General features: G+C 64.9%; 108 protein-coding genes and 1 tRNA gene (2 of these 109 running past the window's edge). 56 read left to right on the top strand and 53 right to left on the bottom strand.

The genetic code is table 11. From position 1 onward, the window contains the following. Window positions 1–562, bottom strand: partial view of a glycerophosphodiester phosphodiesterase gene (locus C442_RS04660; RefSeq protein WP_008308230.1) — the 5' portion only. 440 nt of this gene lie to the left of the window's left edge; only the first 562 of its 1002 coding nucleotides appear in the window; it begins with the start codon at window positions 560–562; its stop codon lies beyond the left edge, outside the window. Between the two features lie 117 nt (window positions 563–679). Then, window positions 680–1687 (bottom strand): deoxyhypusine synthase, encoded by a 1008-nt coding sequence (locus C442_RS04655; protein WP_008308229.1) that lies wholly within the window; start codon window positions 1685–1687, stop codon window positions 680–682. Window positions 1688–1856: 169 nt separating this feature from the next. Here C442_RS04655 and C442_RS04650 point away from each other — a divergent pair, with 169 nt between their 5' ends. After that, a complete protein-coding gene (locus tag C442_RS04650; RefSeq protein ID WP_008308228.1) occupies window positions 1857–2549 on the top strand; it encodes an AzlC family ABC transporter permease in 693 nt (230 codons plus the stop codon). Continuing rightward, window positions 2539–2868, top strand: coding sequence for an AzlD domain-containing protein (locus C442_RS04645; RefSeq protein WP_008308227.1), 330 nt, complete (start codon window positions 2539–2541; stop codon window positions 2866–2868). The genes C442_RS04650 and C442_RS04645 overlap by 11 nt, the downstream gene beginning before the upstream one ends. Here C442_RS04645 and C442_RS04640 read toward each other — a convergent pair whose 3' ends face one another. The 4 genes from C442_RS04640 to C442_RS04625 all read right to left on the bottom strand — a co-directional run bounded on the left by C442_RS04640 (window position 2869) and on the right by C442_RS04625 (window position 6104). After that, window positions 2869–3432: a SprT family zinc-dependent metalloprotease gene (locus C442_RS04640; protein WP_008308226.1), complete on the bottom strand. Its 564-nt coding sequence runs from the start codon at window positions 3430–3432 to the stop codon at window positions 2869–2871. A gap of 4 nt (window positions 3433–3436) precedes the next feature. Further along, on the bottom strand, window positions 3437–4204 hold the full coding sequence (locus C442_RS04635; protein WP_008308225.1) for a Nif3-like dinuclear metal center hexameric protein: 768 nt from the start codon (window positions 4202–4204) through the stop codon (window positions 3437–3439). Window positions 4205–4255: 51 nt separating this feature from the next. Then, a complete protein-coding gene (locus C442_RS04630; RefSeq protein WP_008308220.1) occupies window positions 4256–4999 on the bottom strand; it encodes a prolipoprotein diacylglyceryl transferase in 744 nt (247 codons plus the stop codon). Window positions 5000–5132: 133 nt separating this feature from the next. Continuing rightward, the gene (locus C442_RS04625; protein ID WP_008308218.1) at window positions 5133–6104 is read right to left on the bottom strand and encodes an alpha/beta fold hydrolase; all 972 of its coding nucleotides are present in this window, start codon (window positions 6102–6104) and stop codon (window positions 5133–5135) included. 105 nt (window positions 6105–6209) lie between these two features. On the opposite strand from C442_RS04625, the gene C442_RS04620 reads away from it, so the two are divergent. Further along, entirely contained in the window at window positions 6210–7235 is a 1026-nt protein-coding gene (locus C442_RS04620; RefSeq protein WP_008308216.1) for an amidohydrolase family protein, read from the top strand. Between the two features lie 36 nt (window positions 7236–7271). Here the strand turns inward: C442_RS04620 and speB are convergent, their stop codons facing one another. Both speB and C442_RS04610 read right to left on the bottom strand, forming a co-directional pair. Continuing rightward, window positions 7272–8075, bottom strand: coding sequence for an agmatinase (gene speB / locus C442_RS04615; RefSeq protein ID WP_008308214.1), 804 nt, complete (start codon window positions 8073–8075; stop codon window positions 7272–7274). A 2-nt stretch (window positions 8076–8077) separates the two neighbouring features. Beyond that, complete coding sequence (locus C442_RS04610) at window positions 8078–8458, bottom strand: translation initiation factor IF-5A (protein ID WP_008308213.1); 381 nt, start codon at window positions 8456–8458, stop codon at window positions 8078–8080. Window positions 8459–8656: 198 nt separating this feature from the next. On the opposite strand from C442_RS04610, the gene C442_RS04605 reads away from it, so the two are divergent. From C442_RS04605 to C442_RS04575, 7 genes are all read left to right on the top strand, one after another. After that, on the top strand, window positions 8657–9295 hold the full coding sequence (locus C442_RS04605; RefSeq protein ID WP_008308212.1) for an HAD family hydrolase: 639 nt from the start codon (window positions 8657–8659) through the stop codon (window positions 9293–9295). After that, window positions 9289–10212: a CobD/CbiB family cobalamin biosynthesis protein gene (locus C442_RS04600; protein WP_008308211.1), complete on the top strand. Its 924-nt coding sequence runs from the start codon at window positions 9289–9291 to the stop codon at window positions 10210–10212. Before C442_RS04605 ends, C442_RS04600 begins: the two co-directional genes overlap by 7 nt. Then, the gene (gene cobS / locus C442_RS04595; protein WP_008308210.1) at window positions 10203–11006 is read left to right on the top strand and encodes an adenosylcobinamide-GDP ribazoletransferase; all 804 of its coding nucleotides are present in this window, start codon (window positions 10203–10205) and stop codon (window positions 11004–11006) included. Before C442_RS04600 ends, cobS begins: the two co-directional genes overlap by 10 nt. Further along, window positions 11006–11545: an NTP transferase domain-containing protein gene (locus C442_RS04590; RefSeq protein ID WP_193363400.1), complete on the top strand. Its 540-nt coding sequence runs from the start codon at window positions 11006–11008 to the stop codon at window positions 11543–11545. Before cobS ends, C442_RS04590 begins: the two co-directional genes overlap by 1 nt. A 65-nt stretch (window positions 11546–11610) precedes the next feature. Further along, window positions 11611–12669: a threonine-phosphate decarboxylase gene (locus tag C442_RS04585; RefSeq protein ID WP_008308208.1), complete on the top strand. Its 1059-nt coding sequence runs from the start codon at window positions 11611–11613 to the stop codon at window positions 12667–12669. After that, window positions 12662–13378, top strand: a complete 717-nt coding sequence (locus C442_RS04580; RefSeq protein ID WP_008308207.1) for an adenosylcobinamide amidohydrolase — start codon at window positions 12662–12664, stop codon at window positions 13376–13378. The genes C442_RS04585 and C442_RS04580 overlap by 8 nt, the downstream gene beginning before the upstream one ends. A gap of 70 nt (window positions 13379–13448) precedes the next feature. Beyond that, window positions 13449–14099, top strand: coding sequence for a cob(I)yrinic acid a,c-diamide adenosyltransferase (locus C442_RS04575; RefSeq protein ID WP_008308206.1), 651 nt, complete (start codon window positions 13449–13451; stop codon window positions 14097–14099). Here the strand turns inward: C442_RS04575 and C442_RS22570 are convergent. Both C442_RS22570 and C442_RS04565 read right to left on the bottom strand, forming a co-directional pair. Continuing rightward, window positions 14096–14338, bottom strand: a complete 243-nt coding sequence (locus C442_RS22570) for a hypothetical protein (protein WP_239642255.1) — start codon at window positions 14336–14338, stop codon at window positions 14096–14098. The genes C442_RS04575 and C442_RS22570 overlap by 4 nt on opposite strands. A gap of 194 nt (window positions 14339–14532) precedes the next feature. Then, entirely contained in the window at window positions 14533–15174 is a 642-nt protein-coding gene (locus tag C442_RS04565) for a SatD family protein (protein WP_049942825.1), read from the bottom strand. 168 nt (window positions 15175–15342) lie between these two features. Here C442_RS04565 and C442_RS04560 point away from each other — a divergent pair, with 168 nt between their 5' ends. The 5 genes from C442_RS04560 (at window position 15343) to C442_RS04540 (ending at window position 20906) form a co-directional block, all read left to right on the top strand. Then, the gene (locus C442_RS04560) at window positions 15343–16821 is read left to right on the top strand and encodes a cobyric acid synthase (RefSeq protein ID WP_008308201.1); all 1479 of its coding nucleotides are present in this window, start codon (window positions 15343–15345) and stop codon (window positions 16819–16821) included. A gap of 60 nt (window positions 16822–16881) precedes the next feature. After that, window positions 16882–17649: a nucleotide-binding protein gene (locus C442_RS04555; protein ID WP_008308199.1), complete on the top strand. Its 768-nt coding sequence runs from the start codon at window positions 16882–16884 to the stop codon at window positions 17647–17649. Beyond that, on the top strand, window positions 17646–18203 hold the full coding sequence (locus C442_RS04550; RefSeq protein ID WP_008308197.1) for a hypothetical protein: 558 nt from the start codon (window positions 17646–17648) through the stop codon (window positions 18201–18203). The genes C442_RS04555 and C442_RS04550 overlap by 4 nt, the downstream gene beginning before the upstream one ends. 108 nt (window positions 18204–18311) lie before the next feature. After that, window positions 18312–20096: an ABC transporter substrate-binding protein gene (locus tag C442_RS04545; protein ID WP_152418433.1), complete on the top strand. Its 1785-nt coding sequence runs from the start codon at window positions 18312–18314 to the stop codon at window positions 20094–20096. 3 nt (window positions 20097–20099) lie between these two features. Further along, a complete protein-coding gene (locus tag C442_RS04540; protein WP_008308193.1) occupies window positions 20100–20906 on the top strand; it encodes a phosphatase PAP2 family protein in 807 nt (268 codons plus the stop codon). 13 nt (window positions 20907–20919) lie between these two features. Here C442_RS04540 and C442_RS04535 read toward each other — a convergent pair whose 3' ends face one another. From C442_RS04535 to C442_RS04525, 3 genes are all read right to left on the bottom strand, one after another. After that, window positions 20920–21153, bottom strand: a complete 234-nt coding sequence (locus C442_RS04535) for an HTH domain-containing protein (RefSeq protein WP_008308192.1) — start codon at window positions 21151–21153, stop codon at window positions 20920–20922. Window positions 21154–21464: 311 nt separating this feature from the next. Next, window positions 21465–22280, bottom strand: coding sequence for a helix-turn-helix transcriptional regulator (locus tag C442_RS04530; protein WP_008308191.1), 816 nt, complete (start codon window positions 22278–22280; stop codon window positions 21465–21467). A 68-nt stretch (window positions 22281–22348) separates the two neighbouring features. Beyond that, on the bottom strand, window positions 22349–23953 hold the full coding sequence (locus C442_RS04525) for an FAD-binding domain-containing protein (protein ID WP_008308190.1): 1605 nt from the start codon (window positions 23951–23953) through the stop codon (window positions 22349–22351). A 136-nt stretch (window positions 23954–24089) separates the two neighbouring features. On the opposite strand from C442_RS04525, the gene C442_RS04520 reads away from it, so the two are divergent. After that, window positions 24090–24602, top strand: a complete 513-nt coding sequence (locus tag C442_RS04520; RefSeq protein ID WP_008308189.1) for a hypothetical protein — start codon at window positions 24090–24092, stop codon at window positions 24600–24602. Between the two features lie 58 nt (window positions 24603–24660). Here C442_RS04520 and C442_RS04515 read toward each other — a convergent pair whose 3' ends face one another. Genes C442_RS04515 through C442_RS04485 form a run of 7 tightly spaced genes read right to left on the bottom strand, consistent with a single transcriptional unit; the run spans window position 24661 to window position 31569 of the window. Further along, window positions 24661–25194 (bottom strand): DUF7261 family protein, encoded by a 534-nt coding sequence (locus tag C442_RS04515; protein ID WP_008308188.1) that lies wholly within the window; start codon window positions 25192–25194, stop codon window positions 24661–24663. Next, window positions 25191–25595, bottom strand: a complete 405-nt coding sequence (locus tag C442_RS04510) for a DUF7262 family protein (RefSeq protein WP_008308187.1) — start codon at window positions 25593–25595, stop codon at window positions 25191–25193. The genes C442_RS04515 and C442_RS04510 overlap by 4 nt, the downstream gene beginning before the upstream one ends. Then, window positions 25588–26292 carry a DUF7263 family protein gene (locus C442_RS04505; protein ID WP_008308185.1) on the bottom strand — a complete coding sequence of 235 codons (705 nt, stop codon included), beginning with the start codon at window positions 26290–26292 and terminating at the stop codon, window positions 25588–25590. Before C442_RS04505 ends, C442_RS04510 begins: the two co-directional genes overlap by 8 nt. Next, window positions 26289–26735 (bottom strand): DUF7266 family protein, encoded by a 447-nt coding sequence (locus C442_RS04500; RefSeq protein WP_008308184.1) that lies wholly within the window; start codon window positions 26733–26735, stop codon window positions 26289–26291. The genes C442_RS04505 and C442_RS04500 overlap by 4 nt, the downstream gene beginning before the upstream one ends. Next, on the bottom strand, window positions 26728–27453 hold the full coding sequence (locus C442_RS04495; protein WP_008308182.1) for a DUF7289 family protein: 726 nt from the start codon (window positions 27451–27453) through the stop codon (window positions 26728–26730). The genes C442_RS04500 and C442_RS04495 overlap by 8 nt, the downstream gene beginning before the upstream one ends. Next, a complete protein-coding gene (locus C442_RS04490; RefSeq protein WP_008308180.1) occupies window positions 27450–29342 on the bottom strand; it encodes a type II secretion system F family protein in 1893 nt (630 codons plus the stop codon). Before C442_RS04490 ends, C442_RS04495 begins: the two co-directional genes overlap by 4 nt. Beyond that, on the bottom strand, window positions 29332–31569 hold the full coding sequence (locus C442_RS04485; protein ID WP_008308178.1) for a type II/IV secretion system ATPase subunit: 2238 nt from the start codon (window positions 31567–31569) through the stop codon (window positions 29332–29334). Before C442_RS04485 ends, C442_RS04490 begins: the two co-directional genes overlap by 11 nt. A 376-nt stretch (window positions 31570–31945) precedes the next feature. Here C442_RS04485 and C442_RS04480 point away from each other — a divergent pair, with 376 nt between their 5' ends. The 5 genes from C442_RS04480 to C442_RS04460 all read left to right on the top strand — a co-directional run bounded on the left by C442_RS04480 (window position 31946) and on the right by C442_RS04460 (window position 36510). After that, window positions 31946–32467: a hypothetical protein gene (locus C442_RS04480; protein WP_008308176.1), complete on the top strand. Its 522-nt coding sequence runs from the start codon at window positions 31946–31948 to the stop codon at window positions 32465–32467. 83 nt (window positions 32468–32550) lie between these two features. Next, window positions 32551–33228, top strand: coding sequence for a helix-turn-helix domain-containing protein (locus tag C442_RS04475; protein WP_008308173.1), 678 nt, complete (start codon window positions 32551–32553; stop codon window positions 33226–33228). A 96-nt stretch (window positions 33229–33324) separates the two neighbouring features. Next, on the top strand, window positions 33325–34098 hold the full coding sequence (locus tag C442_RS04470; protein WP_008308172.1) for an SDR family oxidoreductase: 774 nt from the start codon (window positions 33325–33327) through the stop codon (window positions 34096–34098). 249 nt (window positions 34099–34347) lie between these two features. Further along, complete coding sequence (locus C442_RS04465; RefSeq protein ID WP_008308171.1) at window positions 34348–35571, top strand: FAD-dependent oxidoreductase; 1224 nt, start codon at window positions 34348–34350, stop codon at window positions 35569–35571. An 87-nt stretch (window positions 35572–35658) separates the two neighbouring features. Then, on the top strand, window positions 35659–36510 hold the full coding sequence (locus C442_RS04460) for a translation initiation factor eIF-2B (RefSeq protein ID WP_008308170.1): 852 nt from the start codon (window positions 35659–35661) through the stop codon (window positions 36508–36510). Between the two features lie 6 nt (window positions 36511–36516). Here C442_RS04460 and malQ read toward each other — a convergent pair whose 3' ends face one another. After that, the gene (malQ, locus tag C442_RS04455) at window positions 36517–38013 is read right to left on the bottom strand and encodes a 4-alpha-glucanotransferase (protein ID WP_080504280.1); all 1497 of its coding nucleotides are present in this window, start codon (window positions 38011–38013) and stop codon (window positions 36517–36519) included. Between the two features lie 135 nt (window positions 38014–38148). Here malQ and C442_RS04450 point away from each other — a divergent pair, with 135 nt between their 5' ends. Then, window positions 38149–39204 carry a glycosyltransferase family 4 protein gene (locus tag C442_RS04450; protein ID WP_008308168.1) on the top strand — a complete coding sequence of 352 codons (1056 nt, stop codon included), beginning with the start codon at window positions 38149–38151 and terminating at the stop codon, window positions 39202–39204. Between the two features lie 14 nt (window positions 39205–39218). On the opposite strand, the gene C442_RS04445 is transcribed toward C442_RS04450, so the two are convergent. From C442_RS04445 to malA, 4 genes are all read right to left on the bottom strand, one after another. Then, window positions 39219–39548 (bottom strand): DUF7510 family protein, encoded by a 330-nt coding sequence (locus tag C442_RS04445; RefSeq protein WP_008308167.1) that lies wholly within the window; start codon window positions 39546–39548, stop codon window positions 39219–39221. Between the two features lie 129 nt (window positions 39549–39677). After that, window positions 39678–40622 (bottom strand): sugar phosphate nucleotidyltransferase, encoded by a 945-nt coding sequence (locus C442_RS04440; RefSeq protein WP_008308165.1) that lies wholly within the window; start codon window positions 40620–40622, stop codon window positions 39678–39680. 50 nt (window positions 40623–40672) lie between these two features. Continuing rightward, window positions 40673–45208, bottom strand: a complete 4536-nt coding sequence (locus tag C442_RS04435; protein WP_008308162.1) for a glycoside hydrolase family 15 protein — start codon at window positions 45206–45208, stop codon at window positions 40673–40675. Between the two features lie 126 nt (window positions 45209–45334). Further along, entirely contained in the window at window positions 45335–47329 is a 1995-nt protein-coding gene (gene malA, locus C442_RS04430; RefSeq protein WP_008308159.1) for an alpha-amylase MalA, read from the bottom strand. 97 nt (window positions 47330–47426) lie between these two features. Here malA and C442_RS04425 point away from each other — a divergent pair, with 97 nt between their 5' ends. After that, window positions 47427–47762, top strand: a complete 336-nt coding sequence (locus C442_RS04425; protein WP_008308157.1) for a hypothetical protein — start codon at window positions 47427–47429, stop codon at window positions 47760–47762. Between the two features lie 361 nt (window positions 47763–48123). On the opposite strand, the gene C442_RS04420 is transcribed toward C442_RS04425, so the two are convergent. Continuing rightward, on the bottom strand, window positions 48124–48888 hold the full coding sequence (locus tag C442_RS04420; RefSeq protein ID WP_008308155.1) for an IclR family transcriptional regulator: 765 nt from the start codon (window positions 48886–48888) through the stop codon (window positions 48124–48126). A 414-nt stretch (window positions 48889–49302) separates the two neighbouring features. Between C442_RS04420 and aceB the strand changes: the two genes are divergently transcribed. Then, window positions 49303–50610 (top strand): malate synthase AceB, encoded by a 1308-nt coding sequence (aceB, locus tag C442_RS04415; protein WP_008308153.1) that lies wholly within the window; start codon window positions 49303–49305, stop codon window positions 50608–50610. A 45-nt stretch (window positions 50611–50655) separates the two neighbouring features. Here aceB and C442_RS04410 read toward each other — a convergent pair whose 3' ends face one another. After that, on the bottom strand, window positions 50656–51036 hold the full coding sequence (locus C442_RS04410; RefSeq protein WP_008308151.1) for a VOC family protein: 381 nt from the start codon (window positions 51034–51036) through the stop codon (window positions 50656–50658). Window positions 51037–51138: 102 nt separating this feature from the next. Between C442_RS04410 and C442_RS04405 the strand changes: the two genes are divergently transcribed. Beyond that, a complete protein-coding gene (locus C442_RS04405) occupies window positions 51139–54186 on the top strand; it encodes an FAD-binding and (Fe-S)-binding domain-containing protein (protein ID WP_008308150.1) in 3048 nt (1015 codons plus the stop codon). A 438-nt stretch (window positions 54187–54624) separates the two neighbouring features. Here the strand turns inward: C442_RS04405 and C442_RS04400 are convergent, their stop codons facing one another. Continuing rightward, window positions 54625–55923 carry a DUF362 domain-containing protein gene (locus tag C442_RS04400; RefSeq protein WP_008308149.1) on the bottom strand — a complete coding sequence of 433 codons (1299 nt, stop codon included), beginning with the start codon at window positions 55921–55923 and terminating at the stop codon, window positions 54625–54627. 124 nt (window positions 55924–56047) lie between these two features. Beyond that, window positions 56048–57178 (bottom strand): serine hydrolase domain-containing protein, encoded by a 1131-nt coding sequence (locus C442_RS04395; RefSeq protein ID WP_008308148.1) that lies wholly within the window; start codon window positions 57176–57178, stop codon window positions 56048–56050. Window positions 57179–57328: 150 nt separating this feature from the next. On the opposite strand from C442_RS04395, the gene C442_RS04390 reads away from it, so the two are divergent. Then, window positions 57329–58099 carry an IclR family transcriptional regulator gene (locus C442_RS04390; RefSeq protein ID WP_008308147.1) on the top strand — a complete coding sequence of 257 codons (771 nt, stop codon included), beginning with the start codon at window positions 57329–57331 and terminating at the stop codon, window positions 58097–58099. A 60-nt stretch (window positions 58100–58159) separates the two neighbouring features. Here the strand turns inward: C442_RS04390 and C442_RS04385 are convergent, their stop codons facing one another. Beyond that, window positions 58160–59323, bottom strand: coding sequence for an acyl-CoA dehydrogenase family protein (locus C442_RS04385; protein WP_008308146.1), 1164 nt, complete (start codon window positions 59321–59323; stop codon window positions 58160–58162). A gap of 82 nt (window positions 59324–59405) precedes the next feature. On the opposite strand from C442_RS04385, the gene C442_RS04380 reads away from it, so the two are divergent. Together C442_RS04380 and C442_RS04375 are read left to right on the top strand one after the other, a co-directional pair. Beyond that, complete coding sequence (locus C442_RS04380; protein ID WP_008308144.1) at window positions 59406–60875, top strand: aldehyde dehydrogenase family protein; 1470 nt, start codon at window positions 59406–59408, stop codon at window positions 60873–60875. A 96-nt stretch (window positions 60876–60971) separates the two neighbouring features. Further along, window positions 60972–61787, top strand: coding sequence for an aminoglycoside N(3)-acetyltransferase (locus tag C442_RS04375; RefSeq protein ID WP_008308143.1), 816 nt, complete (start codon window positions 60972–60974; stop codon window positions 61785–61787). A gap of 34 nt (window positions 61788–61821) precedes the next feature. On the opposite strand, the gene C442_RS04370 is transcribed toward C442_RS04375, so the two are convergent. Beyond that, the gene (locus C442_RS04370; RefSeq protein ID WP_008308140.1) at window positions 61822–62883 is read right to left on the bottom strand and encodes a zinc-dependent alcohol dehydrogenase family protein; all 1062 of its coding nucleotides are present in this window, start codon (window positions 62881–62883) and stop codon (window positions 61822–61824) included. A 143-nt stretch (window positions 62884–63026) separates the two neighbouring features. Beyond that, window positions 63027–64682 carry a long-chain-fatty-acid--CoA ligase gene (locus C442_RS04365; protein WP_008308138.1) on the bottom strand — a complete coding sequence of 552 codons (1656 nt, stop codon included), beginning with the start codon at window positions 64680–64682 and terminating at the stop codon, window positions 63027–63029. Between the two features lie 164 nt (window positions 64683–64846). Between C442_RS04365 and C442_RS04360 the strand changes: the two genes are divergently transcribed. The 3 genes from C442_RS04360 to C442_RS04350 all read left to right on the top strand — a co-directional run bounded on the left by C442_RS04360 (window position 64847) and on the right by C442_RS04350 (window position 68889). After that, window positions 64847–65641, top strand: a complete 795-nt coding sequence (locus C442_RS04360; RefSeq protein WP_008308136.1) for an enoyl-CoA hydratase/isomerase family protein — start codon at window positions 64847–64849, stop codon at window positions 65639–65641. Window positions 65642–65684: 43 nt separating this feature from the next. Next, window positions 65685–66755, top strand: a complete 1071-nt coding sequence (locus C442_RS04355; protein ID WP_008308133.1) for a phosphotransferase family protein — start codon at window positions 65685–65687, stop codon at window positions 66753–66755. A gap of 169 nt (window positions 66756–66924) precedes the next feature. After that, window positions 66925–68889, top strand: coding sequence for a 3-hydroxyacyl-CoA dehydrogenase/enoyl-CoA hydratase family protein (locus C442_RS04350; RefSeq protein ID WP_008308132.1), 1965 nt, complete (start codon window positions 66925–66927; stop codon window positions 68887–68889). A 27-nt stretch (window positions 68890–68916) separates the two neighbouring features. Here C442_RS04350 and C442_RS04345 read toward each other — a convergent pair whose 3' ends face one another. Further along, complete coding sequence (locus C442_RS04345; protein WP_008308131.1) at window positions 68917–70134, bottom strand: acyl-CoA dehydrogenase family protein; 1218 nt, start codon at window positions 70132–70134, stop codon at window positions 68917–68919. A 168-nt stretch (window positions 70135–70302) separates the two neighbouring features. Here C442_RS04345 and C442_RS04340 point away from each other — a divergent pair, with 168 nt between their 5' ends. Then, a complete protein-coding gene (locus C442_RS04340; protein WP_008308130.1) occupies window positions 70303–71004 on the top strand; it encodes an HAD family hydrolase in 702 nt (233 codons plus the stop codon). Between the two features lie 40 nt (window positions 71005–71044). Here the strand turns inward: C442_RS04340 and C442_RS04335 are convergent, their stop codons facing one another. Next, window positions 71045–71854, bottom strand: a complete 810-nt coding sequence (locus C442_RS04335) for an SDR family NAD(P)-dependent oxidoreductase (RefSeq protein ID WP_008308129.1) — start codon at window positions 71852–71854, stop codon at window positions 71045–71047. 273 nt (window positions 71855–72127) lie between these two features. Here C442_RS04335 and C442_RS04330 point away from each other — a divergent pair, with 273 nt between their 5' ends. After that, window positions 72128–72571, top strand: a complete 444-nt coding sequence (locus C442_RS04330) for a MaoC family dehydratase (protein WP_008308128.1) — start codon at window positions 72128–72130, stop codon at window positions 72569–72571. A 30-nt stretch (window positions 72572–72601) separates the two neighbouring features. On the opposite strand, the gene C442_RS04325 is transcribed toward C442_RS04330, so the two are convergent. Further along, a complete protein-coding gene (locus C442_RS04325; RefSeq protein ID WP_008308127.1) occupies window positions 72602–73741 on the bottom strand; it encodes an acyl-CoA dehydrogenase family protein in 1140 nt (379 codons plus the stop codon). A gap of 885 nt (window positions 73742–74626) precedes the next feature. Between C442_RS04325 and C442_RS04320 the strand changes: the two genes are divergently transcribed. Further along, on the top strand, window positions 74627–74962 hold the full coding sequence (locus C442_RS04320; RefSeq protein WP_008308126.1) for a hypothetical protein: 336 nt from the start codon (window positions 74627–74629) through the stop codon (window positions 74960–74962). 357 nt (window positions 74963–75319) lie between these two features. Here the strand turns inward: C442_RS04320 and C442_RS04315 are convergent, their stop codons facing one another. The 4 genes from C442_RS04315 to C442_RS21790 all read right to left on the bottom strand — a co-directional run bounded on the left by C442_RS04315 (window position 75320) and on the right by C442_RS21790 (window position 77921). Continuing rightward, window positions 75320–75568 carry a hypothetical protein gene (locus tag C442_RS04315; RefSeq protein ID WP_008308125.1) on the bottom strand — a complete coding sequence of 83 codons (249 nt, stop codon included), beginning with the start codon at window positions 75566–75568 and terminating at the stop codon, window positions 75320–75322. A 118-nt stretch (window positions 75569–75686) separates the two neighbouring features. Further along, entirely contained in the window at window positions 75687–76445 is a 759-nt protein-coding gene (locus C442_RS04310; RefSeq protein WP_008308124.1) for a YihY/virulence factor BrkB family protein, read from the bottom strand. A 218-nt stretch (window positions 76446–76663) separates the two neighbouring features. Then, complete coding sequence (locus C442_RS04305; protein ID WP_008308123.1) at window positions 76664–77653, bottom strand: aldo/keto reductase; 990 nt, start codon at window positions 77651–77653, stop codon at window positions 76664–76666. Window positions 77654–77771: 118 nt separating this feature from the next. After that, on the bottom strand, window positions 77772–77921 hold the full coding sequence (locus C442_RS21790) for a hypothetical protein (RefSeq protein WP_008308122.1): 150 nt from the start codon (window positions 77919–77921) through the stop codon (window positions 77772–77774). Window positions 77922–78180: 259 nt separating this feature from the next. Here C442_RS21790 and C442_RS04300 point away from each other — a divergent pair, with 259 nt between their 5' ends. From C442_RS04300 to C442_RS21430, 3 genes are all read left to right on the top strand, one after another. Continuing rightward, on the top strand, window positions 78181–79362 hold the full coding sequence (locus C442_RS04300; RefSeq protein WP_008308121.1) for a pyridoxal-phosphate-dependent aminotransferase family protein: 1182 nt from the start codon (window positions 78181–78183) through the stop codon (window positions 79360–79362). A 241-nt stretch (window positions 79363–79603) separates the two neighbouring features. Further along, on the top strand, window positions 79604–80422 hold the full coding sequence (locus tag C442_RS04295) for a universal stress protein (protein ID WP_008308120.1): 819 nt from the start codon (window positions 79604–79606) through the stop codon (window positions 80420–80422). A gap of 209 nt (window positions 80423–80631) precedes the next feature. Next, on the top strand, window positions 80632–81093 hold the full coding sequence (locus C442_RS21430; RefSeq protein WP_152418432.1) for a hypothetical protein: 462 nt from the start codon (window positions 80632–80634) through the stop codon (window positions 81091–81093). Here the strand turns inward: C442_RS21430 and C442_RS22035 are convergent. Both C442_RS22035 and C442_RS04285 read right to left on the bottom strand, forming a co-directional pair. Then, window positions 81063–81314 carry a hypothetical protein gene (locus C442_RS22035; protein ID WP_152418431.1) on the bottom strand — a complete coding sequence of 84 codons (252 nt, stop codon included), beginning with the start codon at window positions 81312–81314 and terminating at the stop codon, window positions 81063–81065. The two genes, C442_RS21430 and C442_RS22035, sit on opposite strands and share 31 nt — an antisense overlap. Window positions 81315–81620: 306 nt before the next feature. Further along, window positions 81621–81694, bottom strand: a tRNA-Tyr gene (locus tag C442_RS04285). Between the two features lie 267 nt (window positions 81695–81961). Between C442_RS04285 and C442_RS04280 the strand changes: the two genes are divergently transcribed. The 3 genes from C442_RS04280 (at window position 81962) to ftsZ (ending at window position 84243) form a co-directional block, all read left to right on the top strand. Further along, the gene (locus C442_RS04280; protein ID WP_008308116.1) at window positions 81962–82588 is read left to right on the top strand and encodes a double zinc ribbon domain-containing protein; all 627 of its coding nucleotides are present in this window, start codon (window positions 81962–81964) and stop codon (window positions 82586–82588) included. 237 nt (window positions 82589–82825) lie between these two features. Then, window positions 82826–83002, top strand: a complete 177-nt coding sequence (locus C442_RS04275; RefSeq protein ID WP_004515010.1) for a ribbon-helix-helix domain-containing protein — start codon at window positions 82826–82828, stop codon at window positions 83000–83002. Window positions 83003–83004: 2 nt separating this feature from the next. Beyond that, window positions 83005–84243: a cell division protein FtsZ gene (ftsZ, locus tag C442_RS04270; protein ID WP_005537569.1), complete on the top strand. Its 1239-nt coding sequence runs from the start codon at window positions 83005–83007 to the stop codon at window positions 84241–84243. A gap of 80 nt (window positions 84244–84323) precedes the next feature. Here the strand turns inward: ftsZ and ncsA are convergent, their stop codons facing one another. The 3 genes from ncsA to C442_RS04255 form a co-directional block, all read right to left on the bottom strand. After that, window positions 84324–85319, bottom strand: a complete 996-nt coding sequence (gene ncsA / locus C442_RS04265) for a tRNA 2-thiolation protein NcsA (RefSeq protein ID WP_008308109.1) — start codon at window positions 85317–85319, stop codon at window positions 84324–84326. A gap of 87 nt (window positions 85320–85406) precedes the next feature. Continuing rightward, window positions 85407–86105: an alpha/beta fold hydrolase gene (locus C442_RS04260; RefSeq protein ID WP_008308108.1), complete on the bottom strand. Its 699-nt coding sequence runs from the start codon at window positions 86103–86105 to the stop codon at window positions 85407–85409. A gap of 90 nt (window positions 86106–86195) precedes the next feature. After that, entirely contained in the window at window positions 86196–87221 is a 1026-nt protein-coding gene (locus tag C442_RS04255) for a DUF2332 domain-containing protein (protein ID WP_008308106.1), read from the bottom strand. A gap of 170 nt (window positions 87222–87391) precedes the next feature. Here C442_RS04255 and C442_RS04250 point away from each other — a divergent pair, with 170 nt between their 5' ends. Further along, complete coding sequence (locus C442_RS04250; RefSeq protein WP_008308105.1) at window positions 87392–88870, top strand: phytoene desaturase family protein; 1479 nt, start codon at window positions 87392–87394, stop codon at window positions 88868–88870. Window positions 88871–88977: 107 nt separating this feature from the next. After that, window positions 88978–89628: a DUF7095 family protein gene (locus tag C442_RS04245; RefSeq protein WP_004591112.1), complete on the top strand. Its 651-nt coding sequence runs from the start codon at window positions 88978–88980 to the stop codon at window positions 89626–89628. 28 nt (window positions 89629–89656) lie between these two features. Here the strand turns inward: C442_RS04245 and C442_RS22030 are convergent, their stop codons facing one another. Next, complete coding sequence (locus C442_RS22030; protein WP_008308102.1) at window positions 89657–89815, bottom strand: hypothetical protein; 159 nt, start codon at window positions 89813–89815, stop codon at window positions 89657–89659. Between the two features lie 171 nt (window positions 89816–89986). Here C442_RS22030 and C442_RS04235 point away from each other — a divergent pair, with 171 nt between their 5' ends. Genes C442_RS04235 through C442_RS04225 form a run of 3 tightly spaced genes read left to right on the top strand, consistent with a single transcriptional unit; the run spans window position 89987 to window position 91871 of the window. After that, window positions 89987–90817, top strand: a complete 831-nt coding sequence (locus C442_RS04235; RefSeq protein WP_049942814.1) for a hypothetical protein — start codon at window positions 89987–89989, stop codon at window positions 90815–90817. Window positions 90818–90856: 39 nt separating this feature from the next. Continuing rightward, window positions 90857–91288: a CopD family protein gene (locus C442_RS04230; protein WP_008308098.1), complete on the top strand. Its 432-nt coding sequence runs from the start codon at window positions 90857–90859 to the stop codon at window positions 91286–91288. Then, entirely contained in the window at window positions 91281–91871 is a 591-nt protein-coding gene (locus tag C442_RS04225) for a hypothetical protein (protein WP_008308097.1), read from the top strand. Before C442_RS04230 ends, C442_RS04225 begins: the two co-directional genes overlap by 8 nt. Here C442_RS04225 and C442_RS04220 read toward each other — a convergent pair. The 3 genes from C442_RS04220 to C442_RS04210 form a co-directional block, all read right to left on the bottom strand. Next, window positions 91849–92595, bottom strand: a complete 747-nt coding sequence (locus tag C442_RS04220; protein WP_008308095.1) for a class I SAM-dependent methyltransferase — start codon at window positions 92593–92595, stop codon at window positions 91849–91851. The two genes, C442_RS04225 and C442_RS04220, sit on opposite strands and share 23 nt — an antisense overlap. Before the next feature lie 147 nt (window positions 92596–92742). Next, the gene (locus C442_RS04215) at window positions 92743–93576 is read right to left on the bottom strand and encodes a deoxyribonuclease IV (RefSeq protein ID WP_008308091.1); all 834 of its coding nucleotides are present in this window, start codon (window positions 93574–93576) and stop codon (window positions 92743–92745) included. A 119-nt stretch (window positions 93577–93695) separates the two neighbouring features. Next, complete coding sequence (locus C442_RS04210) at window positions 93696–94010, bottom strand: hypothetical protein (RefSeq protein WP_008308090.1); 315 nt, start codon at window positions 94008–94010, stop codon at window positions 93696–93698. A 210-nt stretch (window positions 94011–94220) separates the two neighbouring features. On the opposite strand from C442_RS04210, the gene C442_RS04205 reads away from it, so the two are divergent. Further along, window positions 94221–94970, top strand: a complete 750-nt coding sequence (locus tag C442_RS04205) for a helix-turn-helix domain-containing protein (protein WP_008308088.1) — start codon at window positions 94221–94223, stop codon at window positions 94968–94970. Window positions 94971–95045: 75 nt separating this feature from the next. On the opposite strand, the gene C442_RS04200 is transcribed toward C442_RS04205, so the two are convergent. The 3 genes from C442_RS04200 to C442_RS04190 all read right to left on the bottom strand — a co-directional run bounded on the left by C442_RS04200 (window position 95046) and on the right by C442_RS04190 (window position 97671). Next, the gene (locus C442_RS04200) at window positions 95046–95840 is read right to left on the bottom strand and encodes a lipoate--protein ligase family protein (protein WP_008308087.1); all 795 of its coding nucleotides are present in this window, start codon (window positions 95838–95840) and stop codon (window positions 95046–95048) included. A gap of 532 nt (window positions 95841–96372) precedes the next feature. Then, a complete protein-coding gene (locus C442_RS04195; RefSeq protein WP_008308086.1) occupies window positions 96373–96849 on the bottom strand; it encodes a cupin domain-containing protein in 477 nt (158 codons plus the stop codon). 144 nt (window positions 96850–96993) lie between these two features. After that, a complete protein-coding gene (locus C442_RS04190; RefSeq protein WP_008308085.1) occupies window positions 96994–97671 on the bottom strand; it encodes a helix-turn-helix domain-containing protein in 678 nt (225 codons plus the stop codon). Between the two features lie 88 nt (window positions 97672–97759). Between C442_RS04190 and C442_RS04185 the strand changes: the two genes are divergently transcribed. The 4 genes from C442_RS04185 (at window position 97760) to C442_RS04170 (ending at window position 101691) form a co-directional block, all read left to right on the top strand. Beyond that, complete coding sequence (locus tag C442_RS04185; protein WP_008308084.1) at window positions 97760–99397, top strand: NADH-quinone oxidoreductase subunit D; 1638 nt, start codon at window positions 97760–97762, stop codon at window positions 99395–99397. Between the two features lie 64 nt (window positions 99398–99461). After that, entirely contained in the window at window positions 99462–99986 is a 525-nt protein-coding gene (gene msrA / locus C442_RS04180; RefSeq protein WP_008308083.1) for a peptide-methionine (S)-S-oxide reductase MsrA, read from the top strand. Continuing rightward, the gene (locus C442_RS04175; RefSeq protein WP_008308081.1) at window positions 99983–100402 is read left to right on the top strand and encodes an acyl-CoA thioesterase; all 420 of its coding nucleotides are present in this window, start codon (window positions 99983–99985) and stop codon (window positions 100400–100402) included. The genes msrA and C442_RS04175 overlap by 4 nt, the downstream gene beginning before the upstream one ends. Window positions 100403–100506: 104 nt before the next feature. Beyond that, the gene (locus C442_RS04170) at window positions 100507–101691 is read left to right on the top strand and encodes an AI-2E family transporter (RefSeq protein WP_008308079.1); all 1185 of its coding nucleotides are present in this window, start codon (window positions 100507–100509) and stop codon (window positions 101689–101691) included. Between the two features lie 10 nt (window positions 101692–101701). Here the strand turns inward: C442_RS04170 and C442_RS04165 are convergent, their stop codons facing one another. Further along, complete coding sequence (locus C442_RS04165; RefSeq protein WP_008308077.1) at window positions 101702–102934, bottom strand: DolP-mannose mannosyltransferase; 1233 nt, start codon at window positions 102932–102934, stop codon at window positions 101702–101704. 853 nt (window positions 102935–103787) lie between these two features. Here C442_RS04165 and C442_RS04160 point away from each other — a divergent pair. Continuing rightward, entirely contained in the window at window positions 103788–104696 is a 909-nt protein-coding gene (locus C442_RS04160; protein WP_008308075.1) for a serine/threonine-protein kinase RIO2, read from the top strand. A gap of 694 nt (window positions 104697–105390) precedes the next feature. After that, complete coding sequence (locus tag C442_RS04155) at window positions 105391–105813, top strand: metal-dependent transcriptional regulator (RefSeq protein WP_008308073.1); 423 nt, start codon at window positions 105391–105393, stop codon at window positions 105811–105813. Window positions 105814–106029: 216 nt separating this feature from the next. On the opposite strand, the gene C442_RS04150 is transcribed toward C442_RS04155, so the two are convergent. Then, window positions 106030–107691: an aldehyde ferredoxin oxidoreductase family protein gene (locus C442_RS04150; protein ID WP_008308071.1), complete on the bottom strand. Its 1662-nt coding sequence runs from the start codon at window positions 107689–107691 to the stop codon at window positions 106030–106032. A 259-nt stretch (window positions 107692–107950) separates the two neighbouring features. Between C442_RS04150 and C442_RS04145 the strand changes: the two genes are divergently transcribed. The 4 genes in view from C442_RS04145 to C442_RS04130 are tightly spaced (at most 3 nt apart) and all read left to right on the top strand, a layout consistent with a single transcriptional unit that may run on beyond the window. Beyond that, window positions 107951–109849 (top strand): ABC transporter substrate-binding protein, encoded by a 1899-nt coding sequence (locus C442_RS04145; RefSeq protein WP_008308069.1) that lies wholly within the window; start codon window positions 107951–107953, stop codon window positions 109847–109849. Window positions 109850–109852: 3 nt separating this feature from the next. Further along, window positions 109853–110806: an ABC transporter permease gene (locus tag C442_RS04140; RefSeq protein ID WP_008308066.1), complete on the top strand. Its 954-nt coding sequence runs from the start codon at window positions 109853–109855 to the stop codon at window positions 110804–110806. A 3-nt stretch (window positions 110807–110809) separates the two neighbouring features. Further along, a complete protein-coding gene (locus C442_RS04135; RefSeq protein WP_008308064.1) occupies window positions 110810–111847 on the top strand; it encodes an ABC transporter permease in 1038 nt (345 codons plus the stop codon). Next, a protein-coding gene (locus C442_RS04130; protein WP_008308063.1) for an ABC transporter ATP-binding protein crosses the window boundary here: on the top strand, window positions 111847–112986 show its 5' portion. 39 nt of this gene lie beyond the right edge of the window; only the first 1140 of its 1179 coding nucleotides appear in the window; it begins with the start codon at window positions 111847–111849; its stop codon lies off the right edge, out of view. Before C442_RS04135 ends, C442_RS04130 begins: the two co-directional genes overlap by 1 nt.

The raw sequence follows: 112986 nt of genomic DNA, 5'->3' as shown, positions 1-112986 counted from the left end.
ACTCGGACAGCGACTCAGCGAAACGGAGGTCCTGACTGCCGGGGTTCTTGAACTCCAGATTGACGGCGACGCTCGGCGGAATCGAGTCCATGACTGTTTCGAGCGTCGGAACCGTCTCCCCGGTGCCGAGAACAGTCGCGCTGGTCACAGTATCGGTGTCGGTCTCGAAGACGAGCCCATCAGCGTCGGTCAGGCCGCGCTCGCCGCCGTCGCGTTCGGCCAGCCCGTCGTCGTGAAAGGTGACGAGCGTGCCGTCGGCCGTCGGCACGACATCGACCTCGATCATGTCGGCGCGTCGGTGGGCCGTCTGGGCTCCCGGGCCACCGAACGACGAAGCCTCGACGGCTAACTCCGTGTTCTCCGGGTAGACGCCGGCGAACCCGCGATGGGCGATGAGGGTCGTGCCGTCAGTCATCGCTTCGCGCTCGCTGTCGTCCGCGTCACTGTTGGTTGTGTCAGTATCATCCGATTCCTGAGGCGTTGCGCTCCCCACGAGTCCCACGCTTGCCAGCGTCGCCGCCGTCCCTCCGACGAACGTCCGTCGGCCGATGTACCGTGACATGCTATGTACGGCTGCCGAGCGGTCGTGAAAGACCGTTTATATGAGGGATATATGCCTCTCCGTAGAAATGGCTCCCACCGGCCAGGTCTGTAGCCGGTTACGCCGGCGTGGTCACGCTTACGCGCTGTGCCGCTCGCGGGCCGCGGCCACGACCAGCGGGAGTGTAATCGTCGCGTCGGCATACACCGAGACATTCCGGGCGTCCTTTTCAAGTTTCCCCCACGAGCGAGCCTCGTCGAGCGTCGCGCCGGAGAGGCCGCCGGTGTTAGACGGGTCCATCGTCAACTGGACGGCGTAGTCGTAGGCGTCGGGCGAGACCAGCATCGTCTGGAGGACGTAGTTCTTCGGGACGCCGCCGCCGACGACCATCGCACCGGCGCTGTCGGCCTCGTACGCGATGTCGGTAATCTGTGTCATGTCCGCCAGCGCGTCGACCGTGAACTCGCTGGTCTGGGAGTACATCCACGCCTGCAAGCCCAGCACGGAGTCCTGGAAGGCCGGGCAGTACACCGGGACGTCGTTTTCGTAGGCCGCCGCCAGCACACCGGGATCTTCAGGCACGTCCTCGCGCTCGTTGACCTCGCTGTTGGCCCGGCCCAGTTCCTCCGTCATGCGCTGGATTGAGACCGCGCCCTCGTCTTCCAGCGTCGAGAACACCTCGTCCCGGAGGTGGTTCTCGAACAGGGCGAAGTGCTCCTGAGGCAGGTAGACGTTGTAGATGCGGTCGACGCCCTCGTCACGGAGCGTCTCGTCGTGTTCGCGCTCTGTCTGCCCCTCGGGCGTGACCTCGCCGTGGTGGTGCTTGCCGCCGATGGCCTCGATGCTGTCGTGGGTGCAGTTCGCCCCTGTCGTCACGAGCACGTCGATGTGGCCGTCGCGGATGAGTTCGCTGACGATGGCCCGCATTCCCGTCGGGACCATCGCACCGGCGAGGCCGAAGAAGGTCGTCACGTCGTCGTCGAGCATCTCGCTGTAGATGTCGACGGCCTCGTGGATGTCGCTCGCGCCGATGCCGGCCTCGCCGTAGCTGTCAGCCAGTTCGCCGACCGTCATTCCGGCCCGGGCTTCCGCGTGCCCGATCGGGTCGTGATGGAACGTCTCCCGCTCGTCGGTGTGGTCGCTCATTACCATGCAGTCGAATGGCGGCGGGTTTCAACGTCGTGGTTCGCCGTGACGGGTAGAGGCCGTGTGTCGACGTGCCGTCACACACCGCGGACGGCCCATGCATCGACGTGCCGTCACACACCGCGGCTGAAACGGAGGGCTTAGACGCCCCTGCGTTGGATTGGGAGCTATGGATACTGCTGCGTTCAGGCGCGGCGTTCGGGATGTTGCGCCACTGCTGCTAGGAATTATTCCGTTTGGCCTCGTTGCCGGCATCGCGACCGTCAACGCCGGGCTGGGGCTGCCGACCGCAGTCGGGCTGTCGGTGGTCGTCTTCGCCGGCGCATCACAGCTCGCGGCGCTTGAACTGCTGGGACAGAACGCACCGCTGACGGTCGTCGTCGCAACGGCCGTCGTCATCAACCTCCGATTGCTGATGTACTCGGCGTCGATTGCCCCGTACTTTCGGGAGTTCACTGGCCGGTGGAAGGCAGTGCTCGCCTACGTGTTGACCGACCAGGCGTACGCGCTGTCGGTCGCCAGCTACCGGTCAGACCGTGAAACGGACCGGAAGTGGTACTACCTCGGCGTCGCCGTGACGCTCTGGGCGGTGTGGCAGGTCACGACTATCGCCGGGGCGCTGCTCGGCACCGGCGTCCCCGACGCCTGGGGCCTCGAATTCGCTATCCCCCTCGTCTTCCTCGCGATTCTGGTCCCAGCAATCGAAGACGCAGCGACCGGCATCGCCGCTGTCGTCGGTGGAACCGTCGCCGTCGTCGGCGCTGGCCTCCCGCTCAATCTCGGACTGCTCGTCGCGGCCGGCGTTGGCATCACGGCTGGCGTTCTCACGGAATCCGCCACGGGAGGGACCGATGGCAACTAATTACGGCCCGGTTGAGATAGCCGGCGTCGTCGCTGTCATCGGCGTGTTGACCTACGCCTGTCGCCTCTCGTTCATCGCGCTGTTCGGTCGGCTGGACGAGATTCCGCCGGTCGTCGAGCGGGTGTTGCGGTTCGTCCCCGCCGCCGTCCTCGCCGCGCTCGTCCTCCCCTCGTTCGTGACACTCGACGCCAGTAGTTTCGCCGCAGACAAGTTCGTCGCCGGAGCGCTCGCGGCAGGCGTCGCCTGGCGGACCGAGGACGTGTTCGCGACGATGGTGACCGGGATGGGCGTCCTCTGGGCCATCAGGTTCCTGCTGTAGTCAGCCCAGTTCCAGTGAGGCCCCACAGCAGTCAGACCGGTACTGCTCGCGTCGCTCGACGAGCGTGCAGTCCTGATAGCGGCGGGCGACGAGGTCCCCACACGCCCCGCAGGTGAGGACGTGCTTGGGATCGGAGAAGGCCGGACAGTGGACGTCGGTGTCGAGCTGGTCGGCCCGCTCTCGAAACGCCCGGCCGTGGTCGGTCGTCCCGTCGCGCTGATATTGCTCGACGTGAATGAGTTCGTGGCGCAGTGTTGCCTCCCAGGCGTCCCGCTCGAAGGCCGAAAACGCGTCCCATGTCAGCGACACCGTGCACGGGAGCGGGCGGCCGTCGCTCCCGTCGATACTGTCCCAGTCGTACCGGTCGCCGACGGTCGCATCGTCCAGCTTCGGCCGCTTGACCGCGGCGGCCCGACGCTTGGCTCGGTGGGACACCGCCCAGTCGACGAGGTCGAACCGAATCGAGACACCGCGCTCACGGCGGACCCGTCGACAGTACTGTTGCGACCAAGCGATGAGGTCCGCATCCGAGCTAACGCCCTCGTACGAAACGACATCTGCCATCGCCTCAGAGGCCGGTCGGGCAGTCGATGTAGGTCGTCTCCAGCCCCCAGTCCTCGACGACGGTCTGGAGCGACTGAACGCCGAACGTCTCCGTCGCGTAGTGGCCGGCGAGAATGACGTGGAGTCCCTGCTCGCGCGCCTCGTGGAAGGCCTGCTGTTTCCCCTCGCCGGTGATGAGCACGTCGGCGTCCGTCTCGACTGCCTCCTGTAGCCAGTCGACGCCGCTGCCGGTGACGATGGCAACGTCCTCGATAGTCGACGGCCCGAAGTCCAGTACCTGCACTGATTGCCCGCCGGTATCGACATTTCCTTCGAGGGTTTCGGCGAGTTCGGAGATCGTCTGTGGTTCTTGCAGGGAGCCACGCTGGCCGATGTGCTCGCCGCCCATCGACCCGAACGGCGCGCGGTTGTCGAGGTCCAGCAGGTCCGCGACGCCGGCGGCGTTGCCGAGCGACTGATGGCCGTCTAGCGGGAGATGCGCGACGTACAGCGCGAGGTCGTTGTCGATGAGGGGTGCGACCCGGCGGTAGTTGGTTTCCGTCACGCGCTCCATCCCGCCCCAGACGATGCCGTGGTGGGTCACGAGCAGGTCAGCGCCCGCGTCGGCGGCGCGGTCGATGGTCTCGACGGCCGCATCTACTGCGAAGGCGACGTGCTCGACCGGCTGGCTCGCCGGCCCGACCTGCAGGCCGTTCGGACTGGCGTCGATGTCGGCGTAGGCCGCGGTGTCGAGTCGGTCGTCGAGACGCGTCGCGATGTTGCCTGCGTTCATGGCGCGGGCTTCGAGAGGGCCAGTGGTATGCTTTTCTCTACCGGCGTCGGGCTACCCGTCCGATTCGACCAGCTGGCCGTTTTCCTGGCCGATGAGGTCCCGGTCCACCGCGGCGTCGATGATGGCGTCGAACTGCTCCCCGTCGATGTCGTAAGCGTTGACCGCGACTTCGCGGATTTCCGCACGGTCGACGGGCATCTCGCGGTTCTGGAGGAGGCGCATCACCTTGTTGTACTCCAGTTTCGTCAGCGAGGGGCCATCAGCGCTGTCGTCGCTGTCCGTACCGCGCTCGGTGTCCTCGCTCCCAGTGTTCGCCGCCGAGTCACTCGACTCGGTCGGCTCCGCCGCTTGCCCGTCCGTGGTGTCCGACGCGGCCGCGTTCGTTGCATCTGGCTCCGCAGTCGCCTCCGTCGTCGCCGCTGACTGCGCCGACTGTTCCTGTCCCGCCGCGCTCCCGCCGTCGTCACCCAGCAGCGAGCCGTCGTCGGCTGGCTCGACCACGCTGTCGGTGGTCGCCTGTGCGTCGCCTGCCGGCGTTCCAGAATCGTCCAGCAGTCCCGGCGGCTCCGTGGTCCCGGCGTCGCCAGCCGTTTCCGCTGTCTCGCGGGCGTCCGCCTTCGCCGCCTCGACGGCCGGTTCGACGATGGTTGCGAGCTTCTCTCGGCAGGTCGAGCAGAGAACAACGGTCCCCTGTTTCTCGGCTTCCGGGTCCAGCGATTTCGGGATAATCGGGTATTCGGAGAGCGAGACATCGAGCGCGCCGCCACAGAAGTAACACGACGATAGCTGGTCCATGCTCCCAACCGAGATGGCCTGTTTACTAAAAGACTACTTGCTGTGTCGGATGGCGAGCGAGTGGCGACGGCCACGGCGGTCCGAACAGCACTGACACTGAGTCGTTGTTTACGATGTAATATAGTGAAAACGCTCACCTATCGAAGAACCCACGGACCAGTCCAGCGACTTCGTCACCCGGTTCCAGCCACGGCGTATGGCCGTGTCCCGGGAGTTCGTGGAACTCGGCGTCGGGCATCTTTTCCGCGACGTGGCGGCCCACATCTGTCGGGTAGAAGGCGTCCTCCGTCCCCCAGACGAACTGCGTCGGGCGGTCGACGCTTACGATTTCGTCCCGAATATCGAACAACGGGTGGGCACGGCCGTACGAGCCTTGGGCAGTCGCCAGCGACCGCTGGCTTTCCGGCCGGCCGGGCAGATCCTGGCCGGCGGCGAGCAGTTCGTAGAACACGTCGGGTATCGCTGAGGCGTCAACGACGTTGACCCGCTGCATCGACTGTCTCGCGTTCTCGACCGGGTCACCGCGGCTGAGCAGCCACAGCAGGACCCGGTTGAGGCCGCGAACCGTCAGCAGACGAAACAGGAGCGGGAGGTCCCGCGAGACGCCGCCCGGCGCGCCGACCAGTTGCAGTCGGTCCACACGGTCGTGGTCGATTGCGAGCAGAAGCGACTGCAGGCCGCCGTGAGAGTTACCGGCGACGTGGGGACGGTCGATAGCGAGGTCGTCGAGCAGTTCCAGCAAGTATGCGACCAGATACGAACGGAGGTCCCGGTCCCGGTAGCTCGGCGCGGCCGAGAGGCCGAGGCCGGGCCGGTCGGGAGCGTACACGCGGTACTCGTCGGTGAGCGCCGGGAACAGCGGGAGCCACGTCGCCGCCGGCGTCCCGACCCCGTGAAGGAGGAGGAGTGGGTCGCCGTCCTGATTCCCACCGACCAGATAGTGAACGCGACCCGCGGCGTCCGTCTCGGTCACTCTGGACTCGACGGCGAGGTCGTAGTGGTCCGCGAGACGGGCCTGTGCGTCCGCGTAGCGTCGCTCCGCCGGATGGGACCAGTCGTCTGGCGACAGCGCGCGGCCCTCGGAAACTGTGGTACTGCCACTCATACTCGAACTGTCCGGCGCCGGCCGCATCAGTCTACCGCGGCCCGGTGCTATGTGGCGAGATTGTGCCTCCATGAGACACATATAGCTCCGCCCCCTCGCTCCCATATGGAGGCTATCGAGGGGACCGTCCTCGCCGGGCGGTCGTTCGAGCCGGTCCACGGCAGCGTTGTCGTCGAGGACGGCTACATAACGGCCATCGAGGAGACGTCTGAGCGCGAGAGCGACCACGACCGCATTGTCCTGCCGGCGTTCGTGAACGCCCACACGCACGTCGGCGACTCAGTCGCCAAGGAGGCCGCTGTCGGTCTCGGCCTGGAGGAGGCAGTGGTACCACCGGACAGCCTGAAACACCAGCAGATCGCAGCGGCCGACGACGAGACGCTGATTGCCGCGATGCACCGCACACTTCGATTCATGCAGCGAACCGGCACCGCGGCGTTTCTCGACTTCCGCGAGTTCGGCGTCGACGGGGCGCGTGCGCTACGTGAGGCCGCCGAGGGGCTGGATATCGAGGACTTCATCTTCGGGAGCGATGACGCTGCGGTGCTGGACGTGGCCGACGGGTTCGGTGCCAGCGGCGCGAACGACGACGATTTCACCGCGCGGCGGACCGCCACCGAGGAGCGCGGGGTCCCGTTCGCTATCCACGCCGGCGAACCGGACGCCACTGACATACACCCGGCGCTGGATCTGGAGCCGGACCTGCTGGTCCACATGGTCCATGCCGAAGCAGAACACCTCGAACGGGTGGCCGATCAGGACGTCCCTATCGCGGTCTGTCCCCGTGCGAACCGCGTCCTTGAGGTCGGCCGACCGCCGATCGAGACGCTTCTGGAGTACACTGACGTGGCACTCGGGACTGATAATGTGATGCTCAATGCACCATCTATGTTCCGTGAGATGGAGTACACCGCGAAGACGTTCGACCTCCCCTCGCGGACGGTGCTTCGGATGGCCACGACCGCTGGGGCCGAAGCGGTCGGCCTCGACTGCGGTGTCATCGAACCCGGCCGCCGGGCCGCGCTGCTGGTCCTCGACGGCGACTCAGACAACCTCTCGGCTGTCGCCGACCCAGTCGACGCGGTTGTCCGGCGAGCGTCGCCGCTGGACATCCACCGAGTTGTCTGCTGAAGCCGACGGCGAGAATATTCCCCGATACATTTCGGCTCAGCGCTGGTCCGCGTGGGCGAACACGAACGCCCGGAGGAGTTTCGCGGCCAGCGTCGCCGTCTGACCGTCGTCGCGGTCGTTGACCTCGACTACGTCGAAGCCGACGGCCTGCGGTGCGACGGCTCTGACCACGGTGTGCATCTCCCGCGGGTCGAGGCCGAACGGTTCCGGCGTCCCGGTGCCCGGCGCGAACCCGGGGTCGGCGGCGTCGATGTCGACTGAGAGGTACACCCGTTCGTCGTCGAACCCGGGCGACCAGTCGGCCACGTCCTCGGGCGGAACCACGGTCACGTCGGCTTCGTTCGCGCGGTCCCATTCGGCTTCCGAGCCAGTGCGTGCGCCCAGCACAATCGCTTCGTCAGCCACCGAAAGCGCGTGGTGGGTCACCGTCGCGTGGGAGTACTCGTCGCCGGCGTAGGACTCGCGCAGGTCGAGATGCGCGTCCAGACAGACGAACACGTCGGGGTCGAGGGCGCGCACGCCGGCGACGGAGACGGTGTGTTCGCCGCCGACGACGAGCGGGACGGCCCCCTCGCTATCGAAATCTGAGAGGGTGCCCTGGAGGAAAGTGAGGTACTCGGCAACGTCGGCCGTGGGGCCGATGTCGCCGTGGTCGTAGACAGAACAGTCAGTGAAGTGCTGGCCGGTGCGGTGGTCGTAATCGTCGAACTGCTGGCCGAACTGGCGGATGCGGCGTGGGCCGAACCGTGTCCCGGGGCGAAACGACGTCGACGCGTCGAGTGGTGCACCCACGAGCGCGTAGTCGGCCGCCCCGCGGTCGGCCCCCGCACCGGGCAACATCGTTACGAGCGTGTGATCTTGCGCTGTTCCTCGTACTGGAGGTACTCGATCTCGTCGTCGGGCTGGAGGTCGATGTCCTCGGGGACCCGCATCGTGAACGTGTCGTACGTGTCGAGGTCCATGACCTGAGCGTCGTTGCCGTCGGTAGAGACGACCTGCCCCTGCTTTCGGTTGACAATCGGGACCCAGACCTTTGCGTCGACAGGCTGGGACAGCGAGCGCTTCTTGCTGTCGAAGACGCCCTTGGCGTCGATTCGGGCCTTGGCGCTGCCGTGCTTGCCCGGCTTGGCCGTGCTGTAAGAGTTGATCTTACACGGCGTGTCCTCGATCATGACGTAGCTTCCTTCGTCGAGCTCTCGAACTTCGGTCTGCTCTCTTGCCATACCGCCGGATTACCCCTGTTTAGGTATAAACGGTTTGGAATGCCTCAAGCCAGGTCTTCGCTACTGCCGCTCTGTCGGTGGGCGTCCGCCGTGGTTGGGTTTCGACCGGTCTGAACGGCCCGACAGCAGCACCGAGTCCCACGGCGGTTCCTGATCCGACCCCCACAGTTCAAGTGAGCTTGCACTAACCACACAAACGTGGCACTCTCGTTCGACCTGTTCGGGACGCTCGTCGCGGCAGACCGGCCGTCAGAGCCGTGGGACGCCGTTGCGGAGACGCTCTCGGCCCGGTCGGTTCGGGTACCCGACGACTGGGAGGACGCCTATCGCTCGGCCCACCGCGAGTACGACCGCGGCCGGGAAGCGCCGCTGGACGAGCACGTTCGCCTCGCGCTTGCCAGCCGCGGAGTCGAGGTTGCTGCGGAGACGGCGACCGAGGCCGTCCTCGATGCCTTCGACAGCCCGGTGACGGTCCGCGAGGGAGCCATCGACGCGCTGGACGCCGCAGCACAGCGTGGTCCGGTCGCTGTCTGTTCGAACTGCAGCGTCCCGGGATTGGTCGAGCGAACGCTGGAGCGAGCGGCTATCGAATCGCAGCGCGACCACTCCTTCGGCGCCGTCGTCACCAGCGTCGGCTGCGGCTGGCGGAAGCCGCATCCGAATATTTTCGAGGCAACTGCCGACGCACTCGACGTGGCGCTTGCCGACCTCGTCCACGTCGGCGACGACGCCCGAACGGACGGCGGCGCGGGCCGTGTGGGCGCGCAGTCGATTCTGCTGGAGGACCACTCGCTGCCGGCGATAGCCGAGAAGCTCCGGGAGGGAACGCTGTGTTGAGCGCGCTGGCGGTGGCCGTCGCCGGCGGGCTGGAACTCGCAATCGGTGAGCCGCCGACCCGCTTGCATCCCGTTGCGTGGTTCGGACGGCTCGTCGGGGCGGTCGACCGCGAGTGGGACCACCCGCTTGCGGTCGGGGCGCTCGCCGCGGCGCTGTTGCCGCTCGGAGCCGCCACGCTGGTCGGCGCAGGCGTCGCACTCGCTACCACTCGCGAACCGCTGGCCGCCGCAGCCCTCGCCGGCCTCGCGCTGTTCCTGACCACGAGCCTTCGCAGTCTCCTTTCGGCCGCTCGGGGCGTCATCGCCGACAGCGACACTGACCTCCCGGCTGCTCGGGACGGGCTGCTCGCACTTGCTGGTCGCGACGCCAGCGCGCTCTCTGCGGGCGAGGTCCGCAGCGCCGCCGTCGAGAGCACATCAGAGAATCTCGCCGACGGGCTCGTCGCGTCGCTGGCCGCGTTCGTCCTGGGTGGAACCGCCGCTACGGGCGTCGGCCTTCCAGCGCTTCCCGTCGCTGTCGGTGCAGCGGCCTGGGTCAAGGCCGTCAACACGATGGACTCGATGCTTGGCTACCGCTCGAAACGCGTCGGGACGCCCGCGGCGCGGCTCGACGACGCCGTGATGTGGCTCCCGGCGCGGGCGAGTGCGCTCCTGCTCGCCCTCGCCTGTGGGTCGCCCCGGTCGGTGGCCCAAGCCCGGGACTGGCTGGACGGCGTTCCATCGCCGAACTCCGGGTGGCCGATGGGGACGGCCGCCGCGGCGCTGGACGTTCGACTCGAAAAGCCGGGCGTGTACGTCCTGAACCCCGCAGGACGCCTCCCCGACGTGGCGACGGCCCAGCGCAGTGTGACGCGGGTCGGCGTCGCCGGGGTGCTGGCGTACCTGCTGTCTGGACTGGGGGTGCTCGCGTGGTTCTGAGCGCGGTCCGGGGGGCGCTCGGGTTCCTCTCGCGGCTTCCGGTCGGCCACAGCGAACAGGCGTGGGAGGCCTTCGTCGGGACGCCGGCGGCGTTCCCGCTGGCCGGCTACGTCGTCGGCGGCCTCGTCGCACTCCCGTTCCTCGCCGCCAGCCTGCTCCCGGCCCCGGTCGTCGCCGCAGCGTACCTCGGAAGTGTCGTCCTCGTCACCGGCGTCAACCACGCCGACGGCCTCGCCGACCTCGGGGACGCCGCTGTCGTCCACGGCGACCCCGCGGAGCGCCGCGACGTGATGCGGGACACGACTGTCGGCGTCGGGGCCGTCCTCGCGCTGGGGACCGTCCTCCTCGCGCTGGCGTTTGGCGCGCTGGCCGCTGCCGGGCTCCCGCCGCTGGTCGCTGTCGCGCTGGTCCTCGCCGCCGAGGTGGGGGCGAAACTCGCGATGGCGACGCTGGCCTGCGTCGGACGCCCGAGCCATGAGGGATTCGGGTCGACGGTTATCAACGGGAACAGCCCACGCCACCTCGTCGGCTCGCTCGCCGTCGCACTCCCGGCCGCTGCCGTCGCCGTTCCGTCCACTGCAGTCGCAGTTCTGACCGGCCCGCTGCTCGCTCTCGGCCTCTCTGGCTGGGCTGACCGGCGACTGGGCGGCGTCAGCGGCGACACGTTCGGCGCGGCCAACGAACTCACGCGCGCCGTCGCGCTCCACGTCGGCGTCGCCGCGTGGTCGCTCTTCGGCGGCGTCCGGTCGGTACCGCTCGTCGACTGGGAGGTGCTCGCATGGACGCTCTGGTGATGTGTGGCGGGCGCGGGACGCGGCTGGACACCGAGGCCGAGAAACCGCTCTTTCGGGTCGGCGGTGTCCCAATGGTCGACCGGGTCGTCGGCGCACTGGAAGACAGTTCTGTCGAAAGAGTTATCGCTGTAACGTCGCCGAACGCACCGGAAACGCAGTCACATCTGGACGTGCCCTGTATCGAGACGCCGGGTGAGGGGTACGTCGCCGACCTCGACAGCGCGCTGGCCGACGGCCGACTCGCCCGGCCGGTGCTGACCGTCGCCGCCGACCTGCCGCTGCTTGACGGCGAGATAGTGGACCGCGTGCTCGACGAGCACAACGGGGGCTCGCTGACGGTTCTAGTCCCGGCCTCGCTGAAGCGCGGGCTGGGAGTCAGCGACGACACGACGTTCGAAAACGGCGACAGGGAGGTCGCGCCGACGGGCGTCAACGTCGTCGGCGATGGCCCCGACGACGCCTGGCTCACGCGGGACCGACGCGTCGCGGTCAACGTCAACACGCTCGCTGACGCGCGCGTGGCTGAGCAATGGCTGTAACGACGTGGGGGCGGAGGCCGACCGCCGCGAAACCTTCTCCACACCGCCCGCCGTAGCCCCCGTCAATGGACCCTGATTCGGTCGAGGGCTTGCGGGCGAGTGGCGGCGACGGGGCCGAGGACGCCATCGGGCCGGACGGGCGCGTCCCACACGGTAGCAGCGACGACCCGGACCTGCTGGATTTCAGCGCGAACACGAACCCCCGCGTCCCGGCGGACGCCGCGGAGACGTACCGGGCGGCGTTCGAGGCCGCCCGCTCGTATCCGGCGGACGACTACCCCGAGTTCCGAGCGGCCGCAGCGGCCTTCGTCGACTGCGAGCCGGCGCAGGTGATACCCACGGCCGGCGGCCTCGAAGCGATACGCCTGGCGATCCAGACGACGGTCCGGGCGGGCGAGAGCGTCCTCGTCCCGTATCCCAGTTTCGGCGAGTACGCCCGCGAGGTCCGGCTCCAGGGCGGGACGCCGGAGTTCGTCCCACACGACGACCTGCTGACCGCCGACCCGTACGGTCATGCGCTCGCCATCGTCTGCAACCCGAACAATCCGACCGGCGAAGCGGCCGACCCGTCGGCGCTCCGGGCCTTCGCCGACGACTGTCTCAACGCTGGGACGACGCTGCTGGTCGACGAGGCCTTTCTCGGCTTTACCGACGAGCAGTCGCTGGCGGGCCGTGAGGGCGTCATCGTCGCGCGCTCGCTGACGAAACTGTTCGGCCTCCCCGGCATCCGGATGGGCTACGCCGTCGGTTCGGGCGAGGCCCGTGACCGACTCGCAACCGCGCGACGCGCCTGGTCGATGAGCGCGCCGGCGGCCGCGGTCGGCACACACTGCTACGGACAGACCGAGTTCGTTTCGGAGACGAAGGCCCGCGTCGCCGAGGAGCGCGTGCGGATGCGGGAGCGGCTGAAAACACGGTTCGACGTGTGCCCCTCCGATGCGCCGTTCATGTTGTTGTCGGTCAGCGACGCCGACGAGTCTGTCGACGACATCCTTGCCTCGGCTCGCGAGGCTGGTATCGCACTCCGGGACGCGCGGACGTTCCGCGGGCTGAACTCGCACATCCGCGTCGCCGTCAGAGCCCCCGGAGAAAACGACCGGCTGCTGGACGCGCTGGATGTTTGAGACGACCGTTCGGGACGGCGTCTGTCAGCTCCGCCGCGAGGGTGCTCGATGGCTTTCGACGGCGTGGGACGGGGGCTATCGGACCGCAGACGCCGTCTACAACGTCACCGTACCCGAGGGGTTCGAGCGGACCGACCTCGACGCCTACCGTGCGGAGCGACTGTCCGCGACCGGTTTCCCCCTCGGCCCGGCGCTGCTCACCGGCGTGCATATGGAGCACGCCCGCTGTGCCCGGAGCGGCCCGGTGTCGGTGCTGGCGACCGCGGGCCTCTCGAACCCCGCGGCGTTGCCGATGTCGGGAGCAGACGAAGCGGTCGACTCCGACGGAACAGCATCGAATCCGGCAGACAGCCCCGACTGGCGTCCCGGCACGGTCAATCTCGTCGCCGGCGTCGACCGCGCGCTGGACGACGGCGCGCTGGCAACGCTACTCGCCACGGCTGTCGAGGCGAAGGCCGCGACGCTACTCGACGCAGCGGGCGTGCCCGGAACCACCTCAGACGCCGCCATCGTCGGCTGTGTCCCGAGCGCTGAGTCCGCACCGTTCGCCGGCAGCGCAACAGAAATCGGGGCCGCCGCTCGCGTCTGTGTCCGCGACGCTATCCGGTCGAGTCTCGCCGCCCGCTACGACGGCGACAGCCTGCCGACCGTGGAGGATGCGGCATACGGCGTGGTTACAGAGCGCGAGACTGAGGTTTTCGAACCGTGAAGAGGGAGGGGTTCCCGACGGCGGTCCTTGAGACCGAACGGCTAAACAGAATCCGATCCAACAGAGGGGCATGAGCGACAACACGGCCGGACCGACCGCCGAACCGATCAGTCCGAGCGCGCCCGAGGAGTTCGGGCTGGTGCAGGTCTGGTGGGGCGACGGCAAAGGGAAGACGACGGCGGCGCTGGGGATGGCGACCCGCGCCGTCGGCCACGGCTACCGCGTCCACCTCCTGCAGTTCATGAAAGGCGGGACCAGCACCGTCGAAGACGTGCGCGGGGAGTACAACGCTATCGCCGCCCTCCCGGGCTTTTCCTACGAGAACGCCGGCCACTACGGCTGGCACGGCTTCCTCGACGGGAGCGAGGACGACGAGCACGAGGCCCGCGCGAAGGGGGCACTCGACCGCGCACAGGAACTCGTTCAGGCCAGCGCCGACGCCGACCTCTCGACGCCGCGGGACGCCGACGGGCCGCCAGAGGAGGGCGTCAATATGCTCGTCTTCGACGAGATTCTCTACGCCGCGAACCGCGGCCTCGTCGATCCGGCGGACGTGATTGGGCTCATCGAAGCAAAGCCCGACGACCTCGAACTGGTCCTGACGGGCGGGCACGAGCGACCAGAATTTCTGACCGACCATGCCGATCTCATAACGGAAGTCAACAAGGAGAAACACCCCATCGACGCCGGGCAGGGCGCGCGGAAGGGAACGGAGTTCTAGACGGTTCCAAGCAGATAGTCAAGACAGACGCCGAAGACTAGCGAGTACGTCACGTTGGCGATACTCCCCGTGAGATAATACGTCGTGTTCCCACTGGAGATGTCTTGCCAGCGGACAATTGACTTTGCAGTGAACACCAGCCCTAGTGCCGTGTATGCGCCGAGTAGCGTCAACGTGAGTATCAGAATATTCTCTACTTTCCCGACCGCACGTCCCGTATCCGCTTCTTTTTCACTCACATCGGCACCGGCGTATTGGAGAGCAGCGGATACCATGGTCCCACTTGTCGACAGCAACAGAGCGTACCCGGCACCAACTACGACCGCTGAGCGAAATGAGATAGACGAAATCAAATCACCGGTCGCCCAGACAAGACCAAGAATAGCACCGACTGTGACTACGGCCGACGCTGGTGTCCGCCAACTCACAGAACTCATTCCCAGACCTCTGTCATGGCCGCTTCAAGATTTGCTTCGGTTGACAGTACCATCTCCGCCTTTGCCCGCGAAAGCGTCTGTGAGACGGCCTGAATCGATACGTCTCGGTCGTCAGCCAACGCCTGCATACTCTTTCTTTCGCGGTACTCACGAACGATCGACGCCTGGTGTGGCGTCCATTCCTGTTTCCACGCAAACAGTAGGTGTATCTGGTCGGCAAGCAGCGAAAGTAGCCAAGACTTCACGACAGGATCGTGCAGCGCAACGGCCCGACCGTTTTCCGTGATGTCAGCTAGCAACGTATCTGCTTTGTGGAACGCAGGGCCATCCATCTCTGAAACCTCGCTCGTTGTCATCCCCACGTCAACTTCTCCGTGGACAACCGCAAACCGAATCGCAGTCGGGTGTATCGATTCGGTGATTTCCCGGATAGCGCGGTAAGCATGTCCAGGGTTTCTGATGACTCCTCCGACCTCGTCAACCCCCTTCAACACCGAGAACGGCGCAACCGTCTGGTCGGCGAGTGCGTCGGTCGCTCGTGACACGCCCTGATTGAGCGACGCCCGCAACGCCTCTCTATCTGTGACCGACCGTGACTCGATGACATCACCGATGATGACGCACCATCGCTCCGACATAGTCATCGACTCAACCCGATATCGTTTACTTGTTTTGGTTAAACCGTTTCACGTTGAGTACCGTGTGAACGGCTAATCCGGATTCAGTTGATTGGGCAGTATTAAATCGATATGGGTTTAGTGATCTGAGCGAAAGACACCAGTGCGTTCGTCTCCCAACACAGCCTGATGGCCCACACGCTGCTGGTCGCCGGGACGGCGAGCCACGTCGGCAAGTCGACCGTCGCGGCCGGGCTCTGTCGCTATCTGGCCGACCGTGGCGTCTCGGTCGCGCCGTTCAAGGCCCAGAACATGAGCAACAACGCCCGGGCGACACCCGGCGGCGAAGTCGGCGTCTCGCAGTACGTCCAGGCCCGCGCGGCCGGCGTCGCGCCGTCGACCGACCACAATCCAGTTCTGCTGAAGCCGCGGGGCGACGGCGAGTCGCAACTGATTCTGGACGGTGAGGCGGTCGGGCATTTTGAGGCCCGGGGGTACTACGACGAACACTGGGGGGACGCCCTCGATGTTGCTCGCGCGGCCCACGGCCGACTCACCGAGTCTCACGACGTGATCGTCGCCGAGGGCGCGGGCTCTATCGCAGAAATCAATCTCCACGACCGCGACCTGGCGAACGTCGAAACGGCGCGCTTCGCCGACGCCGACGTGTTGCTCGTCGCCGACATCGAGCGCGGCGGCGTCTTTGCCTCGCTCGTCGGGACGCTGGAACTGGTCCCCGACGACATCCGGGACCAAGTGGCCGGCGCGGTCATCACGAAGTTCCGCGGGGACCGGTCGCTGCTTGCCCCCGGCATCGACGAGTTCGAGGACCGGACCGGCGTCCCCGTTCTCGGCGTCCTCCCGTACGACGACCCGGGGCTCCCAGAGGAGGACAGCGTCGCGCTGCCGCCGGTCGGCGAGCGATCCGTCGTCGGCGCTGACGACGGCGTCCCCGGCGACGAGAGCATTACCGTCGCCGTCCCGCGGCTCCCGCGCATCTCGAACTTCACCGATCTGGAGCCACTCGCCCGCGAACCCGGCGTCAGGGTGGCCTACGTTCCGCCCGACGCCACGCTCGACGAGTTCGACGCGGTGGTCCTGCCGGGGAGCAAGAACACGGTTGACGACCTGCTGGCGCTCACCAACGCGGGCTTTGGCGACCGCCTCCAGTCGTTCGACGGCCCCGTCGTCGGCCTCTGTGGCGGCTACCAGATGCTCGGCGAGGCAATTACGAACGCCGCCATCGAGGGGACCGGCGACACGGACCGGGTCGAGGGGCTGGGCTTGCTCCCCGTGACGACCGAGTTCAGCGAATCGAAAACGGTCGAGCACGTCCAGCGGGACCTCGACGGCGTCGGGCCGCTCTCGGGCGCGAGCGGGACCGTCGAGGGCTACGAGATCCACATGGGCGACTCGACGCTGACCGACGAGGCGGCCCGGCCGTTCGACGGCGACGGGGCGGCGACCGACAGCGTTCTCGGCACATACCTCCACGACCTCTTCGTCAACGAGATTGCCAGAGGTGCCTTCGTGCGAAATGCGTTCGAGAGTGCTGGTATTGACTCCCCAGCGGCAAACGAGCGAGAGAGCGGCGACCCGTACGAGCGAGCCGCCGGCCTCGTCGCCGACCACGTCGACCTCGGCCCGCTCGGACTGGCCGATTGGTGACCGTTTGATACTCCTTCAAATTCCGGAAATTTATATACACCTAGCTCGCAATATTCTCCAATGGTCGAAGTGTTCGCGGTCGCCAGTGGGAAGGGCGGGACTGGCAAGACGACGAGCACCGTCGCCCTCGGGATGGCGCTGGCCGACCGCTACGACGTGACGGTGGTCGACGCCGACACGGGCATGGCGAACCTCCTCTTTCACGCCGGCCTCTCCGACGCCGAGACGACGCTGCACGACGTGCTGGCCGACGACGCGCCCGTCGAGGCGGCAGCGTACGACCGGTTCGGGCTGACTGTCGTTCCCTGTGGCACGAGCCTCGACGGGTTCAGGGACGCCGACCCGGACCGGCTCCGGGACGTGGTTGCGACGCTCGCAGAAGACACGGATGTCATCCTGCTGGACTCGCCGCCGGCGCTCGACAGCCGGACCGCCGTCCTTCCGATCGTGCTGGCAGACCGCATTGTCGTCGTCCTCCAGCCGACGATTCCAGCCATCTCGGACGGGCTGAAGGTCCAGGAGTACGCGACGACCTACGACACGGACGTAGCGGGCCTCCTGTTCAACAAAGTCCGCGAGTCCGAGTCCATCGAACAGGTCTCGGAGAAGACCGAGCGGTACTTCGACGGGCCGACGCTGGCCGCGGTCCCCGAAAGCGAGCGGGCCCGTGAGGCACGGCGTGCTGGCCGGCCGCTGCTTGCCCACGCTCCCGAATGCGAGGCGGCGACGGCCTACCGAGCGGCCGCCGAATCGCTCACCGTGCGGGATGGGGCGGCCGCCGACGCCGCCGACCGGTTCCAGAGCGCCGTCATCCCCGAGTCACTATGAAGTTGCCCCGCGGCCGACTCGACAAGTCCCGCGTCGTCACGGACCCGCGGGACACGCTCGCCGACGTGCTCGACCGCGAACTGACCGGCTACGCCGTCTTCGAGTCCCAGGAGACGCTCCTGCTCGACGGCGAGGGGCGGGGCGTCATCACGTTCACTGACGGCGTCCCCGTGCTGGTCTATCACACCGGCACGGACCGCGGTGGGCCGCCGGCGCTCGCGGACCTCGCCGTCCCCGGGCCGTACCACGTCTCGCTGTACGCACTCGACAACGCCGACCTCGAATCGGCACACGAAGCAGCCGACCTCCGAGTCCCGCCCGGGATGCCCGCCGAACGGCTGGGCGGCGACCCGGCACTGGCCGACAGTACGCGACGGGCGGCCCCCGACGAGCGGCTATCAGCGATGGGCGACGGCGACGCGGCAGCAGCCGAGGACGGACCCGCCGAACAGAGTGCCGTCGAAGCGTTCCTCGACGATGCGGAGAAAATCGAGGCCATCAAGGACCAAGCACGTTCGGAGGCCCGCGAACGCGCTCAGCAGTGGGAGTTCTGAGTGCATTGGCGGCACCGCTTGCGTGGGGTTTTATCCCGTGACAGCAGCACCCGGGAGCCGTCGGAAGTACAGAGTGTTATATAGGAGGACGTGTTGACCCATAAATATATGTGCGGAGCCAGCCGGTTGTCGCGGACCACCTCCAGACGAGCAGTACTGGGGAGCGCAGCGGCCGGGCTGGCGGCGACGAGCGGCTGTATGCAGCGGCTGCGGACGCTCGCAGGAAACAAAGAATCCCCCGCCGTCTCGCTCTCGATCAAGACGCGCCCGGCGGACGAGGACCCCGGTGCGATGCACATCGCACGCCAGCTGGAGACGTGGTTCGATACCGCCGGTGTCGACACCACCGTTCAGCCGGTGACTGCGACGGAACTGTACCGCCAGACCCTCCTCAACCACGAGTTCGACGCGTTCGTCGCCCGCTACCCCTACCGACAGATCACGGCGGACTCGTTGTACTCGCTGGTCCACTCGTCGTTTGCCGCCGAGCGCGGCTGGCAGAACCCCTTCGGGTTCGCCGATCTCGAAGTCGACGAACTGCTGACGGCACAGCGCCGCCAGTCCGACGACCGCCGAGCCGAGACGCTGGCGTCGCTCCAGAAGCAACTGGCGAACGCCTGCCCGTTTCTCGTCATCGGCACGCCGGACAGCATCCGCGCGGCGAACACGACACGCTTCAGCGGGTGGACCGGCGCGTTCGGGAAGTCACCGTTACGGCTGTTAACCCTCGACCGGGCTGACCCGGAGGCGACGACGCTCAGACTCGTGACGACGGATAGCCGCGTCACGCGGAACCTCAATCCGTTGATGGCCCCGTTCCGTCGGCGTGGCCGGATTACGAGCCTCGTGTACGACTCGCTCGCGCGACAGTATCAGGGTGGGCTAATCCCCTGGGCGGGGGTCGACTGGGAGTGGGACACGTCCCGGCCCGACGGGCCAGTACTGCGAGTCACACTGCGTGACGACCTCCAGTGGCACGACGGCGAGGCACTGACCGCGGCGGACGTGGCGTTCACCTACCGGATGGTGGCCGACACCTCGCTCGGGACCTTCGAGCAGGCGGTGCCGCCGACGCGGTACCGCGGCCGCGCCACAGTGGTGACCGCGGCTACCGCCATCGACGAGCGGACGGTCGAACTCACCTGTACGGACTGCAGTCGTGCAGTCGCGGAGCGGGCACTCACCGCGCCGCTGTTGGCCGAACACGTCTGGCGCGAGCGGGCGAGCGAGGCCGACATCGGCGGGGTCGGCATCGGTGCCGCGACGACGGAAGCGCTCGTGACTGATGCCATCCCTCCGGTCGGGAGCGGCCCGCTCCAGTTCGACACCGCGAGCGACCGCGAGTCGCTGCGGCTGACCCTGTTCGAGGACCACTTCAGAACGACGATTGATCCCGCGGACAGCGTCGCAGCGAGCGCGCTCGACCCGCCCTTTGACGCGGTCGAGGTCGGGTTCGTCGGCTCGGATTCCACTGCCGTCGAACTCGTCGAGAGCGGCGACGCCGATGCGACCGCTGTCGGCGTCGGTTCGGACCTCGTTCGGACTATCGGGCGGGCCGACGACCTCACGCTGTTGCTGGACCAAGGCGACTCGTTTTACTTTCTGGGGTTCAACGTCCGGTCCGCGCCGCTGTCGAACTCGCGGTTCCGGAACCTCCTGTCCCACCTCGTCGACCGCCAGTATCTCGTCGACACCGTGTTCGACGGCTACGCGACACCGGCTGTCAGTCCGCTCGCAGGGACAGGACAGGTGCCGGAGACGTTGCAGTGGGGGCCAGGTGGCACAGTCACTCCGTTTCTCGGGTCCGACGGCGAACTGGACACGGAGCAGGTCCGGTCGGCGTTCCGGGAGGCCGGCTATCGGTACGACACGGGTACGCTCCTCCAATCGTAGCGTATGAACGTCGTCTCTGTCTTCTCCGAGGTCGCTGTCGTCGTCTCGCTGTTGCTTGCCGTCGGTGTCGCCGGTATCGTCGGCCCGGACCGCATTCGGTCGGAACTGCCGGCGCTACGGACGCGGCTCCGTCAGGCGGCCCGTCCACTGCTCTTACTCGGGGCTGTGCTGGCCGCCAACAGCGTCGTCCGTGATTTCGGCGTCGGGCTGTCCTGGCTCATCGGCAGCAACATCACGAAGACGATCTACGCCATCGAAGGGTCGTTCGTCGCCTCGCTCCAGTCGCTCGCACCGGCGTGGTTCACACTGTATCTGGGGTTCGTGTACGTGTACGGCTACGCGTTCCTGCTGGTGTTTCCGCTGGTGCTGACGCTGCTGTTGGCAAACACACGCTATCTCAAGGAGACCGCGTTTGCCTACACGGTCAACTACGTCATCGGCCTGCTCTGTTACGTGCTGTTCGTCGCGTACGGCCCGCGGAACTTCGCGCCGGATACGGTCGAACCGCTCCTGTACGACACGATACCCCGCTTTCAGCTAGTGACGAGCCAGGTCAACGCCAACACGAACGTCTTCCCGTCGCTGCACACGTCGCTGTCGGTGACAGTCGCACTCATGGCCTACCGCCTCCGGGCCGAATATCCGCGCTGGCTCCCGGTCGCAACGTGCCTGGCCGGCAGCGTCGTCCTCTCGACGATGGTGCTTGGTATCCACTGGGCGACCGACGTAGTCTTTGGAGTCCTGCTCGGAGCCCTCAGTGTGTACGTCGCGACACGCCCTCGGTTTCACTCCGAAAACGAATCGTCGTGACGGCACATCCGCATCAATCCGCTCGCACGGGGATCCACCACACCCGCGACCGGCCCCCGACTTTCTTGCTCGTGATATCTGTCTCTGATTCGAGGTCGTGGAGTTTGTTCAGTGCAGTCCGTCGCGAACAGCCGAGTCTGTCCGCCACCTCCGACGCCGTGAGTGGCTCCGCGTAATCGTTTCGGTGTCTGAACACCTCGATAACGTCCGATTCAGTGTACTGAATCTCCCGTCCAGGCGGAGACATACTTCTGTCAACGATTGCCACATACTTATACTGTCGGCTATTATTTCATTCTGGGTGAAAGTATAGAAACACAGCCCGTTGTTGTCGCAAAACGATCCGGACGTCGGATCAGAATAGCATGAACGTTCTAAGCTGTTACAGCCCCTGTAACATGTTTTGTGTCCCGAAACAGTTACAGCGAATAAGTATAGGCCCCCACCGGCTATACCATGCTCCGGGGATACGCCATCCCGCCCTCCAGTGAGTGCTGGCGCGCCGACCAGTGCTCCCTTCGGCCCTTCCACACCGGATTCCATCCGTGAGCGACTGGATTATTGCTTGTTTTCTTGCACCGACAGGACCGATTCAAGCGGCTGTGACCGCGCTCTGTATCGGTCGAACACCGTCTCAGCCCAGCTATACACCGCTGTGGCGTCGGATTCGGCTATCGCCCGGACGTTGTTCCGGTCGTCGTAGGCCGCCAGACAGACCCGCGAGCGGTCCAGCGCGAGGCCAATATCAAGCGGAGTATCGTGGACGTACGTATCGATGTTCTCGTGTTCGACACCTCGATCCAGCGCGTCTGCGAAGTCCGACGCTGACCGTTCGAGGACGCTGTGGTCGATGATGAACTCGATATGCGTCCCCGTTTCGAGCAGGTCCACCGCGACATCGTTGAACACCGACGTCACGATCGGCGAGATGGCCCGAACGTCGCCGTCGACCTCGTGCAGCCAGTCCGTGAACCGATCAATCGCGGCCAGCGGGTTCTGTTCGGAACTCGTCGTGAGACAATCGGGGTCTAACAGCTCCGCCGGGAGGTCCGCTGCGATGGAACCCAGGTGGGCGGCCAGCGGACCGACCACCCGAGCCCGTTCGACCTCGCTCATGAGTGCCGAGTACTGGTCCAACACCCGATGTCCAGTCACCGTGAGCCGGTACTCGCCGTCCCGTTTGACGACCCACTGCCGCTCGGAGAAGCCCGCGAGTATCCGCTGGATCGTGGTGCGAGTCGCGTCCACCGCATCGCACAGATCGGTCGGCCGCGCCGGACGCTCCCGGATCTGGGCCAGCACCGCGAACCGCTGTGGTGACCCAGTAAGGAACTGGCAGTCCTCGAAAACGGTGTCGTCCGGACCCTCCGCCATTGGATACGTCTGTGTGCGCGACCGTCTTAGCCTCTTTGGCGTTTGGCAACACTGAACGAATTGTGGAGCTACTCGTCGCCGAACGAGCCGAGGGTGCTTTGGGTCCCGCCGTCTTCCGCGCCGTTCGACGCATCCGTCCCGTGTTCCGCGGCGATACGTGCAGCGGCTTCGCGGCCGCCGGAGAAGGAGGCGTGGCGCGCGATGGCGGGGTCCCGCAGGGCGTCGGCCGCGTCGGCGCTGACGTCCTCGTAACGCCTGCGAAACGCCTGTCTAGCCGCGTCGTAGTCGACGACCGGGTGCGGGTAGTCTTCGCCAATGCTGACGCCACAGGATGCCTGTACGTGGACCGGCGTCCCCTCGGGCCGGTCGAGGTACTCGTCGGGGAGCGAATCGAGTTCGGGCACCCACCGACGGATGAACTCGCCGTCCGGGTCCTGATCGCGGACCTGCTTTCGGGGGTTGTACAGCCGGAGCGTCGGCTTGCCGATCAGGCCGCACTGGGACTGCCACTGTGTGTAGTTGATCGCCGCCGAGGCGTCAATGAGGTGATGGGAGAACCAGTCCGCGCCGATCCGCCAGGGCTGCTGGAGCAGGTGATAGTAGACCGAGGCACACATCGCCCGCATCCGGAAGTTGAGCCAGCCGGTCTCTTTGAGACACCGCATCGACGCGTCGACCATCGGAAACCCGGTCCGTCCGTACTTCCATGCTTCCACCAGCTCGGGGTCGTACTGCGCCGCGTTGAACCCCTCGAACACCGGGTTCACCGCCGCATCGAGCCAGCCGGGCCAGTCTTCGAGTTTCTGTTCGTAGTGCTTGTTCCAGAACAGCCGCGAGACGAACATCTCTTTCCCGCGGCTGTCGGGGGCGTGGGCCTCGATGTACTGGATGACTTGCCGCACGGAGAGACAACCGAACGCGAGATACGGCGAGAGCCCGCTGGTCCCGTCTCGCGCGTCCGTCGGCGCGGAGATGTTCCCCGGATAGTCGTCGATCCGCTCGACGAACGCCGACAGCCGTTCGCGCGCTGGCCCGGTCCCGCCGCGGGGCACGTCGGATTTCGACGGCGTGACGCCGTAGTGGTCCTCGATTGTGCTGATGTCGATGCCGGTATCGAAGCTCCGTGAGGTGACCGTGCTCGGGTCCCAATCGTACTGGTCGGCGGAGAACCACGCCGACACGTCGTCCTGCCACCTGTCGCGGGTCTCCGCTCGGTCCCGAACCAGCCCGTCGCCGTCGACGAATGTCACGTCACACTGTTCCCGGACGCGCCGGTCTCGCTCCCGACCGTAGCGTCCTGTCGGAACGGCCATCGTCACGATGTCCCAGCCGGCCTCGCGGAACCGCCCCAGCACGTCCACCGGGTCCCCGTGGGCGTAAGTGAGCCCGCGACCAGTCGCGGTGTGGTACTGGTCTGAGAGGTCGGCCAGACAGTCGTGCAGGAACCGGATACGGCTGTCACAGGCGAGGCCGTCCGCACCGTAGAACGCCGGGTCGAACACGAACAGCGGAAGCACGTACTCGGACGCTGCGGCCCTCGCTACCGCGGCCTGATCGCGAATCCGAAGGTGTTCGCGATGCCAGACAACCGTGCCGGACGCATCGCTCTCAAGCGTCGGAATCGCGTCTTGCCGTGGCGCGTCCAGCGTCTCGTCCGATTCCAGTCCCGGCATACGCGCTATTGGTTCAGCATTGGACCACAGGCACCACTGTCTTTCGTCTCTCGAAGCCACAGTGTTCGAGAGGGGGACTGGAGAACCACGACCGGCTACCAGAAGGGTTACACCGCGGGACCCGCGCTAGTCGATAATGGAATTCGAGTCCACACGCCGTCGATTCATCGAACTCGCCGGAGCGAGCGCGACAGTGTCGCTCGCCGGCTGTAACGCCCTCCAGGGTGGCGACGGAGACGGAGCGAACACGGGTACAGGGCCACAGAGCCAGAGCGCGGACGCGGACTCCGCGACGGTGACGGTCGTGGTCGAACCGGACCAGACACAGTTGCGGGAACGACAGCAGGAGATCCAATCCGAACTCCAGGCAGGGAATCTCACACAGAGCGAGGCACAGGCCGAATACCGTACCGCACAGGAGAACCTTGCCGAAGACGCAATCACCTCGTTCGAGGAGCGCGCGACGTCTGACCTCGGTCTCACTGTCGACGATTCTATTTCCGAAGCAGGTGCGCTGCTGGTCACCGGTCCACCAGCCGGCCTCATCGATACCCTTTCAATCGAGAGTGTCACCGGGATCCTCTCACAGGCGACGTTCGAACAGATCCGATCCCAGGCTCGAACCGAGACGCCGGGAGCATCCGAGTAACGGGCACTACGGACTGTCTACTGATTTTCCGCGAGTAGTGCCGTTTTTGTTCGGACGCTCACCGCGAGGACTGACCGCTGGTCGCTAGAACCACGGTGACGGTGGTTTCGCCGCGTTCGGTTGTCGTCGTCACGTCGAAGCCGACGGCGAGAACGTGCGTGCGGCCTACCCGGTCCTGAGCAACGACGCCGCGATCGGCGACGCAGTCCCCGAACTGGCGGTCCGGCCCGGACGGACAGTTCACGTCTTTCCACTGCCGTGTTGCAGTACCGTTGTAGGTTATATTGTAGTGGACACCGTCTTCGATTCGGGAGGTCTGGAGTCGGTCGAGCCGAGGCTGCAACCCCGTCCGAACGGCCGTCACTGCCGAATCGTTCGCGGCCCAAGCGTACTGGCTCGGGATGGACGTGCTCTCTGTCGCGACGGCTCGCTCAAGGACCCGAAGCGCGTCAGCCGAGGGATCGTCGTCGTAGTCGGCCGTCGCCCGAACGTCGTCGTGATAGCCCAGTTGCAGGGACGCAAAGAGAATCGGGACAAGTGCCACAGCCACAACGGTGGCCGCAACGAGGACTAGCTGTCCGCGCCGGGTCATGCGTACCACACGATGATTTGGACACTCCCGTGTCCTGTCGGTACAGTTGCGGTCCCAGTGCTGACGCCCTGTGGCGTCGGTGTTCCGACCGCTCCGTGCGGTGTTTCGACCCGGAAGAGGACGTTGTCGGGCAGGATACGGGCGACCCGGTTCGAAAGCGCGTCCCGTTCGCGGTCGAACGCCGTCGGACTCGACACGATCTCCTGCAGTCGCGTCGCTCCGCTGTGTCGCGGCGGGTCGTTAGCCAGCAGCGCCGCCGTATCGGAGGCGTAGGCGTCGAGCTGTGGCCCCTGCCGGTCCGGCGCTGGTGTCCCCAGGGCAAACCCGAGCGCGACGCCGAGAATCAGTACTGTCCCGAGGGCAACTTCCACGAGCGACAGCGGCAGCTGGGCTCTACGCATCGACGGTCACCACCAGGGTTTCCTTCGTCGACTGCGGGGCGTCGTACGCTACGGTCACGTTCCCGGGTTCGAGTCGGCCGGCGCGCTGGAAGCGCAGTTCCGTCGTCTCGTAAGGGACCAGTGGGACCTCATAGCTGCCGTCCAGCCCGCTTCGGTTATGCAGGACGACCCGGTCGTTAGCGCGGACCGTCCAGACGGTCGTGCCGGCCGGCGGGTCGATGGTTACAGTGGCCTGCGCGCTCCGACGGGGGAGCATCACTGCGTCGGTCGTCGTGAGGTCGGGCGTGAGGGTGCGTTGCTCCCGAGACTCGACTACGACGAGTCGGCTGATTCGTGTCCCGCTGTGAACCGTGCCGCTACGTGCGATCTCCTCGTCAGCCAACTCGACGCTGACCGCGTACTCACCGGCCGGCGGTGCGCTCTCCTCCAACGCCGACTGGTCGAAGTCGTCCACCCGAGATTTGTTGAGGACGTTGCTCCGGGCGGCCAGTGGACCGTCCGTCGCGACGAGCCGGTCAGCGATAGCGGCGGCGACCCGACGCTCGTCAGGAGTCCGGTCCGCGCCGGCAATCGCGGTGTCAGCCATCGCGACCCCCAGTCCGGTGACGACAGTCAACAGCACGAGCGCGATGCCCAGCGCTGGTAGCGACGTCTGTGCGCGAGTAGAATGGGCACAGCGACGGTTCGGCGCGGTCATCGCTCAGCCTCCAGTGTCACCGTCACGCTCCCCCGCGTTCCGGAGACAGCGACGACGGTCGGACTGCCGCTCTGCCACTCGCCTTCGAAGGTATCGACTCTGTCGGGCAACAATGGCTGTGTTCGGCCACCGATTTCGGGATCAGGGTGGTCGAGGACGAGAGCATCCCCGTCAGTCCGGATGCTGTATCCTGCTCCGTCGATGGTCTCCGGCAGCGATACCCGAACAGTTGCCGAGGCAGTCCGAGCATCCGGCGGGATAGCCTGCTCGACGCGGGCCGTCGCTTCGGCGAGCGTCCGGTCGCCGAGTTCCGCCCCGACGGCGGATTGGTACGCTGGGACAGTGCCGCCGTACAGCGTGGTCGTCACTAGTCCGATGTACAACAGCACGAGCCCCATGCTCAGCAGTTTCTCGACGACGGTGCTGAGCGCGCGATTATCCATGCCCCACCTCCGTCCGCATATCGTGGCGAACTAGATACAGCGTCCGGCGGCCCGGGAACGTCGCCACGACGCTCTGAACGCCGTCGCCGTCGATATCCCTGACTCGCGTGGTTGCACCGACACGCTGGAAGTACTCGGTGAACGGACGGGGCGTCTCCGTCTCGATAGCCACGCTATAGTTGTCGGCCGGGAGCCGTTCGCGTTCGTGGCTGACGTTCTGGCGAATGCCCGCAGACACACCGCCGGCCCCGGACACCGTGCCGCCGCTGGCGTTGACGAGCGGTGCGCCGACGATGACCGCCGTGTCGTCCCGCGTCGCCGTCACCGGCGGGTCCGATTCGAGCCAGGCGTTACCCTGCGTGCCGCGCACGACGCTTCCGCCGAGAAAGCGAACGCGGTTGTCGCCGGAGTCGTACACTATCGCGTCGATGGGGACCGTCCGCTGAACTCCGGAATCATTGAGGACTCGGAGTTCTCGCTCTACCGTCGTCAGCCGCCCCTCCGTGAACCGGACGCGAGCGGTCTGCTGGCCCGTCTGCTCGACCGGCCGGAACGCCGTCTCGAACGTGTTGGCGACGCGGGTCTCGTCGGCAGTCGCAGTGTGGCCGTCGACGACGGTTCCGACGACAGCCGTCAGTCCACCGAGCGCGACGACGGTCAGCCCCAGCAGCAACACCACGCCGACGACGTGTGACTGGGCGTCAGTGTCGAACCTCAAATCAGACCAGCCCCCGCGAAGACGACGTAGGCGATGAGTACCAGTCCAGAAGAGTGCAACAGCGCTTCGTAGGCCCCGCGACTCGCCGTGCCGGCGAACCAGCCACAGGCCAGCATCGTCGCTTGCGTGACGACGTAGAACCGATGTTGCTCCCGTGCGGGTTTGATTGCAGTCGGATCGAACGCGATGTTCGCGCCGCCCGAAACTGCCGACAGTTGTGCGAAGCTATCGAGGACGTAGACGTTGACGGCGACGGTGATACCGATAACGAGCAGTGCTGTCGTCCAGCCGACCGCAACGTAGACCAGCAGGGCCGAACGGATGGATTTCCGCAGATGGTAGAGTTGTCCTATCTCTGTCTGGAGCGTCTCGAAGACGTCCTCCGCATCGCTCCCCGTATCCAGCGCGCCGACGACCAGCCCGATGGTCTGTTCGGCCATCGGCGTGCCGACACGGTCGACGAACTGGTCAAGCGCCGCGGCCCGGCGGTCGGCCGCGGAGTCGCCGGGACTGTCACCGAGTGAGAGCGTGAACGCGAGCGACTGGACGTCACTGGCGAGCGCACCGAGCTCCACGTCGTCGGCGACACGCCGGACTGCCTCGGGAAACGGACGGCCCAGCGCGACGTGGCCGGCGACGGCGTGAACGAAGTCCTGAATCTCTCGGTCTTTCGCGTCGTCCGCTCTGGCCCGGCGGACCGTTACCACACCGACGGGGACGCCAACGGTGGCATACGAGAGGAGTGCAACGTTGACCGGACGGTAGCCCAGCGACCAGAGGCCAGCAGCGACCACGGCTCCCAGCGGGACGCAGGCGAGGAGTGCGCTCGCGGGATTCGAGGGGATGGTTGTGAGTATCGCAACGGGGCCGTCCGGCAGGCTGTAACTCGGGGCGGCCGTGTTGCGTGGCCGGAGCGTAGCCACGACGAAGGCCGCCAGCAAGCCGGCGGCCAGCACGAACGCCGCACTGCCGTAGACGACGATGGCACGGACAGTCGTCTCGCCGAGCGGCGTGGGAACTGGTTCGGAGAGGCCGGGCGCAAGAATGCCCATCACAGTGACGATGAGAACCACGAGCGCCGGCAACACCAGCAACACGACGAATAGCTCCGCAAGCAGTTCGAGATAGCCGGTCGCCCGTTCGTGCTGCCGGCTCTGCTCGTGGGAGAGTAAGCGGCCCTCCATCTCCAGGTACCCCTCAAGCGCCTCGGCGCTCTGGTTCGCGTGTTCGCGGAACTTCAGCAGAAACGGTGCAAGCAGGTCCCGTGAAGGGGTTTCGCTTGCGACCCGCTCGATACCGGTGTCGAGACTGCCGGTGAGAATGCCCTGATTGAGCGCGCGCCGGAAGGCGACCGCCGTCTCGCCGTATGCGTCCTGTTCGGCAACGGCGCGGAGCATCTCGCGCCGGTCGTGGGTTCCGGAGGCGAGCACTCTGAGGTATCGGACTGCGCCGGGGAGCGTGGCCGCGATGTCGGCGCTCCGGGCGCTCGCGACCCACGAGAGATATCGGTTCCCGGCGACGAACACGCCCCGCTTGAGCGCGAGTCCAGCGACGGTTCCGATGCCGGTGGCCACGAGAAGTCGAGGGACTTCCGGCAGCGCCAGCCGATTGATGACCGGGAGGCTCTGCTGGAGCACCGCGACGAACGAGTCGAAGGTCCCCGGCGGCACGAGCATCGCTGTCGTCGCGGTTCCGACGACACCCACAACGAGCGCCAGCCACGACAGCCCGTACACTCTGGCGACGTAGACGCCGAAGCCGGCGCTCGGATAGGCGGCCCGGTAGCGGTCGCGGGTGCTCGCGTGCCGGTCGTCCTCGGCGTGGTGGGCGAACAGAGCGTACAGGCCCCGGTCGAGCAAGCCAAGTGTCCCGCCGCCCTCAGTCGTCACCCGTACTGACCTCCAGTTGCGGGTCGTCGGGCGTCCCGGCCTGTCGCCGCAGTCGCTCGACGGTCGCTGCCTCGTTCGTCTCTAAGTCGGCCAGGACGCCGAACAGGTCGTCGAAGTCGGTCAGCCCCTCCTGGACGAGATACTGCACGTAGCGATGGCGGCGGTGGAACGCGTCCTCGACGGCCGACACTGGTTCGTCCCGGAGGTCCGAAAGTCGGTCGAGAATGCCGGTGTCGACCCGCCGCTGCTCGTCGCCGAACTGCGGGTGGTCGTAGGCGAGTTCGAAGCTTCCGTCCGGTCGCCGCCAGCAGACGCTGTTCCAGTGGATGGTCGTCCCGTCCTTGTGTATCGTCCCGCTCCGGTCGGTTCCGCTCTCGACCATCGATGGGTCGTCGACGAACTCGACCACTTCGCCGACGTAGCGCTCTCCGCCGACGTGGCGGGGGAACACGACCAGGTCGATCTCTTCGAGCAGGTAGGTCGGCAAGCCCTTCTCGATGACGCGGTTGACCAGCGACTCGATATCGTCGGCGTGGGTCGTCCCGATGACGCCGTGGCCGGTGTTGAGCGTTTCAGCGAAGGTTTCGAACGACGCGGCCGTGTTGATCTCCGCGATGACCTCGACATCGGGGTTCAGGTAATTGCACTGTGTCATCAGGTCGGCCATCGTCACGCGGCGGTGGTCCCGCTCGTGGTCTCTCGTGGTGAGCGAGACGCCGGTCTCGTGTGGAATCCGAACCTCACGCGACCCTTCGTCGATACTGATGGGACGGTCCCGATACGGGATAAACGGCATATGCGCGTTCATAAGGGTCGTTTTGCCGGCTCCCGTGGGTCCCGAAAAGAGGACCACGCCATGAGACTCGTACAGGAGCCACAGTAGCGCGACGAGTTCCGTCGGCAGTGAGTTCCGCTGGACTAAGTCGACCGGCGTCATCGCGTCGCTCGACTGTTTGCGGATGGAGATGTGTGGACCGCCTTCGCTGATAGTCGGTAAGGCAACTGCACAGCGGATGGTGTCGTCGGCGTCGTGGAGGGCGTCCCCGTCCGGGTCGATGTTGACCTTCGCGCTCGGGTTCGAGGCGTTGAGTTCGACGCCGTCGTCGGCGGCCAGTTGCGTGACGACGTTGACGAAGGCCGCCTCGGAGTCGAAAGCGAGATTGGTCGGTACCCGGCCGTCGTGGCCGAGATCGGCGCGTGGGAGGACCTTCACGCGCTCGTCGACGCGGTTCGCCTCGATGTCTTCCAGCGTGTGGTCCCGGATCGGGACAGTGAGCTTACCGTAGCCGACGAGATCACGAAGCACGTAGTACAGCAGGTCGTCGAGGCGGTCGTCGGCGAACCGATGGTCGACCGGTGGCACGGCCAGGTCGAGTTCGGCCAGCGCCGACCGGAGCCGGTAGCGGACGGCGTCGACCCATTCGGTCGTGTTGCGGACGGTCAACTGCCGGGCCAGGAGCGAGCGAGCACGCTCCCGTACGAACTCGACACGGTCCTGGACGACGCCGTCGACGCCGGTCTCCCAGACGCGCTCCTTGCACACCTCGATGAGCTGCTCGTCGCCGGGGAGCAGGTCCGGCTCTCGGACCGCGTACTTCGTCGTGAACGGGTCGGCACCGAGGAGATGCTCGCGGTAGACGACGACCGGAATCTCGAAGCCCTGGAACCGGACGGTGTGGCGCTCGACACGCTCGCTCGCGAAGCGGTTCAGATACGCCGGGTCCGGGCCAAGGTCGGTCTCGGCCGGGGCGTAATCGTCGGTATGGACGACGACGCCGTCGTTGGTCACGTCAGCAACGTCGATTCGGGAGTCCAGTGCGTACGGGGTCAGGTCGTCGAAGCACGCCAGCGACGAGAGCGCGTGGTACTCGATTCGACGACGGCTCGCCGGCGACGCGTCGATCAGTCGGTCGATGACCCGTCGGTGTTTCGCGTCGAACCCCCCGTTCATCCGCTCGACGGCCCCCTCACGCGTCCGTGGTCGCTCGATGTTCGCACCTGCGAAGTGTGATTCGACAGTCGACAGTGCGTCAGCCTCTGCCGCTGAAAGTACCGGATCACGGACATCGTACCGGAACCCGCTGCGTTCCCGTCGGACGGTCACGACGACGCCCGGATACACCTCGTCTTGCTCACGAACGTCCGGCGCGTACCAGGCGTCGGCGGCGTCCGGTGGCGTCGGTGCGGGAACCACCGGTGCGGTCTCCGTGCCAGCCTGTGCGGTCATACGCAGTTTTAAACTAGCTATTGTACTTAAAGTTGTAGACTTAGTTTTGCGGAATTTAATTAAAATATAATCTCCCTATATGGAGAATGTGAGTTGGAGTACAGACCATGAAAACACTCTGTCAGCATAGAGGCATACGAGCACAATAGGGGTGTCTGATAACATCAAAAACCACTAATTAGGAGATATGATCCCGCTTCCGGGTCCGCTCTCTCCCATAACTCGGTGTTTCGAGATATGCACCAGAATTATCATAACTGTGCCAGCGGCTCAGTTCACTTGGATGAAAGGAAAGGAGTCAGCGACGAGCAACGATAGCACAAAATCGGCAACTACCACACGACGACGGCTCCTCAAAGGAACACTTGGCACAGCAGTGACCGCGGCCGCGGTTCCGCGCCTGAGCGGCGTCGCGGCGGCCCACTTCCCGGTCGAGATCACGGTCGACGTCCAGCCCGAGAACGCGGAGAACTTCATCGACCTGTCGGAACACGACACCATCACCGTCGCAGTCGAGCAGTCAGAGTTCGTCAACAGCGACGGGGACAGCGAGACCTTCGACCCCACGGAGCGGGCCGTCCGCTATCGGTTCGGCTCGCGTCTCGCGCTGGAAGACGGCGAGGGGGCGCGCCCCGTCGAGGATGGCGAGATCAGGGAACCGGACGACGATGCTGAGGACAGCCAGGCGTCGCTCGTTCTCACGTTCCCAGTCGATGAGATGGGCTTCGATGGTGGGGAGGAGACAGCATGGCTGTACTGGGAGCGGGACGAATCCGGGAACCACGGGTACGCGGGCTTCGATTCCGTGCGGGTGTATCGTGGGCAGCCCGCAAGCCGCTCGTTAATCGAACAGCTACAGCGATTGCTGAGTGGTGAGACAGCGTCCAGTTCTGACTGAGCGGCTGCGAACCGGAGCGGGGCTGTCAGTGCGCCTGTAATCGTGATGCTGGCGACTATATACGTCGACTCCGATGGCACGCTATGGCCATCGTTGCTGAAATCCTCCTCGCAGACGAGACGCTTCCGCTGGTCGGTGTGGCAGACTCGATTCCGAGCGGCGAACTCTCGATTTCGAACGCCGTCGGCCTCGAAGACGGACGACTGCTGCTTACAGTTAGCGTCGACGCTGGCTCCAGCGACGCCTTCGAGCGAGAACTCGACGCGCGGCCACAGATCACCGACGCGGCGGATATCGGGCAGACGGCCGATGGTTGGTTCTACAAGGTGGTCGTCGACAACGCACCGGATCTCATCGCGTCACACGACCCGGAGGAGTTCGAGGGCGTTGCGATGGATGCGACGGTGACCGGCGACGGGATACGGGAACAGAAGGTGTTCTCCGACTACGACGCGTTCAGTGCGCTACGGGACCGCTGTGCGGTCAACGACATCCCGCTCGAACTACTGCACATCGCTTCGGACCCCGAGAACCCCGGGGAACGCGACCAGTTCGGCCTCACGGACAGGCAGTATCGGGCGATGTCCGTCGCCCTCTCCTCGGGGTACTACGACTCACCGCGTCGGTGCTCGACAGCGGAACTCGCCGACAAACTCGACGTGTCGGCCGCCGCGGCCTCTGACCTCTTGCGTCGAGCCGAAAAACAACTCATCAGTTCGACAGTCGGCCCCGACCAGTTCCGGAACGCGCTCGCACAGTAGCCGCCAGCTTGTTCGACTGCGCTATCGCGGCAAGTATATAAATGGGCTTATCAGTAAGCAAAGGACGCTCGTGGCTGTCGCACCTACTGCACAGCGATGTCAGACGAATCTGCGGCAGACGACCAGGACGCACAGCGGCTTGCAGGCGACGTGGCGATTGTAACCGGCGCGTCATCGGGAATCGGTGAGGCGACTGCGGAGGCACTGGCCGACGCGGGCGCGAGCGTAGCGCTGGCGGCCCGCCGCGCTGACGAGCTGGAGGCTCTGGCGGACCGGATCGAATCGGCTGGCGGGGATGCACTGGTTGTGCCGACCGACGTGACCGACGAGGACGACATCGAGTCGCTGGTCGACGCGACGACCGACGAGTACGGTCGTATCGACATCCTCGTCAACAACGCCGGCGTGATGCTCCTCGAACCGCTGGAGCGGGCAGATCGCTCGAACCTCCGGCAGATGGTCGAGGTGAACCTGCTCGGACTGATGAACCTCACCCACGCAGTGCTTCCGGTCATGCAAGAGCAGGAGAGCGGCCACGTCGTCAACGTCTCCTCCGTCGCGGGACGCCGAGCCTCGGCCGATTCGAGCGGCTACAACGCGACAAAGTTCGGGGTGAACGCGTTCACCGAGGCAGTCCGGCAGGAAGTGACGACACAGGGCATCCGGACGACGGTTATCGAACCGGGTGCGGTCGATACGGAACTCGCGACACACGTTCCGGACGAGCAGGTGCTTGAGCGGTTCGCGGAGATGGACCTCCCGATGCTCCATCCCGACGATATCGCTCGCGGCATCGTGTACGCGACGAGCCAGCCCGCCCGCGTGGACGTGAACGAACTCCTGATTAGACCGACCGGACAGGATATCTGATCGAGAGTCGCGTTCTTGCTGAGGAGAGAAGTGCAGTAAGCAACGCAGAGACGGAGCGGCCACCATTTACGCGGTCACACAGCCGACGACGACGGCTACTGGAACCGTGTCTCACCCGTTCGATCGGTAGCACTTTACCGGGTTCGTGTCCACCGACCCCGGTCAGTTTCCCGGCGATGAAACTGGACGCACAGTTGTCGAAACCCCCGGTATCGGAGGAATCTTACGTCGTCTACCCTAACCAGACACATGGCAATTGAGACGGATGTCCTCGTCGTCGGTGGTGGCGCGACCGGCGCTGGCGTCGCTCGTGACCTCGCACTCCGTGGCATCGACGTGACGCTTGTCGAGCGTGACGGGCTGACAAGCGGTACCTCCGGACGCTCGCACGGACTGCTGCACAGCGGTGCCCGCTACGCCGAGGCAGACCGGGTCGGTGCCGAGGAGTGCATCACCGAAAACCGGATACTCAAGGACATCGCCGGGGCCTGCATCCGTGACACCGGGGGCCTGTTCGTCCAGCTCGCCGAGGACGACCCCGACTACTTCGAGGCCAAGCGGGCGGCCTGTGAGGATATCGGCATCCCCGTAGAGACGCTGGACAGCGATGCAGCCCAAGAGCGGGTGCCCGACCTCGCCGCGGAGGTCGAGCGCGCGTTCGAAGTCCCGGACGCCGTCATCTACCCGTCCCGGCTCGTCGCCGCGAACGCCGCAGACGCCCGCGAACACGGCGCGGACATTCACCCACACGCGCCCGTTGAAGACGTGCTCGTGGCGGACGGGCAGGTAACCGGCGTGCGGGTCGGCGGGGCGGTCGGCGATACCATCGAGGCCGACTACGTCGTCAACGCGACCGGTGCCTGGGCGGGCCGGTTCGCCGCGATGGCCGGCCTCGACGTCGAGATGCAACCGACGCGGGGCGTGATGGTCTCCGTCGAGTACGACGACCTCGGGCCGGTACTCAACCGCTGCCGGGACCCCGACGACGGCGACATCGTCGTCCCACACGAGCGCGAGGCTGTCCTCGGAACGACGAGCGTCCCCGTCCGCGACCCGGACGAGTACGAGACGGAGCAGTGGGAAATCGAGGAGAGCATCGAAGAGTGTGCGGCGATGCTGCCGCCAGTTGCAGACGCCCCCGAGGTCCGAACCTGGTGGGGCATCCGACCGTTGTACGCCCCAGACGAGGACGAGCGCGGCGGCCGCGGCATCTCGCGTGGCTTCTTCCTGCTCGACCACGCCGACGACGGCGTCGACAACATGGCGAGCATCGTCGGCGGTAAACTGACCACCTACCGGCAGATGGCCGAGGCGACGGCCGACCTCGTCTGTGACGGCCTCGGCGTCGATGCAGACTGCCGGACTGCGGACCGGAGGCTCCCGGGCGTCGACGACCCGGAGCGGTTGGATGCGCTCGTGGCCGAGTTCGACGGTCAGGGACCGACCGACGAGGACGTGGTCGGGTCGGTGTGACCACGCCCGTCGTGGCCCGTTGCAAGCCGCGGGAACGGGCTGTCAGCCGGCTGTAGCGTTATAAGGGAGGCAACCGCACGTACACTCATGATAAACGAGACCGTGCGGCAGATCGAGGAGATGGAGACACAGAGTTCCTCGATTGCCGCCGTGAAAGCTGCGAAGGCGCTCCGCGAGCTAACAGACCGCGAGTGCCACACGGTCGAGGACTTCCTCCGCGTGGTCGAGCGCAACAGTAGCGCGCTCCAGCGGGCGAACCGCTCGCACGCGCCGCTGTACACCACACAGCAACGCATCGTCACAGACCTGAAAGACGCTGACCCCGACTCTGTCTCGTCGGCCAAGGAGCGATTGCTCGACACAATCGACGAGGTCGTCACGGAAATCGAGACCAGCAAGGACCGCGCGGCGGAGCGGGCGGCGACGCTCATCGACGACGGCGACGTGCTGGTGACTCACGAGAACTCCTCGACGGTGATGGCGACGCTCATGGCGGCGCTTGACGACGGCAAGGAGTTCCACCTGTACGCCAGAGAGTCGCGGCCGCATTTCCTGGGCCGTCGGACTGCCCGCCAGTTGGCCGACCGGGACGGGGCCGACGTGACGCTCATCGTCGACGGCGCGGCGGGCCACTACCTCTCGGAGGCCGACCGCGTCTTCGTCGGGATGAACTGCCTCATCGACGACGTGGTGTACAACCGCATCGGAACGTTGCCGCTGGCCGCGACGGCCAACGAGATGGACGTCCCCGTGACCGTCGTCGGGACCTCGTCGAAGTTTATCGGGAGCGGCTTCACCTTCAGGAACACGTTCCGGCAAGGGGCCGACGTGATGCTCGAACCGCCGGAGGGGTTCGACATCGGGAACCCGGGCTACGACGCGACGCCGACCCGGCTGCTCGATACGGTCGTCACGGAAGACGGCATCCTCCAGTTCTGAAGGTATTTAGCGGATCGTTCTGTCGGTGACTTGGCGGAGCCGCTCGGCAACATCGGCGTCGAGGGCCGCTTCGCTCACCCGCCACTGCCAGTTCCCGGTCGCCGTGCCGGGGACGTTGAACCGGGCGTCGCTGTCGAGGCCGAGCAGGTCCTGCATGGTCGTCATCGCGACGACGGCGTTCGAGTTCCACACCGCCTCGATGAGGTCCCAGTTGATTTCGTCGCCGTCGGTGCCAAGGTTGTAGTGGAGACAGTCGCGCTGGCGGTCCGAAAGGTCGCGATAGTAGCCGACGATGGTGTCGGTATCGTGGGTCGAGGTGTAGCCGACGGCAGACTCCGGGTAGTGCATCGGCTGGTACATGTGCCCCTCCTCGCACCAGTCGGCGTACTGCGGCACGCGCATGCCGGGGAAGCCGAACTGGTCCCGGAGCGCGACGATGCTCTCGTCGAGAAAGCCCAGGTCCTCGACGAAAAAGGGCAGGTCGCCGAGCCTGTCCCTGACCGTCTCGAAGAAGTGCGCGCCGGGGCCGTCGCGCCACTGCCCGGCGGCCGGGTCGTCCGCTTCGGCCGGAATCGACCAGAACTCGTCGAAGCCCTTGAAGTGGTCGATGCGGGCGATGTCGACGAGGTCGAACAGCCGTTCGAAGCGGTCGACCCACCAGCCGTAGTCGTTCGCACGGAGGGCGTCCCAGTCGTAGACGGGGTTCCCCCACCGCTGGCCGTCGTCGCCGGGATTGGGCGGGACGCCCGCCACCGCTGCAGGGTGGTGGTCGTCGTCAAGTCGGAACACCTCTGGATACGCCCAGACATCCGCCGAGTCGAGGCCGACGTAGATGGGAAGGTCACCGACGAGGCCAATGTCCCGCTCGGCCGCGTACTCGGCCAGCGCCTGCCACTGGCTGTCGAAGCACCACTGGACGAACTTGTGGTAGCGCACGTCGTCGGCCAGTTCGTCCCGGTATCGCTCCACGGCCGCCGGCTCTCGCGTTCTGATATCGTCCGGCCAGTCCATCCAGCCGGCATCGTCGAACTCGGCTTTCAGCGCCGTGAACAGCGCGTAGTCGTCCAGCCAGCCGGCCTCGCGCTCGCAGAACTCGGCGAACGACTGCTGGTCCGCGTCGCTTGCGCTCTCGTCGAAGCTCTCGTACGCGTCCCGGAGCCGGGCCTCCTTGAACTCGGTCACGCGGTCGTACTTGACGTGCTGTTGTGAGAAATCCTCAGGCGGGTCGATCTCGTCCGCTGTGAGATAGCCGCGGTCGACGAGGTCGCGGAGGTCGATGAGCAGCGGGTTTCCGGCGAAGGCGGACGACGACTGGTACGGAGAGTTTCCGTGGATGCTCGCCGTGGGACCGAGGGGACAGAACTGCCACAGCGACTGGTCGGCCCGGTCGAGGAAGTCGACGAACGCCCGTGCACCAGCACCGAGGTCGCCGATGCCGTGCGGTCCCGGGAGCGACGTTTGGTGGAGAAACACGCCACTCTGCCGTTCGAATTGCATACGCACCTGTTGCTCTGACAGGCATTTCAATGGGCGGGGTCGGTGACTGCCATCGTGTCTGCTTGCGGGGCCGGAGAAGGGCGCACGCAAACATATATATTGTATCCATTTGATGCTATGGTGAGAGAGCCAGTTACAGAGATGCCACCGAACGTTCTGATGCTTGGCTGGGGGTTCCCACCCAACATCACCGGCGGGCTTGATACCGCTATCGGGGAGCTGTTCGAACAGCTCGAACCGAGAGACGACGTCGAGTTCGAACTGGTGTTGCCCGCGGAGTACGCGCCGCCGGACCGCGACGGCATCCACGGCGTCTCGACGGGAAGCGGCGACATCATCACCCGCATCGGCCGGCTGGCCGGGGAGTTCGCCGACGAGGCGGCCGACGCCGACATTATCCACACGAACGACTGGTTCGGCTACAACCCCGGTTCGCGAGCCAAATCGGCCCACGACGTCGAATGGATCTCGACCTTCCACTCGCTGTCGGCGGACCGGAACGTGACCCCGCCACAGCGGGAAGTCGAGACGGAACAGCGGGTCGCCAACCGCTCCGACCACCTCGTCGCGGTGAGCGAGTTCACGCAGCGACGGATCCGCGAGCAGTACGACGCCGACTCGACGGTCATCTACAACGGGTTCTCGTCGGTGGAGCCGACGGGCCGGGACATCAAAGCGGAACTCGGTATCGACGGGAAGATGCTGTTTTTCGTCGGCCGACACACCGACCAGAAAGGGCTGTCGTACCTGCTGTACGCGCTCTCGAAGCTCGGTCGGGACGACGTCAGCCTGGTACTCGGTGGCTCGGGGCATCTCACTGAACAGCTCGAACGGTTCGCGGAGCTGCTGGGCGTCGAGGACCGAGTCTACTTCCCGGGGTATCTCCCCCAGTCGGAACTCGGGGACTACTACAACAGCGCGGACCTGTTCGTCTCGCCCTCGCTGGCGGAGCCGTTCGGCATCACCATCGTCGAAGCGCTGTCGGTCGGGACGCGCGTCGTCGCCTGCGAGAGCGGGGCCGCCGAACTCCTCAACGAGGACTGCGTCATCGAAGTCGAACCCGATTCGGACTCCATCGCCGAGGGGATCGAGCACGCGCTATCGCTGTCGACACCCATCGACTACGATGTTCGGACCTGGGAGGAAGTAGCCGACGAACACGTCGAGTTCTACCACGAGGTTCTGAACGACGCCTGACGGTGGCCGGGCGTTCACCGGAGGAAGCGAACGTCCGTGACCGGTTCCGGATGAACGATCAGATAGCCGTCGGCGGTCGGCTCCAGCCCCGTTACGGATGTCGTATCGGTTTGGGTCCGATAGGGGCTGTCGGCGGTCCCGTCAGCCGACTGGTAGGGGCTGTCGTACGGTGTCTGCCTGTCCTCTGGGGGGCGGTCGAAGTCCTCCGGCGGCAGGTATATCTTCTCGCCCGATTTCGAGCGGACCACGACGGCCGTGTCGCGGTCGCCCGAGACGTCGATTCTGGTCCGGCCGTCGTCGATTGTCATCTCGAACGTGACTGGCTCCGTTTCTGATTGTGCCATGTTGTCAAGTAGCTTGCGTACGGCGAGTAAACGGCGCTGTGTCACTTAGTCCTTCGCCAGCGGTGTGGTGGCTGGCGGCGAATCGTGTCGCGTCCTGTACTCGAACGGTGGCCCCATCGCCGCGAGCCATCAGCGGTTGATGATGAGCGACCCGGACATGTTGTACCCCTCGACGTGGACGTCCTCACCGAGAATCGTTTCGTCGATATCGCAGTCGTGGACCTCGGCGTCCGGGAAGACGATGGCCCGGTCGAGGCTGCTGTCGGTCACTTCCGCCCCGGCCATCACATGGACGGTGTCACCGATCTCGGAGTTCTCGACGGTCGCGTCGGGGTGGATGAGCGACCCGCCATCGAGTTTCCACTCGACCGTTTCGAAGTACGACTCCGGCGTCCCGATGTCGAACCAGACGTCGTCGAAGGTGAACGCGGACACCGGCTCCTGCTGTTGCAGCCAGTCGATGTACCAGCCCGGTTCGTCGGGGTTGTTGTCGCCCGAGAGGTACTCCTCGAAGCGGAGCGAATCGGCCGGGAAGGCGTAGCAGGCAATCGAGACGAGCGTGCTCTTGGGGTTGTCAGGCTTCTCCTGGAAGTCGACGACGCGCTCGCCGTCGAGTTCGACGAGCCCGTAGGACTTGGCTTTCTCCCGTGAGCCCACGTCGTAGGCGGCGAGTGCCGGCCCGTCGCGCTCCTCGAAGAAATCCAGAAACTCCGATGGGTCGAAGCCGATGAGGTTGTCGCCACCGATGACAAACAGGTCGTCGTCGATACCCTCGCGGTCGATCAGTTGCGCGAGCGCGCCGACGACGCCGAACTTCTCGTCTTCGTCCGCTGTGCTCTCGACGGAGAGCTGGACCTTCTCGTAGCCCATCTCGTCGATGTGAGCCTCGAACTCGTCGGCGAAGGCCTCGTTCGTGCTCAGGTACGTCGTCTCGATTCGGTCGTCGGCTTCGAGTGATTGCAGAACTCCATCGATAACCGTCGTCTCGCCGACCGGGAGCAGCATCTTCGGTCGACGACGGGTGATCGGCCACAGCCGTGTCGCGTAGCCGCCAGCTAGAACTATCGCGTCCATATCCCACAGTCAGACCCGAGTTATAAAGTGGTAACTACTTGTTGGAGTGGCTAGAGGTTGAGCTGCCAGACGGTTGTCCCGGCGGTTACCAGGTCCTCGTCGTCCGCGGCGGCAACGATCACCTGGTTCTCACCGGGGTCGACGTCGACCGCGACTTCGAACTCCCGGTCTTCGACGGGGATGTACGTGATGTCGGCAGGGGTCTTGACGACGACACAGACACCGGTCGTCTCGCCGGAGACGACCAGTTCGTTCCCGCGGAACTGCGTGTCGACGCGGAGCGCGGGGCTGCGGTCGGGCGTGTGGGCTCGGCGCTCCCGGTAGCGGTCGTCGACGAACGCGGGCGTCTCGACCGGTTCGCCGGCGCTGATGCCATGCGCCAGCCGGACGTACTGGGCCATCGACCACGCCAGCGGCGTCGCCGAGCCGGTCCCTTCGGCGAACTCCCAGTCGTAGTCGGTCGCGTGGCCCCGGTCCCATATCTGTTCGGCGATCATCCGGCCGGAGTTCGCCACGTCCTGCATCATCCGGAGGCAGTTCTCGGGCGGGATGTCCGGGTCGTCACGGTGGAGTTCGTACTCGGCGCGCTCGCCGGTGAGCAGCGGCCAGAGGCGACCCTTCCCCTTGTGTTCGACCGTCCACGGCGCACCCTGATCGTCCCGGCCGCGTTCGCCGTAGCCGTCGCCGTTGTACCGGTAGAACCCGGGCGCATGCTCCGTGTCGACGCTGATTGTGTCGTCGACCTCGACGAGCGAGTTCCGGATGGTCTCGTCGTCATCGGGCTTGACACCCAGCCGGACGAGTTCGAGGAAGCCGCCGTCGATGATGTTGCGTTCGTCCAGCGTCGGGCCGTCGTTGGCGAGCGTGCGGAGGTGGCCCATCTCGGGGTTCCCATCGAGCGTGACCCGCGTGTAGTAGGGCGTGGTGGTGTGGCGTTCGGTCCCGGTCTCGGTCGCGGTCCAGGCCTCGACGTTGTTCGCCCACTGGTCGGCCAGCGACAGCCAGACGAGCGCGTCGGCCTCGTGTCCAGTGTCGAGCGCGAGCTTCGCCGCACACGCGAGCCCGGCGATCTCGGCCGCAATCGAGGACGGCGAGAAGCCGGCCTCCTCCTCCCAGCGCTCCTGTGCCGTTTCGGGGCCGTGGCGGACGACGTACTCGGCCGACCGCCGGACGTTCTCGTAGCTGTACTCGACGTCCTCGAAGTCGACGCCGCCCTCGGCGAGGCGGTACGCCATCACCTGCGGGAACGAGATGTTGTCCATCTGTTCGCCGCCCCAGCGGGTCGTCCCGTTGACGTAGGTGTTCTGCGGGATGAAGCCGGCCTCGTCCTGCTGGTACTCGTAGATGTACTCCAGTTGCTCCGTGGCGATGTCCAGCGACCCGATGGCGTCGAACACGCTGAACACCTGATACAGGTCCCGGGACCAGACGAAGTTGTAGCCGTAGCCCTTGGGCTCCTCGGCGTGGACGGCCTCGCCCCACGGCACTGACGGCGAGGCGATGGACGCGCCGCGGTAGGTCTTGTCCTCGACCGCTAGCAGCGTCATCAGCGCGGTTCTGTACTGGTTCGCCAGGTCCTCGTCGCCGGCGACCGACTCCGGGAGTGGCTTGTCCGAGAGGAAGTCGGCCCAGCTGTCGGCGTACTCGGCGCTGACCGTCTCGTAGCCGCGGTCGAGCGCGCCGTCGGCTTCGCCCAGCGCGGCGGCGGTGTCGGCCTGCCGTGCGAAGCCGAGCGCGACCGTGTCGCTGACTCTGGTTCCCGAGTCCAGCCGCCCGATGAGGACGAGGTTCGTCCCGTCGATTGATTCGACCGGGTCCGGGAGGTCACCGTCGGAGTACAGCCCGTCGAGGCGGTCGCTGCCGGCCGCGCCGACGGTGGCCCAGTCGAAGCGCCCGGCCGCGGCCATCGCCACGGCGATGGAGTAGGCGTCGCCGTTCTCGTCGACGAGCAGGTCGTTGTCCGTCTCGTCGGTGTAGGCCCGCGGGTTCCGGCCGACGAGGTGGTAGCTCCCTGGCTGGCCGTATCTGATTGCGCGGTCCTCGGTCACCGTGCTGGTGAGCGCGATGTCGGCGACGGAGAACACGTCGTAGGACTTGCCGTCCTCGGCGCTGAAGGACACGTCGGCGACGATGGCGTCGTGTTCGGGGTCGGTCGCGTAGTCGACGGTCAGCGTCCACTCGTGGCCCCGGCCGTCCCCGGTCTCGGTGAAGACGTGGCGATAGAGGAGCGCCTCGTCGTCGACGGGTTCGACGCGTCGCCTGACGCTGTCGTCGGTCCGGCGGTTCTCGCGATGGGTCCGGACGGCATAATCCGTCTCGTCCGTACACCGGACCAGGAAATCCAGCGTCCGCAGGTTCATCAGGTCGACCTGCGGGTAGCGGGCCTCCGTCAGCGCGCCCTCGGTGAGCGTGAACCACACGCGCGAGGGGTCTTGCTCGTCGTGGTCGGCGACGGTGCCGACGCCGTACTTCTCTCCGGTCGTCCAGGTCGGGCGCTCGCTCGGCCCCTCGGTTCCCGCCGATGTCGTGGGGAGCGCGTTCAGGTCTCCCAGACGCGCAGTCGCGTGGAGCCGCAACGCGTGCGACCAGCCAAGCGGTGTCGCGCTGTCGAGGTCGCCGTCGTCGAAGGCCTGTTCGGCGAGGTAGCCGGCATCGGACGTGAGCGGGCCGTCGTCGTCGAGTAGTTCGTAGAGGTCGCTCGCGCGGTCGAGGTAGGCGTCGCCGCTCCCGTCGCGGTCGTTCAGCATGTCGCCGACGCGGGCGGCGGCGAGGGCCCCCATCGCCGTCGTAACCGTCCAGACCTTCTCGCTGTCCTGATGACCGGTCCGCCAGCGGTCGCCCTCGTAGCGGGCCAGTCCCGCGACCCGGCTCTCGGTGGGGTTCCGAAAGAGCGTATCGAGCGTCGTACTTACGTGGTCGGCCAGGCGGATGATGTGCTGGTCAGCAAGCGAGGTCGACTCGACGCTGTCGTACTCCTGTAGCGCGTCCGCGAGGTGGAGCCCCGCGGCGTCGATGCGGTGGTCCGGCGTCCCGTTGGTCAGCCCCATCACGTACACGCCCAGGTCATCGTCCCAGAGGGTATTCAGCCCGTCAAGCAGTCGGTCGGCTGCCGCCAGGCTCCGCTCGCAAACCGACTCTGGCATGGGGGCGCGGGTCACCGCAGCGAAGGCCTCGATGAACGTCGCAGTGGTGTGCGTGAACTGGCCGACCGAGTCCTCCCAGACGTTCTGACACGGCTCGGGCAGGTCGTTGGCCGCGATGTCTTCGATGAGCGTGTCGACGGCCGCATCGATTGTCTCCCGAACCATCGCCGTCAGTTCGGCGTCCATCTTGCTGCGGTGTGTTCGCAACAGTGTCGCGAGGAAGGCGGTGACGGTCGCAGTCTGGTCGGCCTGATACTCCGGTGATTCGGCGTTGTGCTCGACTCTGGCGTTGGCCCAGCCCGGCGCGATAGCCCCGGTATCGGCCCAGACGCGGTGGGGCCACCGCCCGTCGGAAAGCTGGCTGTCACAGAGGAACTCCGCGCTCTCGGTCAACATTTCGACGGTGTCGATATCGAGTCGGGACCCGGCTTCGAGCAGATGCCGGGAGACCGAGGCGTCGTCGCGGAACCAGACGTAGCCGTAGCCGCCGGAGTTCGAGTAGAACGGGTCGAACTCCGGGGCGGCGATGCGACCGCCGGTCGGCGAGGACAGCAGGTCAAGCACCCGCAGGTCCATCCGTATCGAATCTGACCGCGGTGTCGATTCGGCCACGTCGATGCGCGTTCGCTCCCGCCCGGCCTGCCGGAGATCGTCAGACGTCGTGTGCTCTCTCACACAGTCGGCGAGGTCGAGGAGTGCCGTCTCCCGGTCGACCTCGTCGTGGTTCGAAAGCTGGCTGACGAGCGTCGTGTCCTTGCTGCGACCGGACCGGTCGAGCGGCGCGGTCACGAGGAAGTCACCGGTGAGGCGGGTCTGGTCGCGTCGCTCGACTGGCTCCGACCGCGGGAACGCAATCGGGCTGCCGTCGAGTATCTCTGCGAGGCGTTCCGGCCGCTGTCCGGCGACGGCGTCCAGCCCGGTCGACGAGGCGAGGTAATCGTGCTCTCGCCGATGGTACACCTCCAGTACGCGCGAGTCGTCTGGCCCGGCGTCTTCGTGAATCAGCGAGCCGACGCCGCTGTCGCTGCTGTCGGGGGCCAGCGTGACGAACGCCACGAGCTTGGCGTCCTGTGGAACCGCCCCGCGCATCGCGACGTGCGTGACGTGGGCCCGGCCCAGCGTCAGATCGTACTGGTGGACCGTGAACGACCCCGCGTCGTATTCGGTCTCGACGAGCCGCGTCTCGCGGTAGTAGTGCTGTCTGATCGTTTCCAGGTCACTGAACCACCGTGTTTCGTCCCCAAGCATAACCCCGAGCCTGGAGCGGTCAATACCGGAGAGCCCGGAGAGCGAATCGGAATAGTCCTTCAGCGTGCCGTCTTCGCCGACGTGTACGAGCCGATCACCGTGCCCGGAGAAAGAGCCTGAAACAGTCCTGCGTTCTTCTGGAAAGCGCTCGTGACGAGTCCGCTTGTATTCGTTGAGCGCTGTCGAAAGCCGCATACACATCAAAGCAGACCAATCTCTATAAACTCCTGTGGTTCGGACAAATTAGTGATACTTCGAGGGAGTGGCTGCATATCCCGGGAGAGCGGGGCCGCTGATGCCGAACAGATCCGCCCGCGCGGTCTACTGGTTCAGAGCACTCTCGTCAGCCGGGAACACGCCCACGCTGTCGACCGTAACGGTCGCGCCCCCACTATCAGCGGCCCCACGATGCTCCCCAGAAACGAGGTCGGTATCATCGGTCCCGGCTGGTAGCCCGACCGTCGACGGTTCACTACTGAAGTTGAGCACGACGACAGCCGCGTCTTCCGTAGTTGTCCGTGCGTACGCGACGACGCGGTCGGACGGGCCGTCCCGGACCTCGTACGGGATTCGGAGGAGGTCCGCGTCGGCTGACAGCGCCGGCTGGTCGTGTCTGACCGCGGAGAGGTCACTGACGAACGACTGGAGCGCCTCGTCGGCGTGGTCCCACGCGAGGTCGTCGCGCCGGCCGCGCTGGCCGAACTCCTGGCCGGCGTACAGCAGCGGCGCGCCCGGGAGCGTGAACAGCGCACCCGCGGCGGCCTCGGCGGCGTCCCGCCCGTAGTCGACGACGTAGCGCGTCTCGTCGTGGTTCTCCGCGTACAGCATGAACGACGCGTGCTCCGGGAAGCCGATCTCCGCCCGCCCCTCGATAGCACCGAGGACGGCCTCGGCATCGCCGCCGTCGCCGACCTGCCGGAGCGCGGCGTAGGTCGTCGAGTCGAAGTGCATATCGAACAGTCCGGCCTGAAAGTCTGGGATGTACGGGATGGTCTCGTCCAGCAGCAGGAACTCGCTGTCGCGGTCCTTGCAGTAGTCGTGGATCTCGCGCCAGAAGCTGTTCGGGACGGCCCAGGCCATGTCACACCGGAACCCGTCGACCAGTTCGGCCCACTGGGCGACCGCATCGAGCAGGTGCCGGCGGACCGGCAGGTGGTCGAAATCGAAGTTCGCAATGTGCTCCCAGTCGAAGTACGTCTCCGGCTCGGTGTCGCTTCGCCACTCGTACCAGTCGCGGTACTCGCTGTCCGGGCCTTCGACGGCGGACTCGAAGTAGGGGTGGGTCCGCGCCGAGTGGTTGCACACCAGGTCGAACAGCACCTTGAACCCGCGGTCGTGGGCCGCTTCGACGAACCGCTCGTAGTCCGCGCGAGTGCCCAGATCCGACGCGATTTCGAAGAAGTCGGTGATGTTGTAGCCGTGGGGCGCGTGGTCGTTCTGTAACACCGGCGTGAGCCAGATGGCGTCGACGCCGAGCGAGTCGAGGTAGTCCAGCCGGTCGATAATCGCGTCGAAGGGCGATTCGTCGCTATCGCCGGCGAACGTGCGAACGTAAATCTCGTAGATGACCGAGTCCTCGGCCCAGGCCGGCGCATCGTAGGGCCGTCTGGCGGCGACCCCCGCGCCGCTCGTCACCGTCTCGACGCCGTCCCCGTCGCGGGTGAACTCGACGGCGTCGGGCACGCTGTAACCGTGGTCTCCGACCGCGACGGCGTGGATGCGAGCGCGCTCCGGGAGCGCGTCCAGCGGAATCCGGAGAGCCGTCCCGTCCCGGGTCACCGCGTCGGCATCGATATCGTCACGGTCGTCCAGCAGGAACTCGACGGCGAGGTCGGCGGCCGTCTCGGTCCCCTCGGGATGGGGACTGCAGTCGGCCCGAACGACGGCTTCGTCGCCCTCGATGTCCGGCCGCAGCGTCAGGCGTGGCTGGCCGCCGCCACTGCCGCCGTCGCCGCCGTCCCCTGCCCCGGTGTACTCGCCGCTCCCGCTGCGGCCGGAACCGCTTTGCCCGCCGGAGACGCCACCGCTGTGACCGCCAGAGCGGCCGGACGTGTGTGTCCCGCTCGATTCGAGGGCCCCCGGGAACGCGCGGACAGTGAGGTCGTGTTCGCCGTCCGGTGCGGTGAGTCGGACGACGTATCTGCCCGGCGCGTCGGGGACGAGGTGTTCGACCGGGCCGTCTCCGAGCGATACCGTTGATTGCGCCGGTGCCTGCGTCAGTCGCCAGGTGTAGGTCGCCGACGGGTCCGGGTCGCGGGGCGCGAGTTCGACCTCGTCACCCGTCGCCACGAACCGCGGCGGTCCAGGATGGTGCATAGGTTCACTGCGATTGTCAGTGTCTTTGTACTTGGGGTAGCCGCGAGCGTGCCGCCGCCGGCAGCATCGCTTTCCGGCTACGGCGTGTACCCCCGCTGTGCCCGACTACCGACGCGACGCCGGGTTTGCGCTGCTCTGTGGACTGGCACTCGTCGCGTATCTCCGACAGACGGGCGCAGTTGAGACGCTCTGGTCCGAGTCCGCCATCGCCGTCGGCGTGGCCGTCGCACTGGGTGTCGAGGCGCTGTTCGTTCTCGACACGCCCGTCGCGGCGCTGTGGGAGCGCCGCGGCGTCCGGACGACGTCGGCAGTCGCACTCCTGGGTGTTGCCGGCGGACTCGCCGTCTTTCTGGGCCCGGTCGTCGTCGCCGCGACGTGCTGGGGGCTCGTAACGTACTTCGGCATCCTCGCTGTGTGCCTGTGTTACCGGTGAGCGTTCACCCCTCGCGGGGACGACACCGGTCGATGACCGTAGTAACCACCTACAACTATACGCTCCAAGCTAGCTCTGTAATAGAATTATATAAATACCGACTTCGATACTCGGAGTTGTTTTTGAGGTTTCGAACCCAAATAGAAGATACTATATTTAAAAAGAGTTGAAGTAGCCCGATTATGTAGCTAAATGAGGGTATCGAGGGCGGAGTATTTCTCTACAGTAGCCAGACTCGTCCACCACGGACAGCGGGTATTCGGCCGTCGAATAACAACTGTACTGGTATTAGACTCTTCCAGTACCGGCCAACCGTCGGCGACGGAACTCGGTGTATCTGTCGAGACAACAGACAGAGCGATTATTCGTGAGCCAGATTCACCTCGATGACGTTAGCGGCCTGCTGCACCGTGTCGATGAGTTGTGCTTTGCGGCCCGGCGACTGCAACCGGTTGATGGGCGCGGTGATGCTGATGGCGGCCTCGCGGCGGTCGCCGGTGTCGATAGGGACCCCGACGCAACCGGTTCCGTCGACCCGTTCCTCGGTGTCGTCGGCGACCCCCCGCTCTCGGATCGTCTCCAGCTCCGTGAACAGCGTCTCGCGGTCCGTGATGGTGTTTTCCGTCTCGGCCGGCAGTCCCCGGGTCTCGATGATTTCCGCGACCCGGTCGTCGTCGAAACTCGACAGGAGGGCTTTGCCGATAGCGGTCTTGTGGAGGTGGATGCGCTTCCCGAGGCGCGTATCGAGCGCGACCGCCTGGTCGCCGCTGGTGGTGTGGATGTAGATGCCGTAGCCCTGCTCCTCGATCATCAGGTTCGCCAGTTCGCCGGTCTCGACGGCCATCCGTCGAACTTCAGGCTTGGCCACCTCGTAGATGCCGTCGTAGCGCTGTGCCATGCCGCCAAACTCCAGCCACCGGAGCCCGATGCGGTACTCGCCGTCCCGTTCCACCACCAGCCCCTCGTCTTCAAGCGTCACTAGGTGCTTGTATATCGTGCTCTTGGCCGGCTCCAGTGAGTCGGCGAGTTCGACCAGCGTGGCGCTCCCGCCGAGTGCCTTGATACCCGAGAGTACCGCCAGCGAGGTCTGCGTCGCCCGGACCGAGTCCGTTTTCGCCCGTGTCATTAGGCACCAGTTCTGGTGCCGCTCGAATAAAATTGCCGTATCGACTGTATCAGCGTCGCTGCGATAGCTACCGGGAGTGTACGTGACACCGGACCAGCGTCTCACGGCCCATGAACCGACGACGGCGTTCGAAAATACGAAACGGAGAACCGGAGCCAGCGGCAAGAATCCAGCAACCGGTGTCGCCGGTACCGCCGCGGCGTGGCGACCGAAGGGTCGCGAGATCCCGACAGAACAGTGCGCACCGTCGACCGCTGTGTCGTCCGAGCGAACAGGCACTAATGGTAAGGAAGTGTGAATATTTCTCATTTCCGAACGGCGTGGGAGCGAGTGAGACAGCGGCTCTCGCTGGTGTTTCGTTCGATGGCGGACGGTAGATTTAAGCGGTTCCGTCGGCTCTCTTTGAGACGAGTTATGAGTGTGACGCGACACTACGAACGCGAGTTCGTCAGAACGTTCTTTACCTCTCCGACAGCGGTCGACGGGGAGGACGATTCCGCGAAGATGCTCCGGAGCGCGGGCCAGCTCCGCGGCCTGCAGGCCCCGGACGTCTGGGTCCCGGACAACGAGGACGCGACGGCACCGAACATGCGCGATGAGGGCGTCCAGAACATCATCGAGGTCGTCGCCGAACAGGGCGCGGAGTTCCCCGGCGAGATCCACCCGCGCGTCGTCTGGCACCGCGAGTCTCCGGCGACCCGCTATCAGGGGTTCCAGCAGATGCTGGAGATCGCCGACCCCGACAACGGCGCGGTCGAACACATCGACGGCTTCGTCATTCCGGAGGTCGGCGACATCGACGACTGGAAGAAGGCCGACGAGTTCTTCACCATCATCGAGCACGAGCACGGGCTCGAAGAGGGTAGCCTCTCCATGTCGGTCATCGTCGAGAGCGGCGAGGCCGAACTGGCGATGGGTGACCTGCGCGAGGAGATGGGCAAGCCCTCGAACAACCTCGAACGCATGTTCCTGCTCGTCGACGGCGAGGTCGACTACACGAAAGACATGCGCGCGATGACGCCCACCGGCGAACTCCCGCCGTGGCCCGAACTGCGCCACAACACCTCCCGGGGTGCCAGCGCCGCGGGCCTCATCGCCGTCGACGGCCCATACGACGACATCCGCGACGTCGAGGGGTACCGCGAGCGGATGAAGGAGAACCGCGCGAAGGGGATGACCGGCATCTGGTCGCTGACGCCAGGCCAGGTCGTGGAAGCGAACACGGCCCCGCTCCCGCCGAAGACTGGGAGCTGGCTCCTCGAAGCTGGCGGCCGAGAGGTCGAACTCGAAGAACAGGACGGCAAGCAGGTGTACGACGGCGACGACCTCTCGCTTGAGGAGGTCAGCGACGGCAGCTACGTCCTGCAAGCAGGTGGTGACCGACTGGAACTGGACAAGGACGAACTCACCGAGGAACTGCTCGACCGCACCGCATACATCCCCAGCATGAACGACATCGTCGACTCCATGGAGGAGTTCGAGGCCGCGAAGGAGGCCGGCAAGGGCGCCATCGCCATGACCCAGGCCGCGACGCTGGTCATCGACGGCGTCGAAGTCGACATCAGCAAGGACCGGATGTGGGACGAGGCCACCTACCAGGCCGCCCAGACGCCCATCACGCTGTTCCAGGACGTGTACGAGCACCGGCCGGATCAGCACGAGGAACTGGCGGAGATGTACGGCGCTGACATCGTCGAACGCGCTACGGCCGTCGGGAACTAGCGGCCATCGCCAGCATTTCGTCATTCGAAACGCCGTGGGTTCGGTTCAGTCTTCGAGCGGTTCGATGAGCTCGACATGATGGCCGTCGGGGTCCGCGACGAAGGCCGTGTACGCGCCGGCCTCCGGCTGTGGACCGGGCTCTTTGATGACGCCGTGGTGGTCAATGCGGTCGACCGTCGCGTCGACGTCGTCCACGCCGAGCGCGAGGTGGTCCCAGCCGCTGCCCATCTCGAAGCTCGTCTCCCCCGCTGTCTCCGAGAGTTGCAGTTCGACGCCGTTGTCGTCGGCCACGTAGTAGTTGGTCGTCTGGCCATCCGGCGTGGTGAACTGCCAGGACTCCTCGAAGCCGAACTGTGCGTAGAACGCGATCGATTCGTCGGCGTCGGCCACGTTCAGGCACATGTGGAGTACGCTTGCATTGCCCATACAACGCTTCCGACGCCCCGGGGTAAATAGCTGGTGGGCTACCCAAAGTGAATTGTGACCGCATGCCACAGATTTTAATGATTATTACTCCTGAATACGTGTATGGCGATCGAAAACGTCGAGGACACCTGGTCGGCACAGGAACTGGACCTGAATCGACCGGATGTCGACGCGTATCGGGACCTGGCGGCCGAGCTTCGCTCGCGGGTCTCGGGTGGGGTGGAGTTCGACGAATACGCCCGTGTTCTGTACGCGACAGACGGAAGCATCTACCGCGCCGAACCGGCAGGGGTCGTGTACCCGACTGACATCGACGACGTGCGGGCGGCCGTCGAAGTGGCGACGGACCACGGCGTTCCGATCATGCCCCGTGGGACCGGGTCGTCGCTCGCGGGACAGGCCGTCGGACCGGGCTGTGTCGTCCTGGACATGTCCCGGCACATGGACGGGATTCTCGACATCCGGCCGGACGAGCGGACGGCGCACATCCAGCCCGGCGTGGTGCAGGACGACCTGGACGATACGCTGGCCGAGTACGGCCTGAAGTTCGCCCCGGACCCGGCGTCGTCGAACCGCGCCTCGGTCGGCGGCGGCATCGGGAACAACTCCACCGGCGCACACTCCGTCAGGTACGGTATCACCGACGCCTACACGGACGCGGTGAAAGCCGTCCTCTCGGACGGCTCGCTCATCCACGCCCGCGAGGTCGTCATCGACTCGCCGGAGTGGGACGACATCGTGAGCAAGGACGACCGCGAGGCCGAAATCTATCGAACAGTCCGCGAAATCGTCGAGGAGAACGCCGACGAAATCGAGGCCCGTTATCCCGACCTCAAGCGTCGGGTCTCAGGCTACAACCTCGACCGCGTCATCTACGAGAACGACGACGGCGAGCAGGTGCTGAACCTCGCGAAGTTGTTCGTCGGGAGCGAGGGAACACTGGGTGTCATCGTCGAAGCCGAACTCTCGCTGGTGACAGTTCCCGAGGAGACTGCCCTGGCGCTGTACTGCTTCGATACGCTCGCGGACGCGATGCGGGCCGTCCCGGTCGCGCTTGACTACGACGTCAGCGCCGTGGAGTTGATGGACGACGAGGTGTTCCGGCTCGCGGCCGAGTCAGACGGCTACGCCGAGTACGTCGATCCGATTCCCGACCGCGCAGCGGCTGCACTGATGCTCGAATACGACTCGGAGCTCCACGACGACTTCGAGGCGGCCATCGCCCGGACCAACGAGCGGTTCCTGGACAACGGGACGGCCTTCGACGTAGTCGAAGCCTACACCGACGCGGACCAGGCCGACCTCTGGAAACTCCGGAAGGCGGCGATTCCGCTCCTGATGTCGCTGGACGGCGACCCCAAGCCGTACCCGTTCATCGAGGACGCGACGGTCCCGCCGGCCGAACTCGCCGAGTACGTCGAGAAGTTCGAGGAGATACTGGCCGACCACGACACGTCGGCCGCCTACTTCGCCCACGCCGGGTCCGGCACGCTCCACATCCGGCCCATCCTCAATCTGAAAGAGATGTCGGGTATCGAGGATATGCACTCCATCACCGACGACGTGACCGACCTCGTGCTCGAACACAACGGGTCGTTCTCCGGCGAGCACGGCGACGGGATGGCTCGGACAGAGTTCACGCCCAAAATGTACGGCGAGGAGCTCTGGGACGCGTTCAAGCAGGTCAAGACGGCCTTCGACCCGCAGTGGTGGATGCACCCCGGCAACGTCGTCTACCGAGAGGGGCCGGAGGACATCGGCCCCGATGCCGACCGGGGCGTCGGCGCGGATATGCGCGAGAACCTCCGGTACGGCCCGGACTACCAGTCCCTGGAGCCACAGACGGCGCTCGACTTCGAGGACGAGGGCGGCTTCTCCGAGCTGGTCGAACTGTGTAACGGCTGTGGGACCTGCCGACAGACCGACGGTGACGTGATGTGCCCCACGTACCGGGCCTCTGAAGAGGAGGTGCAGACGACGCGCGGCCGAGCGAACCTCCTCCGGTCGGCCATCAGCGGCGACCTGGACGAAGACGAGATCCACTCCGAGCGCTTCCAGGAGGAAGTGCTCGACCTCTGTGTCGGCTGCAAGGGCTGCAAGAGCGACTGTCCGACCGGCGTCGACATGGCGAAACTCAAGACCGAGCTGAAACACCAACACCACGAAGCGGAGGGGACTAGCCTCCGGGAGCGCCTATTCGCCAACATCGACACGGCCTCGAAGGTCGGGTCGGCGCTGGCCCCGGTCTCGAACTGGGCGACGAACATCCCGGGCGCGCGGGTCGTCATGCAGAAACTGTTCGGCATTGCGCCGGAGCGCGAGCTCCCGACCTTCCGCCGGGAGACGCTGCAGGACTGGTTCGACGACCGCGGCGGCTCGACCGTCTCGCGAGCCGAGGCCGACCGCAGAGTCCTGCTGTTCCCCGACACGTACACGAACTACTCGTACCCGGCCGCCGGTAAGGCCGCCGTCGAAACCCTCGAAGCCGCGGGCGTCCACGTCGCCATTCCGGACAACACCGCGCCGTCCGGGCGGGCGGCGTACTCCACCGGGATGCTGGACCAGGCCCGCGAGCGGGCCGAGACGAACACCACCCGACTTGCCGACCGCGTCGCGGAGGGCTGGGACGTCGTGTTCGTCGAGCCGTCCGACGCCGTGATGTTCCAAGACGAGTACCGCGACCTGCTCGACGGCCCTGCGGTTTCGCGGGTGGCAGACAGCGCCTATGGCGTGCTGGAATATCTCGATACCTTCCGTATTGACGACGCGCTGCCGGTCGAGGACCGCTCGCTCGGGGCCGCTGGCGCGGTCAGCTATCACGGCCACTGCAACCAGAAGGGGACCAACAAGGACCACCACGCCGTCGGCGTCATGCGCCGCGTCGGCTACGAGGTCGACCCGCTGGACTCGACGTGCTGTGGCATGGCCGGAAGTTTCGGCTACCACGACGAGCACTACGACCTCTCGAAGACTATCGGGCGACTGCTGTTCGACAAGGTCGAGGAAAGCGACGGCGACCGCGTCGTCGCGCCCGGCGGGTCCTGTCGCTCCCAACTGGGCGACCGGGACGGCGTCGACGAGATTCCACCGCATCCTATCGAGGTTGTCGCCGAGCGACTACCAGACACGACAGTCGAGCAGTCGGTATGACAGGTTCGGCGACTGTTCACGCAACTCAGCGGGCAGTCCTGGTGGACCGAGCCCGGTAGTGTCCGGACACACCTCTGTCTGGGGATAATTGAGTCGTGTATATCGCCATATATTGCGCTTGTATCGGTCTTTGTAGTTAGATTCGGATATACTATACTACTTCTGGCTTTTTACTTTCATATATGCGTTAAATCACTCGTATCTTTGCACTCTAAGAATTGTAAACGCGATATAGCTGTATATAGTCTATCAATAGGACGAAATCCTCCCAAAGTGGATGTAGTACTCGCGCTTCTGCTCGCATCCAGTTCCTCTGCCAGTTCGGACTGAATCCTATTCCGATAGTTTCATACACATGACTTTTACATCCAGAGAAACGGATGTACAGTTGTTAGAAATTGTTCCAGATGCATGACGGGGACCGTCGTCACCCGACTGTCAGTCCCGGGTAAACGACGCGGTGCCGTCGGTGAACGTGAGCGACTCACGGCCGGTAACCTCGGCGGCGGTCGGCAGGGCCTCGACGAGCGGCTCGGAGACGTGTAGTTCGGACAGGTCCTGCGTGGTCTGTATCCAGACGATCCGGACGGTGTCGGGGTCGTAGCCACCGAGCGCGGACAGCGCCGTCCGGATGGCGAACTCGTCGTCCGGCGCGACGAGCGGGAGCTTGGCCTTCGCCGTCGAGCCACTGGTGAGCGCGTTCGCGTACGTCTTCTGCAGGTCCAACTGGTCGACCGCAGCCTGGCGGGTGATATCGGCCAGGCCGATGCCGTTGCCGTTGCCCTTCGTCGCCTCGGTGAGCCCGCGGGCGTACAGCAGTTTGATGGCCGGCTCGTCGGGGTCCGGCGCGTTGAGGACGCGATAGCGGCCGATGACGTTGGTGTCCATTCCCGCGCCGGAGACATCCTTACCGAGTTCGTCGATGACGAGCAGGTCGATGTCATCCACGGGAAGCGTCGCCATCTCGTCGTAAGCCCGCTCCAGCAGCGCGGGCTCGCGGTCGGTGAACGACCCCGCCGGCACCGCTTCGACGTGGGCCGTCTCCTCGTGGAAGTTCTCGACCAGCGCCACACCGCCGACAAGCGGTAGCGCCGCTTCGACGGCCGGGAGCGCGGTTTCCAGCGTCTCGACGTACCCCTCCTTGATAGCGGTCGAGTGGAACGCGTTCGCGCCGCGTTGCTTGCCCAGCCCGACGACGGTCATCTTCGTCAGGCCGCTCTCGATGCGGCCGCTGTAGTTGGTGTGGGGCTTCACCCGATTCACGACGACCACGGCATCCGCTTCCCGTGCCGCCGCCGAGACGTGGACCGGAAACTCGGTGTCACCGACGGTGACGGTGTCGACCTGGTCGGTCTCCATCCGGGCGTCGATAGGGGCATCGAGGCGCGATTCGGTGATGCCCAGGCTCTCCAGCACCTCGCGCTGACCCTCGGGCGTCGCCCCGCCGTGGCTCCCCATCGCTGGGACGACGACCGGCTCGAAGCCCCGGTCGCGAATCGCCTCGACGACGGCCTCGGCGATGTCGTCGATGCGGTGGATACCGCGGCTACCGACGGCGACGGCGACAGTCGCACCCGGTTCCAGCCCGTCGAAGTCGAGCCGGTCGAGTTCGGTCCGCGCCGCGGCCGACGGGTCGTCGACGGCGGCCGTCTCCGGCTCGTACCGGACACGAACGAACTCCGGCAGCGGCTGTGGGTCAATGAGGTGGTCCACGTCGCCTCGGTCGGGGAAGTTCATATCGGGGGATCAGAGCCGAGCCATACAAAAACCGGGGTCGCCCAGCTCTATGGTGACCGGGGATACGGACATCGACCCGAACGATCAGGGAATGCCTGCGACGGCAGTCCCCAGATCGGCCCGGTCAGTCCTGTAACAGCAGTCGGACGGCGTCGGAAAGCTGGCCGACGCGGGCGGCGTGTTCGAAGGACTCGTCGCGGATGCCGTTCGTGACGAGCGCGAACCCGACGTTCAGTTCGGGGTCGGCCCAGCCGAACGAACTCCCGAGGCCGGCGTGGCCGAACATGCGCTCTTTGCTGGCGGCCCCGAACATATCGGCGGCCAGCCCGCCGGTCCAGACGCCAAGGCCGTAGCGGGCCGGGCGTGACAGCGTGCCGTCGGACTCGGTTTCGGCGTGGGTCGTGGTCGCCTCGTCGACGGTCGCTTCGGTAAGCAGTTGCGTCCCGTCCAGCGACCCGCCGTTGGCGAGACAGGCGTAGAACCGGGCCATGTCCCGGGCAGTACCGATACCGTTGGCCGCGGGCATCACCGTCCGGCGCATCGCTTCCTGATTGTATGCCCCGGCGTACGCGGCAGGGTCTTCGAGCCCCTCGTCGATATCGTGACACCGTTCGAACGCCTCGTAGCCGGCCAGGGTCGCCACGTCGTTGGGTTCGTCGTCCCGCAGACCGATGCCGGTGTTGTCCATCCCCAGCGGCTCGAACACGTTCTCGGCGACGTATTCTTCGACCGACTGGCCGCTACAGCGGCGGATGAGTTCGCCGACCAGCCAGCCGTAGTTGATGGCGTGATACGCCGGCGTCGTTCCGGGCTCGAACACGGGTTCGATGTCTTCCATCGCCGCGACGACGGCGTCCCAGTCGCCCCAGCTTTCGTACTGTTCGTCGAACTCTCCGAAGGGGATACCGGCGGTGTGGCTGAGCACCTGTCGGACTGTAATCGATGCTTTCTGCGTGCCGTCGTCGGCAAACTCCGGCCAGTGCTCGACCACCCGGTCGTCGTAGTCGAGTTCGCCCTGCTCGACGAGCTGGTGCAGGCCGACGCCGGCGAACGGCTTCGTACAGGAGAACAGTACGTGGCGCGTCTCGGGCGTCGTTTCGTCACCGTCGGGACCCGTGGAACCGCCGGCGAAGTCGACGACGAGGTCGCCGTCGACGTACACCGCCAACTGTGCGCCGTGGTGCAGTCCGACCTCGAGTTGTCGGTCGAACTGAGCCCGGAGCTGTTCGATGGCGTCTGCGCTGAGTTGTGGCATACCTTGTCTTGACTCCGGCGAGATAATAGAAGTTAGGTTCTGTTCGGTCGCGGAATCAAGCGGCAGACGGCTACTGATTGCGTTCGAGCTGTCAGACCATCATGGTCGATTATGCGAAACGTTGATGTCACTAAGCGGTCACAACTCCGTATGCTCGAAAACAAGAACGGAACGTCGGAGGTATCGACGACCCGGACGTCGTTCGAGATTCTGGGGCTGATTCGGGACGCGGGAGGCGCGACAATTGCGGAGATTCGGGCGGAGACGGACCTGGCCAAGAGCACGGTGTATCGGCACCTCAAGACGCTGCACGACATGGACTATCTCGTCGAGGAGGACGGGGAGTACCGGCTCTCGCTGCGGTTTCTGCAACTCAGCGAACCGCCGCGGATACGGCGACCGGGCTATATCGTCGCCAAGCAGAAAGTCATCGAACTGGCGATAGAGACCGACGAGCGGGCGCTGTTTCTGGTCGAGGAGGGCTTCGAGGGCGTGTATCTCCATCGGGCCGGCGGCCGGAATCCCCTGCAGAGCGACACGATGATCGGCAAACGCCGGCCGCTGCACGCGCTCGCTTCGGGGAAAGCCATCCTCGCGGAGTGGCCCGACGAACGCATCGAGGAGTTCGCCGAAGCCACCGCCCTCGAAGAGTTGACGGCGAACACGATTACCGACCGGGACGCGCTGTTCGAGGAACTCGAACAGGTCCGTGAGCGGGGCTACGCGACCAATATGTCCGAACACATGGACGGCCTGCGGGCGGCTGGCGTGCCGGTGTACAACCACGAGGACGACCTCATCGGCGCGTTGAGCGTCTTCGGGCCGAATGGCCGGGTGAGCCAGGACGACATCGAATCGACGTACCCCGATCTGCTGGAACGGAAAGCCAGCGAGCTGAAGATCGACCTCACGTACGATTGAGAAGTACTGTTTCGCATCAGCGGGGCCGTTCCGTATCCCGGAAGAGATTCCACAGCCGCCCTACTCGAACGCCGGAATGCCAGTCAGGTCGTGTCCGAGGATGAGCGAGTGGATGTCGTGCGTCCCCTCGTAGGTGTAGACGGTTTCGAGGTTCGTCAGGTGCCGCATCGGGGAGTAATCAGCAGTGATGCCGTTGCCGCCGAGCATCTCGCGGGCCACCCGTGACTGCTCGCGGGCCATCCGCGCGTTGTTGCGCTTGGCCATCGACACCTGTTCCGGGCGGAGGTCACCGCGTTCCTTCAGGTCGGCGAGCCGGTGGGCGAGCAACTGGCCCAGCGATATCTGGGTCGCCATCTCCGCGAGCTTCTCCTGCTGGAGCTGGTAGCCGGCGATTGGCTTCCCGAACTGCTCGCGGTCGGTCGCGTATTCGTGGGCGGTCTCGAAACAGTCCATCGCGGCCCCCACCGTCCCCCAGGCGATGCCGTAGCGGGCCTGTGTGAGACAGGACAGCGGCCCCTTCATGCCCTCGACGCCCGGCAAAACGTTCTCCTCGGGGACGCGGGCGTTCTGCAGGCCGATCTCGCCCGTAATTGACGCGCGCAGCGAGAGCTTCTCGTCGATCTTGTTCGTCGTCACGCCGTCGCGGTCAGTCTCGACGAGGAAGCCCCGCACGGGGTCGCCGTCGGCGGACGTGACCTTTGCCCAGACCACTGCGAGGTCGCTGATGGGCGCGTTCGTGATCCACGTCTTCGAGCCGTTCAGGACGTAGCCGTCGGCGTCGCGCTCGGCCGTCGTCTCCATCGCCGACGGGTTCGACCCGTGTTCGGGCTCGGTCAGACCGAAACAGCCCACCCGCTCGCCGCTGCCGAGCGCCGGCAACCACTCCTCTTTCTGGGCGTCGCTGCCGTAGGCGTGAATCGGGTACATGACGAGCGCACCCTGGACGCTGGCCATCGAGCGCAGGCCGCTGTCGCCGGCCTCCAGTTCCTGCAGCAGGAGGCCGTAGGCTGTCTCGCTGAGTCCCGGCAGCCCGTAGCCATCGAGGTTCGGTGCGTAGAACCCGAGGTCGCCCATCTCGGTGATGAGGTCCGTCGGGAACGTCCCGTCGATCCAGTGCTGGCCGACGTCCGGCTTGACTTCGTTCTCGACGAAGTCCCGGGCCGTGTCACGGACCATCCGCTCTTCCTCGCCGAGGTCGCCTTCGAGACCGAGGTAATCGATCATATAGGATCTGTGGCCGGGGTTCAATTAAGCGTTTGCCTGCTGCCAAAGTGCTAAAAGTCCGTAGCGCTGTCGACAGCATGGAATGTCACAACCAGATAGCCAGACGGCGTGGAGCCAACTGTACATCGACGGAGAGTGGCGCGACGCCGGAGCGTCTGATACGATTCCGGTGACTAACCCCGCGACGGGCGAGGAAATCGCGGCGGTGCCCGCCGGGACAGAGGGGGACGTCAACGACGCCTATCAGGCCGCCGAAGCGGCCCAGTCCGACTGGGCGGCGCTGTCGCGCGAGGAGCGCAACGAGTACGTCCAGTCGATGATTGCGGTGATGCAGGATCGGCTCGACGAGATCGTCGAACTGCTCGCGACGGAGTCCGGCAGTGTACAGGCCAAAGCGACTGCCGAGGCCAACTTCGCCATGGCGGACTTCCAGAGCGCGCTAGAGATGGTCCCGCCGGAAGAAGAGGTCCGCGATTCGATGTATCACGAGGATAAGGACCATCACATCGTCCGCGAACCCGCTGGCGTCGTCGGGATTATTTCCCCGTGGAACTTCCCGCTACACCTCACGACGCGGGCGCTCGGCCCCGCGCTCGCACTGGGGAACACCGTCGTCATCAAGCCCGCGACGGACACGCCGATTACCGGCGGGCTCCTGCTGGCCGACATCGCCGAGGAGGCCGGCCTCCCGGACGGCGTCGTCAACGTCGTCACGGGCCACGGCTCCGACATCGGCGACCGGATGGCCGGCCACCCGGCCGCCCGCGTGATGTCGTTCACCGGATCGACGGCGGTCGGCCGGTCCGTGGCCAGTCAGGCCGGGAACGCGCTCGCCCTTCCGGCGCTTGAACTCGGCGGGAACGGACCGTTCGTCGTCACCGAGGACGCCGACATCGAGGCAGCCGCAAAGGCCGGCTCCGTCGGCGCGTTCGGCCATCAGGGACAGGTGTGTATCTCGATTAATCGCCACCTCGTCCACGAGGACGTCTACGACGAGTACGTCGAGAAGCTCGTCGAGCACGCGGAGTCGCTGACCATCGGGAACCCGCTCGACGAGGACGTGGAGTTCGGCCCGATCATCAACGAGAGCCAGGTCGAACAGCTCACCTCGTTCATCGAGCAGACCGTCGACGCCGGCGCGACGCTGGAAACGGGCGGCGAAGTCGAGGACCTGTTCCTCGAACCGACCGTTCTCTCGGAGTGTACCAACGATATGTCCGCGGCCTGTAACGAGCACTTCGGCCCTGTCGCTCCGGTCATCCCGTTCGGGTCCGACGAAGAGGCTGTCGAACTCGCCAACGACACCGAGTACGGCCTCGCCGCGGGCGTCTACAGCGGTGATGTCGAACACGGTCGGTCCATCGCCGACCAGATCGACGCCGGGATGGTCCACGTCAACGACCACCCGATTCAGGACGAACCCAACGCCCCGTTCGGCGGGATGAAGAACTCCGGCCTCGGCCGGTACAACGGCGAGTGGATCATGGACGAACTGACCGAGACCAAGTGGATCTCCGTCCAGCACGAAGAGCGCGACTACCAACTGCTCTGAGCTGTCAACTATAGGGCCACAGCAGGTAGCCCACGATAACGACTCTGTGGGCCCGGCGAACACGAAACTTATGCCCGCTTTCGGCTATCATCCCTCATGGACACGCCGCGCCCAAGCGACCGTTCAGCGGAACCGGTCACCGTGGATTCGATAGCACGCGACCTCCGTACGCTGGGTCTCAAAAGCGGGGAAACAGTACTGGTCCACGGGTCACTGTCCGAACTTGGATGGGTCTGTGGTGGCGCACCAGCGGTGGTAGACGCCCTGCAGCGTGTCGTCTCTGAGAGCGGGACGGTGGTGATGCCAACGCACTCGCCCGACAACAGAGACCCCGACAATATGGAGCATCCACCAGTCCCGGACTCGTGGGGTGACACGATTCGCGAGCAGTTCCCCCCGTACCGACCGGCAGTGACGCCAACGCAAGGAATGGGTGCAATCGCCGAGTGTTTTCGCACGTATCCAGATGTCCACCGGAGTGCCCACCCACAGCATTCGTTCGCCGCATGGGGTGCCGATGCCGAGGCCATTGTCGGCGGTCACGCCTACGATTACTCGCTCGGGGAGGCATCACCGCTGTCCGGGGTCTATGACCGTGATGGGACAGTCCTGTTTCTCGGAACGTCACATGCGACCAACACCTCGCTGCACCTCGCCGAGTACCGCGCCGATATCGAGGCCGACACGACTGACCACGCCAGTGCCGTCCTCGCCGACGGTGAGCGCGAATGGCGCTACTGGGAGGATATCGAACTCGACGATGAGGACTTCCAAGCCTGTGGCGATGCGTTCGAGCGTGCACACTCCAGCGCCGTCGAGACAGGCACTGTCGGCGTCGGCGAGTCGAAACTCCTCGCCCAACAGCCGATGGTAGACTTCGCCGTCGAGTGGCTGGCAGCGAACCGTTCGTAGGGACCGGCGAACCGCAGCGCAGTGCCGGCGTAACTCAGAACTCGTCGATGACGGGGATGCCGACCGTCTCGTACTCGCCCATCGACGAGAGGGTGGCCGGCACGTCTTCGAGCGCGAGCGTCTCCCCGACAATCTTCGAGGGGGCGAGCGTCCCAGCGTCGATGAGTCTGAACAGCTCGTCGTAGCGAACTGGCGGCATCCCGTAGGAGCCGTGGAAGTCGATCTCCTGCAGAGTCATCGTGTCCACCGGCAGGGAGATCTCGCCGGCCTCCTCGTCAGTCGTGAGGCCGACCTGAACGTGGGTTCCCTGCTTGTCCAGCGAGCCGACAGCGTTGCGGCACGTCTCGGCGATGCCCAGCGCGTCGATTGCCACGTCGGCCCCGCCGTCCGTGACCGCATGGACCTCGCCGGGGACGTTGTCCACCTCGGCGGCGTTGATTGTCGCCGCCGCGCCGAGGTCCCGCGCTCGGTCGAGTTTGCCCTCCTGTACGTCGACCGCAATCGGTTCGGCCCCCAGCGCGTCGGCGATGTGGACCGCCGAGAGTCCGACGCCGCCACAGCCGTGAATCGCGACGGCGTCGCCCGGCCTGAGGGTTGCCCGGTCGGTCAGCGCGTGGTACGCCGTCATGAACCGACAGCCCAAGCCGGCCATCTCGGTGAAGTCGACGGCGTCCGGCAGCGTGACGCAGTTGAAATCGGCTTCGCGGACGGGGAACGCCTCGGCGAACGCCCCCGGCGCGGCGTCGAGGAAGCCAAGCGGCATCGACGTCTCACAGATGTTCGCGTGCCCGCGCTGGCAGTACTGGCACGACCCGTCGCCGAGGTGGAACGGGACCGTAACGCGGTCCCCCTCGGAGAACTGTTCGACGTCCGCGCCCACGTCGGCGACGATCCCAGCCGGCTCATGGCCGAGAATCTGCCCGGGCCCGGTCTGGATGCCGAACCACTCCCAGTCCCCCTGCCAGGCGTGCCAGTCGCTCCGGCAGACTCCGCAGGCTTCTGTCTCGATGACGACCTGATCCGACTGGGGCTCCGGATAGGGCACGTCCTGAATCGTGAGCGGTTCGCCGTGCTCCTCGATGACAGCTGCTCGCATACCGCAAGGTGCGCGGGGCTAGCATAAATACCTATCCGCGATTGGACTTGGTGTGGCTGATCCGGCAGCGATAGCTGCTCGCGACCGAGGCCGCCGCCGATACTATTTTGACAGCCGGAATGCCCCGCCGCGCTTCAGTCGGGTTACGTCGCCGGGGCGTTCTCGGCGACAGTTTCGATGATCGACTCGTCGACGTACTCGTCACGGAGCGTCTGCTTCGAGAACTTCCCGGTCGCGCCCTTGGGAATCCCGTCGACCAGACGGATGGCGTCGGGGACCCACCACGACGGGTACGACTCGGCGACGAGGTCCTTGATTTCCTGGCGCAACGCGGCTTCGTCGGACACAGCATCGCGTGTGACGACGAACGCGGCGGGGCGCTCGTCCCACCGCTCGTGGGGGACCGGGACGACGGCGGCTTCGACGACCTCGTCGTGACCCATGACAGCGTTTTCGACCTCGACGCTCGCTATCCACTCGCCGCCGCTCTTGACGAGGTCGTCCATCCGGTCGACCACGTCGACGTACCCCTCCGGACTCACCCGGACGATGTCACCGGTCTTGAACCAGCCGTCGTCGGTGACGGCCTGTTCGGTCGCGTCGGGGGCGTTGTAGTACTCCTGTGTGACCCACGGGCCGCGCATCCAGAGTTCGCCCAGCGACTCGCCGTCCCAGGGCACTTCCTCGCCGTCGGTGTCGACGACTTTGAACTCCAAGCCGGCGATCGGGAGCCCCGCGGAGTGGCTCCGCAGGTCGAACAGCTCCTCCTCCGGAAGGTCCGCCATGCCGGGCTTGGGCTCGTAGGCGTGGGTGACCGGCGACGTTTCGGTCATGCCGTAGCCGGAGATGAGGTCCACATCGAACTCCTGCTTGTAATCCTCCATCAGTGACCGCGGCGTCGCGGACCCGCCGCTGGTGAAGTACCGAACCGACGAGAAGTCCACGTCGGTCTCGCGGGCGTACTCGAGCAGGTCCATGAAGACGGTCGGGACCGCTGCGGAGACGGTCACGTCCTCTTCCTCGATAAGCCTCGCCAGGTCCTCGGCCGACGGGTTCGGCCCGGGGAGGACGGTCTTGGCTCCGGCGGCGATAGTCGTGAACGGGCGACACCAGCCGCTGACGTGGAACATCGGGACGTACGTCAGTTCCACGTCGTCGGTCTTGATACCGGCCTCGCTGGTCATCAGCGACATGACCTGTGTCCAGTACATCTTCTGGGTGTACTCGACGCCTTTGGGCTTGCCTGTTGTCCCGGACGTGTAACACATCCCCGCCGGCTGGTCCTCGGGCAGTTGCGGGAAGGAGTAGTCGGGGTCGCCGTCGGCGATGAACGATTCGTAGTCGACGACTGGCTCCAGCGACGTCTCCGGTACCTGATCGCCCATCACGATGTACTGCTCGATGGAGGCGAACGCCTCCTCGTCGTACGCCGCTTCGAGTTTCTCCAGCATGACGGGGTCGACGATGAGGATCTCGTCCTCGGCGTCGGCCACGATGTGCTGGATGTGCTCGTCGGGCAGGAGAAGGTTAATCATGTGGACCTGTGCGCCCATGCAGGCGACGCCGTAGTAGGCCTCCTGGTGCCAGTGGTTGTTCCAGGCGAAGGTCCCGACTCTGTCGCCGCGTTCGATGCCCGCCTGTTCGAGGGCCGAGGCCAGTTTCCGCACGCGCTCGGCGTACTCCGCTATCGTATACCGGTGAATCCCCTGATGTGTCCGCGAGACGATCTCGCTGTCAGGGAACACGTTCTCGCCACGCCACAGGAACGACCGGAGGTTGAGTGGTGCACCACCTGGCATACTCCGTGTCAACACACACCGATATGTTAAAACTAGCCCCGCCAGGTGCGGTGGCCTGGCGCTCCCAGCGCGTCGCCGACGATGGCTGAAACTGTAAACCAGCGGTAAATTTATACCGGAACCCTGTGAAGCGACCCCATGCAGCTACGACAGAGGGATATCCGATGAGCGAGTCCGTACTGCTCTCTATCGACGACGGTATCGCCACGCTGACACTGAACGAGCCGGAGACGCGGAACGCGCTCACACAGCCCGTGTACGACGCGCTGGAGCGCCACCTCGACACTATCGAGACAGCGTCCGATGTTCGATGTGTCGTCATCGAGGGCACTGGCGAGTCGTTCTCGGCCGGCGGGGACATCGAGGGGATGAGCGAGCGGCTCACGAACGACGACCCGACCGACGACGCCGTCAGCGAACTGGCCCGCCGGACCCGTGACACCATCGCCAGAGTCGTCGCGCTGCCGGTCCCGACCGTCGCGAAGGTCGACGGGTCGGCCGTGGGGGCCGGCGCGAACCTCGCTATCGCCTGTGACATCCAACTGGCGAGCGAGTCGGCCAGCATCGGTTTCGTGTTCCGGCAGGTCGGCCTCAGCGTCGACGCCGGCACGTCGTACCTGCTCCCGCGAGTCGTTGGGACGAACGTCGCAAAGGAGCTGGTGTTCACCGGCGAGATTCTGGACGCCGAGCGCGCCCAAGAACTGGGCCTGTTCAACCACGTCTACGATGCCGCGGCGTTCGAGTCCGAAGTCGAGGCGACCGTCGGCCGTATCGCCAATGGGCCGACCGTTGCCCTCCGGCACTCGAAACGACTGCTTCAGGACGGGCTGGAGAAGTCCTTCGACCGCGCCCAGCGTGACGAGGCGACGGCGCAAGGTATCGTCTTCGAGACGGCCGACCACGAGGAAGGGGTCGAGGCGTTCCTGACCGACCGCCGCCCGGAGTTCGTCGGACGGTGACACGACCCGCAGTTTTTCATAACAGGGGGGTGAAGCAGGTGCCATGACGGAACGCAGCAGCGACTACTACCAACGGCTGGTCGACGAGGACGCCCTCGAATCGTTTTTCACGAGGGAAATAGGACCGGTCGAGACGTTCGACGTTGCGCGCCACGAGCAAGGCCACTCCAACGAAACGCTGTTTGTTACCTGGGGCGACCGGGAACTGGTCGTCAGGCGGCCCCCGCCGGGCCAGACCGCCGAGACGGCCCACGACGTGTTGCGGGAGTATCGCGTCATCGACGCGCTACAGGACACAGCCGTGCCGGTCCCGCCGACGGTGACAGCCTGCGATGACCACGAGGTCATCGGGAGCGATTTCTACGTCATGGCCCGCGTCGAGGGGACCGTCATCCGAGACGAAGAGCCGGAACGCTTCGCAAACGACGACGCTCGGGAGGCCGTCGGCACCGAACTGGTGGACACCCTCGCGGCCATCCACGAAGTGGACCCCGAATCCGTCGGCCTGTCCGACCTCGGCCGTGCGAGAGGGTATGCGAAGCGGCAGGTCACGCGCTGGGGGAAACAACTGGCGTGGGCGTTCGAGCGGACGGCCGAGTCCCGTACCATCCCCGAACTGGAGCGGGTCGGCTCGTGGCTGCAGGACGAGTGCCCCGACGACCACCCGGAGACACTGGTTCACGGCGATTACAAACTCGACAACGTGATGTTCGGCCCCGGTGCTGACCCCGAACTCGCCGCTGTCTTCGACTGGGAGATGGCGACACTGGGCGACCCACGGGCCGACCTCGGCTGGCTGCTCTCGTACTGGCGCGACGCCAAGGACCCGAAGCCGGAGATTCCCGACCTCGCAATGGAGTTTATCGAAGCGCCGGGGTATCTGACCCGGCAAGACCTGGTCGACCGCTGGGAAGCCCAGACGGGCCTTACTTTCGAACACGAGCGGTTCTACCGGACGCTCGCCGTGTACAAGCTCGCCGCCCTCGGCGAGATGTTCTACCGCCGCTATCTGGAGGGGAACGCCGACGACCCGTTCTATCCCCTGATGGAGAACCGCGTCCCGGCGCTGGCCGACCGCGCGATCCGGATTATCGAGGGCGACGAACCGCTCTGAAAACGAAGAGAGACGATTGAGATTATCTGCCGGGCGAGTGGACGGGTTTCCTGAAGTGGATTGAAACAGCCAGAAAGCCCCGACTGGCTGATGGCACCGTGACCAACACCACCAGCCACGATTGCTGCTAGGGGGATGATTGATATGTGTTGCAGTAGACACTACGCGTATGCGAGCAGAGCAGACAGAGATAGCGACAGTTGCAGTGCTCGGTGCGGGAACGATGGGTCACGGCATCGCCGAGGTCACGGCCATCGCCGGCTACGACGTCGTGTTGCGTGACATCGAGGAGGACCTCGTCGAGGACGGCTACGACTCAATCGAGTGGTCGCTCGAAAAGCTCGCTGAGAAGGGGCGACTCGACGATGACCCCGACGACGTGGCGGCGCGCATCGGGACGACGACGGACCTGGAGGCGGCGGTCAGCGACGCGGACCTCGTCATCGAGGCCGGCCCGGAACAGCTCTCGGTGAAACAGGACATCTTCGAGTCCGTCGACGCCGCAGCGCCCGAGGATGCGCTGCTGGCGACGAACAGCTCCTCGCTGTCCATCACAGAAATCGCCGCGGCGACGGAGCGGCCGGAATCGGTGCTGGGCCTGCACTTCTTCAATCCGCCGGTGAAGATGGACCTCGTCGAGGTCATCTACGGCGAGGCGACGACCGACGAGACGGCCGAGGCCGGCTACGAGTTCGTCGAGTCCATCGGCAAGACGCCGATTTACGTCCGCAAGGACGTGCGCGGGTTCGTCGTCAACTCCGTCCTCGGACCGTTCATGAGCGAGCCGGCCTGGATGGTCTCGACGGGCGAGGCGACCATCCGCCAGGCCGACGCCGCGATGGTCCACGAGCGGGGCTATCCGATGGGGCCGTTCGAACTCGGCGACCTGACCGGCATCGACATCGGCTACCACGTCCGCAAGGAGGCCGAGACGCCGATTCCGCCCATCATGGAAGAGAAAGTTGCAAACGAGAAGCTCGGCCGCAAGACCGGCGAGGGGTACTACGACTACGACGACGGCGACGGCCCGGATTACGTCCCGGAGGACGCCGACGACTTCGACCATCTCCGCGTCGAAGCAGTGATGGCAAACGAGGCGGCGAAGCTCGTCGGCGACGGTGTGGCGACCCCGGAGGCCATCGACACGGGGATGCAGCTCGGTGCGGGCTTCCCCGAGGGAACCTGCCGGCGGGCCGACGACATCGGTCTCGGCACCGTCCTCGAAAAGCTCCGGACGCTCCACGACGAACACGGCGACGACCGCTACGAGCCGGCTGATTACCTCGTCGAACTCGTCGAGGCTGGCCACACCGGCAAGGAAGCAGGCCGGGGCTTCCACGAATACAGCACCGGCGACGGGCCGAGCGACTACCACACCATCAACTGGGCGCTCGACGACGACGGGCTGCTGGAGGTGGAACTCGACCGCCCGTCGCGGATGAACGCCATCAGCGAAACGCTCGCCGACGAGGTCGTGGATCTGCTCTCATCTGTCGACGACGACGAAGTTCGGGCCGTCGTGTTCGAAGGGGCCGGCGACCGCGCCTTCTCCGCCGGGGCCGATATCTCCGGCTTCGCGGACCGTGACCCCGCACAGACTTCGGAGCCGACAGAAGTGTTCACGACCGTCGCGGAGTATCCCCGACCGACGCTGGCGCGCATCGACGGCTACTGTCTCGGCGCGGGCCTGGAGCTTGCCCTCGCCTGTGACCTCCGGCTGGCGACGACCGACTCGGAGTTCGGCTTCCCCGAAATCACGCTCGGCCTGCTGCCCGGGGGCGGCGGGACACAGCGCGCGATTCGGATGTTGACCGATGCACGGGCCAAAGAACTGGTCTTCCGTGGCGAGCACATCTCCGCCGAGCGGGCGGCCGACTGGGGACTCATCAACCGGGCCGTCGACGCCGACGAGTTCGACAGCGTAGTCGGGGCGTTCGTCGAGGACCTCGTCTCCGGGCCGCCGATTGCCCTGCGGAAGGCCAAGCGCGTGATGAACGAGGGGGCCGACGAGAGCCTCGACGCCGGCCTCGAAATGGAGAGCCAGGCCTTCGCGCTCCTGCTGACGACCGACGACGTCGAAGAAGGAACGGCGGCCTTCGCGGCCGACCGCGAACCGGAGTTCGAGGGGCAATAGCGACCCGTTCCGCTGGCGGCCCGCGTTCTACTCCCGGTAGCGACGGACTGGCTCCAGCTCGTCGCTGTCCACGTCCTCGAACGCCTCACGGGCGATGGTACGCAGGTGGACCTCGTCGGCGCCGTCGACGATGCGGAACGTCCTGACCAGTTCGTAGAAGTCCGCCAGCGGGAGGTCCCGTCCGATGCCGTTGCCGCCGCAGAACTGGACCGCGGTGTCGATGGCGTCCTGGGTCGCCCGGGCGGCGAACACCTTGCTCATCGACACCTCGACGCGGGCCTCCTGCCCGGCCGAGATGGCGTCTGCGGCGGCCCGGACCAGCGCTCGCGCGGCCTGAATCTGTGTCTCCTGTTCGGCGATTTCAAAGCGGACGTGCTGTTTGTCGGCCACGGAGTCGCCGAAGGCCTGGCGCTCGGTGGTGTAGGCCTTGGCGATGGACAGCGCCCGCTCGGCCATCCCCGAGAAACGCATGCAGTGGGTGAGCCGCGCCGGGCCGAGGCGCTGCTGGACGTGCTGGAAACCGTTGCCCTCCTCGCCCAGCAGGTGCTCCTCGGGGACGCGAACGCCGTTGAACTCGATTTCGGCGTGGCCCTTCGGGTCGCCCTGGCTGCCCATGTGCGGGACGTTCCGAACGATGTCCACGCCGTCGGCGTCGGCCGGGACGATGAACACTGAACACCCCTGATACGGATGCACGTCCTCGTCCGTCCGAGCGAAGACGAGCAGGATGTCGGCATCGACGCCGCCGGTAGTCCACCACTTGTGGCCGTCGATGACCCACTCGTCGCCGTCCTTCTGCGCCGCGGTGCGTATCATCTTCGGGTCCGAGCCCGCGCCCTGCATCGGCTCCGTCATCGCGAAGCCCGACTGTATCTCGCCCTCGACGAGCGGGTCGAGGTACTCCGATTTCTGGAGGTCCGTCCCTTGCATCTCCAGCAGGTGCATATTCCCCTCGTCGGGCGCGTCCACTCGCATCGCAATCGGGCCGAGGAGGCTTCGACCCGCTTCCTCGAACGTCGGCAACACGTCCCGGAAGTCATAGCCCATGCCGCCGTGTTCCTCGGCTATCTGGGGGGCGTACACGTCGTACTCTCGCGCGGCCGCGCGGAGGTCACGAACTGTTGCGTCGGAGATAGTCGTCCCGCCTGCGAGTTCGCGCTCCCGCGGAATGACGACCTCGTCCATCAACGCTCTGGCACGCTCGGCAAGCGTAGTCGCAGCCTCGGAATCGGTGAACGATATCATGGCACACTTTCGTTCTCGTACGTCGACAGCATAAGTGTTGGAGCACAGCGAACGCGTGGTCGGCCGTTTATTTTCCGGAATCGTGTTCCGGTACGTCATCACGGCGTCCCCACCACGACGCCGAGCGTCGGCGGTAGTTTCATACCCGGGCCAGTCCAAGCCGCTGCCGTGAGCGAGAGTCCAGACGCGGAGGCCGTCTTCTGGGATATCGGGGGCGTCATCCTTCGGATGGAGTCCGTCCGGGCGGCCCACCGCGAGTTTGTCGAGCAGTTGTGTGCGGAGTATCCAGTGGCCGTGGATTCCGACGCGGCCCTCGAACAGTGGCGGTCGGTCCTCGGAACGTACTTCCGCGAGCGCGACGGGACGGCGTTCCGGCCGGCCCGCGAGGGCTACCGGCTGGCAGTCGACGAAATTCTGACAGTCGACCCTGAGGAAACCGAGTGGGAATCGCTGTTCCGGAGAATCCGCGACGAACGGGCCGAACCCAATCCCGACGCCATCGCTGCCATCGAGGCCGTGGCAGACGCGCCGCTCCATCAGGGTGTCATCAGTGACGTGGACGACGACGAGGGCGAGCAATTGCTTCGGGCTTTCGGCGTCTGGGACGCGATGGATTCGTACACCGCCTCGGAGACCGTCGGTCGGACCAAGCCCGACCCGGCGATGTTCGAAACGGCGCTGGAAAAGGCCGAGGTCACACCGGCACAGGCCGTGATGATCGGTGACCGCTACGAGCACGACATGGACGGCGGGACGGAGGCGGGACTGTGGACGGTCGCCTACGGGGCTGAGGACGGACCCGCCGTGGATATCGCGCTCGACGACCTCCGGGAGTTGCCGGACTGGCTCGGCATCCCGGAGCGGGAGTGACGCCGCGGCCTCCGGCCGTCGTTGCTGGAACTCCCGGCGCTCAGATGTCGGGCGTCTCTTCGAGCCGCGGGACGCCGGCGGCCGTGATGGTCTGGCCGACGATGTACGACGACGCCGGACTGGCGAGGAACAGCGCGATGTCGGCGATTTCCTCCGAGAGGCCGATGCGGCGCTCGACGGCCTCGCGGTCGATGTTGTCGGCGCTGACGCCCATCTGTGACTCGACGCCCGGCGTGGCGACGAAGCCCGGCGCGATGCAGTTGATGCGGATGTCGCGGTCAGCCCACTCCGCCGACAGCGTCGACGTGAGGTTGCTGACGCCGGCCTTGGCGGCCCCGTAGTGGCTCATGTACGGCGCGCCCTGTTCGCCGGCGACGCTGGAGAGGTTGATGACCGTCCCGCCGTCGCCGTCGGCCAGTGCGTCGCCGGCCGCCTGCGTGCAGTGGTAGGTCCCGTGGAGGTTGATGTCGACGATGGTTTTCCAGCCGTTCTCGCTGATGTCGTCGAACCCGGCCATGAAACTCGCGCCGGCGTTGTTCACGAGCACGTCCAGCCCGCCGAACTCGTCGACGGTCGCCTCCACCAGCGCCTCGACGGCCTCGCGGTCTGTCACGTCGCATTCGATAGCGACCGCCTCGCCGGGCCGGTCGCTGTCGTTGATCTCGTCGGCGACGGGGCCGACGTTGTCCTGCTCGCGCGAGCAGACAACCACGTCCGCCCCGTCGGCCGCGAACTCCTCTGCGATTGCCCGGCCGATGCCGCTCGATGCGCCCGTGATAATCGCCCGCTGGCCCTCCAGACTAAACCGCTCCGTGTGTGGCTTTGACATCGCTTCGGACATCTCGGGCATCCCCAATAAAGCTACGTCCTGAGTGCTCTCTGCCGGGTTCCGTTGAATATAGTTGAACAGCTAGCGTCGGCTGTGGCTGTTGCGCAACTCCGTGGTAGTGGGAGAACGACCGGGGAGCCCCGGTAACGTTATCACCGGCGCGGGACACGGTGACGACGTGCATGTCCAGCAACAGTAGCAGACCGCTCCGGAACCGGCGGGTGCGGACGCGGCAGTGGCAACTCGACCAGAAACCGAAGCGTCGTTCCGCAGTCGCTTGCGAGGGACGGTACAATGGCCGGTGAGTTCGACGCGGTCGAAGTCGGCGACGGCTTCACCACGTCGGGGCGAACCATCACCGAGGCCGACATGGTCAACTTCGCGGGCGTCAGCGGGGACTTCAATCACCTCCACACGAACGCAGAGCGGATGGCCGACTCGGGGTACGGCGAGCGCATCGCCCACGGCGCACTGGTGTTCTCGGTCGTCACTGGCCTGCTGTGGCAGGCCCGCGACGAGGCGGAAAAGCGGCACATGGTCGCGTTCTACGGGCTCGACCGCCTCCGGTTCGTCAAGCCGGTGTTTCTGGGGGACACGATTCACGTCGAGGCCGAGATTGTCGACAAGGAGCGGCGAGACCACCCGGTTGCGACGGGCGTCGTCCGGACTGAGGTCACCGCGCTGAATCAGGCCGACGAAGCCGTCTTTTCGGCCGAGTTCCTGACGCTCCGGCGGTAGGCTGCGCGGTCTCTCAGCCGCAGTGCAGTCTCACAGCACGCGGTCGGCGATGATGTTCTTCTGAATCTCGCTGGTCCCCTCGTAGATTTTGGTGATACGGGCGTCGCGGTAGTAGCGTTCGACGTTGTGGTCGGTGACGTAGCCCGCGCCGCCGTGGACCTGAATCGCCTCGTCGGCCACGTCGACGGCGTGCTCGCTGGCGAACAACTTCGCCATGCTGGCCCACTTCGTCGCAACGTCGAGATTGTCCTCGTCGATGGCGCTGGCGGCGCGGTAGGTGAGCGACCGGGCGGCCTCGACGTTCGTCGCCATCTCCGCGATTTTGTGTTCGATGGCCTGGAACTCGCTGATTGGCTGGCCGAACTGCTCACGCTCGTTCGCGTACTGCACCGAGTCGTCGAGAGCGGCCTGAGCGGTGCCGACGGCTTGCGCGGCGACATTCGCTCGCCCGCTCGCGAAGAAGTCCATCAGCTGGTAGAAGCCAGCGCCCTCCTCGCCGACGAGGTTCTCCTCGGGGACGCGAACGTCGTCAATGATGATTTCGGCCAGGTCCGACGCGCGGATGCCGAGCTTGTTGTCGATTTTCTCGGCCTCCAGGCCGTCGGTGTCCGTCGGCACGAGGAACGCGCTGATGCCCTCGTGGCCGGCGTCGGGGTCGGTCTTGGCAATCACGACCATCACGTCGGCGACGGTGCCGTTCGTAATCCACATCTTGTTACCGTTAAGCACCCAGCCGTCGCTGTCGCGTTCGGCGTAGGTCTCGATGCCGGCCACGTTCGAGCCGTGGGCGGGTTCGCTGATAGCGCTGGCACACGCCGACTTCCCGCTAGTGATTTTCGGCAGCCACTCCTCTTTCATCCACTCGTCGCCGTACTTCTGGATCATGCTCGAACCGAAGCCACGGGAGCCGATGGCGCTCCCGATACCCGGGTCGGCCCGCCACAGCTCCTCGGTGACGACGACGCCGGTGAGGCTGTCCATCCCCGAGCCGCCGTACTTCTCGGGGACTTCCGGCGCGATGAGGTCGTACTGTGCCGCCTGCTCCATCAGTTCCTCCGGGTAGCGCTTCTCCCTGTCGCATTCCTTTCCGAGCGGCTCGATCTCGTTCTCGCCGAATTCACGCACCGCTTCTCGGACTGCCGTCTGCTCGGCCGTCAAGCTAAACGCCATATTCGATGTGTGACGGCCACCCAAATATAGATTTGGTCGACTGTGTCTTCTGCGTGCCCCGGTTGCGGAGCATACGGCCACTGAGTGCCCGCTGTCGACGGTTCGTATTCTCGAACAGATACCGAATACAGTGAACGCAACGGAAGGCCATCCATCGGACTACACCGTCCCGCGAAATGGGCGATATGTAGCTGTACGCGCTTGCCGCTGTCTCCTATCATGACAGTCCATTGCCGGCAAACACAGAGCGCACCGGGAGTAAACACGATCGAGGCGCTGTTTGTTCCGTATGCTGAAACTGGCAGTGTTCCACGGCACCGTGGCTCGCCGATAGCCCCGCCAGCGGGAGAGACAGGAGACTGTTCAGTACAGAGGAATAATAACCGTACTTTTGTTATCCGACAGGACAAGTGAGGACAGACTGCCCGAGCGTGTGTCGCTGGTGGGAGCGGATACACCGGCCCAGCAGCAGGGTACCAGTTGACGTGGACTAGTTAGCTGCCACCGGGCCGTGCTTACGCTACGACGCAGGCGCTTTTGATATCGTTCGACTTATCCGAACGATCACAACAGGGCAGTGCGTCTTTGGTGGTGTGATATTACCGAGACCACGGTAACAGATTTGGTTGAGAATATAGATGTAAATATCCGACACATATTCAATAACTCCGACATTTAGGGAGTAGGTGGGAATATTCTACTACAGAATGGATGATTTTGGATCTATATTAGACTAAAGAGCGTTCTCGAACGCAGTTATAACTACATATATTGGACTCCTAATAACATCCATACAACTCGCTTTTGCAGTGAAACAGCCGGTAAATGCGTCTGTTGTAACAAATATGGAAACGTATTTCTACAAGTGTGCATATATTTGCCCCTATGGGAGACGAAGAAGACATCGAAGACGAGACCGTGTCAGTATCGATGGAGATATCGGGGAATTACGACGAAGTCATGTCGAAACTGGCGACAGAGGACGAGGGGTCGACGTCGCTCGTCTCGCTACTCGACGACCTCGAACAGTTGCTTGACACGGTGGTCCGGATGGACGGTGGGACACGCAGTGCAATTGCCCAGCAGCTGCCCGAGGATATGACGGTCTCCTTCGACGCCCAGGCGGTCGTCGATACGCTGCAGGTGCTCGAACGCTACGACCTCGTTGTCCTCGAAGGCAACACCTGGAAGCCCGGTCCGAAACTCACCACCGAAGAGTGATTCACCACAGTCCGGTCGGTAGCGGGTGGCTAGTTCGCCGGAACCGGTCATGATGATCGGAGCCAACGGCTGTAACACCTGCCGGAGCACCAGTTTCGGTGTGCAACGGCGATGTATTTCCAGTTGACGTGACCGACGTGCAGTAGCGTCCCCCTGTCGCCCAGCCTGTCCACTATCACCACGTAAAGAGCTGTATAACAAACATCGGATCGCACGGAAGACTGTATGCGAGCACAGTGCGTGCTCGTACTCTCCCGACGCCCACCGTCCCATGCTCCCCTGTACGGGACGGTTTCACGCCGGGTTTGCCCACCCGGCATTGGTCCTCGATACGTCCGTCTAACAGTCCCGGATTCCTTACAGGCCCGAGCTGAGATGGATTTCGTCTTCGGTAATCGTCTCGACGGCGTCGGCCTGTAACGGATAGCCGTCATCCTCGTCGGTGTCTTCCCAGCCGAGCTTCGTCATGAGCGTCGTCTTCAGCCCGGGGTCGGGGTCGACGTGAGCGGTGCCGTATCTGTACCCGCTGACGATGCCGACCTCGTCGCCGGTCCTCGTGACAACTGTCTTGCCAACGTCGTCGTCGGTCAGTTGGATCGTAGACATTGCAGTCGTTGCTACCGGCGGTACGGGCATCACCGATGTGCTTGCATACGCAACCGCCGCGACGGACCCGCGTCCGCGCAGTACAAGGCGCGCCGTTGACGGGGCCGGCCCACCGACGCTACCAGTCCAGCGTCGCGTTGACGACGACACCGAGCAGCAACACGATGGCGGCCAGATACAGCGCCGTGACAAACAGGAGCAGCGCGCCGAGGTAGCCGTAGGCTGCGTACCGGCCAGCGGTTCCGGCGTAGTAGAAGAACCCGACCTGGATAGTGATCCAGCCTGCTGCGGCTACCAGCGTCCCCGGCACGACGTGTGTGAATGACGTCTCGACCGGCGGCAGAACGTAGTATATCGGGACGAACGAGACAACGAGGGCGGCAAACGCGGTGAGATTGCCGACCAGCGTCGGATATGGGATCTGAAACTGGACGTACGTGAGCGCGACGCTGGTGGCCGACAGCAGGACGACAGCACCGAATAGCACTCCCATCACAACTGCGCTGCGGACGAGCTGGGCCGGCAACGAGATTTCAGTGACCTCGCCGTACACCTCGGTAAAGGCGATTGTAAGACCGCGGAACACCTTGCTGCCGCTCCAGGCCACGAACACCAGACTCAGGGTCCCGGTCGCCCCGTGGCCGCGCGTGTTCTCCAGCAGTTCCGTCAGAATCACCTCGCCGTTCTCGGAGAGAACCGTCCGGAGCAGGTCCAGCAGCGTGGCGGTGCCCCCGAACGTGGAGAGCACGGCGAGCGAGAGCGCGAGCAGCGGGACGATAGATGCGATCGCGTAGTAGGCGATACTGGCTGCCATGAACGGGACATCTTCCTCGCGAACCGTTCGGACGATCTCGCGTCCGGTCGCGATACCACTCATCGGCGTCGGGAGCGCGTTTCGGTGACACGGATTCTACCCACTAGCTGAACTGGACGCACAGTGCGTAGGTCACGAGCCACGGGAATAGAACGAACGCCTGCGATGGCAGGCATGGGGGCCGGTGACTGCCGGAGGCCGAGAAGCAGTTACCGGTGCGAGGCGCGGCGTACTCGATAGGTCGTCAAATCCCGTCAGGTTCTGATACGGCGAAGCGGCGACTACCAGCGGTGGTGGACGTCGTCGAAGACGTACTCCTCGTAGATGTCACGCACCGCGCCGTGGACCTGATTCGAGAGCTGGTCCATCTCGCTGACCGCTGCGTTCGCCCGAACGTGGTCCGGGTTCGTCGAGCCGGGGATGACGGTCGACACCGCGTCGTGGTCCAAAATCCAGCGCAGCGCCATCTGGGCCATCGTCATCCGTTCGGGGACGTGCCCGCGGAGTTCGTCGACGGCGTCGAAGCCCGCGTCGACCGGGAGGCCGGCGAAGGTCTCGCCGCGGTCGAACGCCTCACCCTCGATGTTGAAGTTCCGGTGGTCGTTCTCGGGGAACTCCGTGTCCCGGGAGAGGTTGCCGGTCAGGAGTCCGGAGGCCAGCGGGACGCGGACGATGACGCCGACGTCGCGGCGCTTGGCCGCCTCGAAGAACCGCTCCGCGGGCCGCTGGCGGAACATGTTGAAGATAATCTGGACCGTCTCGACTTCCGGGTACTCGATGGCTTTCAGCGCTTCCTCGACCCGTTCGACGCTGACGCCGCAGTGCTCGACCTTCCCCTCGTCTTTCAGCTGCGCGAGGGCGTCGAACGTCTCCGGCTGGTAGTAGGCGTCCGTCGGCGGGCAGTGCAGTTGCAGGAGTTCGAGCGTGTCGACCCCGAGGTACTCCCGCGAGCGGTCGACGTGCTCGGAGAGGGTGTCGTAGTTGTAGCGCTCGGCCGTATGGGGGTCGAGTCGGCGACCGACCTTCGTCGCGACGGTCACCTCGTCGCGGACCTCGCGTTCGTCGAGCACGTCGGCGATGCGCTGTTCGCTGAAGCCGTCGCCGTACACGTCGGCAGTGTCGATGAAGTCGACGCCGGCGTCGAGCGCCGTGCGGATCGTTTCCCGTCCTTCCGCCGCCGAGACGTCGCCCCAGTCACCACCGATATTCCAAGTCCCAAGTCCGACAGCTGTCACGTCGTACCCTGTCGTCCCTAACTGTCGTCGGTTCACGTACAGCCGTACCGTCGGCGGTCACTTGGTGGCTGTGGTACGCGGCACCAATCTAAAAAAGGGCAGTGTAGCCCGATAGCAGGCAGTCCGGTGGACGTGCCAACGTGGACGCCGGGGGCTACGTGAGCCACTTCGTCCGGCGGATGTCGTACGCACCACAGTCCGGACACGCGTGGTACTGAACGTCGAACGACGCCTGGCAGACCAGACAGGTGTACCGGCGTCTCGGTTCCTCCCCAGGGGACGCAGCGTTATCGAACAATCCCATCGACGACCACACGCTCCCTTGGCAGTACGAGACTAAAAACAGGGCAGATCGTTCATGCGCTTCATATCGGCGCTGTCTTGCGGTTGCGATTATGGGTGAGGGTGGTAGTCGCTGGTGACTGGCAACGCAAAAGTGATGTTTGAAGGATATTTTTGGAGTTGGAGAGTTGTCGTCCCAGCGAAGTTGTGAAGCCGACCCTGCCCTGACCAGAGAGTCGTGACCGCGGATTTTAATGCCCAGTCACCGGGTAACACACGGTATGGATGAGGTACCTGCTGTCGGTGAGTTGACACCGCCGGATCGAACACTGATGGGTCCCGGCCCGAGCGACGTGCACCCGCGCGTACTCAAGGCGATGAGCACGCCGCTGGTCGGCCACCTCGATCCCTCGTTCATCGAGATCATGGACGAGGTCCAGGACCTCCTCCGGTACACGTTCCGAACGGACAACAAATGGACGATTCCGGTCTCCGGGACCGGCTCCGCGGCGATGGAGGCCGCCATCGGCAACGTCGTCGAACCGGGCGATACGATGCTCGTCCCGACGAACGGCTACTTCGGCGGCCGGATGGCGAGCATGGCCGAGCGAGCCGGCGGCGACGTCGTCACTGTCGACGCTCCCTGGGGCCAGCCGCTCGACCCGTCGGCGGTCGAAGCGGCATTCGACGAACACAGTCCGGACGTGTTCGGATTCGTCCACGCCGAGACCAGCACCGGCGTCCTCCAGCCGTCGGTGCCCGAGCTGACGGACATCGCCCACGCGAACGACGCGCTGGTCATCGCCGACAGCGTGACCTCGCTGGGCGGCGTCGAACTCCGCGTCGACGAGTGGGGCATCGACGTGGCCTACTCCGGCCCCCAGAAGTGCCTCTCCTGTCCGCCGGGCGCGAGCCCGCTCACGCTCAACGACGACGCGATGGACAAGGTCCTCTCCCGCGAGTCCGAGGCCCGCTCGTGGTACTTGGACATCTCGCTGCTGGAAGGGTACTGGGGCGAGGAGCGCGCCTACCACCACACGGCCCCGATTACGAACGTGTATGCGCTCCGTGAGGCGCTTCGGCTCGTCGCCGAGGAAGGCATCGAAGAACGCTGGGACCGCCACCTGCGCGTCGCTGGCGCGCTGAAAGCCGGCGTCGAGGGCATGGGACTGGAGATGAACGCCCCCGACGACTTCTGGCTCCCGAGCCTGAACACCGTCCGCGTGCCCGACGGCGTTGACGACGGCGCGGTAATCCAACACCTGCTGGACGAGTACGACCTCGAAATCGCCAGCGGCTTAGGCGCACTGGAGGGGGATATCTGGCGTATCGGCTGTATGGGTCATTCGGCCCGCCGGCAGAACGTCAGCTACCTGCTCGCGGCGCTGGGCAACGCGCTCGGTGAGCAGGGCGCGGCCGTAAACGTGGACGCCGGGCTGGCGGCGATGAGCGAGCGCTTCTAACGCCACGCCAAGCCGACACGCGCAGTTCGATTCGAGATTCTGTCGGGTTCATCTCCAACAGCCCTCGTGATCCCCGCGCTTTTGTTCTGGTTCGAGAGCCGGGGCATCTGCTGCTTCGAGCGCGTTACAGCGGGACATTCCGCGCCTCTGGTCGGTCGACGTGGGCTGCCACACTGGTTTTCTTACCCCGCGGGAATTTGTGTCATAGTTTAGTTCACTTGAGCTAACATATCTAGGGGAGATGTACAGTGTACTCGTACCCGTCGACAGGAACGAAGCGCGCGCATCGAATCAAGCAAGCTATGTCTCACGACTCCCGGATGCCACTGCAACCGCCGAGGCGACAGTGCTCTACGTGATGCCGCCCGACGAATTCGCCGATGCCGAGGAGGTGGCGTTCGGTGACGTAGACGCCGCCGTCCAGGCAGCCGATCAACTGGAAGAAGCCGGCGTCTCCGTGACTCGAATGGTTGCCGACGGCGGCGTCGCCCAACAGATCGTCCGTACCGCGACAGAGCTGGACAGTGATGAGATCGTCGTCGGCGGACGCAAGCGCTCGGGCGTCTCGAAGGTCTTGCTCGGTAGCACTGCACAGGACGTGTTGCTCTCGGCCGACAGACCGGTCACGATCACGGGCGAGAATGTTGTACTCGGCGAAGGGATACGGCAGGTACTGGTCCCGGTCGATACGAGCGAAGAGCGAGCACGGAACCAGGCTGCATACCTGGCTTCCCTTCCCAACGCCCCCGAGTCAGTCGAAGCAACGGTCCTCTTCGTGTTCCCACACCAGGATTACAAAGGGGCTCCACCGCACGAGTTCGAAGACGTCGACGCCGCTGTCACTGCCGCCGAGCATCTGGAAGCAGCGGGGATTTCCGTCGAACGCGTCGCTGTCGGCGGCGAGGTCGGTTCGAAGATACTCGACGCCGCAACGGACCGCGATGCCGACAGCATCGTTATGGGCGGACGCAAGCGCTCGGGTATCACGAACGTCCTCCTCGGGAGCACCACGCAGGACGTCATGCTCGCCGCCGAACGCCCGGTTACGCTCACCGGCTGACCGTCTCCAGTCGGCCGGGTCCGGTACTTGTGTCTGTTTTAAGTTGGTTGTACATCATGTCATGCATCGCTCCATCGAGCGAAGAATAACTGCTGAACTCAAAGCACGCGCGAAAATAATCGATGTGTTCAATGCAGGTTAACAGTACTGTACTAGAAACCAACACGCAAATTAAAGTAGATACTGATGAACGTATTTGATATCATAATATGAATGCAGATGAGTATGTGAAAGATAATGAGTCACGTCTGGCATCCGCAGATGTCGACCAGACAACGCCAACACCTCCATTGACAGGAACTGGGAAACTCATTTGCACAGATTCTCGATTGGTCTTCGACACGGCCAAGTCAATCACAGATATCCGGGTAGACAGTATTTCTGAGATCGATTACTCCCCACCGTCATACCTCAATAGAGCGACAGTTGCTGGGATACTAGGAATTATTTTTTCAGGGGTTCTCTGGCTTCTATTGGCCGTTATATTACCAAATGAGCAGGCTATCGCACTCATCGTGTTCCTATTGGGTGCCATATCAATACTCGCTGGACTCCTGACGGCGAAGGCAACACTCGTCATCAAAACCAATTCCTCAAAGTATCGCTTCCGAGGAAGTGAGACAGAACTCTCAAAGCTTCCTCACGCGATTAGAGGTGCAGATCGGAGCTGAAATTCTGCCTCGATAGTTCGCCTGAGTTCGTTTCTACGGTACGCCGTGATGAACGCGGTGGATAGGTCGCGGAATCGCTCGTGGCCGCTCTCGACTGTCTCAACGGCGACGTGAACACCGTAGGTGTTCGCCTCCACGCACTCAGTGTAGGCCGTTCGCAATTCCCTGACGATCTCCTCGGCCTCGTTGAGGCCGTCCGCATCGGGATGGGACCGGCTCACGCCGACCACCCCCTTTCAGCTATGAAATTCGCAAGAAGGCGGCGACTCCCAACTGGAATCAAGCTCCACTCTGGGTTTTGCCGCCGCTCGCGGGGAAGTGAATCCAGTGATAGAGGGGATCTACGCCACGAAAACGTGGCGTACGCTATCAGCTATCGTTCGGCTGAAAACCAAGTCCGCCCTCCCCGATTTGAACACCGGAGGACGTGCTCACTTCGCTGCGCGCGCCCTCCGAGCACGAAATCGGGTCGGTTGAATTTTCGACCCTCATCGCACTCGCTACGCTCGCGGATTCGGATACCAAAATCCGCCCTCCCCGATTTGAACGGGGGACAAGTCGATCTACAGTCGACTGCTCTACCAGTCTGAGCTAAGGGCGGTCGACACCCGAAAATACCCCGCCGTCCAGACTTAAGGATTGTTATTCGCGGAGGGTGCGCCGAACGGTCACACGACGCGGGGTGACACACCGGCCGGTGTCAGACACGTCTGACCCCGCTTCCCGATCCTCCGAGAGACAAGTCAAAGCGGTCTACGAGCGGAATCCGACCGGGAGGAGATTTACGGCGTCATGCCGGTAGCTGACGGGCGTCAGACAGCGCGGGAAGATTAAAATACCAGCCTGTATAATACCCTCATCGAGCCCGATGAGTAAGATAACGTTCCGTGCTGACGACGACCTCATCGACCAACTCGAGGCGTTCGACGCCTCGAAGAGCGAGGTCATGCGCGAAGCGCTCCGGGAGTACCTCGGAGACGCGTCACCGTCAGCGTCGGAGCCACCGTCGGCGGCGTCGGAGTCCGTGACCGACGCCGAGACGATCGACGAGCTCATCGAAGACCGCGTCGACAGTATCATCGCCGACCGGCTGCAAACGCGACAGCCCCGCTCGCAACCGCAGGATGTCAACGTAAACATCTCGTTAGACGGCGTAAGCGCGGGGACAGCGAGCGCCGAAACCGACCGACAGCGCGCCGGCGGCCGAGGGGAAAGCACCGAGGGCGGACGGTCCCACGGCGAAAGTCAAACGTCTGATACGAGTGGGCGTAAGACAGAAGCGGAAACACGGGACAGAGCCGAGACGGAGGAACGTAAGACGTGCGCGCAATGTGGTGAAAACCTGGGTTCTGACCACGTTTACTGCCCGAACTGCGGTGAGAAGGCGTCCCGCCGGGTGTTCTGTGACTGCGGCGATGAACTCCGGTCGGACTGGGGATTCTGCCCGGGTTGTGGGAGACGAACGCCTGCGGCGGATGTCCTCGATCAGACCTAAATCAGCGTTTGCACGCGATAGACACCCTCAGATGCCGTAAACGGGAAAGTGTATGACACTGCCCGTAAGTTTTAATACATCAGGGTCAGTGGTTTATTCTGCGTAAGACGGTCGTCTTACACAGCGGCGAACGCGAGGGGATGCCGCCCTCGTACTGCGGTTTCGCTGTGTAAACACTCGTGCGGGGCGTAAACAGGTCCCGTCCGGGCCGTCTTACCCAAGGGGAAACTACCAAACATGGAGCGTGTGACACTACGGATTCCGAAGCAGCAGATTGAAGAGGTCGAACAAATGGTCGAGACGGGCGAGTACCCCAATCGGAGCGAAGCGATTCGCTCGGCGGTGCGGGAGATGCTCGCCGAGGAAGGCTCCGAACAGGCCTCCGAAAAGAAGCGGTCCTGGGCCAAGGTGTAACGATGCAGGATATCGTCAACGAGGCCCTCGAACGCGACGAGCAAGAAAAGAAGAAGATGTCCGACGAGGACGTCGACGGGTTCGGAGACCCGCGCATCGTCATCGTCGGCTGTGGTGGCGCCGGCAACAACACCGTCAACCGCCTGTACAACATCGGCGTCGAGGGCGCTGACACCGTGGCCATCAACACGGACAAACAGCACCTCAAGATGATCGAAGCCGACACGAAGATTCTGGTCGGCAAGTCCCTCACCAACGGCCTCGGTGCCGGTGGCGACCCGTCGATGGGCGAGCGCGCCACGGAGATGGCACAGGGCACCATCAAGGAAGTGCTGGGCGACGCTGACCTCGTGTTCGTCACCGCCGGCATGGGTGGCGGAACCGGGACCGGTGCAGCCCCGGTCGTCTCGAAGATCGCCAAGGAACAGGGCGCAATCGTCGTCGGCATGGTGTCGACGCCGTTCAACGTCGAGCGGGCCCGCACGGTCAAGGCCGAGGAAGGCCTGGAGAAGCTCCGCAACGAAGCGGACTCCATCATCGTGCTGGACAACAACCGCCTGCTCGATTACGTCCCGAACCTGCCAATCGGCAAGGCGTTCTCCGTGATGGACCAGATCATCGCCGAGACCGTCAAGGGCATCTCCGAGACCATCACCCAGCCGAGCCTCATCAACCTCGACTACGCCGACATGACATCCATCATGAACCAGGGCGGCGTCGCGGTGATGCTGGTCGGCGAGACCCAGGACAAGAACAAGACCGAAGAGGTCGTCAAGGACGCGATGAACCATCCGCTGCTCGACGTGGACTACCGCGGCGCGAGCGGCGGCCTGGTCCACATCACCGGCGGCCCGGACCTCACGCTGAAGGAGGCCGAGGGCATCGCACAGAACATCACCGAGCGGCTCGAGGCCGACGCCAACGTCATCTGGGGCGCACGGATTCAGGAAGAGTACAAGGGCAAGGTGCGGGTCATGGCTATCATGACCGGCGTCCAGTCCGCCCAGGTGCTCGGTCCGACGACCCAGAAGCAGGCCAACAAGTCCCGCGAGGCGATTCAGGAAGTCGGTGACGACACGTCATTCGACGCGTCCGACAACGTCGAGAGCTTCGACAGCCCCGCCCCGAACAGCGGGAGTCAGAACAGCGGCGGTCGAACCACCGGCTACAGCGAGACTGACGGCGGACAGGACCAGCGCGAGAAGAACAACGGACTCGACGTCATCCGGACGAACAAGTAGCGACGTCCGCAATTCTTCTTTCGGTTTTTCGGTCGTGAGCGACGCTTTTGCTCAGCGGTGTCTGACAAACGAGACTTCGCTCAGACCGCTTCCAGCGCGTCCAGCAGATTACACTTCCGGCAGAGGTCCCGCGCCGTCGGCGAGCCGCAGTTGTCGCATTCGCCGTAGTCAGTGTCGCCGTTCTCGCCGCCGTAGGTATCGGCGGCTAACGCGGCGAGCTTCTCGTAGCCAGCCATAATCGAGTGACGCGTGCCGGGGTGGTTCTCCTCCAGTCCGAGCATGAGCTCCTGAATCTCCCCGCGGTAGGCCTCATCGGCGTGGGGGCATTCGGTGATGTGTGCTGGGAGGTCTTTGAATCGAGCGTACAGCGCGACCTCTTTCTCCGGGATGTCACGGAGCGGCTTCGCCCGGGGGATGTGGTGGTCTTGCGCCTCGCGCGTCTGTTCTGTAGGCGCGTCCGCAGACGAGTCAAACGGACCGAGCGACGCCTCGAAGTGCTTGGCGATCTGTGAGATGTCGCCTTCGAGGAAGTTCATCAGCGCCGTCTCGGCCTCGTCGTCGAGGTTGTGGCCGGTCAGCAGTTTGTCCGCGTCGAGTTCCTCGGCGTACTCCGAGAGGAGGTCCCGACGGAACACGCCGCAGTAGGCACAGGCGGCCATCCCCTCGGGGTCGTCCTCGACGACGTCGTCCATCTGGACGCCGAACTCCTCGGCGTAGGAGACGGTGACGTGTTCGATGCCGAGGTCGTCGGTCAACTCCTCGCAGGCCTCCAGACTCGCGTCGCGGTAGCCCTCGATACCCTCGTGAATAGAAAGGGCGACCAGTTCGATGCGGGGGTCCTCGGCGAACGTGTCGTGGAGAATCTGCGTGAGGACGACGCTGTCCTTGCCGCCCGAGAGGCCGATGACCCAGGTCTCTGGGTCCTCGACCGTGGCGTCGTCGGACACGAGGCCGTCCTCGCGGATGCGACGGCGGACCCGTTTCGTGACCGCTCGGCAGAGATGAGACTCACAGAGGTGAAGCCCGGAATAGGCCGCGTGTAACACCGCGTTCTCGCCGCATTTGTCGCACTCCATCGTGACGAGTAGTCGTGGCCGCAATGGTGAGAGGGTTTCGTCTCGGCCCCGCCAGGCCAGGTCGTGCCGAATCGGTCACAGCCACACTCACAGCATGTCGGGGCCGTGCTGTAACGCGTCGAGGACCACCTCGACGGTGTCCTCGCGGCCGCTGGACGAGAACAGTTCGTGGCCGCCGTCGTACAGCCGGATGCGGTCGGCCGGCAGGCGCTCGCCGACGGCACGCGGGTCGACGACTGTGTCCGTGAGCGAGCAAAACGCCGCGGCGGCGTCCCGGGCCGGGGGAAGCGACCGCTGTGCCCGCAGCACCGTCCGAAGGAAGGCGGGTGAAACCGACGACGGGGCGTCCACGAGCTGCCGGGCCGTCGCCAGGTCGCCGATAGAATCGGCGTCCAGCGTGTCAATCGGGATGAACGGTCTCGTGATTGGCAGGGACGCGATAGCGTCGAGCATCGGCCCCGGAACCGGGAAGTCACTGTCCCACCATGGGCTCAGGTACACCCGATTGCCGATGCCATCGGCGTCGAGGTGGGCCGCTGTCAGCCCGCCCGCACTGTGCCCGAGCAGGTCGAACCTGTCAAGGTCGGTAGTGTACTCCTGAATCGGCCCGACCCACTCCCGCCGGTAGTCGGAGATGTGTGTCGGCAGTTCGACGGCGTGGACGCGGTACGCTGCCGCAAGCTGGTCGATGAGCCACTGGACGTTCCGGTGTCGACACCGGTTCCCCCAGCCGAGGACGAGCAGGCAGTCCTGGGTAGCCCCCTCGTCGTACACGCGAATCTGCATACGCGACGTTCCCGCGGCGGAGACATAAGCCCGGGTGAACGCCTGACAGCCGCCCGTCGTGTTGCCGGCGTGGGTAGCCAGTTGGTGCGCTCAGGGCCGCCACGATAGCCACGCCCCGTGTGGCTCGTAGTCGGCGAGACGTGTCGTTTCGATGTCGCCATCAGTCCAGCGCCTCCAGTCCAGCCCCACCGACTCGCCGCCCGACAGGTCCCGCTGACCGGTGAGCCAGTGCAGCGGGCGCTCGGCCATCAACTCTTCGAGAAACGCCGTCAGCGCCTCGCTCAGTTCCGCCGAGACCTGATACAGCACGAGCGTGTTCACGACACAGACCGGTACGTCGGACGGAATCTCGTCGAGTACCGCTGGCAGGTCATCGAGCATATCGCCCTCGATAAGCTCGGGTGGGTCGTCCCGCGCAACCGACAGCGAACCGTCTAAAACGGCGCGCCGCGCCTCGTGTTCGGGCCAGACGAGCGCGCGGAGCCAGTCCCTGTCGGCCTCGTCGGTCACGTCGAGCGGATTGCGGTCGATGCCAACCCGGGAGCGGATAGCTGGAGGGGTCTCTGGAAGCGGCGGATCGCCGCGCCGGACGCTGCTCTCGATGGTGACTAGTGAGTCGCCGTTACCCACTACGCGACCGTCGTAATCGTAGCGGTAGCGGTCGAACAGGAGGTTCAGGCCGGCGCTCGGCCCGAGTTCCACCAGCGCGAGCAGCCCGTCGGCGGCGCGGGCCACCTGTGCGACGGCCGGATAGAGGACCGCGCTGCGCCGCACCGCGTTCGTCTGCGTGCGCCGACTCCGCAGGAGCGCCCGGATGTCGTCGGCATGGTCGAGACAGAACGCGCGGAAGGCCGGGAAACACTCCTCGTCGGGATCGCGCGCCGACGGGGAGACATTCGAATAGTACTCGGCCAGCCGGTGGTCCGGGTGACGCCGAAGCAGGTACTGGACCGCGGCCAGCAGGAGGTGCGGGGCCTGGCGGCCCGCCGGTGCGGTCGCCGCGAGGTCCAGTATTTGCCGGTCCGTCGCGGCGTGGTGGCAAAGGTGGGCGTACAGGGGGGAGGAGTCGTCGGCCCATGTCGCCAGATCCCGGAACTGCGTCTGGAGGGATGACATATCGGCGGAGACACCGCACTGACAGATGAGTGTTCGGCTCCCGGTAGATACTATTTAGACCGCCACACATGTAGCTGGACCAATGAGTCTGTGCCGGCAAAACGAACTCGGACGAGTCACAGTCCTCACCGCGACGAGTGGGTGCGGGATACTCTCACAGGTGGGGAGTCATGGGAACTGAGTCCGCGGACGTGGCCGTCATCGGCGGCGGTGTCGCCGGGATGAGCACGGCCGCACGATTGCAGGCAGACGGCTACTCGACGGTCGTTCTCGAACAGCACCACAGCGTCGGCGGCTGTGCGGGCTACTACGAGCGGGCGGGGTTCCGGTTCGACGTCGGCGCGACAACACTCGTCGATTTCGTGCCAGAGGGTGTCGGCGGCAAGCTACTGTCGGCCGTCGGCTTCGATCCCCCAGCGATAGCGATACAGGACGCCTACGATGTCTGGCTGCCGGACCGGACAGTGACGCTGTACCGCGACCAAGCCGACTGGGACGCCGAGCGGCGTACGAAACTCGGCGACGACAAGCGACATCTCGCGTTCTACGACTTCATCGACGACCTCTCGGCGCGGCTCTGGCGGCTCACCAGAACAGACGTCAAGATGCCGATACGGAGCGTCGGCGACCTCGTTCGGAACGCCCGCGCGGTCGGCCTTCGGGACCTTCCGCTGGCTAGATATCTCCGCTGGACGATGGCCGACGCGATGCGCGACCACGGCGTGTACGACGACCGACCGCTCCGAGCAGTCGTCTCGATGCTCGTCGAGGATACGGTCCATGCCACGCTCGACGACGCGCCGCTGTTGAACGCCGTCCTCGGGATGACGATCCGTCGGACGGGGCTGGGCCGGGCGACCGGTGGGATGTACGGCTTCTGGGAGTCCTTCGTCGACCAGTACACGGACATCGGCGGGCGAGTCGAGACCGGGCGAACCGTGACTGCGGTGACCGACTCCAACGGCGGCTTTCGCGTGGACTCGGCGGCTGGTCCGGTCGACGCAGACCAGGTCGTCAGCACTGTCCCAGTCCCCGTTACCAGAAGCCTCGCGCCGACGGTCGTCGGCGACAGACTCGACGACTACTGTTCGATGCTGCAAGCCCACGAAGGGAGCGCAGTCGTGCTGTTTCTCGGCGTCCCGGCAGCCGAGGTCGACAGCCGCGAGCGGACGCACCACCAAATTCTGCAGGCCTACGACGAACCGCTGGGCAACGGGAACAACATGTTCGTCTCCGTCTCCGCGCCGGGTGACGACGTGAGCGCACCGGCAGGGCACCGGGCAGTCATGCTGTCCACCCACTGTGCAGTCGAGCCGTGGCAAGGCCTTGACGAGGCGGCCTACGGGGAACAGAAGGCGGCCGCTCGCGAGCAACTACTTGCAGGCGGCCGGACCGTCTATCCCGACCTCGGGACCGATCCGGTCGTCTCCGAGGTGGCGACGCCGGTCACCTACGAACAGTTCACGAACAGACCCCGCGGGGCTGTCGGGGGATACAGGCAGACGCCGGCGAACGCGAACCAGGGGGCCGTCCCACAGGACGTGGGCGTCGAGGGGTTCTACCTCGCCGGTGACACCACATGGCCAGGCCTTGGCACCGTCGCCTGTGTCAAAGGGAGCGAAATCGCGGCCGACCACGTCCGGAGCTGACCACTACGGCGTGGCATAGATCGACCACCCCGACATGGTACGGGCGACACGCGACATGACGGGCACGGAGAGTCAGCGTTTAGGCCACGCAACTGGTAGCGGAGACAATGAGTCTGGACCGTCCGGAGGCAGTCGAGCGGGTCGAGGAAATCGTCGCCACAGTCGAGGACGAGACGATGCCGGTCCCGGTCCGGGAGGTGTGGGTGTACGGCGACGTGGCGCTCGGGCTGGACCCGGTCGAGCGACTGGACGTGTACGTCACCAAGGACATCCTGTTCAAGGACGCGCCAGAGCGCGCCGAGGAGTTCCAGCGCAGTCACGGCGTCGACGGCGTCGGCAAGACCGTCCGCGCCGCGTGGGCCGACGAGCATCCCGAGTACATCCGCGCGAACGCCAACGGCCACGCTGCGCCCGAAAAGTGCCTCGCCGCCCACCTCCTGAACGACGACGAGCCGGTCCACCTGGAGGTGTGTAACGCCTCCTTCGAGGACAACGTCACCCAGCGGCTCAAGGGGGCGAAGATGCGAAACGACTACGAACAGATTTTGGACCCGCGCGGGGCCTGCCTGTGGCTCGACGGCGAACGGTCGCCCGACGCGTTCCAGAAGCTCCGTGACAACGAGTTCGTCTTCCCGACGCTGACCCAGTCGCTGTCGATGCTCGGGATGGACGAGACGGAGGCCGGCGATGCCGCCGACGCGGTCAAAGAGTACCGGGCACAGCAGGAGGGAGCGACGGTTCGGGGCGACGTGGTGTAGGCGGTCGCCGCCGGCTTTGGTAGGCCGATTACTGCAGCCAGGGCGCGTCGACCGTCGAGAATCGGTGTCCGCAGGCGGGACACTCGACGAGCCCCGAGCCGCGCTCGCCGTCGTCGACGGCAGCGAACCGACGGCTCCAGGTAACGTGTCGGCACTCCGGACAGCGGCGGACGAGCGGTGGTATCATGTAGAGACGCGAATCGGTACGTGTCGTCCGTAGCTGCTCGCCCCGCAAGGGTCTATCGGCGGTCAACATCGCCCCGCATGGGGCCGCCGGGCGCGAACACAGTCCATGACAACTACAACGCGATTTTGAGCGAACGGAAGGGATACACCCACACCACGGGAAGGGAATCGTATGCAACGGACGCGACGAGCGACCCTGGGACTGGTCGGTGGCATGGCAATGGGTGCCCTGAGCGGCTGTCTCGCGCCGGGCGGGAACGGCAGTGGGGACGGCGGCACGGAAACACGCACGCATCCGTCGCCGGGAACTGCTCCCGGCACCGAGACGGACGACGGAGCCACCGACACCGAGACGGAGGACGGCGGCACGGAGACGGCCACCGACGACGAAACGCCGACGGACACGCCGGACGGGCTGCCCGGCGACCTGGACCGGGTCGATACGCCGCCATACGAAATCGAGGACATCGAGTGCGACTTCGACAACTCCGGCGAGGGCGACCGCGACCCGCTGTATCTCTGTGCGAACATGCCGGCCGAGCCGTCGCTGTCGTTCGAGCAGGCGTCGACGCGAGGGACGCTGTTTGCCGACGAAGGGCTACGGACGGGTTCAAACGACAACGGTGACCAGCTCTACGCGACACTGCTGACAGACGCCGACGACATCGAGCGACTCGAAGACAACAGCGGTGACGCGTACAGTCTCGCCGCCGACACCGACTTCGAGAGTCACGCCGTGCTCGTCGTCCAGACCGGCTGGGGGTCCGGTTCGATCGTCCCCCACCTGAAACGCATCGAGGAGACAGCGGACGGCATCCACGCGTTCGGCTGTTACACGCAGCCCTGTATGTACACGGAAGATTTCACTGCCCGGTCGACGGTCGTCAGGTTCGAGCGCCCGGACACGCTCGACAGCGGCGTCGTCAGCCTGACTGTCGACCCGTCGACGCGGTACAACGTGGCGACGGGTGAGAACGTGGTGACAATCGACCAGTCAAACTGACCCCTGTGTTCTTTGCGACCTGCGGGTGAAGCGACAGCTATGGCAGCCCTCCCGATTCGAACCCTCCACGTCCTCGCGATGGCGACCCTCGTCGGCGGTACGACCCTCCTCTGGTACAGCTATCGGAGCGGCGCTATCGCCTCGCTCGCGCCCGCGCGACAGTTCGAGTGGCTGTTCTGGGCCGGCGTCGGCGTGCTCGTGTTCACCGGCGTCGGCAACCTCGGCACGCTCGGACCGCCGGGTCCCGGAACCGACTGGGGACGGACCCTGCTGGTGAAACTCGTCGTCGTCGTCGCCCTCGTCGTGGGATCGGTCGTCCGGACGCTCCTCCTCGTTCAAGCCAGCGACCGCGAGGCAACATCCGGTGACCTGTCCCCAACCCTTCTGCGAACGCTTTCGCGGGCGTACGGCGTGACGGCAGCGGTCCTCCTCGGTATCGTCGTCCTCGCGGAGGTCCTCGCACATGGCTGAGGACCGCCGTGAGCGGAGAGCTGAAAGCGAGATAACGACCGGGGCCGAGACCGAGCCAGCACACACCGCGGAACGGGCCAACGCGCGACCGGTCTCGCTCGTGACGTGGACGCTCGCCACGTTCGACACCGCCCTGTTCGTCCTGCTCGGCGTCCTCGCCGCTCACGCGAGCGCCGGTCTCGCCGACCTGCTCGCCGGGCTGAACACCCTCGTCGGCGTGGCCGTCTTCTGCTACCTCTGGGCGCTGTTCGTCCTGGCCGTTCGGTGGGTCCACAGCCGGGTGGCGCTCGGGGATGCCACATTGCAGCCCCTCGTCCTCCACGGAGTTGCGGCCGGGTGTGCCACCGGTATCGCGTTCCTGCTGGGACTGTTCGCGGTGGCACTCGTGCCGACGCTCCAGAGCGGCGGGGTCCGCCTCCAGGCGGTGCTGTTGGTCCTTCTCATCGGGGCCGGTGTCGCCGCTGTCGTCGGCGGCGTCGTCGGACTGGTCGCCAGCCTGCTGGACATCGCAGTCTACGGACTGGCGGGCTACCTGCTCCCCGACGCCGGGAGCGAGCGGGTCACGGAACCGCGCCGACAGTAACGAAGAACGGGACCGTCTCGCGGCGTTCGTAGGCCTCGTCCTGCATCTGTTCGATTACGTCCCGGCCCATCGACCGCCAGCGCTCGCGGAGCGCGTCGTACTCGGCGGGCGTCGCATCGCCGTTGAGAATCGTCTCGCGGTTGTGTGCCAGTCCGGTTCCAGTGGCTTTCCGCTGGGCCGCCTGCATCGCCGCGTCGTCGTAGGGCGGCTCGATGCGCTGCTCCTGGTCGTACTGTGTCGTCGAGACGACGGACAGCCCCGCGTCGCGGAACACGTCGGCGGCGTCGCTACCGAGGGTGACGTCCGTTCGCACGCCATCGAGAAAGAGCCGACGAGCGCGGCGGGCCAGTATCGGTTCCGCGTCGACGGTCGACTCGACGGTGACGGCGGCGTTGTTCGGCTCGATGGCGGCCACGCGGTCGGTGGCGACGCGGGCGAACTCCCGAACCGCGACCTCGGGGTCTGGGAGGTTGATGAGCAACGCCTGACACACCACCAGGTCGAAGCTGTCGTCGGCAAAGGGGAGCCGCGTGGCGTCCCCGCAGACGGTCGGGTCGCCGGCGGCGGCCAGCAGGTCCGTATCGGCGTCGAGGCCGACGACCGTTCCGTCGGTCTCCTCGCGGAGGACGCGGGTCAGTTCGCCGGTCCCACACCCCACGTCGAGGACGCGCTCGCACTCGCCCAACTGCAAGTCCGTGAGCGCCGCGCGGGAGTCGGCCCACATCCCCCGGCGGGTGGTTTCGAGGTAGTCGGCGGAGAACCTGCGCACAGTTCCGCAGAGTCGAGTCGACCTAAAAAGTACCGCGGTCGAACGCGCTCGCGCTCCCTCACAGAATCGAGGAGATCGGATACGTGCGCTCGATAGCGGCGTCTATTCGCCGCGCAGCTCTTTGACGCGCTCGATGTTCCAGGCGAAACTCTTGCCGTTCTCGGTCGGCGTCTCGAGCACCAGCGGCACGTCGCGGATGGCGCCGTGGTTGACGAACGCGCGCATCCCGTCCTCGCCGATGTGGCCCTCGCCGATGTGGGCGTGTTCGTCCTTGTTCGTCCCGCACTCGTGTTTGGAGTCGTTGAGGTGGACGCAGGCGAGGTCCTCGAAGCCGACGACCTCGTCGAACTCCGCCAGCGTCTCCTCGACGGCCTCGGGCGTCGAGAGGTCGTAGCCCGCAGCGAACATATGGGCCGTGTCGAGACAGAACTCGATGTCCTGGTCGGTTCGTTCCCGGACCGTCGCCAGGTGCTCGAACTGGCCGCCGAGTTTCGTCCCGCTGCCCGCGTCGGACTCGACCAGCACGGTGACCCCCTCGGGGATGTCGAGGTCGTCCAGCACGCTCGCGGCGTTGTCCAAGCCGCCGTCGACGCCCGCGCCGGTGTGAGCGCCGAGGTGGACGTTGACGTACTCGATGCCCAGCTTCGCGGCGGCGTCGACCTCCTTCTGCATGGAGTCCAGCGACTTCTCGCGGAGGTCGTCTTTGGGCGTACAGAGGTTGACCAGATACGACGAGTGGATGACCCACGGGCCGACGCCGTGGTCGGCTGCGAGGTCGCGGAACTGCTCAGCCTCGTCGTCGTCGATGTTCGGGTCCTGCCAGACCTGCGGCGAATGGGAGAATATCTGCCCGCAGTTGCCGCTGTACTCGACCTGTTCCTCGACGGCGTTGTAGACGCCGCCGGCGATAGAGGTGTGCGCCCCGACTCGTACCATGCACACCGGTCGGTGATGCCCGACAAAAGAGGTTCCGGAGTGCTACGGTCGGTTATAGCTCGTGTCCGGATTTCGCCGGAGCGGGACGACAGACCGGGGAACAGAGATACCCGACCGCCTCAGACCCACTCGCGAACGGGCGGGATCATGCGGAGGCTCGATAGCGCGAGGTATGCACCGAACAGGACGAGAACCACGCCGATAGCCGCTGGAAGCGGCGTTGCTGACATTAGTAACGCTGCGCCCCAAGAGGCCAGTACGATTCCGATACCGACCAACATGAGCGTGCCGAGCGCGCCAAGCACTGCGTCCTCGGTAGCCACCCGAACAACCGCGTACAGTTCTTCTTCGGAAAGCGTTGCGGCGCTGCCGTCGGCTGCCTGAGGGTCGGCGGAGGTGTCGGCAGCGTCGTCATCAGCGGGGGACGAGACCATGCCACTGCTTGGCCGGGTTGCCACAAAACGGTGACGTAGATCTGTTGTCAGGAACGCTGGACAGCCCACCCTCGTAGCCCGTCATTGCAGGCGTGAGGGTCACGGTGAATCGACCACGTATTCTTATCAATAGCCAACTATCTAGTTTTGAGCGTCTTCAGTTGACTGGTAATCGGCTTATACCGGTCTCGATAAGTTAGTCATAGCCAAATGACCGAATCACAGGCCGCAGTTGATGAAACACGCGAGTTCGAGTTCGTCTTGCAGTTCGACGCGGGAGCCGATAGCCTGATGGACGTGTTCCGGCAGTACGAAAGCCTCTCTGTGTGGTCCTCGGCCATCTTCGTCGGTGACGACCACATGTGGCGACTCGACCACGCGAAAGGGACCCCCGAGGCCCTGAACGCGTTCGACGAGGTCTTTCTGGACGAAGACCGCTGTAACGAGTGTTTCGACGTCGTGAGCTGTGAGACGACGCGGACGTACCACATGCTGGACCGCGGGGAAACGTCACGGACAGTGTACACGTTACGTCGCGAAATCAGCGGCTGTCAGTCGCTGCCGAGTTTCCTGCACCGGCACGTCAGTGAGGGGACTATCTTCGAATCCCGGCGGACTGGCGACGAGTACCGCTGGCGCGTCCTCTATCCGGGGTCGAACCCCATCGGCGAGGTGTACGACAGAATCGAATCGAGCCTCCGCGACGGCGTCACGCTCTCGGTGTCTCACATCACCAGTGCCGGAAACTGGAAGGCCACCGAACGGGTCGCGACGAACTTCTCGCCCCAACAGTGGCGGGTGCTGAAGGCCGCCGTGACCCACGGCTACTACGAACGGCCGCGGGAAGTCTCGGTCAAGGACCTCGCATCGATACTAGACGAGCCCCGGTCGACCGTGCAGTACCAGCTCCGGACTGCCGAGGACCGCCTTATCTCGCAGTTTGTCGAAGAAACACTCTGAAGGGCGATCTTTCAGGATAGGACGCGGCTCGTGGTGGCCCGGCACGGCCGTCATCGCCGGACCGCACCGCCAGCGTCAGGGCGACCGTCGAATCCACTCGTCTGCGTCGAACTTCTCTTCCGCGTGCTCGCGTGCGCATGCCAGTTCGTCGTCCGTCCACGAGCCCTCGGTCGCGTCGACCCACTCGGCCAGCGTCGAGCGGAGCGTCTCGACAGCCTCGGCGCGGTCGATATCGGCGTACTCGTCTATCGCTCCGACGCGTTCGGTGAACCGCTCCGAGTCGGGGTCGGCGGTGAAACAGCCGCAGTGGCGGTCGGGGCGCAGCGAGACGGACAGGGAACCGTGCTGGATGACGGCGTCCTTCTGGCGGTACTGGGCGTTCCCGCTGAGTTTGCGGCCATCGGGGCCGACGATATCGTGGGCCGGATGGAGTTGCCGCAGGTAACAGGCCGGCTGGTGGACCGCCGACCGCTCGTCGTCGGCAAACGACGCGTCGACGCCCATGCGTTCGAACGCTTCGAGCACCGGCTCGCAGAACTGCTCGTAACACGCCATCAGGTCGCCCGGCACGGCCTCGGCCGGCGCGATGATGCCGTACGAGATATCAGCCACGCTGTCGTGGTAGATCGCCCCACCGCCGGTGGGCCGTCGCGTCACCCCAACGTCCTCGCGCTCGCAGAACTCCCAGTCGATCGTGTCGGGGTCCTGTCCGTAGCCCAGCGACAGCGTATCGGGCCAGGTGTACACTCGAACCGTTGCCGGACCGCCAGCGGCGACGGTTTCGGCAGCGGCCGCTTCCAGCGCCATCGTCATCGGTCCGGGTCGTGTTTCCTCGCCGATGACGCGCCACTCCAGGTCGGCCAGTGACATACCCGGGCTTCGTGACGCGATGCGATATGAATTGCGGGCTATAGTAGCCATTGAAAATCAATGCACACCTGATCGCACGATGGCAGTGTGATCAGTGTGTAAATCGTTTCAATTGTTACTATAGCAGCGGGTGGAATGACTGACGGGGTCGTTGTTTATGCAAAGAGCCAGAAAGCCCCCGCTCGCTCGACTCCTGCGACTCGCTGCGCGCTTCCTCGCTCCTCAACGTCGCTCGTCAGTGCTTGCATCGCCTCGAACGTCGAGCGAGCGGCCCCTTTCAGTCCCAGCCGTAGCCGGTTGGACAAAGAATGCTGGGCGGGACTGAAAGGGGCGTTGTCGGCGCTGTGCGCCGACTGCTCGGGAGACCGCAGGTCTCCCGGTGGGCGGCTGGACGAAGGCGGGCGATGTAAGCACCACAGGAACGACCGGAGGGAGTGACAAGGAGCGCAGCGAGTCCCCCGAGTTCAGCCGGCCGGGGCTTTCTGGCTGTACAAACACCTGTTTCCAATCACGAGAGCGACAGAAGTGGGTCCTAGCCCTGAACGTTCCCGCAGTCGGTACAGGTGAGTTCGAACCGGCCCTCGGCGAGGGCGACGCTCTGGGTCGTCTCCGCGTCACACTCCGGGCAGTGCGCTCTCGATTCTATCTCGTCCCAGTCGTGAGTTGCACCGGGCGCGCCGAAGGCCCAGCCGACGACGCGCTCGTCGCCGGCGTTGTATCCCTGCTGGAACTCGCCGGGTTCGAAGCGAATGAGTTCGCCGCCCGAGACGTCGACCTCCTCGCGGTCGAGGCCCACCTCGAAGGTGGTCTGTCCCTGCTCGATGTAGAACACTTCTTCCTGGTCGTGATGGCGGTGGAGGCTCCCCGAGAAGGAGTCGCCGGGTTCGAGTTCGAAGTAGTTCGCCGCGAAATGCTCGGTCCCGAGTTTTCGGGAGACGGGCTTGCGGATATCGTGTACCTGCATCGGGTTCCGTTCGACCGGTACGTCGTCGATAGTTACTGTGTCCATGATCAGTGTCGTCCTGAGTCGGGCCACCGCTGGCCCCTGTGGTGTGTTCGCAATCCAGCATTAGTAGACACTGTTCCAGAGTTTATAGTTTTTCGGGAAGGCAAACAGTAGTCGGCCGCTCCGGCGGTTACCGTACAGAGCGGGCTATTCCGCTGATGCGGGCCGCTGTTCGAGTACGTCAGCCATCACATGGGCCTCGGCCTTCCGAAGGTGTTCGGCAGCGGTTCCGGGAGCACAGCCCAGTTCGGCGGCGACGTCGTCGACACCGCCCTCGCGGGGGTCAGCGTAGTACCCGCAGTCGACGGCAGCGGCGACAGCTTCGAACTGCCGGTCGGTGAGCGCCGCCCCGGTATCGAGCCGCCGGCTGTCGTACTCCCCGACCTCCCGAACGTCGACGGAGACGCCGTCGGGCACCGTCTCGACTGCCTGCTGGACCGTCCCGCCCGGGCCGACCAGCGTGAGCCCGACCGTTCCGTCGGCGCGGTAGGCCACCGGCGAGACGATGACCAGGCCGGCCCGTGTGAGCGCGTCGACGAGGTCGTGGCCGGTCGCCGACGGCGAGTCCTGTACGTAGAGGTAGAACGTCTCGTCGGGGCACGTCGAAATGGCGTACTCCCGGACGGTGTCAGCCTGTTCCAGCGCCGCCCGGTAGGGCTCCGGCGGGAAGCCGTCGACATGAAACAGCAGCGTCTGGAGGTCGGCACCTATGTCGTTGCCCCGGAGGAGATAGCTCGCCTCGTAGCCGTCGTGCTCGACGACGAACTGATGCATCGGGTGGCGGACCTCGGGGGCCATCCACAGCGAGAGCGTGACGTATTTCATACCTGGCTGTTCCGAGCAGTATTTAAAATAACCTCGGGCGTGAGGGGATAGTCCGAGGCACTCGGCCGCCGAACGCACGGACACTGAGATGGCCCAGACAGTCCACCGCACCGACGACGTCCATCCGCTTATCGAGCCGATTGCCGACCACGTCCTCTCCACCGAACGCCACGAGAACGCTCCGGCTGTCGTCATCCGCGCTGACGAAGTACAGACCGTCCTCTCGACGCTGAAAGAGAATGTCGGCTTGGACCACTGCGCCTGCGTCACGGCACAGGAGTACGCCGACCGGTTCGAAACGATCTATCACCTGCGGCGCTACGCCGACCCGACACAGGAACTCTCGGTCGTCGTTCCGACGCCCAGGGAGTCGCCGAGCAGCGAGTCAGCCGCACCCGTGTACCCGACGGCGGCGTGGCACGAGCGGGAGGCCTACGACCTGGTCGGCATCGAGTACGCGGACCACCCTGACCTCCGGCGCATTCTCCTGCCCGAGACCTGGCAGGGCCACCCGCTGAGCCGGGACTACAATCAGGACCAGCCACAGGTCGTCTCCTTTCGCGAGCACGAGCGCCTGCTCGAAGACCGCCGCGAGGGGCCGGAGACGATGCACCTCAACATGGGGCCACACCACCCTTCGACTCACGGCGTCCTGCACCTGAACGCCCAACTCGACGGCGAGCAGGTGGCGGCCGTCGACCCAGACATCGGCTACATCCACCGCTGTGAGGAACAGATGTGTCAGCAGGGCACCTACCGCCACCAGATCATGCCGTACCCGGACCGCTGGGACTGGGGCGGGGCCGGGCTGTTGAACGAGTGGGCCTACGCCCGCGCGGCCGAGGACCTCGCCGACATCGAGGTGCCGGCCTACGCCCAGGTCATCCGGACGATGGGCGGGGAGCTCTCGCGCATCCTCTCGCACATGCTCGCGGTCGCGACCTACGCGCTGGACGTAGTCGGCGAGTTCACCGCCACCTTCCAGTGGGGGGTCCGGGACCGCGAACTCGTCCAGGACATCCTCGAAGACCTCACCGGCCAGCGGCTGATGTTCAACTACCTGCGGCTGGGCGGCGTCGCCTGGGACCTGCCCGAGCCCCGCGAGGCGTTCTTCGAGAAGATACGCGCGTTCCTCGACGACCTGCCCCACAAGCTCACCGAGTACCACGACATGCTCACCAGCAACGAGATCCTCCAGGTGCGGACGGTCGACACGGGCCACCTCCCGGCCGAAACTGCGAAGGCCTACGGCTGTACCGGCCCAGTCGCCCGCGCCTCCGGTGTCGACTACGACCTCCGGCGAGACGACCCCTACGGCTACTACGACGAACTGGACTGGTCGGTCGTCACCGAGCGGGGCGGCGACAACTTCTCGCGCCTGCTCGTGCGCCTGCGCGAAGTAGAGGAGTCCGCGAAGATTATCAGCCAGTGTGTCGACCTGCTGGAGGACTGGCCCGAGGACGACCGCGAGATTCAGGCCAACGTCCCCCGCACGCTCCGGCCCGACCCCGACACCGAAATCTACCGCGCCGTCGAGACCGCGAAGGGCGAACTCGGCATCTACATCCGCTCGGACGGGACGGAGACGCCGGCCCGGTTCAAGATCCGCGGCCCCTCCTTCTCGCACGTCCAGGCGCTGTCCGAGATGGCGCGTGGCGAGTACATCCCAGACCTCGTGGCGACGATCGGTAGTCTGGACACTATCATGGGCGAAGTCGACCGGTAGGCTGGCACCCATCTGCGACGAACACAGCCAGTGAGTTTTGTACGCCGGGCACGTACGCCCGGTGATGACTGAACAAGCGACATTCGCGGGCGGTTGCTTCTGGTGTACGGAATCGGTGTTCAAGCAGATCGACGGCGTGACCGATGTGGTCTCGGGCTACGCCGGCGGCCACGTCGCCGACCCCAGTTACGAGGCGGTCTGCCGCGAGGAAACGGGCCACGCCGAGTGCGTCCAGCTCACGTTCGATCCGGACGAGGTGAGCTACGAGGACCTGCTCGCGGTCCACTTCACGACGCACACCCCGACGACGAAAGACAGGGAGGGTAACGACGTTGGCACGCAGTACCGCTCGGCCGTGTTCTACCACGACGAGGCCCAGCGCGAAACCGTCGAAGCCCTCATCGAGGAGATAGAGCCGGGCTACGACAGCGACATCGTCACCGAAGTCGAGCCGCTGGAGACGTTCTATCCCGCCGAGGAGCACCATCAAGACTACTTCGAGAAGAATCCGGACCAGAGTTACTGTCAGTTGACCATCCCGCCGAAAATCGAGAAGCTCAAAGAGAAACACGCGGAACTGCTGGCATGAGCTTCGAGTACACGACGGAGGTCGAGGTCCGGTACACGGACATCGACACGTACGGCCACGTCAACAACGCGACGTACGCGACCTACTTCGAGGAGGCTCGCATCGACTACCTGCACGACGTGGTCGACTGCGGCGAAGCGCTGCTCTCGGGCAGCGAGTCGGGCACCGGCATGGTCATCGCGAACCTCGAAGTCGATTACATCCAACCGGTCCGGATCAGCGACTCCGTCGCCGTTGCCGTCCGGGTGCCCCGTCTGGGCGGGAAGAGCTTCCCCTTCGAGTACGAGGTCCGGACCGAAGACGGTGTGGCTGCGACCGGGGAAACGACTGTCGTCACGTACGATCGCGACACGGAATCCTCGCGTCCGATCCCCGAAGACTGGCGGGAGCGGATTGCGCAGTTCGAAGGGCTGTAGCCACAGCCGATAGCATGACGCCGCCCATTTCGTTCCGCCCACGCTAGAAATCATCGAGCCGACCGGTGGTTTTATTTTTCATCGAGATGTTGTATTGAAAACATATGGAATATAGTACCGACCTCGGACGGCGCGCCCTCTTTGCCCTCGCAGGCGTAGCACTCCTCCTCGTGGTCGGGTTCGTCCTGTCCCAGTTCCTCCCGACGCTCGTGTTTACCGTCTTCCTGTACTACGCCAGCCGACCGATTTATCGACGGCTCGGGCGGCTCCCGATGCCCGATTCGTTCCTGAATCGAGCTGTCCCCTACCAGAAGCAGGTCCATGCGGCGGCCACGATTTTCTTCTTTCTCCTGCCGTTCGTGGTTCTGGTCGGCTACACGCTCGTCCTCATTGTCCCCGAGTTACAGGCGTTCTTCGGCGAGGGCGGCCTGGGCGCGGCGTACCTCGCGCAGTTCCAGGATCTCCAGGGTGGTTCACTGCCAGGGCCGCTCGCCGACCTCGGCTTCACCGATGTGCTGGCAATGGGACCGGCTGAGGTGATCGACCTGTTGCGAAACGCGAGAGTCCAGTCGTGGCTGGGGCAAATATCCGATACGCTCATCGACTCCGTAAGTATGCTTACGGCGCTACTGCTGCGCGTGTTCATCATGTTCGCCGGAACGTACTACCTGCTTACCGACGGACCGCGCCTCGTCGGCTGGTTCCTCGATACCTTCGACGGATCGGGCGTCCTCAGGGAGTACGCGGCAGCAGTCGATGAAGAACTGTCCTCGATTCTCTTTGGGAACATCCTGAACGCACTGGTGACTGGTGTCATCGGGATTTTCGTGTTCTCGCTGTACAATCTGGTCGCTCCCGGCTCAGTGCAGGTTCCGTTTGCACCACTCGTCGGCGCACTCACCGGCATCGGGAGCCTCGTTCCCGTTGTCGGAATGAAAATCGTCTACCTGCCCGTCACTGCACTGCTTGCGGTCTCCGCGGTCGTCACGGGACAGCCAGCGGCCCTGGCATGGGTTGTCCTCTTTCTCACAGTCACGCTGGTCGTCGTCGACACGATCCCGGATTTCCTGATTCGGCCGTACGTCAGCGGCGACCTGACCCACATCGGCCTGTTGATGTTCGCGTACATCCTCGGACCGATCGTGTTCGGCTTCTACGGCATCTTCCTGGGCCCGATCCTGCTGGTCCTTGCCGCCCAGTTCTTCCGGATTATCGTTCCCTACATCATCACGGGCTCAGTCGCAACGACGCAAACGTCGCTCTCCGACTACGACTCCGCGGAGTCGTAACCGTAACGGGCTATCCGTTCCCGAGTCGGGCGCTGGCGGTCCCGAAGTCGAGACAGCGACTGTCGACCGACGAGTCGACTCGGTCGAGCCACCGCAGTTCCATCACCGAGAGCCGGTAGTGACACGTCGACGGCTCGATCTGTTGCCAGTAGATGTACCGGACGTCCGGTACTGGTTCGGCCTCGTCGTAGGCCGCTGGGAGGTCGTGGGTTTCGAGGTCCGACATCGGCACCGGTCCCGGCGTCTCGACGGGTGTGAAGACGACGCCGACGCTACCGAGGAAGGCGACGTTCACGACGAGGACCAGCGCGAGGATGACGCCGAGATTCTGCGCCTGTTGTCTGTCGCGAAGCACCGTGGCAATCATGCCGATACCGATTGCGACGAACGCGAGCCCCGGAATGAGGTCGGTGTAGCCGCCAGTTTCGAAATCGACGAACAGTACCAGAAACGCGAACCACGCTGCGCCGACCGGAATCCACCATTCGGTGCGCCCGGCAACGCCGTCAGTGTCAGTGAAACAGCATCGAGCGGTGTGAGCGAGGCCGAGTCCACCGAGCAAGACGAACGGTGACGCCCATTTGAAGTGGACGACACCGGCGACGAACCGAGCGAGCAACGACGCGTGTTCCTCCGTTTGTAACGGTACGAGGAGAACCTGAACGACCATCTCCGAGGCTGAATGCCAGAGGAGAAACACCGGTATCAACATGACGACGGTAAAACCGAGACCGCCGGCGACGACACGCTCAAGCGCCCGCGTGTCGCGCCGTTGGATCGCTAGACCGACCACGATCAGCGGGAAGATGGCCCCAGCCTGCCAGTATCCAACACTGGCTGCCGCAGCCACGCCACTCAGTGCCGGGTAGCCACGCGTGTACAGATATATCGCCAGTAATCCACAGAGAACGAGGAGGTATTTCGCTTTGAACCCATACGCCGGCCGGACGGCAAACCCCGGCAACAGGAACATCGACAGGCCAGCCAGCAGCGCAGCGATATCATCGCCAGTGATGTCATAGACCAGTATCACGACGAGTCCGACGATTGCACACACCGCACCGCTCATCAGCACCACGCTGAGGAGGTGGAGTCGGTACATATCGCCACCGGACAGCAATGCCAGTATCCCGGTCGTCTCGTAGGACAGCGGCAACTTCGGTTCCCAGGCGTCGACGTACAACCGCCCTCCGCGTGTCAAATACCAGCCGAGATGCTGGAAGATACCGGCGTCGGGTGCCATGGGCGGTCGAGTGGAATCGAGTGTGATTGTCAGGAAAACGTACAGTTGCGTGCCGACGGCAAACAGTACCGGAAACGCGAGTCGTCTATCGTGGGGATGGAGGGCAAGCGAGCGAAGCAGATCTCTGAGTTGATCTTTGTTTCGTCTGCTCACACGGGCTGTTTGTGTTCAGGTGACCAAAAGTATAGACTAATTTAGAACATATTCAGTAGCCAAAGGCAGCTACTGTTCGCATTACATATACTGCTACCGAGATTAGGATTGTGTTTTTAGATTGATGTGTCGCTCGTGATTCCGTTCAGACACCGTTCATATAAAGGGAGTCTGCAACCGTTCAGAGCCCGTGTTCACGAGTACTCAGTCGTGATTTGAGCTACAGAAACGGTAGTACAGCGGTGATACCCGACCGATAATACTACTATATGAGCCTGTACCATGTGGGTTAAAGTATTCCCTACTCGGCAGGACATTGTCTCAGACGCTGTTGGGCGCGAAACATCGAAACCAAGTCCGTATCGGAGTAGCTAGATACCCATATTAAAGCAGGTATATCCAGCACGAGGGAACCTGGGCCCGCTTACGAGCGCACTGTGCTTTGATCTGACTCAGCACGGGGACGCTGGACTGGGTTTGAAACGTCTACTCGGCACGGAGCGACTGACAAGACCAACACTGGATACTCCGCAGAACAGCCCGCTCGCCCACCAGCGGTACTGATCGGCACATCGACAGTCCGATTGCAAACCGAACAGCGACGAGGCCGAGATATGATTTTGTATAGCGAATACTAATTTATCAATGCCCTCCGCCGAACGCGTCGGCCTTTTACCAGTTGGCCCAGTAGAGAACCCTAATGGTCCAGAACGTGGCTTCAGTGATGGCGGAGCTGGAACCCGAGGACTTCCATCTGCTCTCCGGCGTCGAACAGGGGATGCGGTTCTCGGAGTACGTCGCCCGCGAGAAGTTGACCGAGTTCTCCCGGCTGACGACGGAAGACGTCGACTACCGGCTCGACCGGTGTGCGGACCGGGGGCTGGTCGAGCGTAAGACCATCCAGTACGAGGGGTTCAAACTCACGTTCGAGGGGTACGACACGCTTGCGCTGCACACCTTTGCCGAGCGCGACACTATCGAAGGAGTTGGGTCGCCGCTGGGCGTCGGCAAGGAAAGCGACGTGTACGAGGCCCAGTCGTACAAACCGGTAGCGCTGAAATACCACCGCGAAGGGTACACCAATTTCCGTGAAGTGATGAAAGAGCGGGAGTACACCGCCGACCGCGACCACGTCTCCTGGCTCTACACCGCCCGGAAGGCCGCCGAACGGGAGTACGATGCCCTCGAAACGCTGTATCCGGACGTATCAGTCCCACAGCCTATCGACACGAACCGCCATGCGATTGTCATGGAGAAGATAGACGGCGTCGAACTCTCCCGAACGAAACTCGAACCGGAACAGGTACTGCCGATTCTGGATCTCGTGCTTGAGGAGATGCAGACGGCCTACCGCGAGGGGTACGTCCACGCGGACATGAGCGAGTACAACGTCTTCGTCACGAACGAGGGCGTCGTCGTCTTCGACTGGCCCCAGGCCGTCCCGACCGACCACGAAAACGCCAGGGAACTGCTAACCCGCGATGTGGAGAACATCGTGAGCTACTTCGAACGAAAGTACCCGCAGGAAATCAGCGACGTGGACAGGGACGCAGTCGCCGAACGGCTGGCGACCGACGCGTTCGAGTCTATTACCGAGTTTACCGAGTAGCGACGTTTTAGCCGCTACTCACCTTCTGTTGGCTGTTCACGGCCGAGTCGGAGCTTGACCGATCGCGGTCGAAATAAACCATATAGTGCGATATCAAATCGGTCAAACCGTACTGAACGGGTCGGTTCGAGACAGCGGTGAGAGAGGCGGTGTGTTCCCGGTAGCGAGGTCGAGTACCACACGACGGACTCGCTTCGCCGAACAGTGGGTTCAACTGTTCCTTACCGAGCTTCACAGATTGGATTAGGCAGTCCTAAAAACCGCAGACGTTTTATATTATTAGGTTGGCCTAAAACATATGGCAGACGACGGTACTGCGTGCGGGGCACAAACGGGGAGAGACCCGCGGAGGGCTCGATGGCAAGCGGTTTCGTATCGTCGAGGACTACGTCGGCACCCTTCGCGGGGTAGCGGCGTGCACCGCGGGCCATATCCCGAGGTCCCAGTGGCGAGCAGTTGCTCGACCGCCCGTGCTCTGCCGACACTATTGGGGGGCGTCTGCCTGATGAGTGGCGACAGCGATAGCGGGATATCGGGGGAACCGGACGATGGGTAAACGCCCGCAACGGTCGCGCGCTCGACTGTGGGCTTGGGCCTACGCGGTGGTCTTCGGGACCGGGGAGCAGTCGAAGGGGGAATCGACGGCTGGTACGCCCGCAGCAAGCGGCGGGGATGGGGCGGATTCGGCGGAGCGATGAGAACGGCGCCGGAGTATTTGCTGGCGATCTACATCGCACAGCACCGGAACGACCCGCCAGTCGCACCGGGAGAGTTGGGGGAGATGCTCGATCGGTCTCCGGCGGCGGTGACGGAGATGTGCCAACGACTCGCCGAAGACGGTCTCGTCTCGTACGAGCCCTACGATGGCGTGACGCTAACTGAATCGGGGCGCGAGGAAGCCGCAGAGTTACACGAGACGTACGTGACCGTCTCGTGGTTCTTCCGAGGCGTGCTCGATCTCGACGACCACGAGACGGAAGCGATGGAACTGGCCGGTCTGGTCAGTCCGATGGTCGCCGAGCGGTTGGCGGCCACACTGCCCTGTGACGCCGGGGCAGAAGGTACACGGGGGGTTGCCGATTCAGACTCGACGACCTCCGATGGGGACACTGCGTGAGAGCGTATCGGTCAAGGTGCGAGGATTACAGCCGGCGTTCTGAGCGTCCGCTCGTATCTGGATCGCAACTGTCGGCATTTTCTCGATACTGGCCGGGACTCGGTTTTATTCACACCGGACAGCGTTCGCCGTCGAGGAGAAGGCGGTGGATCGGCCGGACTGAGTCAGTGTGTGGACGGAGCCAGGTAGCTATCTGCGAGGATTCCAGGGCGGGAACTAGACCGGCAATGTATTCTCGGGGACCGTGCCGTCGTCGGACCAGCCGCGCGCGTCGTAGTACTCGTCGAGCGCTGCCTCGAACGACGGGAGTTCGTAGGGGAGCGCGTCGTCCGTCCGGTCGAAGCCACGCTGGTTGTTGAAGTGGCGTTCGAGGGTCACGGTGCGAGCGCCAACGGCCAGCAGGTCCTCGAAATCGGCATCGAAGAGCTGTTCGTAGCGCTCGGGGGTCATGAAGTCCCGCGAGAACTTGCAGACGACGCCGCTGTCGTTCAGCGCCATCAGGTTCTCCCGCTCGACCAGCACGCCGGCTTTCCCGAGCGTCCCCTCCGGAGCCACCGCCTGTTCGTCGGGGACGAGCGGGTACTCGACGGAGTAGAACGTCGCGTACATGTGGTCCGCGCCGCGGTTGGCGACGGCGTAGGAGAGCCCCTGGCCGTGGAGGACACGGCCCTCGTGAGCCGCGAAGTCCATCCCCTTGACCGTCCAGTTCTCGACGCCGAGGTCGTCGTGGCAGCGGTCGATACCCTCCGCCAGCGTGTCGCCGATACCGTCGCGGTGGGCGATTTTCGCGACGGTCTCGTGAATCAACTCGGTATCGCCAAACGCGTCCTCGCTGTCGAGATACGCGGCGACGGTGTTGCCGGCGGAGATGGCGTCCATCCCGAGGCGGTCACAGAGTTCGTTGGACTGCATCACGTCCACGATGTCGTCGACGCCGGAGTTCGACCCGAACGCCATCGCCACCTCGAACTCGGGGCCTTCGGTTTCGACGCCGCGCTCCTCGTCCCGTGTCGGGAGCTTGCAAGCGAACGCACACGCCGAGCAGGTCCCCTTCTTGTACTTCTTCGATTCGACTGCGTCGCCGTTGATGCCCTCTACACCCGGGAACGACTGCTCGGAGAAGTAGTAGGACGGGAGCCCGTTGACCTCGTTGGCGAGGTCCATCACCGAGACGGTACCCTGCCGTTTCATGATGTGGTCCGCTGTGGCGGCTTCCCGGTGAATGTCCGTCTGTATCGGTGGAATCTCGATGTCCGGCGGGGAGTCGCCCGCGAACGTGAGTCCCTTGACGTTTTTCGCACCCATGACCGCGCCGAGGCCGCCGCGGCCGAACGCTCGTTCCCCGCTCGTCATGATGGACGCGAACCGAACCCGGTTCTCGCCGGCCGGGCCGATAACGGCCGTCTGGTCGGCCTCGATACCGTGTTCGGCGTCGAGGTACTCCAGCGTCTCGGGAACAGTCGCGCCGGCGAGGTCGGGGACGGCCTCGAACTCGACGCCGTCGTCCCGAACGTGGAGGATGACGAGTTCGTCGCTCTCGCCGGTGAGTTCGACAGCGCTGTACCCGGTATCGGCGAAGTTCCTGGACATGAACCCGCCGGCGTTCGAGGAGAGCAGCCCGTCAGTCAGCGGCGAGACGCCGGTACAGTTCATCCGGCCGGTGAAGCTCATCTGGGCGGCCTGCATCGGCCCCGTCGAGAACACCAGTCGGTTCTCCGATCCGAGCGGGTCAACGTCGAACGGGATCCGCTCGTGGGCGAGCCGCGTCCCGACACCGCGACCACCGAGGTACTGTTCGAGGATGCCGTCTATCTCCTCCGTGTTTGTCTCACCCGCTGACAGGTCGACTGTCAGTAGCGGCCCCGTTGAATGTATCATGATTGTTCCTTGACTAGCGATGATCTTATCGATTGTGCCATGGGCGACTGTTCAACTGAAGCCGTTCCCACCTCCATCAGGAAGCAATAAAACCCATAGTCGGTGTAATGGCGTTTTACCGTGGTTTCGGTCGCAGTTCATGAAATCATGTTTACACTATAAGTATGATCAACAATAACACATATCTTACCCTCCGAGGGATGTGTTCATGTCTCAAGATGCAGATGCCAGCGGAACGTCGACAGTATCGCGACGACGGATGCTTCAGACTACGGGTGCCGCCACACTGGCCGCACTCGCCGGCTGTAACACCGGTACCAACGACGGAGCCAGTAGCGGAGGCGGCGGTGGGGCCCCCGACCCGGTCCGTGAGCGCGTCGACGTCGATGTCGACGAGATTCAGGACGGGGGGACCCTCCGGTTCGGCCTCGGTGCCGGAATCGACTCCTTTGACCCGTCCTACAGCACCAGTGCGCCGGCAGGGAACGTCCACGGCCTCGTCTACGAGAGTATCATCACACAGGACGCCGCAGGCACCGTCTATCCCTGGCTAGCGAAGTCCTGGGAACGGGTGGACGTACAGGAAGTCGAGGACGGAGCCTACGAACCGTACATGGTGTCGGCTGATACGGACGACGACGGGAACCTCGTCGCCGACGATCAGATACTCATCCGGAATCAGGAGGCCGGTGAAGTTCTGACTGTCAACGAGGCCCCCGACGCCGTCGAAGACGGTACCTACGGCATCAAGTACCAGGCCAAACTCCACGAGGGCGTCAAATTCCACAACGGCGAGGAGATGACCGCCGAGAACGTCGCCCGGTCCTACGAGGTCGTCGAGAACTCCTCGATTTCGGCCCAGACGTTCGACTCGTTCCTCTACGCCGAGGTTGTTGATGACTACACGGTCAACATCTACGGGCAAGAGCCCGATGCGGAAGCCGACAACCAGCTCCCGGTCGACGTGTACCCGATGGAGCACATCGAGGAGTACCCAGACACGGGCGCGGACCCGCGCAACGACCACACCCCCATCGGGACGGGACCGTACCAGTTCGAATCCTACGAGACCGAGGAACGCGCCGAGTTCAGTTCCTTCGACGACTACTGGCTCGACGACCTCGGCCTCGACGCGCTGGAGTGGTGGGACGGCCCGGACGGCTTCCCGACGAGTCCGGTCGTCGACGAAGTCGTGGTCGCCATCGTGCAGGACAACGCGACCCGTGCCGCGGCGCTCAACAACGGCGAGATCGACCTCACCTACGGGCTCAACACCGGCACGTACGGCGAGTACCGGAGTGCCGAGGACTTCCGGCTCAGCGTGACTAATGCCGGCGCGTACAACTTCCTCCAGTACCCCGTCACCCAGTCACCGTGGGACGACCCGCGCATCCGCCGGGGCGTCAATCAGCTGATTCCCCGTGCCCAGATCGCCGAGAACATCTACAACGGGTATCGGAATCCGGCCTACACGCCGCTGCCTGAAATGGCCGCCAAAGCGGGGACGGTGGACTACGAGGCACTCACCGAGGAACTGCGCCCACAGACCGAGCAGAACACCGAGGCGGCGACCGAACTGCTGCAGGAGGCCGTCGACGACCGCGGCGTCGAGACGCCAATCGAGGCCACAATCGAGACGAACGCGACGGACGACCGCCTGCGCGAGGCCGAACTCATCGCGCAGGTGCTGAGCAACACGGAGTTTTTCGACATCAGCGTCGAGGACTTCGAGTTCACAACATTCATCCAGCGCATCCTCGGCTCCGAGTACTACCAGCAGGGCAACATCGTCCTCATCGGCCTCTCGGGGACGTTCAACCCCGGCAGTTTCTACGACGCCGTCAACTCCATCGACAACTTCGGCCAGTGCTGTAACTTCAACCGGATTGACACGCCGGAACTGGACGAAATCGCGACGGAGGCACGGTTCTCCGTCGAGGCCGTCGAAGACTCACAGTTCCGGGGCGAGCAGTACGACAAGGTGTGGCAGGGACTTATCGAGCAGGCCCCGAACAGCTACACTGTCTTCGGGACAAACGTGACGGCGCTGTCGACGGAGTACGTCGGCTACAACACGTACACGTTCTCCAGCAGCATCCTGCCCTACGGCCTCCACGCCCCAGAAGACCAGCAGGTCGCCTATCTGAACCGGGAGTAACCCATGGGCCTCAGACGCTTCATCGCAGTCCGGGTGCTCACGACCATCCCGATACTGTTCGGAGTCTCGGTGTTCACCTTCGCGATGGTCCACCTGACGCCAGGGGACCCGATCGACCAGTTAGTGGCGCTAAACCCCCAGATTTCGGCCGCCGAGGAGGCGGCGATACGCGCCAGATACGGGCTCGACGGCCCGGTGTGGCAGCAGTACTTCACCTGGATAACCAATGTCCTCCAGGGCGATTTCGGGACGGTCATCAACGTCGACCAGCCGGTCGGTCCGTACATTATGGACCGGTTACCACAGACTATCGCACTGGGCCTGTTCGGCTGGGTTATTGCCCTGCTCATCGCGATTCCGACCGGCATCTACGCCGCCGTGAACAAGGACACGCTGGGCGACGACCTCTCGCGGGTGTTCGCGCTGTCGGGCATCTCGCTGCCGAACTTCTGGCTCGGCCTGATGCTCATCCTCGTGTTCGCGCTCTGGCTCGACCTCTGGCCGGTGCTGGCTCCGAACAAACCGCTGTTCTCGCCGGCAATGCTGAAGTATCTCGTCCTCCCGGGCGTCACCATCGGGACGGCGTCGTCGGCCACGCTGATGCGGGTGATGCGGTCGTCGATGGCCGAGGAGATGAACAAGGAGTACGTCACGGCGGCCCGGGCGAAGGGGCTGCCCGAGCGGACGGTCGTGTTGAAACACGTCCTGCGGAACTCGCTCATCTCGGTGACCACCATCGCCGCGTTCCTGACGGCGAGTATCTTCGCCGGCGCTGTCGTCGTCGAATCAGTGTTCGCCTGGCCCGGTCTGGGGCGAGCCTTCGTCAAGGCGATCTCCGGCCGCGAAGTCGACCTCATCATGGCGATCACGCTGTTTACCGGTGTGACGATCATCCTGGCGAACCTGCTCGCAGACATTGTGTACGCGCTGTTAGACCCACGAATCCGCTACGACTGACCAATGAGTACTGAACGAGGACGCATACGCATAACGGGGTTCGACGCCGACCGCGTCGAGTCCCGCGAACCGCTATCCGACTGGACAGAGGAACGAGACACCGAAACCGAGAGTCGCTGGGAGCGCGCCTGGGGCGAGTTCCGTGACAACCGAAGCGCGATGCTCGGGCTCTATATTGTTGCCCTGATGGGAATCCTGGCTGTATTCGCACGCCCAGTGACAATCGCGGGCGTGACAGTCCAGCCCTTCTCGCTGGCCCCCTACGACCCGAGCGCGATTCTGTACGTGCAGGGTCTCGACGTGAGCGCGTACGAGGCCCCGTCGCTGGCCCATCCGTTCGGCACCGACGGCTCCGCCCGGGACGTGTTCTCCCGCGTGCTGTACGGCGGTCGGTTCAGCCTCTCGATTGGCTTCATCGTGGTCTCGATTACCGCCGCCATCGGGCTGGTGTACGGTGCCATTGCGGGCTACTACGGCGGCCGGATCGACGAAGTGATGATGCGGCTGCTCGACCTCATCTTCGCGTTCCCCGGCCTCCTGTTGGCGTTGATTATCGTCGCCGTGCTCGGCAAGGGGTACTGGGAGCTGGTGCTCGCGTTCACCGTGTTCGGCTGGGCCGGCTACGCCCGACTGATACGCGGTGAGATACTGAAGGTCAAGGAAAACGAGTACGTCATGGCCGCGAAGGCGCTGGGCGCGCGTGACCGTCGCGTCATCTTCAGACACGTCGTCCCCAACGCTATCGCGCCGCTGGTCGTTCAGGCCTCGCTCTCCATCGGGACGGTCGTCATCGGCGTGGCGGCGCTTGGCTTCCTCGGCCTCGGCCTCCCGCCCGGGTCCGCCGAGTGGGGGACGATGCTGGACGCAACCCGCGAGACCATCGTCCAGGGACCCGGCGGGACGATTCCCTGGTGGGTCACCGTGTTCCCCGGCGGCGCGATCTTCCTGTTCGTGATGTCGATGAACCTCATCGGTGACGGCATCAACGACGCGCTCAACGCGCAGGAAGGTACTGACGTAGCCACTGGAGGCGAGGTCTGATGTCACTGCTGGAAGTCGAAGACCTCACGGTGAACTTCTACACCGAGGAAGGCGTCGTCACCGCCGTCGACGACCTCTCCTTTCGCATCGACCGCGGCGAGAAGTTCGGCGTCGTCGGCGAGAGCGGCGCGGGCAAGAGCGTCACCGCGCTGTCAGTGATGCGCCTCATCGAGGAACCGGGCCGTATCGAGAGCGGGACGATCCGCTTTGACGGCCAGGACCTCATGGAACTGTCCGACTCAGCGGTGCGGGACGTGCGGGGCAACGACATCGCGATGATATTCCAGGACGCCCAGACCGCGCTGAACCCGGTGTACACCGTCGGTGAGCAGATTTCCGAGGCCATCCGGCACCACCTCGACTACAGCGACGCGGAGGCCCGGGACCGCACGATCCGGCTGCTCGACGACGTTGGCATCCCGGAGCCGGAAGCCAGATACGACGACTACCCCCACGAGTTCTCCGGCGGGATGCAACAGCGGGCCATCATCGCGATGGCGCTGTCCTGTGACCCCGAACTCCTCATCGCCGACGAGCCGACGACGGCGCTGGACGTGACCATCGAGGCGAAGATCCTGGACCGCCTCGACCGCCTCGCCGACGAATACGACACGGCCATTCAGCTCATCACCCACGACCTCGGCGTCATCGCGGAGATGTGCGACCGGGTGATGGTGATGTACGCCGGCCGCGCCGTCGAGAACGCCCCTGTCGAGGAGCTGTACTACGACCCGAAACACCCCTACACCGTCGGGCTGATGAGCGCCATCCCACGCATCGGCGACCGGCAGGACCGGCTCCAGACGATTCCCGGGACGATGCCGGACCTCGTTGAGGTCCCCTCTGGCTGTAGCTTCCACCCGCGCTGTCCCTTCGCCGAGGAAGCCTGTACGCGCAAACAGCCGCCGCTCGTCGACCCCGAAACCGGCGACGGTGTCGGTCTGTCCGACCGCTCGGCGGCCTGTCTGGCCTACACCGGGGACCTCGATAGCGAACTGGACTACGAAGTCGAAGTGAAAGGGGGCCGGGGGAGTCCGCCCGACGATACCCAGCCCGACCCCCGCGGCGGGCGCACGGACACGGAACCACTCCAGGCCGACTCCGACCCGGTCGGTCTCGACACCGACCTGTTAGACCGC

This window comes from Haloarcula amylolytica JCM 13557 (assembly GCF_000336615.1).
Lineage (GTDB): Archaea > Halobacteriota > Halobacteria > Halobacteriales > Haloarculaceae > Haloarcula > Haloarcula amylolytica.
The sequence above is the reverse complement of the archived record's forward strand: the minus strand, read 5'-3'. Positions and strand labels throughout refer to the sequence as shown.

Coding starts and splice junctions, on each gene's coding strand:
- C442_RS04145 (WP_008308069.1), top strand. CDS start 107,951: ATGCTTCAGACTACGGGTGCCGCCACACTGGCCGCACTCGCCGGCTGT.
- C442_RS04370 (WP_008308140.1), bottom strand. CDS start 62,883: ATGCGAGCAGCTGTCATCGAGGAGCACGGCGAACCGCTCACGATTCAG.
- C442_RS04230 (WP_008308098.1), top strand. CDS start 90,857: ATGGCAGCCCTCCCGATTCGAACCCTCCACGTCCTCGCGATGGCGACC.
- C442_RS04645 (WP_008308227.1), top strand. CDS start 2,539: ATGGCAACTAATTACGGCCCGGTTGAGATAGCCGGCGTCGTCGCTGTC.
- C442_RS04525 (WP_008308190.1), bottom strand. CDS start 23,953: ATGCCGGGACTGGAATCGGACGAGACGCTGGACGCGCCACGGCAAGAC.
- C442_RS04275 (WP_004515010.1), top strand. CDS start 82,826: ATGGAGCGTGTGACACTACGGATTCCGAAGCAGCAGATTGAAGAGGTC.
- C442_RS04610 (WP_008308213.1), bottom strand. CDS start 8,458: ATGGCAAGAGAGCAGACCGAAGTTCGAGAGCTCGACGAAGGAAGCTAC.
- C442_RS04235 (WP_049942814.1), top strand. CDS start 89,987: ATGCAACGGACGCGACGAGCGACCCTGGGACTGGTCGGTGGCATGGCA.
- C442_RS04135 (WP_008308064.1), top strand. CDS start 110,810: ATGAGTACTGAACGAGGACGCATACGCATAACGGGGTTCGACGCCGAC.
- C442_RS22030 (WP_008308102.1), bottom strand. CDS start 89,815: ATGATACCACCGCTCGTCCGCCGCTGTCCGGAGTGCCGACACGTTACC.
- aceB (WP_008308153.1), top strand. CDS start 49,303: ATGAGTGTGACGCGACACTACGAACGCGAGTTCGTCAGAACGTTCTTT.
- C442_RS21430 (WP_152418432.1), top strand. CDS start 80,632: ATGAATGCAGATGAGTATGTGAAAGATAATGAGTCACGTCTGGCATCC.
- C442_RS04545 (WP_152418433.1), top strand. CDS start 18,312: ATGTGCGGAGCCAGCCGGTTGTCGCGGACCACCTCCAGACGAGCAGTA.
- C442_RS04225 (WP_008308097.1), top strand. CDS start 91,281: ATGGCTGAGGACCGCCGTGAGCGGAGAGCTGAAAGCGAGATAACGACC.
- C442_RS04565 (WP_049942825.1), bottom strand. CDS start 15,174: ATGTCGGAGCGATGGTGCGTCATCATCGGTGATGTCATCGAGTCACGG.
- C442_RS04560 (WP_008308201.1), top strand. CDS start 15,343: ATGGCCCACACGCTGCTGGTCGCCGGGACGGCGAGCCACGTCGGCAAG.
- C442_RS04195 (WP_008308086.1), bottom strand. CDS start 96,849: ATGGACACAGTAACTATCGACGACGTACCGGTCGAACGGAACCCGATG.
- speB (WP_008308214.1), bottom strand. CDS start 8,075: ATGTTGCCCGGTGCGGGGGCCGACCGCGGGGCGGCCGACTACGCGCTC.
- C442_RS04500 (WP_008308184.1), bottom strand. CDS start 26,735: ATGGATAATCGCGCGCTCAGCACCGTCGTCGAGAAACTGCTGAGCATG.
- C442_RS04175 (WP_008308081.1), top strand. CDS start 99,983: ATGAGCTTCGAGTACACGACGGAGGTCGAGGTCCGGTACACGGACATC.
- C442_RS04380 (WP_008308144.1), top strand. CDS start 59,406: ATGTCACAACCAGATAGCCAGACGGCGTGGAGCCAACTGTACATCGAC.
- C442_RS04510 (WP_008308187.1), bottom strand. CDS start 25,595: ATGCGTAGAGCCCAGCTGCCGCTGTCGCTCGTGGAAGTTGCCCTCGGG.
- C442_RS04190 (WP_008308085.1), bottom strand. CDS start 97,671: ATGAAATACGTCACGCTCTCGCTGTGGATGGCCCCCGAGGTCCGCCAC.
- C442_RS04515 (WP_008308188.1), bottom strand. CDS start 25,194: ATGACCCGGCGCGGACAGCTAGTCCTCGTTGCGGCCACCGTTGTGGCT.
- C442_RS04295 (WP_008308120.1), top strand. CDS start 79,604: ATGTACAGTGTACTCGTACCCGTCGACAGGAACGAAGCGCGCGCATCG.
- C442_RS04390 (WP_008308147.1), top strand. CDS start 57,329: ATGCTCGAAAACAAGAACGGAACGTCGGAGGTATCGACGACCCGGACG.
- C442_RS04185 (WP_008308084.1), top strand. CDS start 97,760: ATGGCCCAGACAGTCCACCGCACCGACGACGTCCATCCGCTTATCGAG.
- C442_RS04625 (WP_008308218.1), bottom strand. CDS start 6,104: ATGAGTGGCAGTACCACAGTTTCCGAGGGCCGCGCGCTGTCGCCAGAC.
- C442_RS04460 (WP_008308170.1), top strand. CDS start 35,659: ATGATAAACGAGACCGTGCGGCAGATCGAGGAGATGGAGACACAGAGT.
- C442_RS04140 (WP_008308066.1), top strand. CDS start 109,853: ATGGGCCTCAGACGCTTCATCGCAGTCCGGGTGCTCACGACCATCCCG.
- malA (WP_008308159.1), bottom strand. CDS start 47,329: ATGCACCATCCTGGACCGCCGCGGTTCGTGGCGACGGGTGACGAGGTC.
- C442_RS04400 (WP_008308149.1), bottom strand. CDS start 55,923: ATGAACTTCCCCGACCGAGGCGACGTGGACCACCTCATTGACCCACAG.
- C442_RS04650 (WP_008308228.1), top strand. CDS start 1,857: ATGGATACTGCTGCGTTCAGGCGCGGCGTTCGGGATGTTGCGCCACTG.
- C442_RS04385 (WP_008308146.1), bottom strand. CDS start 59,323: ATGATCGATTACCTCGGTCTCGAAGGCGACCTCGGCGAGGAAGAGCGG.
- C442_RS04325 (WP_008308127.1), bottom strand. CDS start 73,741: ATGGCGTTTAGCTTGACGGCCGAGCAGACGGCAGTCCGAGAAGCGGTG.
- C442_RS04505 (WP_008308185.1), bottom strand. CDS start 26,292: ATGACCGCGCCGAACCGTCGCTGTGCCCATTCTACTCGCGCACAGACG.
- C442_RS04375 (WP_008308143.1), top strand. CDS start 60,972: ATGGACACGCCGCGCCCAAGCGACCGTTCAGCGGAACCGGTCACCGTG.
- C442_RS21790 (WP_008308122.1), bottom strand. CDS start 77,921: ATGGGATTGTTCGATAACGCTGCGTCCCCTGGGGAGGAACCGAGACGC.
- C442_RS04630 (WP_008308220.1), bottom strand. CDS start 4,999: ATGGACCAGCTATCGTCGTGTTACTTCTGTGGCGGCGCGCTCGATGTC.
- C442_RS04155 (WP_008308073.1), top strand. CDS start 105,391: ATGAGAACGGCGCCGGAGTATTTGCTGGCGATCTACATCGCACAGCAC.
- C442_RS04575 (WP_008308206.1), top strand. CDS start 13,449: ATGAGCGACAACACGGCCGGACCGACCGCCGAACCGATCAGTCCGAGC.
- C442_RS04280 (WP_008308116.1), top strand. CDS start 81,962: ATGAGTAAGATAACGTTCCGTGCTGACGACGACCTCATCGACCAACTC.
- C442_RS04300 (WP_008308121.1), top strand. CDS start 78,181: ATGGATGAGGTACCTGCTGTCGGTGAGTTGACACCGCCGGATCGAACA.
- C442_RS04535 (WP_008308192.1), bottom strand. CDS start 21,153: ATGTCTCCGCCTGGACGGGAGATTCAGTACACTGAATCGGACGTTATC.
- C442_RS04355 (WP_008308133.1), top strand. CDS start 65,685: ATGACGGAACGCAGCAGCGACTACTACCAACGGCTGGTCGACGAGGAC.
- C442_RS04260 (WP_008308108.1), bottom strand. CDS start 86,105: ATGCAGATTCGCGTGTACGACGAGGGGGCTACCCAGGACTGCCTGCTC.
- C442_RS04350 (WP_008308132.1), top strand. CDS start 66,925: ATGCGAGCAGAGCAGACAGAGATAGCGACAGTTGCAGTGCTCGGTGCG.
- C442_RS04435 (WP_008308162.1), bottom strand. CDS start 45,208: ATGCGGCTTTCGACAGCGCTCAACGAATACAAGCGGACTCGTCACGAG.
- C442_RS04170 (WP_008308079.1), top strand. CDS start 100,507: ATGGAATATAGTACCGACCTCGGACGGCGCGCCCTCTTTGCCCTCGCA.
- C442_RS04320 (WP_008308126.1), top strand. CDS start 74,627: ATGGGAGACGAAGAAGACATCGAAGACGAGACCGTGTCAGTATCGATG.
- C442_RS04420 (WP_008308155.1), bottom strand. CDS start 48,888: ATGACACGGGCGAAAACGGACTCGGTCCGGGCGACGCAGACCTCGCTG.
- C442_RS04365 (WP_008308138.1), bottom strand. CDS start 64,682: ATGCCAGGTGGTGCACCACTCAACCTCCGGTCGTTCCTGTGGCGTGGC.
- C442_RS04160 (WP_008308075.1), top strand. CDS start 103,788: ATGGTCCAGAACGTGGCTTCAGTGATGGCGGAGCTGGAACCCGAGGAC.
- C442_RS04520 (WP_008308189.1), top strand. CDS start 24,090: ATGGAATTCGAGTCCACACGCCGTCGATTCATCGAACTCGCCGGAGCG.
- ncsA (WP_008308109.1), bottom strand. CDS start 85,319: ATGGAGTGCGACAAATGCGGCGAGAACGCGGTGTTACACGCGGCCTAT.
- C442_RS04440 (WP_008308165.1), bottom strand. CDS start 40,622: ATGGACGCGATAGTTCTAGCTGGCGGCTACGCGACACGGCTGTGGCCG.
- C442_RS04360 (WP_008308136.1), top strand. CDS start 64,847: ATGAGCGAGTCCGTACTGCTCTCTATCGACGACGGTATCGCCACGCTG.
- C442_RS04200 (WP_008308087.1), bottom strand. CDS start 95,840: ATGTCACTGGCCGACCTGGAGTGGCGCGTCATCGGCGAGGAAACACGA.
- C442_RS04315 (WP_008308125.1), bottom strand. CDS start 75,568: ATGTCTACGATCCAACTGACCGACGACGACGTTGGCAAGACAGTTGTC.
- C442_RS04450 (WP_008308168.1), top strand. CDS start 38,149: ATGCCACCGAACGTTCTGATGCTTGGCTGGGGGTTCCCACCCAACATC.
- C442_RS04335 (WP_008308129.1), bottom strand. CDS start 71,854: ATGCCCGAGATGTCCGAAGCGATGTCAAAGCCACACACGGAGCGGTTT.
- C442_RS04255 (WP_008308106.1), bottom strand. CDS start 87,221: ATGTCATCCCTCCAGACGCAGTTCCGGGATCTGGCGACATGGGCCGAC.
- C442_RS04530 (WP_008308191.1), bottom strand. CDS start 22,280: ATGGCGGAGGGTCCGGACGACACCGTTTTCGAGGACTGCCAGTTCCTT.
- C442_RS04550 (WP_008308197.1), top strand. CDS start 17,646: ATGAAGTTGCCCCGCGGCCGACTCGACAAGTCCCGCGTCGTCACGGAC.
- C442_RS04590 (WP_193363400.1), top strand. CDS start 11,006: ATGTGTGGCGGGCGCGGGACGCGGCTGGACACCGAGGCCGAGAAACCG.
- C442_RS04580 (WP_008308207.1), top strand. CDS start 12,662: ATGTTTGAGACGACCGTTCGGGACGGCGTCTGTCAGCTCCGCCGCGAG.
- C442_RS04150 (WP_008308071.1), bottom strand. CDS start 107,691: ATGATACATTCAACGGGGCCGCTACTGACAGTCGACCTGTCAGCGGGT.
- msrA (WP_008308083.1), top strand. CDS start 99,462: ATGACTGAACAAGCGACATTCGCGGGCGGTTGCTTCTGGTGTACGGAA.
- C442_RS04620 (WP_008308216.1), top strand. CDS start 6,210: ATGGAGGCTATCGAGGGGACCGTCCTCGCCGGGCGGTCGTTCGAGCCG.
- C442_RS04655 (WP_008308229.1), bottom strand. CDS start 1,687: ATGAGCGACCACACCGACGAGCGGGAGACGTTCCATCACGACCCGATC.
- C442_RS04245 (WP_004591112.1), top strand. CDS start 88,978: ATGAGTCTGGACCGTCCGGAGGCAGTCGAGCGGGTCGAGGAAATCGTC.
- C442_RS04485 (WP_008308178.1), bottom strand. CDS start 31,569: ATGACCGCACAGGCTGGCACGGAGACCGCACCGGTGGTTCCCGCACCG.
- C442_RS04345 (WP_008308131.1), bottom strand. CDS start 70,134: ATGATATCGTTCACCGATTCCGAGGCTGCGACTACGCTTGCCGAGCGT.
- C442_RS04330 (WP_008308128.1), top strand. CDS start 72,128: ATGGCCGGTGAGTTCGACGCGGTCGAAGTCGGCGACGGCTTCACCACG.
- C442_RS04210 (WP_008308090.1), bottom strand. CDS start 94,010: ATGGTCTCGTCCCCCGCTGATGACGACGCTGCCGACACCTCCGCCGAC.
- C442_RS04410 (WP_008308151.1), bottom strand. CDS start 51,036: ATGGGCAATGCAAGCGTACTCCACATGTGCCTGAACGTGGCCGACGCC.
- C442_RS04395 (WP_008308148.1), bottom strand. CDS start 57,178: ATGCCACAACTCAGCGCAGACGCCATCGAACAGCTCCGGGCTCAGTTC.
- C442_RS04445 (WP_008308167.1), bottom strand. CDS start 39,548: ATGGCACAATCAGAAACGGAGCCAGTCACGTTCGAGATGACAATCGAC.
- C442_RS04250 (WP_008308105.1), top strand. CDS start 87,392: ATGGGAACTGAGTCCGCGGACGTGGCCGTCATCGGCGGCGGTGTCGCC.
- C442_RS04205 (WP_008308088.1), top strand. CDS start 94,221: ATGACCGAATCACAGGCCGCAGTTGATGAAACACGCGAGTTCGAGTTC.
- C442_RS04220 (WP_008308095.1), bottom strand. CDS start 92,595: ATGTGGGCCGACTCCCGCGCGGCGCTCACGGACTTGCAGTTGGGCGAG.
- C442_RS04215 (WP_008308091.1), bottom strand. CDS start 93,576: ATGGTACGAGTCGGGGCGCACACCTCTATCGCCGGCGGCGTCTACAAC.
- C442_RS04465 (WP_008308171.1), top strand. CDS start 34,348: ATGGCAATTGAGACGGATGTCCTCGTCGTCGGTGGTGGCGCGACCGGC.
- C442_RS04585 (WP_008308208.1), top strand. CDS start 11,611: ATGGACCCTGATTCGGTCGAGGGCTTGCGGGCGAGTGGCGGCGACGGG.
- C442_RS04310 (WP_008308124.1), bottom strand. CDS start 76,445: ATGAGTGGTATCGCGACCGGACGCGAGATCGTCCGAACGGTTCGCGAG.
- C442_RS04165 (WP_008308077.1), bottom strand. CDS start 102,934: ATGGCACCCGACGCCGGTATCTTCCAGCATCTCGGCTGGTATTTGACA.
- C442_RS04635 (WP_008308225.1), bottom strand. CDS start 4,204: ATGAACGCAGGCAACATCGCGACGCGTCTCGACGACCGACTCGACACC.
- C442_RS04640 (WP_008308226.1), bottom strand. CDS start 3,432: ATGGCAGATGTCGTTTCGTACGAGGGCGTTAGCTCGGATGCGGACCTC.
- C442_RS04405 (WP_008308150.1), top strand. CDS start 51,139: ATGGCGATCGAAAACGTCGAGGACACCTGGTCGGCACAGGAACTGGAC.
- ftsZ (WP_005537569.1), top strand. CDS start 83,005: ATGCAGGATATCGTCAACGAGGCCCTCGAACGCGACGAGCAAGAAAAG.
- C442_RS04470 (WP_008308172.1), top strand. CDS start 33,325: ATGTCAGACGAATCTGCGGCAGACGACCAGGACGCACAGCGGCTTGCA.
- C442_RS04475 (WP_008308173.1), top strand. CDS start 32,551: ATGGCCATCGTTGCTGAAATCCTCCTCGCAGACGAGACGCTTCCGCTG.
- C442_RS04540 (WP_008308193.1), top strand. CDS start 20,100: ATGAACGTCGTCTCTGTCTTCTCCGAGGTCGCTGTCGTCGTCTCGCTG.
- C442_RS04555 (WP_008308199.1), top strand. CDS start 16,882: ATGGTCGAAGTGTTCGCGGTCGCCAGTGGGAAGGGCGGGACTGGCAAG.